A 115,343-nucleotide genomic window follows, 5' to 3' on the forward strand; every position below is an offset into this window, starting at 1 on the left:
CAATAACAGAGCAGCAAAGGTCACCGAAGGGCCGAAAAACCACTCAATGTGGTGAGTAGGTTCTTCAGGGGTGGTCGTGTCTGAGTTCAGGCGAGCTGAAAATCCGACTTTTTCAACAGAATCGGCCTGAAGCAGGCATTCAAGCTTCCTAATCCGACCAGTCGTCCGCGCCGTGACTGTATCGGGCTTCGGCAGTTCACAGCGCCATTGCGTGGATCGCAATAATAAAGCAGGCGCCAGTGGCCGTCTCGTGAGGCTGGCCGCTGACGCAAGCTTGAGTTGCATGGCAGTTACGCGAGATAAAGTTCCTTCGTCAGGAATTCATCTGTGGTGCTGATGAAATCCTCTAAGACAAGGTTGACTGCATCAAAGATCTTCCCCAGCTCACCATTCTTGATCCCCTTGCCGGCGTCAGAGAGGGAGAGCTCTCCATGAGCGATCTTGTTTCTCTTGTTTTTGACGGTCAGCACGTGTTGAGTTATTCCTCGAAACTGAGGTGGCTTCATACCATACTCATCGGCTATCTCGCCTAATCGCCTCGCATCCAGGTTTCCAGAAAATATGGTCTTCCTGTTGAGGAAGTCATGAATCGATGGAAAACGAAGGTCTTCAGCCAGGATCTTTTGCTTCATGGCTTCTACCTTCGATGCGTCCTTCAAGTCGGCTGATCGGCCTTTTCCGAAGCTATACTCCAACATGCGTTTCTGAAGCTTTTCCGTAAGTTCGCTGTACTTCCGAAGTCCAAGCCGGTAGTGTACTTTCTCAAGTGTGGCGTAGGCCGTAGCTTCGATGTTGTTATACAGTGCCACGAAAAAGCTCGCCTTTAGGACAACGACCACCTCAATTTTCCCCCGCTGATCCGACACTTCCTCAATGTGGGTAAACAGTCGGTTGATCGAGACGTTGCGTTCAAGGAGGTCTGACGTAACTCCTTTCATGACCCTAGGCCCTGACCGAAAGGGCAAGAATGCGGTCTTTGATATGGTTGATGCGCTTATTCAAGTTTTCCGAGGAGTGCGTGCGATATTGACCGGTTACTGACTTGTTGAAGTCTCGATCCTGCAGGAAGTATCGCACATCAATTTTCTTCGGAAGCTTGAGGTTGGGGGCTTCCTCAAGTGCGAGATGGCACCCAACGGAAACTGCTTCGAAGAAAATGCGGGATACTTCTTTTCCTGCACTTTTTGAGAACCCAAATTCAAAGTTTTCTGTCACGAAATCGATCATGCGGTTAAAGATAAACAGTTTGTGTTGCTCTTCCTCTTTGCTGAAAGTTTCACGCTTCCCATCCATGTAATCGTCCAGCGCTTTGCTAACACTTCTCGAGAAATCAGCGTACTTAGGGCGCATATCGATGAGGGCGAAGAATCTCAGGACAAGTTCTTCATGCTCTTGGCGATTTTTCACGGTTTTAGAGAGGATGATGGAATCGCGGAATTCTTGATTGGTCGCGCATTTTATGTAAATAAAATCTGTGAAAGGCCCGCGATAAATACCTTTCCGGGTTTCCATATTACGGAGGATGTCGCTGCCCTTGTTGATACGCTCAAAGAGGTCGTTCTTAACTTCCTCAGTAGCATTTTCAGAAAGAACTATTACGGTGATGGTCATGTTGTTGAATTTGCGTTTCCTCGAAACGTCAAAATCATCATATGACATACCGTTGAGTTTGGTGACCTTTTCCAGGCTTTCCAGTGTCAGCTCGTTACTTAGGAAGGCGCTCAGAGTTCTTACGCGCTGCGAGCCATCCACAATCTCGAGGCGGCCATCTTTGTTTTCTGCTACAAAGATAGGCGGAATGGGTAGGCCAAGGACGATCGACTCGATCAGTCGAGATTGTCGTGATGTGTCCCAGACAAAATCTCGCTGGTAGTCTGGTACAAATATCTCGTTCTCATTTTCATCAATCTTTTCTAAGTACTTTTTAACAAGAATTTCGATAGTAAAATCTTTACTATCATAAGCTACGGCTTTTTTTAGTTCAATTATCTGATCTTCAACGTCGTTCATCACGCATCCTTGGTCATGGAGAGTCACACTTGCCGAGCTTGAAGATATCAAATAGCCATATCGCCGTCGAGTATGCAGCGGACAATTAGCTTTTTCAGAAGAGGTATCTATCTGTGACGCATCGGCTTCGAGGTTTTTCTTTGAGGCGAAGTTAATTTCCTACGGATTCCTAGGCGCCACGACCGGCTGCTGTGGGTCGGGTGTCGCCGGTCGCGACAGACAAAAGTCGACCCAAAGCGGACTTTTCCAAGCAATTGTTACTCAGCCGCACGCAAGATCTTACGAAAAGCGTTGGTAACTTTCCGTGCAGCGGCTTGAGGCAGGGTGCCCCCTTCGCCAATCAGGAAATTGAAAAGCTTTTGGAGGCAGGATTGATCGGAGCGCCAATTATGCTAATTCCAAGGCAGATCAGAAGCATCATCGAATGTCTTTTCAGTAGCGGCGGGGTTGTCCGGCACGTGCTCGGGAAGGGGCGAGCTGGATCTTTTGAATGATTTGTTGAATTCAATGGCTGCGGGCAGATTGCTGGGATCAAGGTAAGCCGCCTCTCCGAGCAATCCGCCCAGTTTGTATTCCAGCTCCTTTCTTGTTAGACCGTAATTGTTTTTGCCGGTGGCAATAGCTGCTTTAATTAGTCGAATTTTCCTGTACCGTGCGTTAGGCACACGAATAGCTCCCGAGTGGACGACGACGCCTGTGATGTGTGCTGGTTTACCATTTTGGAAAAGTTTAGTTTTATTGCTGGCGACTATATGTCCATATGCGGCTATAGCCCTCTCAACTTGCCACAGAAAAGATTCGCTAATTTTTTCTCCGGAAAATGTGAGATCATCGACGTAACATGTAAATGTTAGATTGTGCGCATGAGCCAACTTGCTTAGGTCGTCGAAGAGATTTTTATTCGCGTAAAAAGACATCAACGGGCTGAGCGGGCTTCCAGTGGGCAGGCAGTTATCGACTGTCACTAGGTCAGCATACATATTAGCAACGTCTCCTGGCGCCTTGAGATCGTTATTGAACAAATTGAAAACTTTTGATTTCGATGTGGAGCCAAAGAAATTTCGTATATCTAAAGTCGCGACGCATTTTTTGTGAAGGTGTTCTTCCGCGTTCCTTTTGTAAGACGTTCCCTTTAATGCGAATTGCATATATTCAGGCACACGAACACAGCGAAGGAGTTTCAAGATACGTTCATGAATGGCCAGAAGTCGAGGCGCTGGTTTTTGTACCAACCTTGATTTGGGTGGCTTTCCAGCTTTAAAAGGATCAGGTTCTGGTATCAATTCAAATTGACGGTAATCACCAATGCAATCTTTAAGAGCGCCAATTTCAACGGAGAATAATGATGCGAGCTTCAATTTTGTTGAGGTGTTATACAAAGCGCTTTGAGATATGTCGTAAGACTTACGCTCTCGCCTAACTGCCTTTTCTCGCTTTTGCCTCATTTTTATTCTCCACCCATTCCAATATGTTTATTACTTTTTTGGCAATGCTGGTTCTCAGCTTAGTTGTTGGCTTGGGGGCATCCATACTTTCGGAGAAAAAGAGTATAGAGGACAAAGGTATCTCAAAATATTCGCTGTATTTGGTTAATATATCAATTGTGGGTTGCTTTTTTCCAGACTCTATTTCTGACAAATAAGAATTTGAGATGCCAAGTTTTTTACAAAGCTCAGTCTGAGATAAGTCGTGGTAGGTTCGAATCAAACGCAGTGCCTGGTTCAACATTATCGGGCTCCTTTGAGTGACAACAGCGGGGGTAAGGCAGTTAGAATAAGTCACGTAAGTTTTCCGAGAGCTTAGGCCAGTGCTTGTCGACCAGGGATAACGCCAGCCCGATCCAACGTACAGCACTCATAACGACCTTCAGCCACTTCACCTTACGTTGTTTCTTTACTGCCGAGCGTCGCTTGGCGGGTTTATCAATTTTCATCTTTTTGTCCTCGTTGCCCTCTCGGAATTGAGAGGTCTCGCGTGCAACTGGACTGAAAATTGGAGCAAGCAACACTTTTCCCCCCTTCTGAGCACCTGCTTCCGTCTCGCGCGGAAGCAGTATCCCTTCGCGGCCCGTGGCCAGTGGCCAGTGGTGCTGAGGCTCCGGAGCGCGTGGGGAAGGGTTAGAGGCGAACCTCCACAGGGCCGAGGCCCCCACATCTGCGAGGTAATCTCCCTACCGCAGATGCAGGCTATGCCTGATCGAGCAGAATGTCAAAAAATAAATTCGCTATGAGCGAAATCTTTTATTTGACTGAGCGCCGTTCGGCGCTGGAGTAGGATGGTCGGTCAACCGGCCGGGATTGACAATGGCCGCCTATCAGGTAGGGGCTTGTTGACCGATCAGCGCGGCCCCGGCCAAATTCGATTGCATCATAGAAAGCCTTGGCATTTAAATGGGCGATCTACAGACAGGGAGTCGATCTATGTTCAATTTGCTTGTGATGGCAAACGGTTGGAACGGTCGGCGCGACGAGATGCCGCTTGGGCGTATCTACATCGACCAGACATTAGGGGCTCAGTGGAAAATCGGGGACCTCCCCAATTTTGATCTCATGAGGAAATTACCCGCGATTTTTTCCCCGGAGAACTCCCGGTTCGAAGCTGATCAGGTTTCCCGTGTAGGAGAAATCACTGGCACGCGGTTGCAAGGCAACAATGTCGTGGTCGAGTATCGCTACGATCCTGACATTCCCCCTATCCCGTTGGGTGATTTGACCACACTCGCTCCTGCCCTGGGGATCCAGATCCCACGAAGGGGATTTGGTCCGTTTGAGCACAGTCATTGGTCGATCAAGGACGCTGATCTGTTCAAAGTGCTGTTGACGGAGTGGCGGCAGCCCGCTCGCCAACCAACAGTCTTTCAGCTAGCTACGCCTCAACGCGTTCGCCCCGATTTGCTATCTGCAATGATGCCTTTCGCGGGATTTGGGCCTGTCTGGGAAGTTATTCAACGAGCGGCAACTGCGAATGGGATGGATAGTGGCCGTGCCGACAATAGATGGGATCACCCGGCAATTATCCAGGACGTTGTCGCTCTGATTGACGAAGCTGCGATAGTGATTTGTGACTGCACCGGGAAGAATGCCAACGTCTTCTATGAGATGGGGATTGCCCATTCCTATGGCAAGGAAGTGATCATCATTACCCAAAACCCAGCTGATATACCATTCGATATTGCGCACCTCCGCCACATAAGGTATCTCGGGAATGACCAAGGCTTAGCGCAACTTGAGGCGGAATTAACTGCAAGAATCCGGGCTCTCAGGGCGTGATATTCACTATATGCGATGCCGAAGCATTGTGCGGCAGAATGTGAGAGACCGCTTTTGGCCGATTGCTGCCTTCCACAGCATGATCACCGGTCAGCAATCAACAAACCAGTTGTAAAAATGGTATCCCGCAGTAACCGACACAGCACATGTACCAAGCGTCAATAGAGACCACTGTCCTTCGACACCAAGCCACCACTGCACCTTGAACAGAAGAGCTCCCACCAATACGCAGGCCAGAACACCAAGAGCTAGGCCTACCAACGCGAACAGCCGAGCCCCTAAAGCTGGACTTCCGCCGTGCCAGTTCTCACTCAGGCAAAAGGGGCAATGATTGGACGAAGGCGAATACCCCCAGAAACCACGGCTATATGACGGTCTCGGAACCATCGCTTTGCCACAGTTGTGGCAGGTAACAATCGAGTGTCTCATGCCGCACCTCAGCTCAAATCGTCTTAGATGAGCCCATGGTGCGCTGCCGCGGAAAAAACCCAACTGCGTGACCTGACATCTACCCAGCAACCGGTCTGAGCTGGGCATCAAACCCTTCTGGCCAGCTAACCGAGGTTGTGCTGTACACGACCGACTCTATTAAATGCTCCCGGTGGTTGAATGGCCTCGCCCGGTCGCAAACGAGATTCAGGACGCCAGTTCAACTCCTTAAGTAGCCGCTCATCGGAAATACGTGCACGGGGGCATTTATGGGGGCACTTAATAATTAATCTTTAAATAAACTCTTTTAAAACAATAACTTATGTATAAATCTTTAATCCCCCCGGCTCCACCACTTCATCATCTAAAGACGTCCACGGACGTCTTTTTTTGTGCCTGAAATTCAGTGAAATCAAGGACCTCAGGGCCATTGGCTTCCGTAGAAGAATTTAGAGTTCCAGGCGTTTTGGTATCCCATTTGGTATCCCGGCCCCACCGGTGCTATTTTTGGGATACCAAAACGGTGTCGGAGGTAGCTCTCATGCCTACTAATGCAACCCGCCTCTCAGACCGCCAACTCAAGGCAGTCAAGGCAACAGGGAAAGACTTCGTTCTCACTGACGGCGACGGCCTTCAACTCAGGGTCAGAGCCAGTGGCTCGATGATATGGAATTTCAACTATCGCGAGCCGGTAACCAAAAACCGCCTCAATATGGCTCTGGGCCCTTACCCGGCTCTCTCGTTGGCGAACGCCAGAAAGAAAGCTCAAGAAGCACGTGAACTACTGGCGCAAGGCATTGATCCCAAGGCTCACCGCGATGAGCTCAGGCAAGCCAAGCTGGCGAAGACCGAACACACATTCGAGAAGGTGGCCACCGCCTGGTTCGAACTGAAAAAACACTCCGTCACAACGGCCTACGCCGAAGACATCTGGCGCTCACTCACGCTGCATGTTTTCCCCAGCCTCAAAGCCGCACCCCTTGCAGACATCACCGCCCCCATGATCATCAAGCTCCTACGGCCGATCGAGGCCAAAGGCAGCCTGGAGACGGTCAAGCGACTTTCCCAACGTCTCAACGAAATCATGGCCTACGGCGTCAACTGCGGGCTGATCTTTGCGAACCCGCTCAGTGGAATTCGGGCAGCCTTCAAGAAACCGCAAAAACAAAACATGGCGGCACTTCCTCCCGAAGAACTACCCGACCTTATGCTGGCGATTGCCAACGCCAGTATCAAACGCATCACCCGCTGCCTGATCGAATGGCAACTGCACACTATGACCCGCCCTGCCGAGGCTGCCGGGACGACCTGGGCAGAAATAGATTTCGAGAAACGCATCTGGACCATCCCAAAGGAGCGCATGAAAAAACGCCGTGCGCACCCCATCCCCCTAAGCGACCAGACGCTCGCGCTGCTAGAGACACTCAAGCCCTACAGCGGCCACCGGGAACATGTATTTCCGGCCGACCGAAATCCGCGTACCCACGCAAACAGCCAGACCGCGAACATGGCATTAAAGCGTATGGGCTTCCAGGATCGGTTGGTCAGCCACGGCCTGCGATCAATGGCCAGCACCATCCTCAACGAACATGGATGGGACCCGGAGTTGATTGAAGTCGCACTCGCCCATGTCGACAAAGACGAAGTCCGAAGCGCGTACAACCGAGCGGACTACATCGAGCGAAGACGCCCGATGATGACTTGGTGGAGCGAGTACATTCAAAAAGCCGCCACCGGCAATTTGTCGGTGACGGCCATTCATGAAAACACAAACGGGAACGTCATCCCGTTTCGTTAATCAGTTCCTGCTGGCGACAGCGGCGACACTGGCGACAACCCACGTATTTAGCGGTCCTTCGTAGGGCGACAACGTGGCGACAGTCGCCACCATCTGCATCGCCCATAAGCTTTTAAGGCACAGCCCCTGAGGGCAGGAAGGCTTCGCCTTCCCGTCCTCAGGGGCTCACTTTAAAAACCGACGAACGGCCTATCATCCATTCAAGGCCACGTTCTTCCACGCACGTCCAACGACTAAAAAGCCCACCGCACACCCAGTTGACCACCCTCCGAGCACGCGTTACACCTGAGCTGTACAGCGCTGTCATCGACAGCATTGCCCAGGTAGCCAGGGACCTTTAAGGCTACGCCCTACAGTGGTGGTCCCAGCCCATGCGCGCTCGCTTCCAATTAGGCGCGCAGTCACGCCCAACGTGATCGAAGCCGACTTATCCACAGTGCAAATGCGGCAGCCCACGCCCGTCTCTTTCTCCAGGAAAGAGACGGGCGCCGAAATCACTGCCGCAGCCCTTGCCGGGCAACACATTGCAGCGTTTGTCCCTGTGACAATCGGCGTGACAAACCCCGATGTCACCCGCAGCAGCAATGCAGATGATGGTGCCGCATCCTACGGAATGGACTGCACCTGACTGACAGTCAGGCATGCCCCGGTCATCGCATCACTGCCTGCAACAGACTCAGGATCTCGCGGCGCTGGTCTCGTCAGCCAACGCAGCCTCCACCCGCCCACCGCTATTGGTGCTCAGGAGGCCAGATCATGAGATGCCCAAGCTCCCGGTCGTAAAGAGCCGCCCGTCCCGCGTAAGTGGACAACCCTCACAGGCTGCAGGGGCCTTGATCCCTGATAACACTCAACAACCGTGGCGGGGAGAGTGAGGGAGAAATTCGAAACACCAGGAGAATGACGATGCAATTGTGCGAAGTGTTCGACCTGCCACGGCCGCTGCTGGAATACCGGCCCGAGCCGCTGGCATATCCGGTCGAAGCGTTGGGACAGATATTGGGGCCAGCCGTCGAACGCATGGCCGAGGTGATCGGCGTGCCCTGCGCCATGGCTGCGCAATCGGTGTTGGCCACTGCCGCCCTGGTGACCCAGTCGCACGCCAATGTGCAGCTCGATGGCCGTGTTTATCCGTTGTCCCTCTACATGCTGACGGTGGCATCGTCAGGTGATCGTAAAAGCGCAGTGGATCATCTGGCGCTAGCATCTGCACGTGAGTGGGAGCGGCGACAGTGGATGCTGTATTTGGAGCAACTGAAATCCAATCGCGCCGCCATTCGAGGAAAGCACGAAGCTCGTGAGTTATCCGAACCCGTCCCACCCAGATTGATCATCGCCGAACCCACGATTGAAGCCCTGATCAAAAACCTATGCCAGGGCTTGCCCAGCATGGGGTTATTCAACGATGAGGGCGGCCAGTTTTTGGGCAGCAGCACCATGAGCAAAGAGAACCAACTCAAGGCCATCACCACCCTGTCAGCGCTCTGGGATGGCAGCCCCATCGACCGGGCGCGCTCCATGCCGGGCGAAAGCCTGCGAGCTTATGATCGTCGCCTCAGTCTGCATCTGATGCTGCAACCTTACCTGGCCAACCAGCTACTCACAGACCGGATGATCAATGGCCAAGGCATCCTTGGCCGTTGCCTGATCAGTTGGCCCGAACGCCTGGTGGGGCGGCGCTTGTACAAGGCAGTCGACCTCACGCGAGATGCCAGGATCCAGCGCTACCAAGCGCGCATTACCGCTCTGCTGGATAAGCCGCTGTCGCTACACAACGACGGCTCACTTAACCCTGACAGGCTGGAACTGACACCCAGCGCTCGCACTGCCTGGATCGATATTCACGACACCATCGAATGCCAATCTGGTGAGTTTGGCGAGCTGGCCGGCATTCAATCTGTCGCCGGGAAAGCAGCCGCCAATGTACTGCGTATCGCCGGGGTATTGGCGGTGATTGAAGACGCGCACGTAGTGGACGAACCCCATATCCAGCGCGCCTCGACGCTGATGGATTACTACCTGGCCGAAATCCAGCGCCTGACGGAGCAAGAGCCCATCAACACGTTACGCGAGGAGGCGGATCGACTGCTGCGCTGGCTGACGCAAAAAGGCTGGACCCAATTTACCGTCCGCGACCTCAATCGCAACGGCCCCCGCTTTGCCCGCAAAAGCAGTCATCACACCATTACGCTGCTGGTCGAATTGATCTCACATCGCTGGCTGGACTCTTCTGACGGAAAGACCTTCGAGGTGCGCCATGTTCCGCCTCAATGACGCGGTGCGCCGTTACCAGGCGCAGCATCAGACACGACCTGCATTGCGGAGTGTCGCCACTTCCGTCGCCGCCTTGTCGCCATGCTTCAGAGCAGCAACTACAAGGGCTGTCGCCACTGTCGCCGTTGTCGCCACACCCGCCTTAGGGCCTGTCAACATCGGCCAACTGATCCACCAACTGCGCGAAGAGGGAGCAATGCTGCGGCATCAGCAAAACGCCCTGATTATTCGTCCCGCACATTGGCAACAAGTGAACAAGATCAGCGCCCACTGGAAAGCGGTGCTGCGCTTTCTGCAAGACAATGAAAACGGTGAAGCCGATGGCATTGGTCGGCCGACGTGACGGGCGCAACTTTGGCTACGGCCGTCAGCTCAGCTATGCCGGCCCACAAGCGCTGAAAGATATGTTTGCCGGCGGCCACTTCGCTACGGTCAAAGCACACAGTGATCGCTGGCAGGCTTTCGTGAAGTGGTGTCGGTCAGCGGACGGCCCCGGTTACAACGACGCCCGCCAGATAGATCGCAGTACCTTGCACAGCTACGCCACACACCTGCGTCAGCAAATCCAACAAGGTGAAATCTGCATCGCCACCGCGCAGAACCGCCTGAGTAGCGTAAACCGTACCCTCGCAGCACTACGCGGCGACCAGTACGTGAAAATCGCCAGCCCGAGCAAGGCACTCGGCATGCAGCGATCAAGCGTACGCACCCGCGCACCGAATGGCCAAGATCACCAACAACTGAGTCGAGTGATTGAAGCGCTTCGCGAACAGCAACACTACCGCGTCGCTGCGATTGTCTGCTTGGCCCGAGCAACCGGGATGCGTCTACGTGAAGCAATTTTGGCTGATCTGCCACGCCTACAACGTGAAGCGAAGCGATTCGGTCGCATCAATATTCAGGACGGAACCAAAGGTGGCCGGGCCGGAGCTTCGGCGCCACGATGGATCGCCGCCAATGAAAAAGTGAACGCAGCGTTGCAGATCGCGTGTGACGCCTCACCGATCAGCAGCCGCAACTTGCTGGTGCAAGATGAAAGCTACGCGAACTTCCTGCAACAGACGGTGCGGCCCGCTCGAGAATTACTACAGAAACAAGGGCTGAAAGGGTTTCATGAGTTGCGCGCCGCCTATGCCTGCGAGCGTTACGAGCAACTCACGGGGCACGCTGCACCGATTAATGGTGGCCACTGCTATCGCATTGACCGCAACCTAGATCAGCAGGCGCGGCAACAGATCAGCATTGAGCTCGGGCATAACCGAATTGATGTGGTTTCGGCCTACATTGGAGGCGTAACTTGAAAAAGCCCTTCGATATGGAGCTGTTTCTGAGCGGCACACTGACCGGTTCGACAATCACGAAACGAAGACATCTGCGGCAAGCCAAAGTTATGCAAGCGGCCATCCAACTTCGATGGCAACGCGATAACCCATGGACCTGGCAGATCAAACATATGAACTGGTTTCTTACCCAACACCTCAAAGATCACGCAGACGCAACGCGATATTATTATCAGCTAACTGCGCTTTTGATCTGGAAACGACTAGAACGTGGAACCTTTATAGTCTAACGCTCAAATGTTTTTACTCCGTCGTCGCATCGTAAGAAAAGTACCCATGCTCTTTATCAAATTTCAAACCTTGGGCGACTTCAAAACTGCCATGAAGGTAATGTTTACCATCCCCCCCAAGCTCAAGATGGCATCCAAGACGCTCGACCATTGGACTGATGCCTGAGTGGTCATCTAGCCACTCGTTATAGCCTGCAATCGATGGTCCTCCAACGTTAATTACAAACTCGATGCCATAGAAAAGAAACGCAAAAAGCGTCTCCTTACGCTTATTCATAAAAAGTCCACAGCCAAATCCAGCGTGAACCCACTCATCGGTTGTTGGATGTCTCATCAGAGTGTCATGTGGAAAAACACGTCGCTGTGAGTAGGGCCATGCCTTAAAGTTGTCACCATATCGAGCATATTTTCGCACGTTTTCAAGAAATGGCTCACGGCTCAGATGGGAGGTTCCCCGCGGGCTTTTACAAAATAACTCTGCAAAGGTTTCGTAAGCCATTTTGCAAAGAAACCTCGACATCTCTCTCTGCGGCGGATTGTCCTCAATTGTAAATATCAATGGCTGCTCAAAGCCGCCAGCCATTACGTTATGAAGATCACGACGGTTGCGCTCGTTTTCCGAGTCAAACTGAAGGTCGCCACTTGGTAAACGGCGCATATTAACAGCGATATCCGTTCCAGCAATATGGCCGAGCAAAGATGGGAATGTCCCCTTTTTATTAGGAACCTGCTGCCATGCTCGAATATTTCTCATCCATGAATGGGTCAACACTGGCTGCTCGACTTTCCGAGCAAAGTAGTTATTACACTTATCACAGACTACACCGCGCGGAAGCACACGCCTTTTGCTGCCTATTGACTCCGGCATGATGTGCTCAACGCTACGAGATTTTGTAGAGTCGCATTCGCAAAAGATACATAGCATAGGCTGTTATAATCCATTCTTATCTGGTGCAAGCACTATATAGCGTGCAGAGTGCGCTTTGTAAAAGTTAGGCAAGTTATACATACAGACAGGTTTTTATCATCATTTTCGGCTCGGCAGTCGCAGGCCATCGTCACCGAAGGCGATATTTTTTGGGCCGAAACGAGAGCTACGTTAAATGCTTGTTCTTATAACCACCCCTCACACAACTTTGATGCCTGGTCGAGTATCATTTGCGCTGCATCCTCTGCCTTATCCGGTGGATACTTGTATTTACGCAAAATCCGTCGCACCAGAATCCGCAGCTTAGCCCTCACGCTTTCACGGCTACTCCAGTCGACACTGACATTGGCCCGCAGACTAGCAGTGAGCTCATGGGCAATTTTCGCCAGGATTTCATCACCCAACTCCCGCACAGAGGCTTCGTTAGTCGCCAAAGCGTCGTAAAACGCTAACTCGTCATCGTTCAGCCCAAGCACGTCACCACGCTTGTTGGCCTGGGCGAACTTTTTGGCCATTTCAATCAGCTCTTCAATGACCTGCGCCGTTTCGATGGAGCGGTTCTGGTAGCGCTTGATGACGTTGCCCAGCAGCTCAGAAAACTTCTTCTCTTGAGTCAGATTAGAGCTGTAACGGCTTTTTATTTCGCCTTCGAGCAGTCGCTCCAGAAGCTCCACTGCCAGGTTTCTTTCTGGAAGGTTGCGCACTTCCGCGAGAAACGCGTCATCAAGCAAGCCGATGTTAGGTTTTTCCAGGCCTACCGCCTCGAAAATATCCACAACATCACCAGAGACCACTGCATTGCCGATGATCTGTCGAATAGCTAACTCGCGCTCTTCGTCGGTTTTTTTCTGCTGACTGACTTCGCGTTTAATCAGAATGACTTTAATAGCCTGAAAGAACGCCACCTCTTCGCGAACAGCTTTGGCCTCATCCAGCGTGCAGCACAAAGTAAATGCCTTACCCATGGCCAACGCGTTATCGGCAAACCGCTTTTTGCCATCCTCCATTCCTAGAATATGGTTAGCTGCGCCGGCCAGTAGTTTGTGTCCACCCGTGAGGAAGTCACCGTAATCGAAGCCATGTAGTAGGCTGCGTAGAACGTCGAGCTTCTCCTCTAATACTGAATAGGCCTCGTAAGCATCCACCGTCGGCCGGCCTTTACCTTTGCTGCCGGTGTACTCCTTCAGCGCGGCCTTCAGTTCGTTGGCAATGCCGATGTAGTCCACCACCAGACCACCCTGCTTGTCCTTGAAGACACGGTTAACCCGGGCAATGGCTTGCATCAGGTTGTGGCCCTTCATAGGTTTGTCCACGTACAAGGTATGGACGCACGGTGCGTCAAACCCGGTCAGCCACATATCGCGGACAATCACGAGTTTGAGGGGATCCAGTGGATCTTTGAAACGCTTCTCCAAGCGCTTTTTGACCTGCCCAGAATAGATATGCGGTCGCAGCAAGGCCTTATCCGATGCGCTGCCCGTCATCACGATCTTGATTGCACCTTTCTCCGGATCCTCGTCGTGCCACTCCGGACGCCGAGCGATGATCTCGTTGTACAGGTGCACACAGATCTCGCGACTCATGGCGACCACCATGGCTTTGCCGGGCATCTGCTCCATACTGGCCAGACCCAGATTACGGGCCTCAAAGTGTGTGATCAGATCCGACGCAATGCTCCGAATCCGTGGTTCTGCCCCGACGACCTTTTCCAACGCGGCCCAACGGCTTTTCAGTCGCGACTGCTGATCGTCTTCTTCATCTTCTGCCAACTCATCGACCTGATCGTCGATCGTAGGTAGCTCACTCTCTTTCAGCGAAAGTTTGGCCAAGCGCGATTCATAATAGATGGCGACGGTCGCCCCATCTTCAGTCGCCTGCTGCATGTCATAGACGTGAATGTACTCACCAAAAACCGAGCGCGTGTCTCGATCCTCACCGGATACGGGGGTGCCAGTAAAAGCTACGAATGTCGCGTTCGGCAGTGCATTGCGCAGGTGATGAGCAAAACCAACCTGATAACGCGCTTTGCTCTCAGCAACCTGAAGCCCCGTAGGTACTTTCAGCTCAGCGTTAAAACCATATTGAGTGCGATGAGCTTCATCAGCGATAACAACAATATTTGGCCGCAAGGACAATACCGGGAAGCTGTCTTCATCGACTCCAGGCATAAACTTCTGGATGGTCGCGAACACAATACCGCCACTAGGACGGTTGGCCAGTTTCGCACGCAAGTCCCCACGTGACTCCACCTGGACGGGTTGCTCACGCAGCAAATCCTGGGACAACGAGAACACCCCGAATAACTGACCATCCAAATCGTTGCGGTCAGTGATCACCACAATGGTTGGGTTTTCCATCGCCGCTTCCTGCATCACCCGAGCCGCAAAACACGTCATGGTGATGCTTTTGCCCGAACCTTGCGTATGCCAGACCACCCCGCCCTTATGACTACCGCCGGGGCGCGATGCCGTCACTACCTGCTGAATGGCAGCGCGAACAGCGTGGAATTGGTGATAACCGGCAATTTTCTTTACCAGACGGCCGTCGTCTTCGAACAACACGAAGTAACGCAAGTAGTCGAGCAACATCTCTGGTACCAGAGCACCGCGTACCAATGTCTCCAGCTCGTTGAATTGCCCCAATGGGTCGAGATCCTGGCCGTCGATGGTCCGCCAGTTCATGAAGCGCTCAAGATCAGCCGACAACGACCCCATACGGGCCTCACTACCGTCGGAAATCACCAGGACTTCGTTGTATTGGAACAGGTCCGGAATCTGCTCTTTATAGGTCTGGATTTGATCAAAGGCTTTACCCAGATCAGCCTTCACATCTGCAGGATTTTTCAGTTCGAGCAACACCAACGGCAGCCCGTTAACAAACAAGATGATGTCCGGACGCCGAGTGTGTTTCGGCCCCTGGATACTGAACTGATTGACCGCCACCCAGTCATTGGCGTTCACATCAGCCCAATCGATCAGGCGAACGAAGTCGCCTCTTGTTTCACCGTCTTTTTGATACTGCACGGGTACGCCGCCAACCAGCAGGCGATGGAACAAGCGGTTAGCCGACAACTGCACCGGCAGCCCCAACTCTAGCACCTGCTTTAACGCATCTTCACGCGCAGCTACTGGAACCTTTGGATTAAGCCTCGCCATGACATTGCGCAGGCGCTCAGCCAGCACCACCTGGCGATAGCTTTCACGCTCGGGTTGCTCACCATCATGAGCGATATTCGGCCCATACAAATGGGCGTACCCCACCTCTGCCAGCCAGCCGAGGGTCTCCTGCTCCAATTGGTCTTCGGTCATTCCAACTCACTTCCTGTGTTCAGATCACCGGCCAATTCGGCCTCAATCTCGGCAATGCTCGGCAGATTTCGGCCCAGGGTTTCGGGCAAGTCGCGCAGCAATTGATATTCGGCAACGCCGATGGGTTTGTCGATGCCCGACAACGCATACTCGGCCACCAAGCGGTTTTGCTGTTTGCATAGCAATAGCCCGATGGTGGGTTTGTCATCTTCGGCCTTGATCTGCGCATCCACGGCCGCCAGATAAAAATTCAACTGGCCCGCGTGTTCGGGCTTGAACGCCGTCGCCTTGAGCTCCACTACCACGTAGCACTTGAGACGGGTGTGGTAGAACAGCAAATCGATGAAGAACTCATCACCGCCCACATCAAGGCGAAACTGGCGACCGACGAAGGCAAAACCCGCACCTAATTCCAACAGGAAACGAGTGATATGACGGATCAGTCCATCCTCAATATCACGTTCGTGGGCGTCGTCGCCCAAGCCGAGAAAGTCGAAGAGGTACGGATCTTTCAGGGTTTCGTGAGCCAACGCCGACTCCGCAGCCGGTAAACGTGCAACAAAGTTGGTGACTGCCGCGCCCTGACGTTGCTGCAAGCGGTTCTTGATATTCTGCTCCAGCGTGCTGCGTGACCACCCGAGCAAGACGGTTTGCTGCGCATACCACTCACGCTCGGCAGGGCTGGCCAGCTTGGTCAACAGCGTCACCACATGGAACCAGGGCAATTGGGCAGCAGGCTGCTGCCCAAATAGACCATTGGGGCAATGCTGAGCAAAAAACGCCATGTACTTGAGGTTACGGCTGGAAAAACCACGGATATCGGGAAAGGCGTCGGAAAGATCGCGTGCCAGTCGCTCAATGACTTTTGCGCCCCAAGCGTTAACCTGCTGACGTTGCCTTATTTCCGCTCCGATCCGGTGATACAACTGCACCAACTCAGCATTGACGGCCAGTGCGGCACGTTGCCGGGCTTGAGCAATATCGACTTTAAGCTGAGTCAGCCAGTCGGCGTAGCCCTCGGGCAATGCGGAAATCGTTTCTTTAGTCACTCACTGGCCTCCCACTCCTTGGTCGACACTTCACCGGTCTGGTGAAAACGACGTATACGGCCGATGAACTCGGCGAAGTCGGCGTTCTCTTCAGTCAGTCGATTGCACATATCCCAGTCGATTTCGCTGCGTTCACGAGCGGGGATGAGAATTTGGCTTTCCGCCGGGTTCTCTACGTCAAGCTGTATCACACCAATGCCATGGGCTGAGGCGAGCATTCGTAACTCTTTAAGCGTGCCGTCGCCCTCTACCGTCGCCGCCACCAAGTAGCCAAAATTTGCCCATGACGAATTGGATACAGCCTGAAAAAAGCATTTGCGGGCGTTGGAGCGATTGAGCAGCAACTTGACCTCAAAGGACCACATGCGGGCACGGCGCTCGCCCTGTACACCGACACATTCGCGTAACTCGCGAGTCCAACCAGCGGTCAGATCTTCCAGCCCCACCAAATCGGGATGCAACCATTCATTACCACCGCTGCCAGCACGATTGGAGGAACGTTTTTCGTTAATCCGCATGGCGAACACCCGCTGATCGTCCGTCAGCAGGTATTCGGCCAGTAATGGGTAAAGTGCGTGCTCACGCAACAGCGAGGGCCCAGGGAGGTCTGACGTGGCGAGGGCTATCCCTTCAGCCGCCGCCACCTCAGCGTTGGCGTCCATTTCCGACCAGTAATAATGACGAGGCCGGCCTTCGGTTGTTTTTAGTTGAGGATGCATCTGCTGCCAGCGCGGGCGTGACCCGGAAATCTCCGCCACCAGTTGCTGTACTAAGTCACTGTCTGTCTGGATGTAGCTAGCACTGCCTGCTTTTTTGACTGCGCATTCGGCGGGGAACTGTTCGAAGATCCATTGAGCAAGTTCGCGGGCGGTTTGCTGGGTATCGGGTAGGCTTTGCAGGCGATCGATGACGCGTTGTCGGAGGTTCAGAGCCATGTCAGAAAGCCTCCGACAACATATTTTCGTGGGGGGCTTCTGTTTCTGGCAGGCGCAGTTGGCCGGAGATCAGGCGCGGTAGTAGGGTATCGCGGAGTTGGGTGAGGGTGTTGAGATGCGCTTGGTTACTATGAATAGTTGCCCAAAGCGGCTCTACCAAGTCATTGAACGCCAATTTCAAAGCCTCAGGCGGGTTTAGCACCGAGTAACTGGGGAATGCCTTTAACGCTATGCGATTGACTGTTGCCCCGTGGATCGTGTGCTTATCGAGCATCTGTTGAAATGGTATCGAAATGAACTGGTGAAACCAGAACAGTCCGGCACCGTCTTCAGTATGCGGACGGATCAGAGCTAGCCTGCGGCCTAGGCAACAACGTATCTCTGGCGGGATCACAGCAAAAAAACCAAGCGTCGCCTCGTAGCTGAAGACAATGTCGCCATGAGTTGGCTCAATACGCCGAGTCCACTTACTCCAATCGTTTTCGCTGATACGCCGAATATTAGCCAGTTCAAGACGTGTTCCAGTCAGATTTTTAATACCCAGGAAGATAGGGCCACTTTCCGACTCCGCCGGCGTGGCATGAGGGCCGTCGTAAATCCCCTCAACAAGCTTACCAATTGGTCTAACCTCCCATCCCGCGGGCAATAACCCAAGCTCGGATTCCTCGAAGCTATCGGGAAACAGCTCTGCGGTGGCCGCATCCATGCCTTCTGGCTCAAGCCTTTCCGCCTTAGCACGCACAGGGTCGAAATCGACGAACCAGGATTTGAATAGCGCCTGGGCGATGTCTTCTAAGGTGGCATTGGTTTCGCGCAGCAAAGTAATTCTATTGTCGAGGGCCGAAAGAGCCTCAGCTATAGCCCTCTGAGTGTTCAACGGGGGTAGCGGAAACTGGTAGGTACAAATTCGATCAGGTGACGTATGTTTAACCGTGGATCCTGTAGCACCCGATACAACCCATTGACGATAGTCATTAGTCCGCATGAGGTAATGCAGAAAATCTTTGTGTACCTGTGTCACTGACTTTATTAATACACGACCAACTCGTTGATTGTGTAGCCAAGTCGTGCCTCTGGTCTCAGGAACTATAGCGGAAAATCCCAGCGTATCGGCCGCTTTGCTCAAATCAGTCATCGTGACGATTAAATCGCCTTGCCTAAGGACGTAATCAGAGAAAATAGGGCCACTGTAGTACTTCCCTTTCCCAAGTTGGAAGCCACCACCAACTGCAAAGTTTCCTGGAGTTGTTAGCTGAAACGGTGATGGCTCATCAGAAAAAAATTCACCTTTGAAGGCAAAGCCATGCTTCACAGTGATCAAATCACTGAGCGGAGTGATCGGCCACTCAGAGCTCATATCCCAGCCCCCCCAGCTTCTGCCGGATCAACTGGTCAAGTTCCGCGCCCTTGGCTATCTGCTCGCCCAACAAGGCGGTAAGGTTCTGCATCTTGTCGGCAAAGGCCTCATCGTCGTCCTCTACCGCTTCCGCACCGACATAGCGGCCCGGTGTCAGCACATAGCCGTGCTCGGCGATCTCCGCCAGGGGGGCGCTGCGGCAGAAGCCAGCCACATCGGCGTATTCACCAATTTCACCGCCAACATCTAGGGGAACTCCGCGCCAGTTAGCTACGGTTTGTGCAATAAGTTCAATGTCGGCGTCGAGCAGTTCGATCTGCACCCGGCTGAGATTCGTACCCAGTTTACGGGCGTCGATAAATAAAACTTCGCCAGGACGAGCGACCTTCAGCTTGGCGAGGAACCACAGGCAGGCCGGGATTTGAGTATTGAAGAATAACTGGCCGGGCAGCGCTACCATCACTTCCACCACGTCGGCCTCGACCATGGCTTTTCGAATGTCACCTTCGCCGTTCTGGCTGGAGCTCATCGAGCCGTTAGCCAAGACGATGCCAGCACGGCCGCTGGACTTGAGATGAAACAACATATGCTGCAGCCAGGCGTAGTTAGCATTGCCTTGCGGTGGTGTACCGTACGCCCAGCGCGGATCGCCTTCTAGGCTGCCATGCCACCAGTCACTGATATTGAACGGCGGGTTAGCCAGAACAAAGTCGGCACGCAGGTCTGAATGTTGATTACGAATAAAGGTATCAGCAGGCTCACGACCGAGGTTGAAGTCGATACCACGGATAGCCAGGTTCATGGCAGCCAGACGCCAAGTAGTGGGGTTGGACTCCTGACCATAAATAGACACGTCGCCGAGTTTACCGCCGTGGGCTTCAATGAATTTTTCCGACTGCACAAACATACCGCCAGAACCGCAGCATGGGTCGTAAACCTTGCCATGATTCGGGTTGAGCACCGCCACTAGGGTTTTGACGATGCTAGCCGGGGTGTAAAACTGCCCGCCTTTCTTGCCTTCGGCACTGGCAAACTGGCCGAGAAAGTATTCATAGACCTGGCCAAGCAGATCTCGTGCCTGGTTGGCATCACCACCGAAACCAATTGTCGAAATCAAGTCAACCAACTCACCGAGTTTACCGTCAGGTAGCTGGGCACGAGCGTAGCGCTTGTCGAGTATGTTTTTCAGGCTGGTATTTTCTACCTCAATAGCAGACAAAGCTTCATCGATACGCTTGCCAATATCCACCTGCTTCGCAGCAGCACGTATTGACTCCCAACGCGCCACTTCTGGTACCCAGAACACATTCACTTCTTTGTAGTAGTCGCGCTCCTCCAGCTCTTGAGCTAGTAGTTCAGCATCGTCACTGTCCAGATAGTAGTCGTCGCCGACATCGGCAAAACGTCGCACCAGTTCCGCGCGGCGGCCAGCAAAACTATCAGAGATGTATTTGAGGAAGATCAGGCCGAGGACGATGTGCTTGTACTCAGCAGCATCCATGTTGGCGCGCATCTTATCTGCAGTGGCCCACAGCGTTTTTTGCAGATCCTGCAGGGTATTACTGGTTTGTGGAGCTGTGGCCTTGCGCCCAGGCTTCCTCTTTACCGACTCGGGCTCTGGGGTGATAGGACTTTCGCTCGACGAAAAACGAGCACGTGCCTGATTGAGCGCTTCTTCAGCAAGACTGCTGGCGGTCTGGTCGGCACCCTTTTGAACCGTCATGGACTACTTCCTACATTCGACGCAGATGAATTGCGTGGTAAAAATTGAAAAAACCGACCATAGAGGTTCAGGCGAAGATTGCCCGCATGATAACGGGTCACCACACCTTTCGTCTGAGTTGTAACGATCAAGAGAACGCGTACAACCTGAGTGCCCTGAATCGAGGTCAATCCAGCGGGCTTGCGAAGCATCAAGAAAGCTCGTCGCGGTTTAAACGGTATTCCAATTGGTATTCCAACCAAAAAAATCAAGCTGAAATTCACTTAACAAATCAACAGCCTACCTAACCAATTCAACTCACCCCGGCTCACCACTTCATCATCTAAAGACGTCCACGAACGTCTTTTTCTGCACCTTAAACCCAACAAAATCAAATCCTTCTAGGCCATCAGTACCCCTAGACATCCGACCCACCCCACATTACCGGGCACTCCAAATAGTACCAGTGGTCATTTTTGGAACACCAATTAACGCCATGGAACACCTCATGTGCGCCCAAGCCCCCGCCTCTCTGACCGCCAGCTCAAAGCGGTGAAACCGAAAGACACGGACTATCTCTGCGCCAAGACGCAGCGCGCGGGTGATTTGGCGACCATTAGCCCAGGGCCAGAATCTTCCATGTTTAAACTCATGCACCGGTTTTCGGGGCAGTTGGGTCAAGATTATTCCGAGACTTCAAAAACGGCCTTCTGTTTCAACATGGCCAACAACCTTTCAGCGGCAACTGACAGTTGCCGACCCGCTCGGACCATCAGGTGTGCCTCGGCACTTTCGAATACTTCGCTGCGGGTCCTGAGCGCTACAAGCGTACCTTCCGCGATTTCATTGGCTACTGCGTGCGAGGACAGGAAGGTCACCCCGAGATGGGCTTTTACATAGCTCTTGAGGGTGGCGATCGAGTTGGTGACCAGATTGGATTCGAATTGAATGCGATCGTGGAATTGCGCCAGCTTAACCAGATTGCTTAAGCCAAAGCCGTTGGACATCAAGCCCACCGGATAGGGGCAAACATCACTCAATGCCAGCGGCTGCTGCTTCTCGGTAAGGGGATGGCCGGGCCAGGTGATGACGCACATTGGCTGTTTGCGCAACATGACCGTACGCACGGCGGGATCGATAGGCGGACGGTAGGCCAAGCCGATGTGAGCCTGATCACTTGCCAGCATCCGCACTGTGTCGACGGCATTGGCGAACTCCAGCGTAACCACCAGCTTGGGGTGCTGCTGGCTGAAGTCCTGAAGCACCCAGCGGACTAATTCCTCGCGGAAACCCTCGCCCGCAACAATGTGAATCTCACCTCTCTCCAGACCCTTGAGTTCGGAAATCTGAGTCAGCAGCAATGCTTCGCTTGATCGCCGCTCACGACAATGGTTGATCACCAGTTTGGCAGCTTCCGTAGGGACGATACCCCTGCCGTGGCGCTGTAGGAGTTGCACACCCAACTCGCTTTCCAGCTGGTGGATTTGCCGGCTGACAACTGAGGGCTCGATATTCAGACGATCCGCTGCGCCTCGGATCGAGCCGGCTTCTGCGACCTCTGAAAAATAGTGAAGTCGCCGTTCATTAAGGCCGATTTTTTGCAATTAGGGCTCTCCTGTCTGTTGACTTAAAGTCAACACTCGCAAGCGAAGATCGCTATTGTTTGAAGTTTCTGCGCTCCCCATACTTTCTGTCAATTGGGCGATGCCAAGCTCATTTAATCGACACAATAAAAAAAATGCGGAACTTGTGAGGACTTCACTATGGCTCAGGCCGCAATACTGATTACACCGACCTCCCCCGATGACCTCGCCCTACGCAAGATGTATCGCAAAATCAGTTGGCGCCTATTGCCCTTTCTGTTGTTGTGCTATGTCCTCGCCTATTTAGATCGGGTCAATATCAGTTACGCCAAGATTGCGATGCAGCAGGAATTCGGTCTGACCGATGCAGCTTATGGATTGGCGGCAGGGATTTTCTTTATCGGTTATGTAATGTTCGAAGTGCCGAGCAATCTCTGGCTGGCGCGGGTAGGAATACGTAAGACGCTCAGTCGCATCATGTTGTTGTGGGGGGTGGCTTCAACCTCGATGCTGTTTGTCCATGACAGCACTACCTTTTATGTCCTGCGGTTTTTTCTAGGGGTGTTTGAGGCTGGATTTGCTCCGGGCATGATCCTCTATCTGACCTTCTGGTTTTCAGGTAAGCGTCGCGCTCAAGTAATGGCGTGCGTCCTGTTGGCAGGGCCAGTCTCGAACGTCATCGGTGGACCATTGTCGACCTGGATTATGGGGACTTTCGCCGACATTCATGGTTTGGCGGGATGGCAGTGGATGTTCATCCTCGAAGGGGCGCCTTGCATTCTTTTGGGTATCGCGGCGTTCTTCTTTTTGAGTGACTCGCCGGAACAGGCCAAATGGCTGAGCAAAGAAGAAAAACGGCTGCTGGCGAATGATCTGGAGCAGGTGCAGGCGTCAAAACAACATACTTTCGCTGCCGCCTTGAAAGACTGGCGAATTTACCTGATGGCCCTCATTTACTTCTGTCTGATCTGCGGTCTGTATACCGTCAGTTTCTGGCTGCCGAGCATACTGCGGGACGCTGGCGTAAAGAATATTTTCGAGATTGGGCTCTATTCAATGATCCCTTACAGCGCCGCCATTTTCGCGATGCTGATCAATGCTCGGAGTTCCGACCGCCTGGGCGAGCGCCGCTGGCACGGCGCAGTACCCGCCTTTCTGGGCGCAATAGGCTTAGTGCTGACCGGTTTCAGTTCCGGCAACCTGACGTTGGCGCTGTGCAGTATTACCCTCGCAACGCTATCCACATACTCGGCCTATGCCGTGTTCTGGGCTGTGCCCTCCAGCTACCTCAAAGGTACTGCCGCCGCTGGAGGCATAGCCCTGATCAACAGCATCGGTGCCTTCGGTGGCTTTGTCAGTCCTTCCATCATCGGTGCTCTGAAGACCTTCACCGGCTCGTTCGCTGCGGGGATGGCCGTAATGGCCGTCCTTTTAGTGATCGGCGGTCTTTGCACGTTGGCACTGCGTTTACCGGCCCAGGCTCAACCGTAGGAGCCGGGGATGCGTCCCAACTGACGGCACTCCTGCACTCCATTATTCACCGCTAGGAACTCACTGTGATGAAGACTGAACCTCACTACTGCAAAGTCGATGATTTACGCCCTCAAACTGAGGAGCTGACACGTATTCGCCGCCATATTCACCAGCATCCGGAAATGGCCTACGAGGAGTTTCAAACCGCCAAACTCGTTGCAGAGCGCTTACGGGCCTGGGGGTTCAGCGTAACCGAAGGCGTTGGTGAGACCGGTGTGGTAGGCAGCCTGACGGTAGGCGCCGGCAAGAACATTGGCATACGAGCAGACATGGATGCTCTGCCGTTGACCGAGCAGACCGGCTTGCCTTACGCCAGTGTCCATCAGGGAAAAATGCATGCCTGCGGCCACGACGGCCATACCACCATGCTGCTTGGGGCCGCTGAATATCTGGCGCGCACACGAAACTTCCGCGGAACGGTGCACCTCTATTTTCAACCCGCAGAGGAGAAGGGCTTCGATAGCGGTGCGCAACGCATGGTAAATGATGGCTTGTTCGAACGCTTTCCCTGTGATGCCGTGTTCGGAATGCACAACCACCCCGGCGAGGCTCCGGGCACCTTCCTGTTTAGAAGCGGACCGTTCATGTCGGCGAGCGACAAGGTCGCGATTACCATTCATGGTCTCGGAGGCCATGCGGCTCGCCCACACCTTACGGTAGATCCGGTTGTGGTGGCGTCCAGCATTGTCATGTCGCTGCAGACCATTGTCGCGCGCAATATCAACCCTGTTGAACCCGCTGTAGTCACGGTCGGCTTGCTTCAGGCGGGGGTTGCTAACAATGTGATTTCCAGCAGCGCCTACCTTGAGCTGAGTATCCGCTCGTTCAGCAAGCGGGTCCGTAGCCAGTTGAAAGAGCGCATCGAAGCACTGGTCCACGCCCAAGCAAACAGCTATGGAGCAACGGCCACGATCGACTATATGGAAGGTTACCCGGTGATCGACAACGACCGAGCGCAAACCGAATTTGCTCTGCAAGTAGCACGGGAACTGGTGGGTGATGAGCATGTGATTGCCCATGCCGATCAGCTCATGTCCAGCGAGGACTTCGCTTACATGCTTGAGCAGCGGCCAGGTTGTTTTTTACGCCTGGGCAATGGCGTTGGCGAAGATGGTTGTATGGTTCATAACCCGGCCTACGATTTCAATGACAAAAACTTGCCAATCGGTGCTGCCTACTGGGCGCGCCTAGTGGAACGGTATCTAAACTAAAGCAAAAAACCAGCCCCTCGTCTTGGGCGATCCAGACTCGCCCAAGCCCGGTAAATCTATAGCAAGTCGCCGCTGCGGCTTAAATCACGTATTCATGTTGTTCACTCGTTGTAATGCGTTGGAAGCTTGAGCATGCAGCGCAATGCTGCCCACACATCAATGACCAGCGACCACTTGGCTGGACTGCCTGTCACCTTGCGCAAAGCCGTGGACCCGCGCTCTAGATGCGATGAACAGACTGAGGAGTAGCAGTATCAATAACACCCAGGGAAAGGAACCCACTCCCCACTGGCCGAGTAACACGCCACCCAAGAGTCCCCCGCCAGCGACAGCGCTGTTCCAGACGACGACGTTCATGGAGAGAGCAACATCGGCGCCCTTGCCTGCGGCGTCGGCAAGCGCGGTTTGTAGAAGCGTCGCGGCGCCACCAAAGGTCAGGCCCCAGATAAAAACACCTAGATAAATCGCCACGGCAGAGCCTGAAAACAAGCCGAAGAAAACCGAAACGGCTGCGAAGGTTGCGAGACTGGCCAACACTGTCTTGCGCAGATGCCGATCAACCAGCCGCCCCGTTATCCAGATGCCCGCCAAAGCGGCAACACCAAATACCAGCAGAACCAAACCAACCTCATCGGCCAACCCAGCCCTGGAAACAAACGGCGCGACGTAGGTATAAAGAATGTTGTGAGCCAGCATCCAGGTGAAGACGACCCCCAGCACCGAACGTACACCAGGTGTGAAAAAGACCTGACGCAACGCCATGCGCTGTGAGGAGGATTGGCCAGGGTAGTCCGGCACCTTGATCAGCACCCAGACAATCAACAGCAAGGTCATCCCGGACATCAATCCGAACGCCATGCGCCAGCCCATGAACCCACCCAGCCAGGTTCCCAAAGGCACGCCCAGCGACAATGCGATGGGCGTGCCCACCATCGCGACTGCCAATGCGCGTCCCTGCAATTGTGGAGCAACCATCCGTCGCGCATAGCCCGCAATGAGGCTCCAGGCCAGCCCCGCAGAAACGCCGGCAAAAAACCGCGCAATCAAAGTAAGCCAATAGTGGGAAGACAGCGCCGTGAGGGTATTGAATACCAGGAAGCCGACAACTGTTAGCAGCAACACCGTCCTGCGGCGCCAGCTTTGCGTGGCAATAGTCAGCGGAATTGCTGCCAGCAGTGACCCCAAGGCATAAACGGTCACCATCTGCCCAGCCAAAGATGCCGAAATACCAAGCCCGCTGCTGATCTCGGGCAACAAACCCGCGGGCAATGTCTCAGTCACAATGCAAATGAAACCTGTCATCGCCAGTGCCAGTAATGCTCCAAGCGGAAGTTTCCCGCTCTGCGGCTCATCTGTAGTCATTCGATCACTCCCACTAATATACTGATCGGTACAAATATAGGGAGAGGCCGCAGGGTAGTCAATAACTTATGTATCGATTAGTATTTAAGTAACTCTGGAGGAGATCCGACATGGCACAGATGGGACGCCCGCGCACGTTTGACCGTGACCTGGCAATCACTCAGGCACTGCATTTATTTTGGGAGCATGGATACGATGCGACATCCCTGAGTCAGCTTAAGGCTAATATTGGTGGAGGCATCACCGCGCCGAGCTTTTACGCGGCGTTTGGCTCCAAGCAAGCCTTGTTCAACGAGGTAATGGAGCGCTACCTCACTACGCACGGTCGGGTCACCGACAGCCTGTTTGATACGACCCTGCCACCCAAGGAGGCGATTGAACTCACCCTTCGCCGGTCAGCGAAAATGCAATGTGAGCCCGATCATCCCAAGGGGTGTCTGGTGTCGTTGGGCCTGATGAGCGCTTGCTCGGACGAAAGCAAGGCCATTTCAGAACCTCTCGCACAGGCCAGGCGCTTAACCCGCGCAGGCATGGTTGCCTGTATTGAACGTGCTATCGCTGAGGGCGTGCTACCGGCGACCATTACCCCAGACACCCTCGCCGCGGTGTTCGACAGTTTCCTTCTGGGCTTGTCTACATTGGCGCGCGATGGTCTTCCACATGCCACGCTGGATGCCGCAGTGACTCAAGTGATGGGGATATGGGATAGCCTGTGTATTGTTCCCGACGGTCAATGAGCCAGACTCTCAAACGTCAGGAACCTTCCACGTGGTGATGGGCAACTTCGCCTGCAACTGAACACTTAGGTTCTGCTGACCAGCTTCAATTCATAACCGCCTGCGCAACAGCTGTGGACGTGTCCAATTCCCGTTACGTGCGGTCCCGTCACCAGCATGTCCTCCTGCGCGAGCCGCTCCAGCAATCGAACTCTCGTGTCGAGGGCCTGGACTGGGTCGATGTCAAAACCGATGCTCCAATGCGGATAGCGCAATTGCAAGAGTGTCGAATGTATGACATCTCCCCAGATCAGCACACGCTGGCCACCGCTCTCAATCTGGATGCCACTGTGACCTGGCGTATGCCCGTGAAGTGGGATCAAGCTGACGCCAGGAATGACGTGTGCATCGGCAGGTAGTGCCTTGATACGTGGCGCATAGGCCGTCAATGCCGAGTTTGCCAATTTGAACAGGCCAGCCTGCGACATCTGAGGATGTTTTTCAGGAGCCGTCGGGTCGGTCCAGAACGCCAACTCCTCGTGCGAAAGAAAGAGCGTCGCGTTGGGATACAACGCACTACCGTCCTCTTTGATAAGACCGCCAACATGGTCCTCATGCATATGAGAAATAATAACGCCTTGAATCTGGTCAAGCGCGTAGCCAGCAGACAGCAACGCCGCCGATGCTTTTCCGAAGCGAGGTCCCAGCTCGCGACCACAACCGGCATCGATCAACCAAAGCTCGTCGTTTTTCTTCAAAAGGAATGCGTTGATCGGCTCAGGAACCGGCCCCGATGCGGGGAGACCTGCACTTTTGAATAATGCAGCCCCCTCTTCCGAGGCCGCAGCTTTAATCATGTCCGTACTGCATAGAAAAATCCCGTCCAGTAACGTGACTAGTGTGAATTCACCGATAGTGTGCTCTTCAATCATTTCTTTATTCTCCAGATTGACCAGGGTAGGTACGCCGCAAGCGTCTTTACGCTCGCGCTCCAACCTTCGAGTGGTGGGTAAATTGCACGAGCAACGCAGCTGCGGAGGCGATCAAGGCCATGGCCATCACCGCGGTCCAGCCGCCGGACTGCCAGCCGATGCTGCCTGCGGCGGAACCGATGGCGCCGAAGGCGAATTGGGAAGCCATGAAAATGGTGTTGAAGCGGCCTCGGGCGGTGCCGGCGAGTGCGAGGATTCGCGACTGGTTGTAGATAAGAGACATCTGCAAACCGGTCGTCATCAGAATGGCTCCGACGCTAAGCCCCACCAGATTCACGAACGCGATCATTACGACAAAGCTCGCCACGACAAGGCCGATACCGACGTGACCGGCGTACTGGCCAGCAAGGCGCAACCCCAGTGGGGCAAGCATCACCCCGCCGAGTGCCACCACGCCGAAGAGCCCCGCAGTCCCACTGTTCAACCCAAACCCAGGGCCTTGCAGCAGGAGCGTGAGAATTGTCCAGAACGCACTGAAGCCGAAGAAAACGAGGCTTTGCACCAGTGCGGCCTGGCGAAGTTCAGCGCCATCGCGCACGACCCCAAACAATGAAACAAGCAACTCAATGTATGAAGCGCGGGATTGCGGTTGGCTGGTTGGAAGTTTCGCCGCGAGCCCTGCAAGCATCATCAGAGAAAGCACAGCGCCCAAGAGGAACATCGCGCGCCAGCTGAAATAGGCGCCCACGAAGCCGCTGATCACCCGAGCCAGCAACACCCCAACAAGCAGCGCGCTGGTGATTGATGCGAGAACTCGTTCCCGACTGCTTGGCGGGGATAATTCAGATGCGAGCGGGATGATGTGCTGGGCAATCGTCGCGAACACCCCAATCATGATGGACGCCATTGCAAGGCTATACAGCTCGGGGGCCGCGCTCGCGCAAAGCGTCGCTACCGTGAGCCCTATGCATTGAATGAGGATGAGCCGTCGACGGTCGATCTTGTCGCCTAGTGGCACCAGCAGAACCAAGCCCAACGCGTAACCAATCTGTGTCGCAATCGCGACGAGACTGACCTTGGTACCTATCCCGAAGCCGTCCGCAATCAGTCCGAGCAAAGGCTGGTTGTAATACTGGGTGCCTACTGACAAGCCGGTCGCTGCTGCAAGTAACAGTACAAGCCCCCGGCTCATGCCTGCGCCCTCAGTTTCCTGCTTGAGCTCTATAGATGGGGCGTTCATAACATGATCCTCCAGGCAGCGGGGTGCCATTACCTGAGGTAAAACTCAGGCAAGCAAAAATTCGGGGTATGTGGTTTGTTGCGCTTACAGCCTTAGCGGCGGCTGAGAGGCATGCCGAACAAAACTCGTTTGTCCGCAGGATTTATCGATACATCATCAAGGCCCAGGTCAGTTCCGGTGCGCCACTCGCGCGGCCGCCCGTCGCACCGATCAGGACGCCCTGCCGCAACGCGGCCTGCCAATGGGTCCTGGAAGACTGTGATCGGCCCTCGCTGCGACTTCCGACCAACTCGTAGCGGACAGCGCGACGCCTTGGTAATCGTCAAGAATTGCTACTTTCATCACGTCACGTTCCTATATCCGATTTGGTCCGCAAGCACGTCTAAACCAAGGCTCCATACCAATGCCTGGGTGCGATGCGTGAGATATTGACCGATCGATACATATCTGACAAATTGCTGTTCGTGATGGCATCTATCTCTGCGAGAGATGTAAATGACAACCCTTCGGACCCTCGATCTAAATCTCCTGCATGTGTTTTCCGTGCTCATGGAGGAGAAAAGTGTCAGTAAGGCCGCTGCACGACTATTTATTGGCCAACCGGGTCTTTCGGGCGCGCTGCGACGCCTACGAGAGACGTTGGACGATGAGTTGTTTGTACGTGTTGGACGAGGTCTGCAGCCAACGCCCAGGGCACTCGCGATTGCACCGGAGATCGCCAAGGCGTTATCTACCATCGAACACGCAGTGCGGGCGCCAGGGGTGTTCGATCCCGCCACATGGGAAGGTGAATTCCGCATTGGCATGTGTGACAACTTCGAGGTAGCACTACTTGGGGCCCTCGCGGCTCGAATCCGCGAACTCGCACCGCGCTCGCGCGTATTGGCAGTCGCTTCGACGAAGCGCGATTCGGTTCAACTTTTAGAGCAGGGCGCTTACGACGTCAGCGTTTCCGTTCACGAAAACCCACCTTCGTGGCACATGTATGAGTTGCTATTCCAACAACGTCTTGTCTGCCTTTATGACCCCAGGCAGCTAAAACTGACATTGCCGCTGAGCATCAAAAGCTACGCGAAGGCCCAACATGTCATCGTGTCGTCGGAAGGCGACGGCGCGACAAACTTGGACAGCGTGCTCAGCGCTGCCGGGGTCAGGCGCAACATCGTCGCAGGCGTGTCGAGGCACGCGTCAATTGCGCCGTTATTGCTGTCGGTACCGGCGATTGCAACTGTTCCCGAGATCACGGCTTATTGCATGGCGCCGCTTTACGGCCTTGAGGTCACCGCCGCGCCCTTCGAACTGCCCATGGAGCAAATCTCGATGTTGTATAGGCGCACTGATCAAATGGATGGCCGCTCCATTTGGTTCCGGAATATTCTTAAAGAGGTCATATCAGAGACATTAACAAGTCGCACGACGCTGGATGCAGTCGTGCGACTGTCTTGACTTGATCGCCCCCTCTGGACGTGCAAGGACGCGTATCGCGATGTCTGAGCAATTTCTCCCTAAGCTCTTGCTCAAAGGGTTGTGATAGCTGCCAGCCATCCGGCGATGGTTGGAGAGTATCTAGAAAACCCGGGGCGATTCAGACCTCACCAAAACCAATACGGCAAAAACTTGGGTGTCGGCTCATTGGCCAACTCCAAATGGTAAGTAACGGAGTTAAAGAAAAACATGTCCAATATAAGGAAGGCGACAGCACCAAAAGAGAAAATCACAAATTCACGATGTGGATGCACGCTGAAACGTGTCACCATCCAGGGCCTAACGGCAACAAGGGCAATCAACCCCATGGACGCACCGAGATAGTTCGGCTGAAGTGGAGTCGCCGCATACAGACCATGAATAAACGCAAGCAGTAACACTCCCAGGCCAACCACTGGCAGGTTTAAGCAAAACCTCAGCAGTTTGTCTCGGATACTTGCAAAGAGAGCGCTGCGATCCACGAAGACGTAGGCAGCCAACAAGGAAATAGCGGGTGTAATTGAAAGTATGTAACGCGCCTTCTTGGAGCTTGGAATCGTGAACAGTACGATCACCACAAGGAGCCAGCCCGAGAGATACAAGAGCATGTTCGTGGCTGGATCAGGTGAGCGTTCAAAAAAGCACTTCCCCTTCTTGGCGATAACGCTCAAAGCGATAAGAGCTGTTACGCCATAGGTCAGCAAGCCGGCAGAGAAATAGAAGTAATAACGAGGCGCGTGGTCACTGCCAAACCGCCCCAGCCCTTGCATGATCAATACCTCTTGTAGAAACGCGTCTCCACCTTGTAGGTAGGCAGCCCATGTCAGCACCGCAATGCCTGTGGCCAGGACCAAGCCTGCCAGCAAGCAAAACACAACCAGCATGCGCCATTGCTTGCTCAAAAAATAATAAGCGGCGACCACACTGGCGGGGCCGATCAGACCAATGGGGCCACGAAATGCAAAGCCCAGCGCAAGGCCTGCGAGCACAAGCAGCACGCGGAAACGTTGTTTGTATACCTCTCCCGTGTAGGCCAGATAAAAACACACCACTGTAAAAAGCGCGGGGTATATATCCAGTGCCAAGGAGTTCACGCCGTCCAGAAATGACCAGGTGAACAGGGCAAATACAACACCATATGCGCCCCATTTTTTCTCATGCAATGCACCGAGCTTGTAAACAAACACCAGCATCAAGGCCGCGGCAACACAGAAAGGAAGGCCCATTGAAAGAATCGATACACGACCAAACGGCAAAGAAACCAGATAAACAAGGAGCGTATTGATCACCGTGTAATCGGGATATGGCCGCAGATCATCCGCAATTGGAAACAGCGTCACCCCATGCGCGAGCATATATTGAGCAAAATCGACAAAGCGCGTTGTGTAATTGAGCACGGCAGGCTTGTATTGCAGCACTGCAAACACGAGGAATGTCAATATAAAAATAAATGAGCATGGCTTTTTTACAACCATTTCCTTTAGCACTTTCATGTGGACCTGCTATCCCAAAAAACTCGCAGGCTAGCATTTTGCTTTTTGCGCCATCCAGACAAAAACAGTGAAAACTTGTTAAACACATGCGACCTATTGACTCAACTAATCAACTAGCATGCGAGTTCTGAACATCAGCTGAACACACTCTAAAAACATGCAAACAGCCCAGCGCCGGTATTGACTCTCTCACCAATAAACTCTATGGATTCGCCAATTTCGAACTATCGAGCACGGACTAGCACGTACATCGGCGTCATGTTGCATCCAGGGAAGTCCCCCGCCGTCGGGTGATATTCGTCATTGCCCGTGTTGTAACCCACCGCACGGTCTATGGCAGCGCCGACCACCGTGGGCTCCAGATCATCAAGATAGAACGGGCCCTCCAGGCCAATGCATCACCAGTTCACAATCATCGGCAACCCGGGACGGAAATCGTGTGCCTGGCCGCTGGCGCCATGATCGATTTCCAGTAAGAGCAGGTGTTCATCACCCTGAATGATTTCAAATCCTTTCAGCTGGTTTGCGCAGGTGGCAGCGGTCGAAAACGCGTGGTGGTCGGGCGTGATAACACGCAACGATGTCATCTCGCGAAAGCCGTTGGGATGTTCAAACGGCTGCGCTCGCTCAGCAGGCGCCTCATCTGGCCTCTTGGCAAACGAAAGAAAAAACCACATCGGTATTAATTCCCTTTAATCCCAGGCGTTGATTGCCCAACCATGCGGCCACAGGTTAACAACCTCACTCGCCCGCTGCATCGGATCAACTCATGTCCAGTTCGAGCAATTGACTGGCCATGTTCAGGAAGTTGGCAAGCGTCGGCGTCGTATCGTCGCGGCGGTAAACCAGGCCGGTTTCCAGATGTGGCGCATTTTCCTCCAACGCGAGATAGCACACCCCCGAGCGAGCGAGATGGCGCAATGACGCCGGCACCAGCGCGATGCCCATGCCTGCCGATACCAAGCTAATGATCGTCTGCATCTGAATAGCGTGCTGGGCAATATGCAGGCTACCGCCGCACGCGGCGTAGTAGCCGGTGACCAGGTCATAGAACGCCGGTGCCGCACGCCTGGGAAAGACCACCAGCGGGCAAGATATCATTGCGTCCGAAGATAACCGGCCCTCCACATCGACCAGGCGCCCGTCCGCCATCCACGCTTGCGGCACAGCGGCAATCAGTGGCTCGACGACCAAAGACCGGTAGGCCAATTGATCGGGGATCGTGGCCCACGGGTTGGCAATGACAATGCCTGCGTGCCCCTTGCCCTCGAGCAGCGCAGCGATCTGAAGATCACTGGTAGCCTCCATCAACGAAAGTTCCACCGCCGGGTACAGGCTGCGGAACCGTTGGACCAGCACGGGAAGAATGCTGTAGTCAGCGGTACTGACAAACGACAGCTCCAACCCGCCGGCATCGCCGCGAAGGATGGCTTGCGCTGTATGACCCAGCGCATCGATAGCCCCCAGCGCGGCCCGCACCTGAGGTAGCCATTGCTCGGCGAACGGGGTCAGCGCCACGCTGCGTTTGGTCCGTACAAACAGCGAGGCACCGACTTCGCGCTCCAGCGCCATGATCGACTGGCTCAACGGCGGCTGGGTCATGCACAGGCGTTGCGCTGCCAGGCTGAAATGCAAAGTCTGGGCGACAGCGACAAAATGCCTGAGCTGGCGAACATCCATTTCTTATACCTCCAGAGACTTAATAAGCATTAAATAATATATTTCACAGCCATCCAACCGATCTTTAGCCTGAGTCCATACCGTCAGCCCAGGAGGACTCAATGCCCGCTTATCGTTCGAGAACCACTACCCATGGCCGCAACATGGCCGGTGCCCGCAGCCTATGGCGCGCCACAGGCATGACCGATGACGACTTCGGCAAACCCATCATTGCCATCGCCAACAGCTTTACGCAGTTTGTTCCAGGCCACGTACACCTCAAGGACCTCGGCCAACTGGTTGCCGGCGAAGTGATGGCGGCCGGTGGCGTGGCGAAGGAGTTCAACACCATCGCCGTCGACGACGGTATCGCCATGGGCCATGACGGCATGCTCTATTCACTGCCCTCGCGGGAACTGATCGCCGATGCCGTTGAATACATGGTCAACGCGCATTGCGCCGATGCGCTGGTGTGCATCTCCAACTGCGACAAAATCACCCCCGGCATGTTGATGGCTGCCATGCGCCTAAACATTCCGACCGTGTTCGTTTCTGGCGGGGCGATGGAGGCTGGGAAGGCGGTAATCAAAGGCACGCGCCAGTCTCTGGACTTGATCGACGCGATGGTGATCGCCGCCGACGACGCCTATAGCGACGAGGAAGTCGCCGCGGTCGAACGCGCCGCCTGCCCCACCTGCGGTTCATGCTCCGGCATGTTCACCGCCAACTCAATGAACTGCCTGACGGAAGCGCTTGGCCTGGCATTGCCGGGCAATGGTACGGTGCTGGCGACTCATGTTGAGCGTGAGGGCTTGTTTCGCCAGAGCGGGCGGCTGATTGTCGAGTTAGCCAAGCGTTGGTATGAACAGGACGACGCACGCGCGTTGCCGCGCAACATTGCCAACCGCGCCGCGTTTGCAAACGCCATGAGCCTGGACATCGCCATGGGCGGCTCGACCAACACGGTCCTTCACCTGTTGGCAGCTGCGCGCGAAGGCGGCGTGGCGTTCAACATGGCCGACATTGACCGGCTGTCTCGCCAAGTCCCGTGGCTGTGCAAAGTCGCGCCCGCCTGCAGCGATGTACACATCGAGAACGTGCATCGCGCCGGTGGCATCATGGCGATCCTTGGCGAGTTGGACCGCGCAGGCTTGATCGACACAAGCCTGCCGACAATCCACGCGCCCACCTTGAAAGATGCGCTGGATCGCTGGGACATCGCCCGTAGCCCAGACCAGCAAGTGCAGACATTTTTCCGCGCAGCGCCGGGCAATGCCCTCACCCAGCGAGCCTTCAGTCAGTCAGCGCGCTGGGATGACCTGGACACAGACCGGTCAACGGGCGCGATCCGATGCGCTGAACAGGCTTTCAGCAAGGACGGCGGCCTCGCGGTGCTGTTTGGCAACCTGGCGCCGGAGGGCTGTATCGTCAAAACAGCCAGCGTCGCCCCCTCCATGTTGGTGTTCGAAGGCAAAGCCGTGGTTTTCGAAAGTCAGGAGGCGGCGGTGGCTGGCATCCTTGGCGACCGGGTGGTGCCTGGCGATGTGGTGGTCATCCGCTACGAAGGCCCCAAGGGCGGCCCTGGCATGCAGGAAATGCTCTACCCCACCAGCTATCTCAAATCCAAAGCGCTGGCCAAGTCCTGCGCGCTTTTGACCGACGGGCGATTTTCGGGCGGCAGCTCGGGCCTGTCCATCGGCCATGTCTCACCGGAAGCGGCGGAAGGTGGACTGATAGGCCTGGTGGAAACAGGGGACGTGATCAAGATCGATATTCCCAACCGTTCCGTTGAACTGAGGGTCGATGAGGCAACGTTGAACCAGCGTTACCACTCGATGGATGCCAAGGAAGGGCAAGCCTGGCAGCCCGCCGCACGGGCGCGAAAAGTGTCGGCGGCACTTCAGGCCTACGCGGCACTGACATCGAACGCGGCTCGCGGTGCGGTCAGGGATGTGACGCAGGTTCAGCATCGAGCTGGCGGCAGACGAGCATCCCCCCCTGCCCCACCGCGAATCGCAACACTACCGCCAACCGTTTTTCTCGACAGGGACTGAAACAACCGACGGTTCGACCGGGGGACGAATAAGCGTACAGGTGTACGCTTTCTGGCGGGCGCCTATCGTTAGTCAGCGAGATGTCCGTATCCGGCTGCACGGGTGAAGTCGGCCAAATGCCAGATCTCACCGTTCGCCCCCCACGTTCCGTCGACAACCTCCTCGATCTGTATCGAGCTCAGCAACCGGCGCTGATCCCCCGCCGCCAGGTTCGATTGTAGGGCGCCATGCAGTTCACTCACGTAGCGCTGGCGCATCGGTGCATCAAGGACGCCGGCGGGCACCTTGACGATGACCATGCACGGGACAACCTGGGCATGAGGAGCAACGCCTCCGCACAGCCATTGATCGGCCTGCACTTCCTCAATCAACACCCAGCACAACATACGTTGCTGAGGGGCATCGCCCATGTGTTCATTAATCATCGCCACGTCGCTCACGCTTCGAAGCAACTGGTGGCGCTGTGGCAGGTTGAAAGCGCCGGTAGGCACCTTGATCAGGATGTTTGGCATGGCGAAACCTCGCGGTTAACTGGAGGCGCCATTGGGCCAGCTATCCCTTCCCTCGATAAGTGACCGATTCGTCTTCTTTCGGGCATAATCGGACAATGTACGATTTCACTGTCCTCGTCTTTCCAGGGGCGTTCGCCTCGAGCGTCGCAGCCACCCTGGACATCCTCGGCACCGCCGCAATACTTGCGCAGCGGCGCAGCCTTGCCGTGCCGCGCTGGCGCGTGTGTGGGCCGCAGCCAGGGTTGATTACGCTGGGCCAAGGCATGCTGCTGCAGGTCGACGCGCTGACCACAGATGTCGAGGACAACTCCTGCTGGGTCATTCCGGGCCTCGGCATCAGCGACTTCGACGTGCTGCGGCAGCGGCTTGAGGAAGACGTGGTCCTTCAGACCCTGCCAGCGCTGAAGACACATGTGAATCAAGGCAAGGAGATTGCCGCCTCATGCTCGGCGGTCTTTCTCCTGCATGCCGCCGGGTTGCTCACGGGGCGACGGGTGACGACTTCCTGGTGGCTCGCCCCTTGGCTGTCGAGCATGGCGCCTGACTGCATTGTCGACCCCAACGTCATGGTGCTCCGCGATCCGCCGCTGACGACCGCCGGTGCAGCCTTCGCACAAACCGACTTGATGCTGCACCTGCTGCGCAGACGTCTGTCGCCGGAACTCGCCGACGCGGTGGGCAAGGCCCTGCTGCTCGATGGCCGGCAATTGCAGTCCCCCTTCATCAACCCGGCAATCATGGCCCAGGGCAATACGCTGGTCGCCAACCTCACCGCCTACATCGAAGCACGCCTGCCCCATCCCCCCAGTGTGCCGAGCCTTGCGGCATACGTCGGCATGTCTGAGCGAACGCTGTCGCGGCACCTTCGAAAAGCAACCGGTCTTTCAACTCGCAATCTGATCCAACGCGTGCAATTGAACAGAGCCCGCGTGCTGCTGGAAACCAGCAGGCACTCCGTTGAATCTATCGCCGCGCAGGTGGGATACCAAGATGCCACGGCCCTGCGGCGACTCATGCGCCGCCTGTTGAACGCCTCGCCAAAACAACTGCGCCAGTAAGCTCTAACCGCTGGCAGCCCTTGAGTGCCGCACTCCTCCGCTGCACGGCGCCTCACTCAATCCGGTCAGCCATGCACCCGAACCGCTGACGCATGCCCGCGCTGGCCGCGGGTCCGGCCTGCACGCTGCACTGGTCCAGGGGCACAAGACGGCCATCGGCGATATCCGCCATCATCGGCAGCACCGGCCGCCCCGTCTCCCGCTCGACAATCTGCACGCTTTCCCCTTCTGGCGCGTAATGGCGATTGCCCCAGGCCACGAAGGCCATGAGCACCACACGGAAATCTTCGCCCTTGGCCGTCGGCACGTACTGGTAGCGCAACGGGCGCTGACTGTAAGGCTGACGCTCGAGCAGGCCCGCCTCCACCAGCGAGTTCAAGCGTCTGGTGAGCATGTTCGGGGCGATATCCAGGCTGCGGGAAAACTCCTCGAAGCGTCGCAGGCCATGCAAGGCATCGCGCATGATCAAAATGCTCCACCACTCGCCAACCCGTTCCAGGCTACGGGCGATCGGGCATTCGGCATGAATGAGGGTCTTGCGCTGCATGACAGTTCCTTACGGGGTTCGAACATTTGGTGGCCAGGCATGTTACTTTCATAATGATAGTGACGTCCATATGTCGTTACCCCTCCCTTAAGCACAAAGAACTGGATCATCATGAACAAACGCATCGTCGTTACAGGCATGGGCGCGCTGACCCCACTTGGCTGCGGAGTCGAGCAAATATGGCAACGCCTGCTGGCAGGGCAGTCGGGGATCCGCCGGTTGCCACCGGAGCTGATCGGCGATCTGTCGATCAGCATCGGTGGCCAGGTTCCCGACCGCATCCAAGACCCGGAGGCCGGCTTCGATCCGGATCTACTGCTGGCCCCCAAAGAACAGCGCAAGATGGACCGCTTCATTCTGTTCGCCCTGGCAGCGGCCCATGAAGCGTTGACACAGGCCGGCTGGGCGCCGCAAACCCCTGAGGCGCAGGAGCGCACCGCCACCATCATCGCTTCGGGCGTGGGCGGGTTTCCGGCGATTGCCGAAGCCGTGCGGACGACTGACAGCAAGGGGCCACGGCGCCTGTCACCCTTCACCATCCCGTCATTTCTCAGCAATATGGCCGCCGGTCATGTCTCCATCCGTCATGGTCTCAAGGGGCCACTGGGGGCTCCGGTGACCGCATGTGCGGCGGGCGTCCAGGCCATCGGCGACGCTGCACGGATGATTCGCGCGGGGGAAATCGACGTAGCGCTCTGCGGCGGGACGGAGGCGGCCATTCACCGGGTCAGCCTGGCTGGCTTCGCTGCCGCACGCGCCCTCTCGAGCGATTACAACGACACCCCGGAGCGCGCCTCGCGCCCCTTCGATCAGGCCCGCGATGGTTTCGTCATGGGTGAAGGCGCCGGCCTGTTGGTCATCGAAGAGTTGCAACATGCCTTGGCACGCGGCGCCACACCCATCGTCGAGCTGGTGGGCTATGGCACCAGCGCAGACGCGTACCACATGACCGCCGGGCCCGAAGATGGCGACGGCGCCCGCCGCGCCATGCAACAGGCATTGCGCCAAGCCGGCGTGGACGCATCCCAGGTTCAGCACCTGAATGCCCACGCCACCTCGACCCCGGTGGGCGACAAAGGCGAACTCGCAGCAATCAAAGCCCTGTTCGGCACAGACAGCGGCCTTGCGATCAGTTCGACCAAGTCCGCCACTGGCCACCTGCTGGGCGCTGCGGGGGGGATCGAGGCGATCTTCACCGTACTTGCGCTGCGCGATCAGGTAGTTCCGGCAACACTCAATCTGCAAACTCCGGATGCCGCTGCCGAAGGCCTGAACCTGATTCGCGGCCAGGCCCAGCACCTGCCCATGGAATATGCGCTGTCCAATGGCTTCGGTTTCGGCGGGGTCAACGCCAGCGTGCTGTTCCGACGCTGGATCTAAAACCGGATATTGCGTCCGGCTTCAGTGCGGTTGAGGTCTCGGCACCGAGAGGTCGAGACCTCAACATCGGGTGCCGCCAAGCTCCCCGCTGAGCGCTGGATGGCTATGCCGCAATGGTGAACGAAGCTCAGCTCGTGCGAAACTTCACCGACTCACGAATCACGAACGGTGTTGAAATGGTGCGTTTGCTTGCTGTCTCGGGAAGTCTGCGTCAGGCCTCTTCCAACTCAATTTTGCTACGCGCAGTTGAGCATCTATGCCCCGAAGGGGTACAGGTCGCACATTACGAAGGCATCGCTGAATTGCCTCACTTCAACCCGGACCTGCTCGAGGATCCCCCCGAGTCAGTCTTGGCGTTGCGCGCAATTATCGGGCAGGCGGATGGGCTGTTGGTTTCGTGCCCCGAGTACGCTCGAGGTATTCCCGGCGCATTCAAGAACATGCTCGATTGGCTGGTGAGCAGTGAAGAGTTTCCGGGCAAGCCTGTCGCGCTGTTCAACGCATCGCCCAGAGCCAGCCACGCGCAAGCGGCATTGCGGCTGGTCCTGGAAACGATGTCGGCGAGCATCATCGAGCAAGCGTCAATCACGGTTAACCTCCTGTCCAGCCAGTCGAGCGCCGAGGGCATTGCCGCCGACCCGGTGATGGGCCCGTTGATCCGTACTGCGCTCGACGCGTTTAAACGGCGTCTCGAAACTCAGGAGCCTTGAGGCTCCAACATCGCTTGTCGAGTGGTTGCCCGCACGCGTTGATTGCCAACGCTGGCCGCCAGTGCATTCACTGGCTGGCTCTGGCGTGAACCCACGCGTTTATCGTTTCAAGGGCGCCTGGGGCGTAGGCAAGACGACCTTCCATGAGGAACCTCATCGTGGTGAACCAGGACCACTCGCTGGTGAGTTGCGTGTTGTAAGCCGCGGCCTTGAGCAGCCCATGGGTTGCATCCGGTATGACTTCAATCCGGTTGGCGGGATGGTTGCCGCCGAGCGCCTTTCGGTAGAGGGCTGCGCTGGCTTCGAGATCGACATTCAGATCGTCCGCGCCCCACAGCGCAAGCAGTGGAATGTCGAGTTTTTCCAAGGCACCGGTTGCGTCTTCGTGAAGATTGCGCCGCACAAACGCCCAGCGTTCTGCGCTCATACCGTCCAGAAGGGCAACCGGCGGCACCTGCGCAGCGGCGAACAAACGCTCATCGGCGGCGGCGATCCGAGCCATCGTTGCGTCGATGTCGGGCTCGGACATCCCCGTGCGTTGCAACCGTGTCCGCGTGTAATAGTCACCTTGCCGTTGCCAGGATACCGCGCCCCCGACAAGCACCAGAAAGTCCGCATCCCCCGACGCCAGGCGGGGCAGTACCCAGCCGGCTTGTGAAAACCCAAGCGCACCGACAGGAATTGCTGGCAACTTACTGCGCAGGGCAGACAACGCGCTGCGCACGTCCACGTAGCGGTCCGTCATCGACTGGCTGAGCCAATTCCCCGGCGAATCCCCAACGCCCGGTTTATCCCACGAAACAACCGCAATGCCGGCATCGAGAAGCGCGTTGATGAGTGGATCGTAACCCTGCTGCGACGTGCGATCCTGGGGGCCATCCCCGTGAACCAGAACCACTGCCGCTGTTGCTGCGTGGTCGGGCAGCCAGAGCGTGCCGGCCAGGCGCAGTCCATTTGCGTCGAATGCAAACGGTTCGCTGGCTCTGCGATCCAGACCATAAGTGTCAAGCCGCGCGAGAACAAGCAACGCGATAGCCACGATGAGACAAACGACGGCAATCAACTTTACGCGGTAACGTTTCATCCAGATTTCTTTATGCATAGTCACTCCTTTTTTTCCTTTCAAGAGTCCCGGCTGACAGGCCCGAATCTCAGTGCCAATCCCTGACGCAGTGCATGCATTTCGCAACGCCCCGTAGCGCCCTAGCGGCGCTGCTGGCTTCTCGGACGATTAACTGAACTGGCTCGCAAGCATTTCCCTGACAGCCCCGACCAAGGGCGATTCGCCGGGACGAGGGGGCAACAGGCTGAACTCAACATCCGGCAATCCCGGTAAATGGTGCGCCGACTGGCAGACCTGCGCGCCCATCGGTACTGCGGAGGCATTCAGACAAGCGACCCCCAACCCTGCCAATAACGCTGATTGCAGCCCCGCGACGCCGGACGCCGAATGCGCAACCACATAAGGCACCTCGTGAGCCTCCAAGGTCTCTCTGGCGAGGCGCTGCAGGCTGCACCCCTGCGGCAGTACCAAAAGTGGCAACGGGGTGTTTTCCTCCCGCTCAGCCTCGAACCCCGCGACCGACACCCAACGCAACGCCTCCCGTCGCACCGGCAAGCCCTCGGGCAGGCTGCGCCCGTCGAGAATTCGCATGGAAAGGCCGATATCGAAGTCGCCTGAATCTGCCCCGCTCTCGATTTGCATGCTCTTGCGTACCGACACATGCAGGCGAAGGTGCGGATAGCGCACTCGCAGTTTCTTCAACAGGTCGGCGATCGAGCTGGGCAGAAAGTAGTCGGTGATGGCCAGCCGCAACTCGCCGACAAAGGTCACGCCACGCACGCTTTCAAGGGCACGCTCACTCAAGGCGAGCATGTCGCGTGCGTGGACCAATAAGCGTTCGCCAGCCGGTGTCGGCCTGACGCCTTTTTTACCCCGCTCCAGCAACGTAACCCCGGTGAAGGCCTCGAGCTTGCGCAATTGCTCGCTTAACGCCGACTGCGACCGACACAACTTAGGCGCCGCCTGCGCGAGGCTGCCTGACTCCATCGCAACCGCGAAGGCTCGCAAAAGTTCGAGATCAAAGGGGCGCATGCTCATCCTGCCGTTTTTCCGAAGGATACGATCATATCTTCCGGCTTTTCAGCACTCAACCCATTCCTTACTCTGAGCCGGACATTAACGTCCTACGAGGTCTCCAACATGCCCGGCATCACACTCAAAATCTCTGGCCAACCTGACCTTGCGCGAGTCCAGGGGATCGTTTCCCAGCTCACCGCGCTAACCTGCGACGTGCTGGAGAAACGCCCGGAGCAGACGCTGGTGATGGTGCATTTCGTGCCTCATGAGCAATGGTTCATCAACAGTTGCTCGCTGGCCGAACTGGGTTACAACTCGTTCCGGCTGGAGGTCACCATCACCGATGAGACAAACACCAAAGCGCAGAAGGCGCGCTTTCAGCGCGAGGCGTTCGCGCTATTGGCCGAGGAAATCGGCAACCTGCATCCACACTCCAACATCCACCTCATTGATTGCAGGGCCAGTGCATATGGGTATGGCGGCGTGAGCCAGGAATACAAACATCACCATCCCTGAGCCCCAAACCCGCGACACCGGGAATGACGCGTGACCGAAGACGGGTCTTCCGATCGGTTGAGGCCGTTGAGCATCACGCGGTCTTTCCTCGCACTTCTAGGCAGCCCCGAACGCTCCCGGCGCCTGCCGAACTGACACGACTCAACCTCGTACAGTTCGGCAATCGCTCGTGGATCAGTGCTCAGCAATGGAGGGCGCGTTCATAGGCGGCCAACACGGCCTCATGCATGGCTTCGGACATCGTCGGGTGCGGCAGGATGCTTTCGATCAGTTCGGCCTCGGTGGTCTCCAGGCCTCGCGCGATGGTGTAGCCCTGGATCATTTCGGTGACCTCCTCGCCGACCATATGCGCGCCGAGCAACTCGCCGCTGTCTGCGTCGAACACCACTTTGACGAAGCCCTCCGTGGCGCCCATGGCAATCGCCTTGCCGTTGGCGGCGAAGGGGAACTTGCCGACCTTGAGGGTCTTGCCGGCACTGCGCGCCTGGGCTTCGGTGTAGCCGACACTGGCGACTTGCGGGTGGCTGTAGGTACAGGCCGGCACGCTGCGGGGGTCCAGTGGGTGGGGGTTCTGACCGGCGATCTTCTCGACACAGATCACGGCTTCGTGGCTGGCCTTGTGCGCCAGCCACGGCGCCCCGGCCAGATCGCCAATGGCGTAGACACCCGGCTCGCCCGTGCGGCAGAACTCATCCACTAACACATGGGTGTGCTGCACCTTGACCCCTGTGCCCTCCAGCCCCAGCTCCTCGACATTGCCGACAATGCCCGCGGCCACCAGCACCACGTCAGCCTGCAGCGTCTCGTTGCTGTTGCCTTCGAGGCGCAACTGCACGGCGCCCTGCTCCACCTTGCTACCTTGCAGCGCACAGCCGGTGTACAGGCGGATACCGTCGCGAACCAGGGCCTGCGCCACATGGGCGCTGACCTCGTGGTCTTCTACCGGGAGGATCCGCTCCGCCATTTCCACCACGCTGACCTGGGCGCCCAGCGCGTGATAGAAACTGGCGAACTCGATCCCGATCGCACCGCCGCCGATGATCACCAGCCGCTTGGGTACGCTGTCCGGCACCAACGCCTGGCGGTAGCTCCAGAAATGCTTGCCATCCGGCTCCATGCCCGGCAGCACTCGGGCCCGGGCCCCGGTGGCGAGAATAATATGCGGCGCATTCAGGCTCAGCTCGCCTTGCTCCCCACTGACTTTCAGCCGCTGCGGCCCATCCAGCCGCGCATGCCCATTGAACACCTGGACGCGGTGCTTTTTCATCAACCCGCTGACCCCACGGTGCAACTGGGCGGCGACATCGCGGGAGCGCTTGACGATGGCCTTCAGGTCCGGCCTGGCCGGCCCGACCTCAATACCAAAACTGCCCGCGCTGCCGATCAGGCGCAACACGTCGGCACTGCGCAACAGGGCCTTCGTCGGAATGCAGCCCCAGTTCAGGCAGACCCCACCCAGTTGCGCCTTTTCCACCAACGCCGTGCGCAGCCCCAACTGGCTGGCGCGAATGGCCGCCACGTAACCGCCGGGGCCGCCACCGACGACGATCAGATCAAATTTCATTTCGCTCATGGGTACTCTCTCAAATCAGCATGCCCAGCGGGTTTTCCATCAGGCCCTTGAACACCGCCAACCATTGCGCAGCGAGTGCGCCATCCACGGCCCGATGATCCACCGACAACGTGCAACGCAGTACCGCACCGACCTTCAGCTCACCGTTTTCAACCACCGGTTTTTGCTGCGTCGCACCCACCGCCAGAATCGCGGCGTGGGGTGGATTGATGATCGCGCTGAACTGCTCGACGCCGAACATCCCCAGGTTGCTGATGGTGAAACTGCCGCCCTGGTATTCCTCGGGGCGCAGACGTCCGTCGCGGGCGCGCCCGGCCAACTCCGCCACCTGCGCGCTGATCTGCGAAAGGGCCTTGCTGTCGGCATTGCGCACCACGGGGGTGATCAGGCCGCTCTCGGTGGACACCGCCACGCAGACATCCGCCTGGTGGTAGCGGCGCAGCGCCGTCTCGGTCCAGGTCACATTCATCGCCGGTACTTGCTGGAGGGCGACAGCCGCCGCCTTGACGATGAAGTCGTTGATCGAAATCTTCCTCGCTGCGGTCCGGTTGACCTGCTCGCGCAGGGCCAGCAGAGGTTCCATCCGGCATTCCACATCAAGATAGAAATGCGGGACCGTGGCCTTGCTCTCCACCAGGCGCCGGGCAATGGTCTTGCGCATGCTGCTGTGGGGGATTTCATCAAAGTCGACGGTCGACACGGGCGTCGGTGCGGCCACCGCAGCGGCAACGGCGACCGCCTCGACGTCGCGTTTGACGATGCGCCCGTTCGGCCCGCTGCCCTTGAGGCTCGCCAGGTCAAGCCCCTTGGCCGCTGCCAGGCGGCGGGCCAGAGGGCTGGCGAAGATCCGCCCGCTGTGCGCGTCAATCGCAGGCGTCACCTCGGCCCGAGGCTGGAGCACCGGTGCGTCATCCACCACCGGCTCATTGGCCGCCGCCAGCGCACCGGCCTTGGCCAACAGCGCGGCAATGTCGACATCGGTTTCGCCTCTGGCAAACAGCACCCCGATCGGCGCGCCCACTTCCACTTCGCGCCCCGGTTCGACCAGGATCTTGCCCAGCACCGCATCTTCCTCGGCGGCCAGTTCGACCAAGGCCTTTTCGGTCTCGATCTCGGCAATGCAATCACCGGCGCTGATGGTGTCGCCTTCCTTGAGGGTCCAGTTCTGGATCGCGGCGTGGGTGGCGTTGGCCGACACTTCCGGCATATGTAAGAGCTTGGCCATCAGGCGCTCCTGTCGCTGAACAGATCGGGACGGTAGGCGGCGATATCGGCGTACTCCACCAGTTCCAGCACGTTGCCCTCCGGGTCGCGGCAGAACAGCGCCTTCACATCGGGGCGCAGTTGGATCGGGGCAGCCTCGGCGCAGAAGCTCGCACCGGCATTTTTCAGGTCGTCCACCAGGCTGGCGATGTCTTCGACGATGAACGTCAGGTAACTCGCATTCTGCCGGTCGAGAATCAGCCCCGGTTCAGGCCGGACCGGCGCCCGCTCAGGCGCCAGCAACTTGATCCGTTCACCGTAAGGCGTCTGCAGACGCACCACGCTGTAGCCGCCTTCGCTCAGGCCCACCAACTGCGCGGCGGCGGCCGGCATTTGCACCTGTGCGACAAAGGTGAAACCCAGCACGTCCTGATAGAAACGGCTGAGGGCCGGGAGATCGACGCAGCAAATCCCCACTTCCATTGGAACCAGCATCTTCACGCTCATTGGTGTGCCCCTTTTTCACGGATGACCTGTTGCAGGCCTTCGATCACTTCCTCGGTGCGGGCACAGGCGGCGCGCTCCAGGACTTTGGAAATACTCGGTGAGCCTTCGCCACCGGTCACGCGCTGGATCGGCTGGTCGAGCCAGTCGAAGCAACGGCGCTGTAGCTCGTCGGCCAGCCAACCGCCATAGGACGTCCCTCGGGCGCCCTGCTCGACGATCAGCACATTATTGGTCTTGCGAATACTCGCCTCGACCGTGGCCCAGTCGAAGCTGGCGCGGTCGAGGAAACGCAGGTCAATGACTTCGGCATCGATGCCGGTCTGCTCCACGGCTTCCAGGGAGTGTCCGACCATGCTCAGGTACGTGAGGATGGTCAGGTCACGGCCTTCTCGGCGCACGGCGGCGGTCCCGAATGGAATCTGATAGTCCAAGTCGTCCACCGGCACTTCGCCGCTGTGGCTGTACAGGTCGACGTGCTCGATCACCAGTACCGGGTCCTTGCAGGCCAACGCGGTGTTCATCAGGCCGATGTAGTCGAACGGCGTGGACGCGGCAACGATGCGCCAGCCCGGGTTGGTGACGTAGATGCCAGCCGGGTCCATGGAATGCTGCGAGCCGTAGCCGGTGCCCATGGCGATCTTGGTGCGCAGCACCAGCGGCACGTCACTCTGCCCGCCGAACATGTGCCGCGCCTTGCCGATCTGGTTGAACACCTGGTCGGCGGCGACCCACATGAAGTCGGGGTACATGAACTCCACCACCGGTTTGAAACGCCCGTCCAACGCCATGCCGCCACCCAGCCCGCAGAAGGCGTTCTCGCTGATCGGGGTACCGAGAATGCGCTGCGGAAAACGCTCTTTCAGGCCGCGCGTGGCGCCGTTGGTACCGCCCTTGAGACGGTGTACGTCCTCACCCATGACCACGATGCTGTCATCGGTTTCCATGCGCCGGTTCATCACGTCGGCGATGGCATCGATGAACTTGCGTTGCTGCAGGCCGCCGCGATAGGTCGCCAGTTCACAGGTCCGGGCCGTGGCCAGTTCGCTGAGGTCGCCACGAATCCCGACATCGCGAAAGTCCGGCGAGGGCCACAACTGGGGACGGATCCGTCGCTTGCCCGGTTTGCCCGCCGGGTCGGCTTCAAGCAATTCAGCCGCCGCCTGGGCCATGGCCAGCTTGATGGTTTCACGCAGATCGGCCAGGCCGGCGTCGTCGATCAGGTCGCGCTTTTTCATTTCGCGGGCCAGGCGTTCCAGCGGATCACGGGCGCGCCAGCTCTGCTCTTCTTCCTTGCTGCGGTAACCGAATGCGCTGCCGGGGAACGGACCGTTCTGATGGAAGAACCGGTACACATCGGCCTCGATGACGGTCGGTCCGTTGCCGGCGCGCATGTGCGCCAGGGCTTGCTGCATGGCCAGGTAAACCGCCAGCGGGTCCATGCCGTCGACCTTCCAGCTCGGAATATTGAAACCCAGCCCGCGTGCCGACAGGCGCGGCTCGGCAGTGGCTTCCTCAACCGTGGTGGACACCGCGTACAGGTTGTTCTCGATGAAGAAACACAGCGGCAGTTTCCAGGCCGCCGCCAGGTTCATGGTCTCCAGCACCGAACCGATGTTCACCGCGCCGTCACCGAAATAGGTGACCGCCACGGTGTCGGTCCCGGCATGCCGGTGTGCCCAGGCGGCACCGGCCGCCAGCGGCACACCACCGCCCACAATGGCGTTGGTCCCCAGGGCGCCGGCCTCGGCCCACTGCAGGTGCATCGAACCGCCCCGGCCTTTGCAGAACCCTTGGGCCAGGCCGAGAATTTCCGCCAGGGTACGTTGCAGCAGATCCTGGATGGGTGCAGTGACCGGCGCTTTCGGGTCGATACCCTCGGGCATCAGGTAGACCAACGCCTTGGCCAGGAACTGGTGATGACCACGGTGCGAGCCGTTGACTTCATCCGCCGCGCCCAGCGCAACGATCGAACCTACCGCGCCCCCTTCCTGACCGATGCTCGAATGCGCCGGACCATGCACCAGGCCTTCTCCGGCCAGTTCCAGCACGGTCTCCTCGAAGGCGCGGATCAGGTGCAACTGGCTGAGCATCGTGCCCAGCAACGCAGGGTCGGCCTGCTTCCAGTCGGCATCGGTGGAACTGAGCTCGACCCACGGCGAGGCCGGCGACAAGGCAACACTTTTCGGCATTTCACTTCTCCACAAAGAACTCGAATCGACGGGCCACGGCGGGCCGCCACAACGAAGGCGAACTAGAAACCGTTGGCGGTCCAGCCGCCGTCCGACACGTAGATCTGCCCGGTGATGAACGTCGCGCTGCTGGACGCCAGGAACAGCGCCAACTCGGCCATCTCGCCCGGCTCACCGAGGCGTTGCAACGGCGTGCGCTTGCGCAGGGCCTCGACGTCCAGGCGTCCGGCCCGTTGCAGTTCTTCCACCAGCGGTGTGCGGGTATAGCCAGGACCGATGGCGTTCATGCGGATGCCATGGCGGGCCCATTCCACTGCCAGGCACTTGGTCATGGAGACCACGGCGGCCTTGGTCGCGCAGTACGCCGTGCGATCGGCGGAGTGGGACACGCCCCACATCGACGAGGTGTTGATGATCACGCCCGCCTGCTGCTCGATCATGTGCCGGGCCGCCGCCTGGGCGCAGAAGAACACGCTGTTGAAGTTGATCTCGACGGCCCGACGCCATTCGGCCGGGCTGATATCGAGCGACGGTTTGTTGATCGATACGCCGGCGTTGTTAAGCAGCACGTCGATACGCCCGAAACAGGCCTTGGCGTGGGCAAAGGCCGCTTCAACCGCGTCTTCGTCAGCAACCGAAGCCTGGAAGCATTCGACTCGACTATTGGGGAAGGCTTCCTGCAACTCGCCCTTGGCGTCGGCCATGGCTTGAGCGTTGATATCGATCAGCAGCAAGTGCGCGCCGTTGCGAGCAAAACCTTTGGCGAGTGCCAAGCCGATACCGCTGCCACCACCGGTGACCACCACCACCTTGTCATGGATGCCGGCATAGGCGCTGTGCTGGAAAACAGCCGTTTCAGGCTGTGGTTGTACGGACGCAGGTGCTGAGCTATCTGAGTAGGACATGAGGTTCTCACTTATTTTTGTAGCTGGTCATACATTTAAAACAACTTGTCTGACCAGCTCAGAAAAACTAACCCGCACTGCGGGGTCTGTCAAAGGAAATTGTTACCGGAATAGTCGGCATATCGATCAGAACAGCGCCAGGCTGTAGCTGACGATAAGTCGGTTATCGTCGACTGACGGACCGAAACTGGAACGCACCATGGCGTTTCTCCAGCGCAGGCCCAGGTTCTTCAGCGCGCCGCTCTGGATCACATAGGACACGTCAAAATCGCGCTCCCATTCCTTGCCGTCGTTGCTGCCCGCCACCAGTACGTTGTCGCCACTGACGTAACGCACGAAGGTCGTCAGCCCTGGCACCCCCATGGCGGCAAAGTTGTAGTCGTATCGCAGCTGCCAGGCTTTCTCTTGGGCGGAGGCGAAATTGCGCACCTGGATATCACTGGGCAGCACGGTGGTGGTCGGGCTTAGCCAGATGGTCCCGTCTTCGCCGTACATGCGCTGCCAGGCGGCCATCAGCGTGTGCCCGCCATGTGCCGCGCTGAGGGTGCTGTAGAACGAGCGGTTGTCGATTTTGCCGGCCTTGGCCTGGCCTTGTTCCTCGGAGTCGAGCAGGCCGACGGTGGTCCCAAGCGTCCAGGCACCGACCGGTTGCTTGTGGGCGAACTGGACTAAGCGTTGGCGATAGATATCCTCCAGTTCTGCGCCCCAGAGGCCGAGCATGGTCCGCTCCTGGTTGAAGCGGTACTCGCCACCCAGGTAGTTGTAGCGGTCGGACGTGGCGAACGAGCGGCCATCAATAAACAGGTCTTCGCGGTTACTGGAGTTGCGCTGAGTGAATGAGCGCATCTGCCCGGCATTGAGGGTCAGCCCGGTGATTTCTTTCGAAGTCAGCATCGCCCCCTGAAAGGTTTGCGGCAGCAACCGCGCATCGTTGTACTGGAGGATGGGCAGGCTCGGCAGCAGCTCCCCGACTTTCAGCTCGGTCTTCGACAGTTTCAGTTTGAGCGCAGCGCCCAGGCTGGAGAAATCATCCGCCGAGCCTTTGCCGTCCGCCGGCAACAACAGGCTGCCAGCACGCCCACTGCCGCTGTCGAGTTTGACCCCGAGACGGCCGATCAGATCGACGCCGACACCCACGGTGCCTTGGGTGTAGCCGGACTGTGCGTTAAGCAGAAAGCCCTGCGCCCACTCCTCGCTCTTGGCCTGGGCGGCACCGCTGTCGCGAAAGTCACGGTTGAAGTAGAAGTTGCGCATCAGCACGTTGGCCGTTGCACCTTCGATAAAGCCCTGCTCCTGGGCCAGGACCAGGCCCGGCAAGACGCTGAGCAACAGCAGGGGTTGTACGGTGATGTAGTTAGGCAGGCTCATTTTTATTGTTTTTCCCGGTGGATTTAAAACGCAGAACCCCCTGGCAAGCACACGTGCTGCCACACAATCGGGGGGGAAATTGGCAGGCGAACCTGCCGGGTTGAACATGCTGGCGGTCGGTCTAGACCGCCAACCATTCCTTCATCAAATTCGCATCGTCGGTCAGCGCCTGCGGCGTGCCCTCGAAGACAATCCGCCCATGCCCCATCACGCAGACTCGCGACGAGACCTTAAGCGCGATGGTCAGCTTCTGTTCCACCAGCAGGATCGAAACCCCACGTCGGTGGATCTCGCGAATAGCCTCGGCGACGACGGCCACAATCTTCGGCGCCAGGCCTTCGGTGGGTTCATCGATCAGCAGCACTCTGGGGCAGCCCAGCAACGACCGGCACAGGGTGAGCATCTGCTGTTCGCCCCCCGAAAGGTTGCCCGCGCCAGTGTTACGGCGCTCGCGCAGCCGCGGGAAAAACTCGAACATCTGCTCGACGGTCCACGCAGTGGCGCCGTCGGTGGGCGCTTGCTGGCCCATGCGCAGGTTTTCCTCGACGCTGAGGTTGGCGAAGACCTCACGTTCCTCCGGGACGAACCCGATGCCGGCACGGCTGATGCGATAGGGGCGCAGCCCGGTCAACTCGCGCCCGGCCAACTGCACGCTGCCGGCACTGGGCGGCACCAGGCCCATGACCGCTTTCATGGTGGTCGAGCGCCCGGCGCCGTTGCGCCCGAGCAGGCTCACCACCTCGTTGTGACCGATGTGCAGATCGACCCCATGCAATACATGGCTCTTGCCGTAATGCACATGCAGGTCGCTGATCGACAGCAGGTTTTGCGAAGTAGGGTTCATGCACATTGCTCCTCACCCAGGTAGGCTTCCTGCACCCGACGATCTGCGCGGATCTGGTCCGGTGTACCGGTGGCGATGACTTCGCCGTAGACCAGCACACTGATGCGGTCGCACAGGGAGAACACCACGTCCATGTCATGTTCGACGATCAGCAGCGAACGCCCCTGGGTCACCTCGCGGATCAGGTTCAGGGCGTAATCGGTTTCTTCATGGGACATGCCCGCCATCGGCTCGTCGAGCAAGATCACCCGAGGGTCACAGGCCAGGGTCATGCCGATCTCCAAGGCGCGCTGTTCGGAGTAAGAGAGTTCGGCCGCGCACACCGTTTGCTTGTCCTGTAGCCGCACCTGTTCGAGCAGTTGCTCAGTCTGCTCGCGCACCTCGGGGTAACGCTGCACGGAGCGCCAGAAGTGGTATTGCATCCGGTGCTTGCGCATCACCGCGATGCGCAGGTTTTCGAACACCGAGAGCCCGGGAAAAATGTTGGTGATCTGGAACGAGCGCGACAACCCCAGGTGATTGATGTGCTGTGGCGAGTAGCCCTGGATCGCTTCCGCGCCCAGGAGGATCTGCCCGCTACTGGGCTGCAACTGCCCGGAGATCAGATGGAACAAGGTCGATTTGCCGGCCCCGTTGGGACCGATCACCGCATGACGTTCACCGGCACGCAATTCAAGCTGCGCACCCCGAATGATGTGAGCCTCGCCAAACGACTTATGCACATCGCGTAACTGCAGGATCGCATCGCTCATGGTTGTTCTCCTTCGACCCGAGGCCTGAGTGCGGCGGCGTTGACCACCGGTTCGTCATCCAGCAGGCGCAGCCATTGGTGGCGGGCCAGTTTCAGGACCAACAGCCCGGCCACCCCCAAGAGCAACGGCGTGGCCCAGGTCAGCAGCGCGCCCGGCAGCCATTCGCGGCCGAACAGGCTGATCGCCGGCCAGGCTTGGTCCGTCATCAACAGGGCCTGATAGTCCTGGCTGAATACGCGTTGCAACGTCTCGATCAAAAACACCACCGCCAGGCTCAACACCCCAGCGCCAAGCAGCGCCGAGAACGCCGCCGGGATGATCGCCAGCCAACCGCGCCGACGGATCTGCGCGCTCCAGCACAGCACCAGCCCGGCCAGGCCGCTGGGCATGAACATCATCACCAGTACGAACAACAGGCCCTGATACAGCAACCAGGATTGCGTGAGGTCAGAGGCGGCGTTGCCAAAGAACGTCATCAGGGCAGCGCCGAGCACCGGCCCGAGGAACACGTTGACGCCGCCGATGTAGGTGTTGAGTACCACTTCGGCAGAAAAACGCATGTCGAACAGCACGTAGTTGGCCGACTCCAGGTTCAGTGCTTGCAAGCCACCGGCAATACCGGCAAACATCGCCGACAAGGCAAACACCAGCACTCGCAAGCGGTGAACGTTGTAGCCCAGGAACTGCAGGCGGTGGCCGTTCTCGCGCAAGGCGAACGTCAGGCGCCCCATGGGCGTCAGCGTGAAGGCGTAGAGCAAGGCAATCGACAGCACCACCCAACCCAGCGTCAGGTAATACACTTGGGTCGCGTCACCGAAATCCAGGCCCCAGGCAGGGGCGCGCATGGACGAAATACCCGCCTCGCCGCCAAACAGCGTATTCAGGTGCGGGGCCAGGGAATGCAGCAACTCGGCCAGCGCCAGGGTGATCATGGAGAAGTAGACGCCCGCCCGTTTAGTGGCGAACCAACCGGCGCAGAGGCCGCAGATAAAGCCGCCCATGGCACCGATCAGCGGCAGCAACGGTGTCGGCAGCAGGCCTTGGCCATTGAGCGCACTCATCGCATGCAATGTAGCGAACGACCCCACGCCGAAGTACGCCGCATGACCGAACGAAAGCATGCCGCCCTGCCCGCACAACAAGTTGAAGGCACAGGCAAACAAGGCCGCGATAAGCATCTGGATGGCCGCGTTGACCATCGCCGCCGGCAGGATGGCGGGCAGCACCAGCAGGGCCAGCAACAGCACCGCCAGGAGGATTTTCGTCAGTTTCATGGTTTACCCCTTCTCGCCCATCAACCCGGACGGCCGGATCAGCAAAATCAGCAGCATCAGCGCAAACGGAATGGTTGCCGCCACACTGGATACCTTGAGGGTCATCAACCCGCCCATCTGCTGCGCCCAGTCACCTGCCCCCAGCAAACCCAGGAGTGAAGCCAGGCTGAGGTCCACACCCACCGCGAACGAAGAAATCAGCCCGATCAGCAGCGACGCGATCATGGCCCCGGCCATCGAACCCAGGCCGCCAACCACCACCACGACAAACACGATGACCCCCAGCTCCAGGGCCATGTTCGGGTTGGTGGTGTAGAACGCCCCAGCCAGAGCCCCGGCCAGGCCGGCCAGTGCCGCGCCGATGCCGAACACGGCCATGAACACCAGCGGGACGTTGTGCCCCAGGGCCTCGGCCATTTGTGGACGATGAATCGCCGCCCGCACCACGATGCCGACCCGAGTGCGGGTCAACAGCAGGTAGATCAGGCCGAACACCAGCAGCGAGACCACGCCCATCAACAAGCGATAGAACGGATAGTCGGTGCTGAACACCTGGAAGGCGGCAAAGTTGAGGAACTCTGGAACTCGGTATTCGACGGAAAAGTTGCCGTAAAACAACTTGATCAGTTCAGCAATGATGAACGTCAGGCCGAAGGTGAGCAGCAGTTCATGAGCATGGCCATGTTTGTGTACGCGGCGCAGGAAGAAGCGCTCGACGATCACGCCGAGCAGGCCCACGAGCACGGTCGAGAGCACTACCGCAGTCGTGAAGCCGACAACCTTCTGCAGGGTGTAGGCCAGGTAGGCGCCCACCATATAGAAGGAGGCATGGGCGAAATTGAGCACGCCCATCATGCCGAAAATCAGCGTCAGGCCGGCGGAAACCATAAACAGCAGCAGGCCGTAGATCACGCCGTTAAGCAGTGAAACTGTGAGAAATTCCATAGGCGACTCCAGCGTTCGCGATGGGCAGGAAGGCGTGCCGCTCGGCACGCCAGGCGGCGTCACTCGGGTCGTTGCATCCGGCAGGCATCCTGGACAGGCGCTGCGGCTTCATCGGCACTGAACGACTTGATCGGCACAAAGCCCATGTCGGTGCCGTCAACCTTGTAGCGCGCCTCCTTCGACACCACCGACACCACGAACGGCATCAGCAGTTGGTGATCCTCGGCACGCATCCGCACGTCACCCAATGGGTTGCGGTCGCTGGCCTGTTCCAGGGCCAGGGCGAAACTGCGGGTATTGAGACGGCCATCTTCGGCCGGCAGCTTCTTCAGCACATTGCCGACCATCTGCAAGGCAAATACCGTCTGTGGCTCGATGTAGGCTGGCAGGTGCCCGGTCTTGGCCTGATACTCGCTGGCAAATTTTTCGCCCTGCTCGCCCGCCGCCTCAATGTTGAACGGGTGGGAAACGTAGTGCCCCAGCGCGACATCGCCGGCGTTGGCGAGGTTGCCCGGCTGATCGAGAAAGGCCGTGCCGAAGCGCAGCTTCAGGCCGGCGGCGCGGCTGGCTTTCATCAGCAGCAACAGGTCGTTGCCCCAGTTGCCGGTCAGCACGGTTTCTGCGCCGGAGGCCTGGATGCGAGCGATATAGGGCGAAAAATCCTGCACCTTCTGCGTGTCGTGCAGGCTTTTACCCACCAACTGATAACCGCCAGCCGCGGCGTTTTCAGTGATGGATTTTTCCATGTCCTGGCCCCAGCTGTAGTTCTGGTTCATGGAATAGACTTTGCTGCCCAGGGTGCCCGCCTCTTTCATTGCCGCGACCAGGGTCTTGACCCGGATCGGTGCGTTACCGTTGAAGCGGAAGTGATAGAAGTGGCATTTGCTGCCGGTCAGTTCAAGCGCTTCACCGCCGACGTTGAGGAACACCACCTCCTTGCCCTTATTGCGCAGGTTGTACTTGCGCACGTCTTCGGTGATCTGCCCGGCAGCCACTGACGAAGCCCCTTGGACAATCATTTGCGCGCCGCTGCCAATGGCGGCCTTGAGTTTCTCGGAGGCGCCCGCGGGGGTCCCCTGGCTGTCGAACTCAAGGAGCTGGATCGGTTCGCCGTTCCAACCGCCCTCGGCATTCAGCCGTTCGATCTGAAAACGCGTGGCGGCGCGGAACATTTGCCCGGTGGCGGCCGACGGCCCCGACAGGGTCTCGACCAACGCCACTTTCAAAGGATCAGCGCAGGCGATACCGGCGAACAGGGTCGTGCCGAGGGTGAGCAGACGCAGCGTGGTCTTGGTGTGCATGGAAACCTCGAATTTTTATTGTTATTTGCAATCTGGTAGTACATCAGCAAGTACATGTCTGACCAGTTGGCGAAAATTACGTCAAGCCTGCCGCGAAGTCAAAGCACTCCTACCACGTTTTATGCATTTATTTTTTATAAATGCACCTGCGGGCCTTTAAAACAGACAACTCCACCCTGGATTATTTTTTCAAACACTTGTAAGACCACAGCTCAATCCGTCACTATCAACAGCTCATCACATCAATGCCCGTACCCGTGCTGCCCCCTGGCAGAGGACCGAACCATGAAAAGCGACAACGCGCACCCCAACCAGCCCCTGCCCATGGAAATCGTTCACTGGCTCAGTGGCGAGATCCAATCCGGGCGGCTGGCCACTGGCGATCAACTGCCCAGCGAACGGCAACTGTGCGAACAGTTTTCGGTCAGCCGGGCGGTGGTGCGCGAAGCCTTGTCGCAGCTCAAGTTCGAAGAGCTGATCACCACTCAGCAAGGCAAGGGTGCCTTCGTCGCCAAGCGTGGCGAGCGCCATGCGTTTCGCTTGAAAGCAGTCTCGCTGGGTGAAGGGGACGCATTGCTGCATATCCTCGAATTCCTGATCACCATTGAAGTGGGCGCCACACGCCTGGCAGCCTTGCGCCACACCCCCGAAGACCTGAAGAAGATTCGCCAGGCACTGGTTGGTATGGAATACGCCATGGTCAATGATCAACTGGGGGACGAAGAAGACTATGCCTTCCACCAAGCGATTGTCGCGGCCACGCACAACCCGCATTTCAAATCGCTCAACGAGTACCTCGACCACAGCGTCCGGCGCCTGATTCGCGAAGCTCGCAGCAACACCGCCGAAATCTACAACGAGCTGATCCAGGACGTGCAGGACGAGCACCAGGCCATCTTCCAGGCCATCCAGGCCCGTGATCCGGTGTTGGCCGGCGAAGCCGCCGAGCGCCATCTGCGCAATGCCGCCAAGCGGATGAACATGTACCTGCAGGCCTGATTCCCGGCAGCACCCTTGACACCGAAAAGCGAAGCCTTCTACCATCCTGTCAGACAACAATAAAATATGTCAGACAGGTTACTGCTCATGAGTTCTATCAGCGCACTGTTACAAGCATTGGCTTCATTGATCCGCACCTCCGACACCCCTCCTGCCCTCGGCACGACCGCCCACCCTGCGGTATTCCAGCTTCCACTCGATCCCTTTTTCGGCCCGGCTCTTTATGAGAAGCGCCTCGGCACGACCGCCCGTACCCACTCCTACCGTTGAGGTTTCCCATGCACATCAGTGGCCAGACGCAACTGATCGGCATCGTTGCCGATCCGATCGCCCATGTAAAAACTCCGCAAGTGATCAACCACAGTGCTGCCAACCAGGGCCTCGACCTGGTCTGCGTGCCGCTGCACGTGCAAGGGTCGAACCTGCACAAGGTGCTGCTCGGCGTATCCGGCATCGCCAATCTGCACGGCCTGGTAGTGACCATCCCGTACAAGGAAAGCATCGTTGAATACTGCGACGAACTGACCGAGACCGCACGCCAGGTCGGCTCGGTCAACGCGGTGCGGATCGACCCCGAGAGCGGCCGCTTGATCGGTGGCAACTTCGACGGCGAAGGCATGCTCGCCGGGCTGCATCAGCAAGGTCATAGGCTGGAAGGCAAACGCGTGCTGCTGGTGGGCGCCGGGGGCGCCGGCAAGTCGATCGCCGCAGCGATTGCCCGGCAGGAACCGGCACGGCTAGCGATCTACAATCGCTCCCCTGCCCGCGCCGAAGCCCTGTTGGAACGCCTGAAAACGCAGTTCCCCAAGGTCGAGCTAAGCACCAGCGACGGCAATGCGCAGGACTTCGACGTGATCATCAACGCCACCTCCCTGGGCCTCAAGGACGACGATGCCCTGCCGCTGGACCCCAGCACCCTGCGGGCTGATGCCCTGGTCTGCGAAGCCGTGATGCGCGCCGGCGACACCCCCCTGTTGGCCGCGGCTCGACTGCGCGGCTGCCGCGTTCACCATGGGCAACACATGATCTATGGCCAGATCGTGCAGATCTGTCGTTTTCTCGGCGTTGACCTGCAACACGAACATCTGGCGCGCATTCTCGGCCCATGAACCCAGGCACTCTTTCGGAGACAACGACCATGTATGATTTCAACAATCGCGTCCTGCTGCTGACGGGTGCCAACGGTGGCATCGGCCGCGAAGTGGCAAGGCTGTTCTATCAGTACGGCGCCTCGATGGTGCTCGCCGACCTGGACGGCGACGGCCTGGCGGATTTCGCCCGGGAACTGGACGCCAGCGGCGAGCGCGTCGCCACCCTGCGGATGAATGCGGCCGACCCTGCCGATTCGGCCAAGGCTGTGCAACTGGCCGTCGAACGCTTCGGCGGCATCGACTTCCTGGTGCCATCGGCCGGTTTGTACCAGTCGCAGCCGATTCGCCAAATGACCGATGAGCAATGGCGCCAAACGCTGGGCATCAACCTCGACGGCGTGTTCTACCTGTGCCAGCGGGCAATCCCGGTACTGCGTGCCAACAGCGCAATCGTCAACCTAACCTCGGTGGCCGCACATCGGGGGGCGTTCTCTAACGCGCACTATGGCGCCTCCAAGGGCGGCCTATTGAGCCTGACCCGCGCCCTGGCGCGGGAGTTGGGGCCGCAGACCCGGGTGAACGCGGTGTCCCCCGGGATCATCGAAACCCCGATGACCCAGCACCTGATCGCGAGCCGCGGCAGCGATTCGGTGGAGCAGACCCCGCTCAAACGCCTGGGTCAACCGAGCGAAATCGCCTCGGTGATCGCCTTTCTATGCAGCAACGGCTCAAGTTTCATGACCGGCGAAGTACTGCACGTGAACGGCGGGCTGTACATCGCCGGATGAGCCTTGCGCGCCTCGTTTTTTTGCCCGTTGAGCGGTCAAGCGAGAAATGAGCGCGCGCCCTTCAGGGGCGCGGGTTCATGGGGCCAGCGGCCGCACTTACGCGCTGGCAACCTGCAAAGAGCTACGCACCTTGCCTGGGCTGCTGCCGGTGATGCGCCGAAACCAATGACCAAAGGAATCCCCCGACGCAAATCCCAGGTGCTGCGCCAGGGTCTCGTTGGAGTGTTCGCCTGCCAGGCCGCGGTATGCCTCCACGAGGAGCAGGCGGTTGTGCCAGTCCGTGTAGCGCAATCCGGTATCCTTGCGAAACAGCCGCGCCAGCGTCCGCTCCGTAGCGCCTACCTCGTGCCCCCATTCGGTCAGGCTCTTGCGCATCCCAGGCCTGGCGATCAGTTGCTCGGCCACACGCTTGAGCCGTGCGTCGCTCGGCAAAGGCAGGACCATGTTGCTGGGCACCCGCTCTTCGATCTCCTCGAACAACAACTGCAACATGCAGGCGCGCCGTTGTTCGCAAAGCGGTCGAGTGCCCTGCTCGGCCAACCGCTCGCACAGGGCGATGATCAGCGGGGATGCATCGATCAGCTTGACGCTCGGGGAGATGTGTTTGCACAGGTCAGGGTCAAGGTACAAGACCGTGAGGTCTACCGGGTTATACGCCTCGCCCGAGTGCAAGGTCTGTGGCGGAATCCAGACCGCCATTCCCGGTTTGAGCAACCAGCGTTGCTCGATGGCGTTGCCATGAAGCACACCGTTTTTGACTAACACAAACTGCCCGAAGGGGTGTTGATGAGCATGACGCTCCGCCTCGGGCAGCTTGGTTAACTGCCGTTCAACAACCAGTGCGGTGTGATCCAGGTCGACGAAACTCATTGCGACTCTGCTTACCCTTTCTGCGGTCCACCGCGCGCAGGCAGCTTGAAGGCAAAGAGTAAACCGAGTGCCATCAAAAGACCAAGCAACAGGAACGTGTCCGGGTAGGACTGGTCTGGCGGCAGGTACAACGCAACAGCCACCAGTGCATTGACGCCAAACGCCGCGCCAAGGTTGCGCAGAAACTGCACCGTGGAGGTATAGGCTCCCAACTGATCAGGCGGGGCGCTGTTCTGTGCGAGTACCAGGGTCGTTGTGGCTGTAAAGCCCATACCCAGCCCGACCAGAATCTGACCGATGCCCATCAGCAGCCACTGCGAGCAGTGCAACCCCGCAGCCACCCCCAGACAACCGAGCATCAGCATGGCCATCCCAACGATAGCCATGGACTTGAACCCGACATTCGCCAGACGCTTGCCACAGACGGTGGCACCGCCTACCCAGCCCAACGCGGCCAGCATGATCAGCCCGCCGGTCGACAATGCGCTGCCCGGCGAATGGCTCAGGGCAATTGGCAACACGCTGACCGTGGCGTACAAGCCGATACTGGAGATCACCACCAACGCCATGACCGCTCCCAGTGCAGGCCGTTCAAAGAAACCAAACGGCACTGGGCTACCGGCAGGTACCTGACGCACGCGAGCTATCAGCGCGACCAGACTGATGAGCACCACAAACGCCAGCGTCGCTATCGGGTATGGGATCATATCCAGACGCTGACTGCTCAACATGAACAGCCCCGCACAAGCAGCAATGGCCAAAAGGCCCTGCGCTATCGGGTCTACCGTCCTGGTCGATTGACCTCGACCGATAGCTGGTGTGAAACACAACACCGCCAATGCCAAACAGCCCAGCGGCAGATTGAGCCAGAATACCCAGCGCCAACTCAGGGTGTTGCCCAGCACCGTACCGGCAACCGGGCCCAACACAGCCGCCAGCCCCCAGACACTGCTGAGCATGCCCTGCATGCTGGCACGCTTGGGCCCGTCGAAGAGCGACGCCAGCATCGAGTAGGAAAGAACGATGATGCCACCCGCCCCGACGCCTTGCAGCGCTCTGCCGGCAATCAGCATGACCATGCTCTGGCTAGCGGCAACCAGCGCCGACGCGGCGATGAAGATCAGCAGGCTGACCTTCATCATCGACGAAACCCCGAACCGATCCGCCAGTGCGCCGGCCAGCGGGGCAATGAGTGCCAGGGGTAGCAGGAAGCCTGAGACCACCCAGGGATAGAGCGTCGCGTCCTGCATTTGCGCATTGATCTGCGCCAGTACCGTGCTGACAGCAGTACTGTCCATCGCCGCGAGAAACAACACGACGAGCACCGCCAGAACGCTCAGCGAGCGTTGGCGCTGCACATGATCATTCTCATCTCGCAAAGAGGCGCGAGTAACACTCTTCATAACCGATCCCTTCACGGCATTTACCTGGGATCAGGTTACGTAACCGCCTGGATGAGCGAAATGTTCCGTCAAGACAACTCATCGACTGAAACGGACGAGAACCATCAGCGGTGCCTCTTCGCGATCCGCACTACGACGTTGTCAGCTCGCCCTTTGATGCGTGCCGACGCAGAGGACTTCGAGCAATACCTGCTCCAGAATGTCGAAGAAACATCTGATGTGCGCCTGTTTCAACGCCTGAGGCCGGGTTACCAGATAGACCTCCATCTCTGGAAGTTCCAACTCCGGGAACAACTCCGTCAGGCCCTTCGCCAGAATACGCGGCAGTACAGCCACGCCCATGCCTTGCCGCACCGACTCCAGTTGGACGGAGAACGAGTTCACGCTGATTTGCGCACGGTCCAGGCCCGCAGCCTTTGCGGCACGCATTTGAGGCAACATATCCAGCGGAGGAAGCAAGGCGATGTTGACCGCCGTAGCCAGGGTCACCCCGGGAGATCGCTTCAGGTACCCGGCCTCAGCGAAGACGCCATAGGCGAGCTTGCCGATGGGTCGATAAATCAACGACGGCTCGCCCAGGTGCGCTGTGCGTATGGCGATATCCGCCACCCCGCGGACGATCTTGTGAAAGTCGGTGGCGACCAGTAACTCCACGGAACAGCGCGGATGCAGGGCCGTAAACCGGCTCGCGGCGTCCAGCACACAAGAAGAAAACCCCTCGCCGGCACTGACCAGCACGCTGCCACATAGCGCTGTGTGTTCCCCGGACAACTCCGCCGCCGTCTGACGCCTCAAGCCCGCCTCTGCTGCCACCGCGACGTCCACCAGGGCTTGGCCCCGCGAGGTCAACCAGCAGCCTTCAACGCCGCGTTCAACGAGCGGCTCACCCAGGGCCGCTTCCAGCTGGGTCAGGCGACGGGACACGGTAGACGCCGCGATCCCCAGCAGTTGGCCGGCTTGAAGAAAACTGCCACGCCGCGAGACCGCCAACAGCAGACGAAGATCGTCCCAATTTGCCTGCAACGCCATACCTCCCATCCTCCAGGGTTTGCATATATGCAAAGCCATTATGCAGTAGTCGCTGTTTTTCAGGCGCAGCCTCAACGGTATATCTACCGGCCTTCGAAACGACTGGAATGAAATGTATGACTATGGACCCCATGCGCAACGCATTCGTCACTGGCGCAACCGGCTTGCTGGGCAACAACCTGGTGCGGGAACTGGTCGCACACGGCTACGCCGTCAAAGCCCTGGTCCGCTCACGGGCCAAGGGTGAGCAGCAGTTCAACGACCTGCCGAGCGTGGAACTGGTCGTTGGCGATATGGCCGACACCGACGCGTTCGCAACATCGTTGCAAGGCTGCGATACGGTGTTTCATACCGCGGCGTTCTTTCGCGATAACTACAAGGGCGGCAGCCACTGGGAAGCGCTCGAAAAGATCAATGTCGCCGGTACGCAAGCCCTGCTTCACCAGGCCTACCGCGCGGGGGTCCGCCGCTTCGTGCATACCTCGTCGATTGCCGTGCTCGACGGAGCCCCCGGCACCTCTATCGACGAGACATGCCTGCGGGCCGAAGCCGATGCGGATGACTACTACCGCAGCAAGATCCTCGCCGAGCGTGTCGTCTTGACGTTCCTTGAAACCCATCCCCAAATGCATGCCTGCATGGTGCTGCCCGGCTGGATGTGGGGCCCGGGCGATATGGGCCCGACTTCCTCCGGACAATTGGTCAAGGACGTGATCAACGGCAAGTTACCCGGGCTGATCCCCGGCACCTTCTCCGTGGTCGATGCCCGCGATGTGGCATGTGCCCAGATCGCCGCCGCCAAACATGGGCGGCGAGGAGAGCGCTACCTCGCGGCCGGTCGCAACTTGACCATGCGCCAGTTGGTACCTGTGCTGGGGCGTATCGCGGGCGTCAAAACCCCTGTTCGGCAACTGCCAGTGCCCGCGCTGTACCTGTTGGCGGCGGCGCAGGAGGTTTACGCGCGCATTACCGGCAAGCCTATTTTGCTGAGCATGGCGACGTTGCGCCTATTGATACGAGAGGAGCACCGTACCTGTTTTAACCACCACAAGAGCGAACAGGAGCTTGGCCTGAGTTTTCGAGTGCTGGAGCAGACCGTTTCTGACACTGTGGCGTGGTATCGGAAACATGGCGTGGTTAAGCCAAACAAGGACGAAAACACACGATGAGCAAAACCATCATCCTGATGCGTCACGGCCAGCCCAAGATGGCCGCGCGCGAAAGAATCTCAATGTTCGAGATGAAAGACTGGATCGAGCAATACAACCGATCCGAAATCATCCGCCATCCGGCTCCGGACGCCAGCCAGCAACTCGCCGCAACCGCCACCCTGGTTGTTTCAAGCAGCGCGCCTCGTGCGCTGACCTCGGTCGAGGTGCTCGGGCTGAAGCCTGCTGTCGTCGACGCGCTTTTCTGCGAAGCGCAACTGCCTTATGGCCGTTGGCGATTGCCCCGGCTATCGCCGTTTACCTGGGCATTTATCTTCCGGGTCTTATGGCTGTGCGGTTACTCACGCAATATCGAATCCGCTGGCGCCGCAAGGTTGCGCGCCAACACGGCCGCTCAACGACTGCAGTCCCTCGCCGGTGAAGGGCCGGTTCTGCTGCTCGGTCATGGCGTGATGAATCGAATGATCGCCAAACACCTGCTCGCAGACGGTTGGACCCGCCAACAGCACAATGGCAGCCAATATTGGAGCGCGACGGTGTATCAATACGCTGGTGTATAGACGGTGATCGGCTGAGCGCACGCAACCGTCCAGGTGGCACACCGCCCTGATACAGTGTCTTTGCTACGCGTGTGAAGTGCAGTGCTTCGGCTACGGCCAAAAGGAGCCTCACTCTCAGAAGCGCAGACAACGCTCCCGTTATGCCTGGAACGTGAATAACGCGGCTTCACGCTCTATGGTGGAGTGCGAACAAGGACGTCATCGAGGCGGCCGAGGGACTCAGGCACTCTTTCAAGAGGATCACGCGCATGGCATTCACCACCCTGATACTGGACGCCCCTGGCCCGCCGCTGCTATTTGAGGAAATCGACCGATTCCTTGAACTGGGGCTGGCCGTCACCCTGAACCTTCATTATTTCACCGACCAGGACGGCATCAGGAACCACTACGGCGAGCGCATTCAATACGCCCAGATCAATTGCCACGACAAGTCCGCCTTCATCGCGGCGGTAATCCAGGCCGGGGGCTACAGCGTGTTCAAGACGCGCCTGAACATCCCCCTCGATGGCGAACTGATCAGCGCCGCCGCCTCCCCTGCCTTGGCAACACCGTTGCGCGCCATCGCCCAGGCAGGCGTGGGGCTTAACCACATCGACCGGCAAGAGGCCGAGCGCACTGGCGTGACGATACTGAACACACCAGGTTCCAACGCCACGGCCGTCGCTGAATACGTGGTGGCCCAAGCGGTGTTTTTATCCAGGGACCTCAGCCACTACAACACCGAAACCCATAAAGGCCACTGGTCCAAGGGCAGCCTACCTCCCGGCCAGGAGTTCTCCGAACTGACGCTGGGGCTGGTGGGCACTGGCGGCATTGCCCAACAGGTCGCTCGCAAGGCGCGGGCACTCGGCATCAAGGTCATCGCCACCGGTTCGGAGCGCTTTACCGATCAGGTCGCACGGGACCTTGGGCTTGATCGAAGACCAACTCTCTCGCAGTTGCTCGGCGAAGCCGATGTCGTCTCGATCCATACACCACTCACGCCGCTCACACGGGGCCTGTTCGGCAGTACAGCGTTCAGCCAGATGCGCCCGGGCTCGATCCTGATCAATACCGCCCGCGGTGGCATCGTCGACGAGGACCAACTGGCAGCGTTCATGACCCGCTTTCCCGGGCATATCAAAGCAGTCGCCATCGATACCTTTGCCCAAGAAAAGGACCGCTTCAACTCACCGCTGGCAGGCATTGCCAACGCACAACTGACGCCGCATATCGCGGGCAATACCGCAACGGCAATCAGGACGGCTTCACGCCAGATCGTCGACAAGATCCACGCGTTCAGCCTGTAGCTGTCGACGCCTACCGCCGCGCCACACACTCCGCCAGCGCCGCCTCCAGCCACCCGGCCGCGCGCATTTTCAGGGCTGTGCTTCCGCATTTCGGACAGCTCGCGAACCAGTCGCCTGGCATCAGCGCGTCACTGCGCGGCGCAATGGTTTTCTTCCACTTGCAGTCTTCACACACAAAGGTGAAGGGTCTGGGTTTTATCGGCATGAATGGATTCTCCTGGATGGCGATACTGCGGATTATTCTGTGACCGGGAGCAGCGCTTGCAGCAATTCCAGCTTGCGCAGCAGCTGCGCGACGTGTTCTCGCTCGGCGCGCAACGCCGACCGCAGCTCGCGGTTTTCCATGTCCAAGATCTGCGCCAAACGCAGATCCTTTTGATAATGGGCAAGCATTTTCCAAAGCTCGCTCAACTTCAAACAATGCTGTACCAGCACCAGCAGGATGATCCCCATCACCGCCAATGCCCCCGTCGAAACCACTTCCGACATACTCATGTTCACATCCTTCCATCCCTTCGAGATATTCCGAAGACAGCGACACGATATGTAGTGATTTGCGACAGGTCTAGAATGTAGACTTATACAGGTAAAGTATTCACGCACATGGAGCAGGTATGAAACGCAAGCAATCCATCGAACAAGTGCGCTGGGACCTGGCACTTCGCTATCGTTTGATCGAGACCGTCGCCTGGTGGGAAGGCCGCCTGACCACGGGGCACTTGATCCAGAGCTTCGGCATCAGCCGCCAGCAAGCCTCCAAGGACATCAATACCTACATCAATGAACATGCGCCCCGAAACTTGACATATGACAAGCAACGCAAGGGCTATGTACCGAGCAAACACTTCAAGCCGCTGTTCATCGATGACAGCGCCAGTGCCTACCTGCACCTGCTTTACCAGAACAATGAACGGGCGCCGCACATCGAAGGCCTGGCCCTGGCATATGCCCATACCAAGGTGCTCGAAGTGCCGGACCGGCCGATCCGGCCAGAGATCCTGCGCCCCTTGCTCGCGGCATGCCGCGACGGTCTACGCCTGGAGACCGAGTACGTATCGCTCAATACCCCGAACGTGGAAATCCGCCTGATTGCCCCTCACACCCTGGTGTACACCGGGATGCGCTGGCATGTGCGCGCTTACTGCGAGAAGAATCGGCAGTACCGCGACTTTGTGCTGAGCCGCCTGCGCGGTGAGCCGGACCTGCTCGACGCGTCGCAGAACACACGGGAACTGGACGAAGACTGGAATACCGAAGTGCCGATCATCTTCGCCCCCGATGGCCGCTTGAACGCGGCGCAGCAGGCCATCATCGAAACCGACTTCGGCATGACCGACGGGCAACTGGTGGTGTCCAGTCGCAAGGCACTGGTGAAGTACGTCTTGCGCCGCTATCAGGTCGACCCGCGCAACCAGGCGACCAACCCCGAGGCCCAGCAGATCGTGGTCACCAATCTCAAAGAGTTGAAACCGTGGTTGATGCATGATTGAGGCGCATGTCCTGCCAGAGGCGCAGCGCACGCAGGCAATTGTCGATCTCGGCCGCGAGTAAGCGCTGTGCCAGTTCATGCTGGCCGTTGAGCAGAGCAATATTGCGCAGCGTATTGCCCTGGTGATTCTTCGCGCCCAGATCAAGACCGAACGTCATGGCGCGGTCGATGAAGTACCGCGCGGCCTTCAAGTGCCCATTGAGCAGCAGCCAATGCAGTGGCGTGTTCCCCAGCCCATCGCGGTCATTGAGGCTGGCACCCAGGCGGTAGCGGGCTTGCAGGGTTTTGACATTGCCGTATCGCGCAGGCAGGTGGATGTATTTGTCGTGGGGCATGAAGCTGCCCAGGCCGGCCCAGCCGCGAATCTGCGGGTTGCCCTGGGCGCCGAGTGACTCCAGCGTGTCGATCAGGCCGCTGCGGTTCAGCCGGTAAGCCATGTCCAGCGGCGTGTCACCCGCCAGGTCACGCTGATTCAAGCCGGACGGATCGAGAGGCGGCGCCTCATCGAACAGCACGCAGAGGTGCCAGTCGCTGAGGCCAAGCTCGGCGCGATCATCGATGCGCTCAAACAGAGTGATCGGCCGCCCCACACACAACGTCGTGAGCGTCACGCCTCGAGCGAACATGCGCCGAAGAAACGCTCGAAGAGCGGCGTAGGCAAATGCTTGTCGTCCAACAGACCGAAGTGCTTGCCCACGTTGCGTCCCAGGGCCATCAGTGTGTTTGCGCTGTTTTTCGTGCCGGCGTACCCGGCGCTCAAGATCGACTCGACGCGCGCGTCACCGGTCGACTCTCGCTGATACGCCCGCCCCGTGATCATGACGTCTACCAGACACACGCTGACGCGCTCATCGCCCAAGGTGAAAGGCTCCAGCACCTCGCTCGCCAAGACGGCACGCAAGCCGTCCTCGCCACCGGCGACAATCCGCTCCAGCGCTTCGAGTGAGCGGTCGAAGAGGTCGAACTCCTGCATCGAAAACGCAAAACAGTAGTCCTGAGCGGTAGCCCGCGAGATCGGACGCGCGTGGTGCGGATGAATCGACAACCAGTCAACGAACGAGGCTTTATCGCTTTTTCCACCCTGGCGACGGAACAGCAGATAGTCGTTGATGACCTGACTGAAAGGGTTCCCCGTCGGCACCCAGCCCGTGCTGTCACGTTCTTCGGGTTCCGGCAGGTCAACCACCGGCACGGCTGACTTAGGCGTCCACCCAAAGCACCGCAGGTCATAGCCAAGCACAAACAGGCTGGCCTCGAACGCATGGCACCGCGCAGGCAGCGCGCCTTGCTCGGCGAACCAGCCGGTGCGCTCGAGCACGGCGCGGATAATCCAGCCCAACCGCACTTGCCAGCGGGCCCATGTCTCATAGCTGATCGAAGAGAACTGAGGCGCGGCCAGGCCGTTCAAAAATGCTCCGGGGTTGCGGATCTGGCTGCCACGAGCGGCTCCGGACGGGAAAGCCAGCAAGGGTTTGCCGCTCCCGGTCCATTGCTGGCGAAACAGTGAATACAGCATGCCTATCGCTGCGCCGACGCGGCTGTCATAGATGGGGGAGCCCGACGAATCAAACAACGCATGAATCTTGGTCAGGCCCGCATCGAAACGCTCGACGCTGATCGCATCGAGATCATCCAGGTCATTTTTGCCATCGAGCGACATCAGCCCGGCCATCTTTTGCAGATAGCTCGACAGCTTGCCGTTTGCGGCCAGCCGGTGCAAAAACGGAATGGCGCCCCGCACACCGCCCCAACGAAGAATCTGCAGGCAGGCTTGAAGCGCTTGCTGGTCATTCCCCTGATTGACCGCACTCGTCAGCCATTCGCGAAGTTGCCCGAGAGAGCGTTGGGTTTCAGCCCAGGTGCGTGAATCCACCGAGCATTGGTGAGCATCCTGCCAGCTTGCCTTCCAGCGATAGTGCCCAAGCACCTGCTCGATGCCCTGGACATCAGCCGTCAAACCGCCAGGCACGAATTTGCTCGACTTGAAGCGCAGCTTGAAGGTCAGCGTCGGCAAGTTCGCTGCAAGCCATGCGATGAAGGACTCAACTTCAGGTTGCGCCAGGAACTGTTCGCGCTGCATGCAGACCACCTTGCCAGTAATATCGAATGGCCACACCCTAAGCAAAATCAGCGACCCCGTCCACGATGTTTGTCCGTACAGGTAAACAAATGGAGCAGGTTCTCAGGCCCGGACTAGACGCTTCTCGACCATCGCCAGGGTTCGGCCGAAACAGACATATGAACGGTTCAGACACGCCGTTTCTGTTTACACGCGGCCCATCGACTTATGCATCGACGTGCCTTTGCAACGCATGCGCGAGATCGATGTGCCCGGCACCCGCAAGGATCATCAGCGGCGGTCATGCCTCGACTCCGACTTGGGCTATATGAACTATCGAATGTTGCAGATCATCTAAAACCTTCGATCTAAATCATTCTCAACAATAACAAACAATAAGTTAGCCAACTAAGCATTTAAAACAACTGTGCGAAAAGACATTCAGCTGACTTCATATCGCTATAACGACCAAGCCTGGCATTCTTTTATTTTCACATATATTTTACATCCCCCTACATATGCTAATGTCATTACGACATCAGCGCTGTTCAACCAGGTTTAAGGAGTGTGTATGACCGGTGTACTGGCCTCCGTTAACAGCCGCACACAACTGGTCGGGCAGAACAGGCTCGAACTGTTGCTGTTCCGCTTCAACAATCACCAACTGTACGGGATCAACGTATTCAAAGTTCGTGAAGTTATCCGCTGCCCGAAGTTATCATCGATACCAAAGTCTAATAACAATATTTGTGGCGTGGCCAATATCCGAGGTGTCTGCATCCCTATTCTTGACCTGGCCATGGCAACGGGACTGCCCGGAGTCGAGGATCAGGAAAGCGCTTTTATAATACTTACGGAGTACAACAATCGCGTTCAGGGTTTCCTCGTCTACGCGGTCGAACACATCGTCAATCTGAACTGGGAAGACATCCATCCGCCGCCCAAGGGCAGTGGTGAGAACAATTACCTGACGGCCGTCACCCGCACGGACGACCGCCTGGTCGAGATCATCGATGTTGAAAAGGTGCTGACAGAAATATCGCCATCGTCCGAGGAAATATCCAGCGGCGTAATCGATCACGAAGTCACCCAGCAGGCGCGACACCTGCGGGTGTTGACCGTGGACGACTCGATGGTCGCGCGCAAACAGGTGACCCGCTGCCTGGAAACCGTGGGCGTCGAGGTAGTGGCCTTGAACGATGGCCGACAAGCGCTGGACTACCTGCGCGCCATGCTCGACGAAGGGCGCAAGCCGGATGAGGAGTTTCTGATGATGATCTCCGACATCGAGATGCCGGAGATGGATGGCTACACCTTGACCGCCGAGATCCGCAACGACCCGCGCATGGCCAACCTGCACATTGTGCTGCACACCTCGCTCTCGGGGGGCTTCAACCAGGCCATGGTCAAGAAAGTCGGGGCCGACGACTTCCTGGCCAAGTTCCGCCCCGATGACCTGGCCGGCCGCGTCGTCTCACGTATCAAAGCCGTCAACACGAACTGACGCTCCACGACAACAACACTCAAGCCAAGGAGGCTGCAAGGAAACGAATAAGAACAAAATCAACAGAGGGCAAATCATGTTGAAATGTAATGAGCTCTATCATCTGGCGCCAGACAACGGCGAGGCCAGGCCCTTCTGGCAAGGCCGCGCACGCGACGCGCAGGCGGATATCCAATGCGCCATGGGCTGCGGCGCGCAGCTACCCGAGACACCCCAGTCAGCAGAGCCGCCCCCTGCGCCCGCAGCGGCGACGATCACTCCCACCTGCATGAGCGACGAGCTCGTTGCCGCCCAGGAAATCTGTGCCCGCGCCAAGACCGCCGTGGTCGAGATGTTCAGCCATGTCCGCATGGGCCGCGCCCTGGAGTTGGAGAATATCAGCGTACTGGTCGACGACATTTCCGCGTCGATCGCCCGCCATCCCAATGCCTTCATCAGCCTGGCACGCCTGAAAAGCCTCGACGATTACACCTATATGCATTCGGTCGCCGTGTGTGCACTGATGATTGCCCTGGGCAACCAGTTGAACCTGCCCGCCGTGTTGATTCGCCGGGTCGGGATGGCCGGCCTGCTGCATGACATCGGCAAAATGGCCATACCGGGCGCGATCCTCAACAAGCCCGGGCGCTTGAGCGGTGACGAATTGCAACTGATACGCACGCACCCGCTGGAAGGTGAGAAAACCCTGCTGGCGACTTCGCAGATGTGCGACATGGTCGTGGATGTCTGCCTGCATCACCATGAGCGGGTGGACGGCAGCGGCTACCCCCATCAGTTGGTCGGCGACCAGATCAGTCTTTTTGCGCGAATGGCCGCCGTTTGCGATGTCTACGATGCAATCACCTCGGATCGTTCCTACAACCAAGGCTGGGACCCCGCGGTCGCCATCCAGCAAATGTCGACATGGGACGGGCATTTCGACGACGAGGTGTTCCGCGCGTTTTTGAAGTCCGTGGGTATTTATCCGGTGGGGTCTATCGTTCAGTTGAAAAGTGGCAGTATCGGCGTGGTGATCGAACAACACCCCGACTCTTTATTGACGCCAAAGATTAAGTTGTTCTTCTTGCCGGTGTTGAATATTTATATCACCCCCAAAATAATCGACCTGAGTGATCCCGAACAAACCGATCGCATCATTGCGCGCGTACCGTCACAGCGTTATGGCTTTAAAAACACCGAACGTCTCTGGCTCGACGATGAGGCGTCCGAGCAGAACTAAGCGACGCCCCAGCTGTACTGCATTTATATGCTCAAGCAGCCCATGATCAAGCAATAAGCCTTGCGAACAAAAAAAACTGAAATGCCGCCATCCAATTATGTCGGCAACTACTAGCGTGGGCAGGAAATACCATGAAATTCAACTCATTACAGACTCGGATTTGCTTCACCGCCGGACTCTGCCTGTTAATCTCTTGCGCAAGCCTGGTGTTATATGGGTTGTACTCCTCAACCGCCAATCAAGCCTACGTGGGCACCGAAGTTTCAACATTGATCGAAAGCGGCACCATTCGCGAAGTACAAAACCTGGCGGAGTCCCGTGCCAATGCGATCAGGGCGAAACTGCAAAATGCCTTGGACTCGGCACGCACGCTGGCCAATACGCTGGGCGCGAGTAAAAGTGCGCAAAGCCCGCTGGCACTGGGCCGCGATCAAATCAATACAATGTTGCTCAGCGTGCTCAAGGACAACCCCGACTTCAACGGCACGTATTCGTGCTGGGAGCCGGATGCGGTGGACGGCCAGGACCAAGCGTTTCGTAACAACGAAGGCGGCAACAACCCCTTGACCGGCCGCTTCACGCCCTATTGGACACGCGGCTCGGACGGCCATATCGCCGTGCAACCGCTGGTCGAATACGACTCCGATGCCCGCCACCCCAATGGCGTGCTCAAGGGCGGCTGGTACAGCGGCCCCCGGGACACCCTGAAAGAAAGCGTGCTCGACCCCCTTCCCTACGTGGTGCAAGGCAAAAATGTGTGGCTGACCACGCTCTCGGTACCGATCACCGCCAATGGCAAGTTTTACGGCGTGGTCGGCGCAGACTTCGACATCTCGTTTATCCAGAAACTCAGCGAGCAAATGTCCGCCGACCTCTACGGCGGCAAAGGTTCGGTGTCGATCCTGAGCAACCAGGGCTTGGTGGTCGCAGACAGTAAACGGCCGGAACTGATCGGCCAGTCATTGAAGGCATTGCTACCCGACACCTGGGATAAGGTGCTGGCCAATGTGCAAAAAGGCCAGGGCGACAGTCGCCTCAACCAGGACTCCCAGGAAATCGAAGTACAGATGCCGATCATCCTGGGCCGCACCGAAAAACCCTGGGCCATCTTGATCCACCTGCCCAAGGCGGTGGTCATGAGCCAGGCGATTGCCCTGGAGAAGGAACTGCAATCCCGTGGCGTCAGCAGCAGTATCTGGCAGGTCTCGGTCGGCCTGGGTATCTCGGTACTGGCATTGCTGGCGCTGTGGTTCGCCACCGCAAAAATCGTCGGGCCGATTCGTGAAGCCGCCGCCTTGGCTGCCACTATCAGCCTGGGGGATTTCTCGCGTCGCCTGGTGCAAAAATCCGACGATGAAGTCGGCCAGTTGTCCTTGGCCTTGAACGAGATGTCCGAAAGCCTGCAGCGTCAGGTCCGTGTGGCTGAACGTATCTCCGAAGGCGATCTGGACCTGGAAGTGCGTTTGTCTTCCCCCAACGACACGTTGGGCAAGTCCCTGGAAAAAATGGTCGGCAACTTGAACACCTTGATTTCCCAGGTGCAGGCCAGCGCCACGCAAATCACCGGCAGCTCCGCACAAGTCACCGAGTTGAGCCAGTCGTTGTCCGACGGGGCGTCCAACTCGGCGTCGTCCATCACTGAGATCAGTGCCGTCATGACGCAAATGGCCGCGCAGACCACCGACAACGCCGCCAACGCGAAAAAGGCCGACGAACAATCCCAGGCCTCACGCGCCGACGCCGGGGAAAGTGACAAGTTGATGAGCGAGCTGATCGCCGCCATGACCGAAATCGACAACTCGGGCAAAGACATCACCGCGATCATCACCACCATCGACAACATCGCCGCCCAGACCAACCTGCTGGCCTTGAACGCGGCGATCGAGGCGGCACGCGCCGGCGAATTGGGCCGTGGCTTTGCCGTCGTCGCCGATGAAGTCAGGAGCCTCGCCGCCCGCAGTGCCGAAGCGGCCCAGCAAACCGCGGCGCTGATCGCCGACTCGTCGACCAAGACACAGCGCGGCATGGTCATCGCCGGTCGCACGGCCGACTCGTTGCGAAACATCGTCACCGGCACCAGCACCGTTTCCAGCCTGGTGTCGCTGATCTACCAAGCCTCGAGTGAACAGGCGTCCGGCTTGCAGCAAGCCAGTATCGGCCTGGAGCAGATCGACGAAGTCACCCAGCAGAATCAGGCCAACTCCCAACAATGCGCGGTGGCTGCCCGCGACCTGTCGGAACGGGCCAGCTCCATGCAACAAGGGTTGAGCCGGTTTAAAGTCAAAGCGACATAACCCCCATCCGCAGTGAAGCCGGGGCGGAAATAAACCACCGCCCCGGTCCCCCTGCACAAACCTCGTACCCATTCATGAAATATTAAGAATCGCCCCCCTATACTCACCGATTGCGAGCCGTTCCCTCGAACGGCCCCCTGCCCCGGTAACCAGCCCCCATGACGCGTCCCGTTCCTCTGCTGCTCCTGCTTGCTGGCCTGTTGTTCTTCTTCGCCCTTGGTAACCATGAACTGCAAGGCTCCACTGAAGCCCGTGTCGGCGGGATCGCCATGGCCATGCACCTGGACAACGACTGGGTGGTGCCACGGCTGTTCCGTGAGCCGTTCCTGGAAAAACCGCCCCTGAGCCTGTGGCTCGACGCCGGCGCGATCCGCCTGTTTGGCGGCACGCCCGGGGCCGTGCGCCTGGCCTCGGCGTTCGCCGGGTTGTTCAGCGTGATGCTGCTTTACGGGATGCTGCGCACGTTCGGGCGGCCAAAGACACTGGCGTTCTGCGCGGCGCTGATCCTGGCGACCATGGCCAGTTACTGGAGCAATGTGCGCGGCGTCGGTGAAGATGCATTGCTCAGCCTGGGTGTGACCACCGCGCTGCTGGCGTTCTACCAGGCCATGCGGCCGGCGTCCGAGCGCCAGGGCTCAACCGCCTGGGCGTGGGCCCTGTTCACGGCCGGGATGGTGATCGCCACCCTGAGCAAAGGCGTGCTGGGCCTGGCGATGCCGGGCATCGTGATCTTTGTGTACCTGGCCTGCACCAGTTGGATGGACAAACGCCTGCGCATCGGCGACTGGCTGCGGCCGGCACTGTTTACCCTGCTGGCCTTGGTGCCACTGCTGATCTGGCTGGGGTTTCTGTTCCAGCGCGGCGGGCTGCAGGCGGTGGGCGAAGTGCTGTGGACCAACAGCGTCGGGCGGTTCAGCGGCTCGTTTGTCGAAGCCGGGCACTACGAACCCTTCTACTACTACATCGCCAAACTGCCCGAAGCCTTTTTGCCGTGGAATATCCTGGTGTACCTGGGGTTGTGGCACTTCCGTAAAAGCCTGGTGCGCAACCGCTACCGTCTGTTTTTCTGCGTCTGGCTGGTGGCGCAATTCACCCTGCTGACCCTGGCTTCCAGCAAGCGCACCGTATACCTGATGGCGCTGACGCCAGCCGCCGCCGTACTGGCTGCGGAATATGCGCAGGTGCTGCTGCACTGGCTGAAAGATCACAAACCGGCGCTGTATAAGCGGCATAAAATCGTGATTGGCGGCGTGTTCACCGTGCTCATCGCCTGCTACCTGAGCGCTGCTTTCTGGTTCGCGCCAAAAGCCGACAAAAAACAGTCCTTCGTACCCGTGATGAGCCAGATCCAGGCGCTACAGGCCGAAGGCAAAAAGGTCGCGTTGTTCCGGCCCAACGAGCGCATCGACGGCGCCAGCGTGTTCTATCTGCAGGCCTACTTGCCGATTCTGCAAACCGAGCCCGAACTGCACAGTTACCTGGCCGCCGCCCCCGGCAACGTCGCGCTGCTGGATAACACGGAGCAACTGACCGGCAAGGTCACGGTGATCAAGGAGATGGCAATCAATCGCCAGCCTTACTACTTCATCGGGCAGTAAGGCCGGCGCGGGGGATCAGTGCTTGGTGAGCTTGTCCAGGTAACCCATGGCGAACGCCGAGACCACAAAGGTCATGTGGATGATCACGTACCACATCAAATGCTGCGGATCGACGTTCTTGGCATCCATGAAGATGCGCAGCAGGTGGATGGAGGAAATCGCCACGATGGAGGCGGCCACTTTCATCTTCAGCGAGGAAGAGTCCATGGTGCCCAGCCAGTTGAGCTTTTCCTTGTTTTCATCGATGTCCAGCTGCGAGACGAAGTTCTCGTAGCCGGAGATCATCACCATCACCAGCAGGCCGCCGACCAGTGCCATGTCGATCAACGACAACAGCAGCAGGATCACTTCCGATTCGAGCATGCTGAAGATATTGGGAACGACGTGAATGATTTCCTGGAAGAATTTCAATGCCAGGATCAACAAGCCCAGGGACAACCCCAGGTAGATCGGCGCCAGCAACCAGCGCGAGGCGTACATCGTATTTTCGATAAAGCGTTCCATTGAATCTCACACAGCGTGGTTAGAAATGACGGCGAGTATACCAGCCGCTACCCAACACCTGTGACCGCGAGAAAACTGACCTGAGTGGCATCTGTAAGAGCGTTTTTCTGCTAGTGTCGAGGCCATCAACTCGGCTCAAAGACGTCGGACAGGAAAACTCAAGATGATGGATGTGCGTTCCCCTTGGGCCAGCATCGGCCTGTGTGCGGCATTGCTGCTGGCCGGTGGCTGTTCTCCCAGCGACGAGCAAAAGCAGACCACCCTCGAAGAGAAAACCAAGCAGTTCGAACAGTCGCTCGACAGTATCCAGGACCCCAAACTGCGCGACGCCATCGCCGACCTCGGCGGTTCGCTGTTGTTGCTGGAACGGGCGCGGGTCAAGCTCGCCAGCAAGCCCATCGAAGCCGAATACGGCGAAGACAGCCTGGCCCTGCTCAAGCACTACCCCACGCCCCAGGCCCTGGTCGACACCTACATCAACGGCCTGTTCGTGCTGCGCAAGACCTCCCACTCCGACTACCTGACCGATCTGCAGCCGGTGTTCCCGTTCAACTTCAACACCCCCGACCAGTTCCCGTTCCCCCACGGCCTGGAATGGCAGTCGGTGACCTTGAGCAACAGCAAAGTCATCCCCTTCCAGCCGGAATGGTCGGAAACCGATCCCGGCATCCAGTTGAGCCCCAGCAGTTCCAACCTGACCAACCCCGATGACCTGACGGTGACCTACCCGTTCATCGACGGCATCGAGACCGACAACAAGAGCCAGCCGCAGCCCGTCAGCCTCAAAGGTACGGTCGAGGTGGTCGCGCCGGGCAAGGTGCTGACGTTCGACCTGTCGAAAAAAGACCTCGGCCACCCGCGCACCGAGGGCAATATCACCCTCAACCTGCTGAGCCTGGAAAAAAACTACGCCGAGATCGAACTGACCAACCACGAACCGCTGGCGGCGGAGGTCGGCGACGAATCACCGGACCCGTTGCTGGTGCAGGCCCGCGACAGTACCGGGCAGTTCCTCACGCGCTCGGGCTCGATCAACGAAAATGCCGCGCAGGTGGCGTTCTACGAGAAACAACTGGCGCAGATGCAAAAGCAGAAAGCCTGGTCGGACGCGTTTGAGAAACAACTGACGGACGAGCAGAAAGCCTTCGAACACCAGCAAAGCAGCCATTACGCCAAGGTCTACTTCAATGGCCTGATCGACACGCTGCAGGTCGACGTGCTGGACTTTTCCAAGGCCACGCTGACCCGCAAGGACCTCGACCTGCCCGTACTGCGCTTCGACAAGAACAGCCTGCAGAAAACCGTGCAAGCCTTGCCGATGGCGGTAACGGTGTATGACGACAGCACCGCCAGTTGGCTGAAAACCGCGACGATGACCGAGGACCAACTGAAAAACAGCGTGACCATCAGCCAGTCCGTCGAAGATGCCAGCGCCGCGCATATCGTGTTTGACCACCCCTACACCTTCAACGACGAATTGGCGGGCACCGAACGCAACAGCGACGAAGCCCCGGTGACGTTTTTCACAGCCAATGAAAAAGGCGAGCGCGGCGAGCCCATCGAGTTGCCGAGCGAAGCCTTCGAGCTGAACCCTGCACGCGGCACGCTCACCTACGACCTCAACCTGTTCCCGGAGAACCCGGCGTTTGTGGTGGGCTCGATTCCGCTGTTCCTGGCCAGCATCGACCAAGCCACGATCGACGTGGCCAAGCTGCCCAAGGGCCTGTCGCTCAAGGACAACGCGCTGATCGTCGACCAGGCGCAGTTCCCGTCCGACAGCTGGCGCTTCTATGCCAAGGACGCCAGCGGCAACTACCTCAAGGAAATCCTCGGGGTCAGCCACCACGCCGAGGAATACGGCACGGCGTTGTTTGATGTGCACTACTTCTACGGCCAGCCGACCCAGCTGGAAAGCTACCAGCGTACCAACCTGAGCACCGTGCAATACGGCTTCGAGGTCAAGCTGGACAAGCCCGAAAGCAAATAACCGGGCCTACAGGGCCAGGCATTCCTGCCCGTTATTGAGCTGGCGCAGGTGGGCCTGCAGATGCAGGCACCAGATCTGCGGCTCCTGCGCCAGCTCGTAGCCTTGCTGGGTCAGGTTTTCGACGATCGATTGCAGGAAGGTTTCGGCCACGAACGGCCCGGGAAACGGTCCCTGGGATTTGATGGTCGAAGGCTGCTCACCGGTCATTCCAGCGGCAAACAACAACGTCCACATCCCGTTATCCCCCGCAAGAGGGCGAATGGAGCATTCGATGCGAGTGCCCAGGCCCAGGCACTGGCGGGTCAGGCAAAGGTTGCGCGGCATGGCGGCGACCCTCGGTAGATCGGCGTTCAGCCTCAAGCACGGCGAGACTGTTTCTATCCTGCGACTCCGGTGGATATCCCTAGTGCTCAGAATAGAAGAAAAACGCGATAAACCAAGGTTGTAGGGACCAACGGGCGTTGGCCCCCAACCTGGAGTCAATTTAGTGGCGGGCTAACCGATCAGCTCGGTTTGGCTTCCGCCTGCGCGTGCAGCGCCAGTTCCTTTTCAGCTTCCTTCAAGTCTTCCTCGCTGATCATCTCGGCAATCGCGCGCAAACGCTCGACCACACGCGCATTCACCGTGCCTTCGGGGAATTGCCCTTCTGCGTCCGGCTCACCGGCCGGCTCGCCGACCAGCAGGCTCAACGCCTCATCCGCCTGGCGCACCGCATAGATATGGAATTGCCCGGCGCGCACGGCCTGCAACACCTTCTCATCGAGCATCAGCGTGGCGACGTTGGCCTGCGGAATGATCGCGCCTTGTTCGCCGGTCAGCCCACGCGCTTCGCAGAGGCGGAAGAAACCTTCGATCTTCTCGTTGACCCCGCCCACCGCCTGCACTTCACCAAACTGGTTGATCGAACCGGTGATGGCAAAACACTGTTTGAGCGGGGTTTTCGACAAGGCCGAAATCAAGGTACAGGCCTCGCCCAGGGACGCGCTGTCGCCGTCCACATAACCGTAGGACTGTTCCAGCGCGATACTCGCCGAGATCGCCAGCGGGAATTCCTGGGCATAACGGCTGCCCAGGTAACCGGTGAGGATCATCACGCCCTTGGAGTGAATCGGCTGGCCGAGGTTGACCTCACGCTCGATGTCGACGATGCCGCTGCCGCCCGGGTACACCGTGGCGGAAATCCGCGCTGGCACGCCGAACGCCGAATCGCCGACTTCCAGCACCGTCAGCCCGTTGCACTTGCCGACCGCTGCGCCGGCGGTGTCGATCAGGATCACCCCGGCGAGCATGTCGTCGAGAATCCGCGCCGACACCCGCCCGGTGCGCGTGGCCTTGGCCTTCAGCGCACGTTCGATGTGGCCGGCGTCGGTCATTTCGTCGCCCGCCAGGTGGCGAATGAAATCCGCCTCGCTGACCAGCTGGAACAAGTCGCCAATGCGCGCCGACAACCGCCCCTGGTGTTCGGCCAGGCGTGCGCTATAAGTGGCCAAGCGCGCCACCGCGTCCGAGGTCAGCGGCGCCATGCCCTCTTCCGAGGTGCGGGTTTTCAGCAACTGCGCGAACTGCTCGAGGCTTTCGTCGACCATCGGGATGTCTTCGTCGAAATCCACCAGCACGCGGAACATTTCCTGGAAGTCCGGATCGGCGTCCTGCAACGCGTAGTACAGCTGGCGGGAGCCGATGATGATCACCTTGACCTGCAACGCAATCATCTGCGGGTTGAGCGTCACCGTGGCCAGACGGCCCAGTTCGCCCAGCGGCGACTCCATCTTCAGCTTGCGCGACTGCAGGGAACGCTTGAGGGCGTCCCACACAAACGGCTCGCTGAGCATCTTCTCGGCTTCGAGGATCAGGAACCCGCCGTTGGCCCGGTGCAAGGCGCCCGGACGCAACTGACGATAGGTCGTGTAGAGCGCGCCCTGATCGGTGCTGTATTCGATCCGGCCGAACAGGTTGTCGTAGGTCGGGTGCGGTTCAAACACCACCGGGGCGCCGCCGTTGACCGGATGGCCGACCACCAGGCTCGGGCAGTACTGTTCTTCGAGCAGCTTGCGGGCCTGGGCGTCGGTCTTGGCGTCGTCCACCAATTGCTCGACCACGGTTTTCAGCAAGTACACCTGCATGGCTTGCAGGTAACCGCATACGGCGGCGTTTTCTGCGTACTTTTCCGACAACGGTGACAGCAATGGCTGTAGGGCCAGGGTGATGGTTTCTTCGTTGAACTGACGCAGTTGGTTGTTCGACTCACGCTTCCACTGCGGCAGGCTGGCCAGCTCTTCGTTGAGGCGTTCTTCCAGTTCGGAAATATCGGTGTGGAAGCGCTCGCGATCGACTTCCGGCAACTGCGAGAACTCGGCCTCGTCCAGCGCCTTGCCGTCGAGCATCGGGGTGAACGCGATGTTGGAACTGTCGCGGTACAGCGCCACGTCCTTTTCCAGGGCCAGGCGTTCGATCACGTCCAATGCCTTGTCGTAACGCTGGTTGAACGCGCGGTCGATAGCGCTTTTGCGTTGTTGATACGTCGGGTGTTCGAACACTGCCGGGAAGGTCGCCACCAGGTTGTCGATCAAGCCGTTGATGTCGCTGATGAACGCCGCGGCGCCGCCTGCCGGCAGTTCCAAGGCGCGGGGTTCGCGGGGTTCATCGAAATTATTCACATAGACCCAGTCCGACGGGGTCTGCAGGCGTTTGCCTTCGGCCTTCAGGTAGCGTTTGACGAACGAAAAGCGGCCGGTGCCCGGCTCGCCCATGACAAACACGTTGTAACCGGGGCGTGGCATGGCCACACCGAACTGCAAGGCTTCAACCGCACGTTCCTGGCCAAGCACACCGCGAAAGGGCTCCAAATCATTGGTGGTCGAGAAGCTGAACTGTTCAGCGGAGAAAGGGCGAGTCAGCGCTTCGGGCGCTAGACGCAAGCTGGCAGCAACAGGATCAGGCATCGGGCTTCCTTACATCAGGCGGGGCAGATGGCGGCATTCTGGCTCTCTGTTACGCGCTCTGGCAAGGCGCGCCTGAGGTAAAGCATAGACACGGGCTGCGTCCTACAAAAAAATCGAGATATCTCTGATTGTTTTATTAAAAATCACGGAACCCCTGGAACCTGCCTAAACTCCAAACTGCGCGGGCTGGACTAATAACCGGCCCCTAAGGCGCGTTACTGCGCCTGAACCCTTGTCCATTGGTTTGCACACAAAGAGAACAAAGCTATGAAACGGATCCTTCTCGGTACTCTCTTCACCGTCGTTTCCCTCAACGCAATGGCTGAATCACCCGGTGGCCCGAACTGCGGTTGGGGCAACATGCTGTTCGAAGGCCAGCGCGGCACGCCGGCGCACTTCCTGGCGTCCACCACCAACGGCACCTCGGGCAACGCTACCTTCGGCATGACCTCGGGCACCAACGGTTGCAGCACCAACAGTGCCCTGACCTACGGCGGCAAATCGTGGATTGCCATGAATGGCATGATGAACGAGCTGTCCGAAGACATGGCCAAAGGCAATGGCGAGGCGCTGACCACCTACGCCGTGGTACTGGGCGTTGCACCAGAAGATCGCGAGCACTTTGCTGCCGTGACCCACGAGCACTTCCAGCAAATCTTCAGCAAGGCCGACGTGACCGCTGACGATGTCCACAACAACACCCTGGCTGTACTGAAAAGTGATGCCCGCCTGGCGAAATACGCAACCCAGGCTTAAGCTCGAGCCGCCCGCGCCCTCCAAGGCGCGGGTCTTATTTTTGGACCCGCCTCCCCGCTTGGGTCTCACTTTTTCCGACTTAAGTTGCCCCTATGCTCAAACGCCTTGCCTGGATGGCACTCTTCGCCTGCGCCCCGTTGTATGCGGCGCCGCATCTTGATGATCAACGTTTGCAGCAATTGGCCAACGATCCGTTCTGGTTGTCCTTGGGCCATTACGAAGCCGGCAAAGTCAGTGGCTGGCGCAGCTATGTCAGCGACAAAAAATTCTTCCTCGCCGCCGATGGCGCCCATCACCCGGATGCCGAACTCAAGGCCACCGTCGACGCGCTCTACGCGCCGGCCAGCCTGGGTGAAAAACATGCGCAATGCGTTTACCCCGCACGTACCCGCTGGCTCAAGGACCGGTTGCAACTGACCGACCTGCCCGCCGTGGGCTGCAACGAATTCAAGCAATGGTTCAAGGACGTCGCGCCCCATAGCGCGGTGATGATCTTCCCGGCGGCCTACCTCAACAGCCCTTCATCGATGTTCGGCCACACCCTGCTGCGCATCGACCAGGCCGACGTGCAGAGCAACAACACCGCGCTGCTCAGCTATGCGATCAACTTCGGCGCGTACATCGAAGGCTCGGACAACAGCATCCTCTACGCCTGGAAAGGCCTGATGGGCGGCTACCCCGGCCTGTTCGCCCTGGTGCCCTACCAGGAAAAACTCTCCGAATACCGCAGCCTGGAGAACCGCGACCTGTGGGAATACCGCCTGAACCTGACCCAGGTCGAGACCGAGCGCATGGTCGAGCACGTGTGGGAACTCAAGCAGATCCAGTTCGACTACTTCTTCTTCGACGAAAACTGCTCCTACCGCCTGTTGGAGTTGCTGCAAGTGGCCCGCCCCGGCCTGCGCCTGACCGAGCAATTCCCGCTCACTGCGATCCCCACCGACACGGTCAAGGCCGTGAAAGACGCCGGCCTGGTCGAGAAGATCGACTATCGCCCGTCCCGTGAGCGCGAGTTGCTGGAACGCGCCAAACCGCTGGACAGCGACGAGCAGCAATGGGTGCTGAAAGTCAGCGACGACCAGAAACAACTGCAGGCGCCCGCGTTTAAAGCGTTGCCGCGCGAGCGCCAGGCGCTGATCATCGACGCCGCCTACCGCCTCGGCCGCTACCGCGCCAATGGCCTGGAGCGCGACACCGAACGCTCCCAACGCAGCTTCGAACTGCTGCGTGCGATCAACCAGAACCCCGCGCCCGACCTGAAGATCACGCCCCCAGGCCTGCCGGAAACCGGCCATGAATCACGCACCTGGCAAGCCGGCATCGGCACGCGTGGCGACAAAGCCTTCGGCGAATACGGCCTGCGCATGGCCTACCACGACCTCAACGACAACGCCGAAGGCTTCCCCCTCGGCGCGCAGATCGAGATCCTGCAAATGAAACTGCGCCAGTACGAAGGCAACCACTGGCAACTGCAGCAACTGGACCTGGCCACCATCCGCTCCCTGACTCCGCGCAACGCGTTGCTGCAACCCTGGTCATGGCAAGTCACCGGCGGCCTGGAACGCGTGCCGGGCAAACACGACGATGAAACCCTGGTCGCCCACGTCAACGGCGGCGCCGGCGGCACCTGGCAACTGCGCGACGACATGCTCGGCTTCGCCCTCGGCACCGTGCGCGTGGAACACAACAACGACTTCAGCGAAGCCATCTCCCCCGCCGCCGGTTTCAACACCGGCGTACTGTGGAAAAACCCGCTGGGCAACCTGAGCCTGGAAGCCAAGGGAGATTTCTTCACCAATGGCGAAGTACGGCGCAGCATCAGCCTGAACCAGCAGTGGGAATTGTCGCGCAACCTCGGCCTGCGCCTGAGCGCCCAACGCGAGTACAGCCACTTGTCGACGCCGGTGAATGAGGTAATGCTTGAGATGAAGTGGTATCACTACTGACCAACGCCCAACCAGAATCAGGAGTTCACTCAACATGGCCGTTACCTGCACCACCCTTGAAGAAGTCCGAAGCAACATCGACCGCCTCGACCAGCAAATCGTCAGCCTGTTGGCCGAACGCGGCCACTACGTTTCCCAGGCGGCACGCTTCAAAAAAGACACCGACGGCGTCAAGGCACCACAGCGCGTCGAACAGGTGATCAGCAAAGTACGCAATCTGTCCCAAACGGTCGGCGCCAATCCCGACGTCACCGAACAGGTGTACCGCGCGATGATTGCGGCGTTTATCCAGCAAGAATTGGCTGAGCATGCTGCGCTGGCCAGCCATCAGATGACATAGCACCCAACACCTTTCTCACCCCCCTTTCACATCCCCCCGACGAATCCCCTTCTAAACTTCCCCTATCAGCCGTGAAACGGCCAGGGAGCAAGTAATGTGGCGGTATGCAGTAATGCTGTGTGCGGTGCTGGGGTTGTCGGGTTGCCAATCGACCCATCAGGAGTTGCTGGCCAAGGGTTATCCACCGGCGTTTGCCGATGGCTTCGATGACGGTTGCAGCAGTGGTCGCCAGGCCGCGGGGGTGATCACCGGGGAGTTTCGCAAGAATGTGCCGCGTTATCTGAAAGACCGCGTATACGCCGAAGGCTGGGAAGATGGCTTTCGCCAGTGCAAGGCGATGCGCGAAAACGAAGAGTTGCGCGACTACAAAGACCATCACTGGGACGAGCGCGAGCGCGCCTGGCAGCAGGAGAAGGATCGCGACGCAGCCAAGGCTTATCGCTCGCAATAGGTCGCTTTCAGACATTCGTCGAAACTAAAGTGCGGCGAACATGGCCCAAACGCTATAGAGGGAGCCTGTCATGAGCCGAGCTTTTGTGAATGAAGACAGCGCCGCCGCCCAGGCCGACCCACCGGTCGAGCGTCAGGTCAGCGAGCAACCCAATCGCCTCACCGCGCGCGGGTTGGCGCAGTTACAGGCCAAGGTCGCGCAGTTGCAGCAGGAATACAGCGTCGAATCCGCCAAGGGCGAACAGGCCGACAAACAGCGCCAGGCCGACCTTGAGCGGGATTTGCGTTACTTCAACCAGCGGCTACAGAGTGCCCAGGTGGTGGCGCCGGCTGTGTCCACCGACAAGGTGCAGATCGGCAGTTGGGTGACCTTTGCCAATGAGCAGGACGAGCAACAGCGCATTCAGTTGGTCGGTGAAGACCAGGCCGATGCCGGTGCGGGCCTGATCAACTGGGGTTCGCCCCTGGGTCGGGCGCTGCTCGGGGCGCGGGTGGGCGACGAGGTGCTGTGGCAGCGCCCCGTCGGCGATCAGTTGATCGAAGTGCTGCGCATCGAGGCCGAGACCTAGACGATGCCTTGGGCCAGCATCGCGTCGGCGACTTTGACGAAGCCGGCGATATTCGCGCCTTTCACGTAGTTGATCCGGCCGTTTTCCTCACCGTAATGCACGCACGCGTGGTGGATCGACTGCATGATGTTGTGCAGTTTGCTGTCCACCTCACCGGCGGTCCACAGCAGGCGCATGGCGTTCTGCGACATTTCCAGGCCACTCACCGCCACGCCGCCAGCGTTGGACGCCTTACCCGGGGCGAACAGAATGCCTGCATCGATAAAGATATCCACAGCCTCCAGGGTGGTCGGCATGTTGGCGCCTTCGGCCACGCAGAGGCAGCCGTTGCGCAACAGGGCGCGGGCAGCGTCGGCGTTGAGTTCGTTCTGGGTGGCGCATGGCAGCGCGATGTCGCACGCCAGTTCCCACGGGGTTTTACCGGCGCGGAACTCCAGGCCGTAACGGGCCGCCAGTTCGCTGATGCGACCGCGCTGGACGTTTTTCAGCTCCAGCAGCGCCGACCATTGCTCCTCCGTCAACCCGTTTTCGGCGTACAGGGTGCCTTCGGAGTCGGACAGCGAAATCACCTTGCCGCCCAGGTCCATGACCTTGCGCGCCGCGTATTGCGCCACGTTACCGGAGCCGGAGACCGCCACGCGCTTGCCCTCGACCCGCAGGCCATCGCGCTTGAGCATTTCTTCAGCGAAGTACACGCAACCGAAACCGGTGGCTTCGGGGCGGATCAAGCTGCCGCCGTAGGTCATGCCTTTGCCGGTCAGCACGGAGGTGAACTGGTTGCTCAGGCGCTTGTACTGGCCGAACAGGAAGCCGATCTCGCGGGCGCCCACACCGATATCGCCGGCCGGGACGTCCACGTCGGCGCCGATATGGCGGTACAACTCGCTCATGAACGCCTGGCAGAAGCGCATCACTTCGGCGTCGCTCTTGCCCTTGGGGTCGAAGTCCGAACCGCCTTTGCCGCCGCCCATGGGCAACGAGGTCAGGGAGTTTTTGAAGGTCTGTTCGAAGGCGAGGAATTTCAATACGCCCAGGTTGACCGACGGGTGAAAGCGCAGGCCGCCCTTGTACGGGCCGATGGCACTGTTCATCTGGATACGGAAACCGCGGTTGACCTGAACCTTGCCGTGATCATCGACCCACGACACCCGGAAAGTAATCGCACGTTCCGGCTCGCAGATGCGCTCCAGGATGCCCGAGGTCAGGTAGTGAGGATTGGCTTCAAGAAACGGCCACAGGCTGCGTAGGACTTCTTCTACGGCCTGGTGGAATTCCGGCTGGTCGGGGTCGCGTTTCTTCAGGCGGGCAAGGAAGGATTCAACGGATTCGATCATGAAAAGTCTCGGCAAATTTATTGTCGTTAAGGGCGATTGAGCCGGACTTTATCAATTCATGTCGCACCGCGACAGGGCAAAATGTCGCCTTTGTGAATTTAAATGGTGCATTGGATATAAATAAACCTGAAAAACAGGCATTTATCGCACCTAAAAGGGGATTTCAAAACGGCGCCATGCACCAACTGAAAAACCGCTATCGGAGGCAAGCCTCCTCCCACATTTGATCGATGTTCGTCAGGAAGTCATGGGCAAAAAAAACGGAGCCCGAAGGCTCCGCTTTTCCAAACCGACCCGAATCAGGCCAGTTTCTTGTGCCGTACACGGTGCGGCTGGGCAGCGGCTTCGCCCAGGCGTTTCTTGCGATCCGCTTCGTACTCGGTGTAGTTACCTTCGAAGAACACCGCCTGCGAGTCATCTTCATACGCGAGGATGTGGGTCGCGACGCGGTCGAGGAACCACCGATCGTGAGAGATCACAATGGCGGCGCCCGGGAAGTCCAGCAGGGCTTCTTCCAGGGAACGCAGGGTTTCAACGTCGAGGTCGTTGGACGGTTCGTCGAGCAGCAGGACGTTGCCGCCCTCTTTCAGGGTCAGGGCCAGGTGCAAGCGACCACGCTCACCACCGGACAGGTCCTTGACGAACTTCTGCTGGTCGCCGCCCTTGAAGTTGAAACGGCCGACGTAGGTGCGCGACGGGATTTCATAGTTGCCGATACGGATCTGGTCGGAACCGTCGGAAATCTGCTGAAACACAGTTTTGCTGCCGTCGAGGTCTTCGCGGCTTTGGTCCACGCAGGCCAGTTGCACGGTTTCACCGACTTCGATGGTGCCCGAGTCCGGGGTTTCCTTGCCCATCAGCATGCGGAACAGTGTGGATTTACCCGCACCGTTACCGCCGATAACGCCGACGATCGCGCCTTTTGGCATGGAGAACGACAGGTTGTCGATCAACACGCGGTCGCCATAGCCTTTGGACACGTTCTTGAATTCGATGACCTTGTCACCCAGGCGCGGACCGGCCGGGATGTAGATCTCGTTGGTTTCGCTGCGCTTCTGGAATTCCTGCGACTGCATTTCTTCAAAGCGTTGCAGACGTGCCTTGGATTTGGACTGGCGGGCCTTGGCGCCTTTGCGCACCCACTCCAGTTCTTCCTTCATGGCTTTTTCGTGGGCCGATTGCTGCTTGGATTCGGCGGCCAGACGGTCGGACTTGGCTTCGAGCCAACCGGAGTAGTTGCCCTCGTAAGGGATGCCGGCGCCACGGTCGAGTTCGAGAATCCAGCCGGCGACGTTGTCCAGGAAGTACCGGTCGTGCGTGATCGCAACCACGGTGCCCGGGAAGTCGTGAAGGAAATGTTCCAGCCAGGCGACGGAATCAGCGTCCAAGTGGTTGGTCGGTTCGTCGAGCAGCAGCATGTCGGGAGCCGACAGCAGCAGGCGGCACAGGGCCACACGGCGCTTCTCACCACCGGACAGGTGTTCGACCTTGGCGTCCCACGCCGGCAGGCGCAACGCATCGGCGGCGACTTCCAGCTGGCGATCGAGGTTGTGACCGTCGCCAGCCTGCAGGATGGCTTCGAGCTTGGCCTGTTCGGCGGCCAGCTTGTCGAAGTCGGCATCCGGTTCGGCGTAGGCGGCGTAGACTTCGTCCAGGCGGGCCTGGGCGTCCTTGATCACGCTGACGGCCTCTTCGACCACTTCGCGCACGGTCTTGGCCGGGTCCAGGATCGGTTCTTGCGGCAGGTAGCCGATGTTCAGATCGGGCATCGGGCGGGCTTCGCCTTCGAACTCGGTGTCGACGCCGGCCATGATTTTCAACAGGGTGGATTTACCCGAACCGTTGAGGCCGAGCACGCCGATCTTGGCGCCGGGGAAAAAAGACAGCGAAATGTTTTTCAGGATTTCCCGCTTCGGCGGAACAACTTTGCCCAGCCGATGCATGGTGAAGACGTATTGAGCCATGGTGAACCTAGCGTCAGTGACTGATGAATTGAGCGGGCGAAGCCCGTGCCAGACCATGCGCCGCGCGGGCCGTTGACCTTGATCAATGCCTGCGAGCGGAAAAAGCCTGATTGTCTGGGGCTGGAACGCCCCCGCGTAACCGGCAAAGCTACCTGAATGCGCCAGGGCAGTCCAGCCAGGCAGGACTGGCACTTTGCCACAAGTCAAGGCATGCTAGCCGCCCTCCGGGCGTCCGGCTTATAGTGCATGTCGCGCGCCAGTCCAGCCAAACCGCAGGATCACAGTTTGTCCAACGTCACGCCGCCTACTCCCCTGCGCGCCGCTCACATAGCGCCGGGAGCGCCCCTGCACGGCACCCTCAAAGGCGCATTGGCGACGCTTGTCCTCATGTTGCTCGCGTTATTGTTCTGGCAACTGCTCGACCAACTGCAGCAGAACCAGAAAAACCAGCAGCAATACACCATCGACTACAGCGCCGACCTGGCGGAACAGATCAGCCTGAACATGGCCCTGAGCGCACAGATCGCCCTGAATCTGCTGCCGATGGTCGAGCCGCCGCGCAACGACGAACAGCAACAGGCGTTGATGCTCAGCTTGCAACGCTCTCTGCCGGAACTGCGCAGCTTCGCGCTGCTCGCCCCCAGCGGCGCGATAATCCGCGACACGGCCAAAGACAGCCAGGACAGCGACTTCCTCGAGGAACTGGTCAAGCGCAGCCATTCCCAGCCCTACTACCTGAGCAACGACAACAACGGCACCATCATTTATCTGCTGCTGCATCAGCCCAGTGGCGATTCGAAAATGTACTGGGCGCTGCGCCTGGCGCCGAACTACCTGGCCAACCTTACCCGCCAGGATGGCCAGGGCCAGCGGCCGATGTGGGCCGTCGAGAATCGCCTGAACCACCACGTAGTCAGCCGTGACAGCGGCATGCCGACACAATTGGCCGCCGCCCTGACCCCGGACGAGTTGAAAAAAAGCGTGCTGGTCACGCCACTGAGCAAAAGCGACTGGCAACTGCGCGGCCTCTTCGACCGTAACGCCGTGCTGGAACAATTGCTGCCGGCGTTTATCGGCAAGTGCCTGCTGGGCCTGGCCTTCTCGTTGGTACCGGTGATCGTGCTGTTGAATATGCGCCGCCGCCAGCGCCAGGTGAACGAAGGTCGGCGGCGTTATCAGGATATTTTCGAAGGCACCGGCGTGGCCCTGTGCGTGCTTGACCTGTCGGGGCTCAACGCGTTCTTCGACAAGGCCAAGATCCGCACGCGCGAGCAATTGCACGGGTGGCTGCAGGGCAACCCCGAAGCGCGTCGCCAGTTGCTCAAGGAACTGCGCGTCACCGAGGTCAACCAGGTGGCGGTGCGCCTGTTGAACGTCAGCTCGTGCGAGCAAGCCTGGGAACGCCTGATCGATGACTGCCCACGCAACGCCACGGCCATCGGCTATCAGGTGCTCGAGGCGGTGCTGACCCAACAGAACCAGTTGGAACTGGAAATCCAGCTCAACGATGTGCTCGGCAACAACCAATACCTGTGGCTGGTGATGCGCCTGCCGGAACAGCGCGACGACTTCAAGGCGGTGATCCTCAGCATCAGCGACATCACCAGCCGCAAGCTGATCGAACTGTCGCTGGTGGAGCGCGAAAGTTTCTGGTCGGACGTGGTGCGAACCGTGCCCGATCACCTGTATGTGCAGGATGTGATCAGCCAGCGGATGATTTTCAGCAACCACCACCTGGGCCACACCCTCGGCTACAACAAGGCCGAATTGCAGCAAATGGGCGAGTACTTCTGGGAAATCCTGCTGCACCCCGAGGACGCCGAGCATTACCACGACTTGCGCCAGCAGCAGCGCCAGGCCGGTTATTCGAGCCAACTGCAATGCCAGTTGCGCTTTCGCCACCGCAACAATCAATGGCGCCGCTTCGATATCCGCGAGCAAGCCCTGGCCGGGGACAAGACCGCGCAGGTCACGCGCATCATCGGCGTGGCCAAGGACATTACCGATCAGATCGAGGCCAGCGAATCCCTGCGTGACAGCGAACAGCGCTACCGCATGCTGGCCGAAAGCATCAGCGACGTGATCTGCTCCACCGACAGCCGCCTCGCCCTCAACTACATCAGCCCCTCGGTCAACGCCGTGCTGGGCTATGACGTGGACTGGGTGTTCAAGAATGGCTGGCAGTCGATCATCGCCAACCCGCAGCAATTGGCCGGCATCTACAGCCTGGTCGAGCAAGTCAGCCGGGCCTTGGGCGACGCCGAGGCGCTGGCCAAGCTGCGCGATGACATCCACACCCAACTGTACCTGTTCGACTGCCTGCGCGCCGACGGGCGTAAAGTTCCGATCGAGCTGCGCCTGGTGCTGGTGTGGGACGAGCACGGCGCCTTCGAGGGCATCCTCGGCGTCGGCCGCGATATCAGCCAGCAGCGCCGCGCCGAGAAAGACCTGCGCATGGCCGCCACGGTATTCGAGCACTCCACGTCGGCGATCCTGATCACCGACCCGGCCGGCTATATCGTGCAGGCCAACGAGGCGTTCAGCCGCGTCAGTGGCTACGCCGTGGCGGACGTGCTCGACCAGTTGCCGAACATGCTCACCGTCGACGAGCAGCAGGAAGCCCACCTGCGCTATGTGCTCAAGCAGTTGCACCAGCACAGCACCTGGGAAGGCGAAGTGTGGCTCAAGCGCCGCAACGGCGAGCATTACCCGGCCTGGGTCGGCATTACCGCCGTGTTCGACGATGAAGGCGACCTGGCCAGCTACGTCTGCTTCTTCAGCGATATCAGCGAGCGCAAGGCCAGCGAACAGCGCATCCACCGCCTGGCCTATTACGACGCCCTGACCCACCTGCCCAACCGCACGCTGTTCCAGGACCGCCTGCACACCGCACTGCAGTCGGCCGAACGGCAGAAGTCGTGGGTGGTGCTGATGTTCCTCGACCTCGACCGCTTCAAACCGATCAACGACTCCCTGGGCCACGCCGCCGGCGACCGCATGCTCAAGGAGATGGCTACCCGCCTGCTCGGTTGCGTGGCCGAAGACGACACCGTGGCGCGCATGGGCGGTGACGAGTTCACCCTGCTCCTGCAGCCGCGGATCAGCCGCGAAATGGCGCTGAACCGCGCGATTCACGTGGCCGAGCAAATCCTCGCCAGCCTGGTCAGACCGTTCGTGCTGGAAGGCCGCGAGTTTTTCGTCACCGCAAGTATCGGCATCGCCCTCAGCCCGCAGGACGGCAACGAGCTGAGCCAGTTGATGAAAAACGCCGACACTGCGATGTATCACGCCAAGGAGCGTGGCAAGAACAACTTCCAGTTCTACCAGGCCGACATGAACGCCAGCGCCCTGGAGCGCCTGGAGTTGGAAAGCGACCTGCGCCACGCCCTCGACCAGAACGAATTCGTGCTCTATTACCAGCCGCAATTCAGTGGCGACGGCAAACGCCTGACCGGCGCCGAAGCCTTGCTGCGCTGGCGTCACCCGCGCCGTGGCCTGGTGCCGCCAGGGGACTTCATTCCAGTGCTGGAAGAGTTGGGCCTGGTGGTGGACGTGGGCGACTGGGTGATCAGCGAAGCCTGCCGCCAGCTCAAGAGCTGGCACCAGAACAAGGTGCGGGTGCCGAAAGTCTCGGTGAACATCTCGGCGCGGCAATTCTCCGATGGTCAGTTGGGTGAGCGCATCGCCAGCATCCTCGAGGACACCGGCCTGCCGCCGGCGTGCCTGGAGCTGGAGCTGACCGAAAGTATCCTGATGCGCGAAGTCAACGAAGCCATGCAGATCCTCGCCAGCCTGAAAAACCTCGGCCTGAGCATTGCGGTGGACGACTTCGGCACCGGTTATTCGTCGCTCAACTACCTCAAGCAATTCCCCATCGACGTGCTCAAGATCGACCGCACCTTCGTCGACGGCCTGCCGTCCGGCGAGCAGGATGCGCAAATCGCCCGTGCGATCATCGCCATGGCCCACAGCCTCAACCTGGCGGTGATCGCCGAGGGCGTGGAGACCCATGAGCAACTGGACTTCCTGCGCGAGCATGGCTGCGATGAGGTGCAAGGTTATCTGTTCGGGCGGCCGATGCCGCCGAATCGGTTCGCGGCGCAGTTCAGCAATGATGCGCTGTTCATGTTCGACTGAGAGTTTGTGGTGAAGCCGGCGGCCTCATCGGGAGCACGTCGAATCGTCGCACCGCCCCTCCCACACTTCGATTTGTGAATACATTCAAATGTGGGAGGGAGCTTGCTCCCGATGGCGGCGGCACAGTCCCCCCCGCCAGATGAACACCACTTGTCCGCGACATGACGTCCTTTCATATGCCATCTAAAACCCATTAGGTTAGAATGCCTTCCTTTTCTGCCCCCCGATCCTTGAGGACCGCCATGTTCAGCCGTGATTTGACCATTGCCAAGTACGACGCCGATCTCTTCGCCGCCATGGAGCAAGAAGCCGTGCGCCAGGAAGAGCACATTGAGCTGATCGCTTCGGAAAACTACACCAGCCCTGCGGTAATGGAGGCTCAAGGTTCGGTTCTGACCAACAAATACGCCGAAGGCTACCCAGGCAAGCGCTACTACGGCGGCTGCGAATACGTCGACGTGGTTGAGCAACTGGCCATCGACCGCGCCAAGCAACTGTTCGGCGCCGACTACGCCAACGTCCAGCCACACGCCGGCTCCCAAGCCAACAGCGCCGTGTACCTGGCCCTGCTGCAAGGCGGCGACACCATCCTGGGCATGAGCCTGGCCCACGGCGGTCACCTGACCCACGGCGCCAGCGTTTCGTCCTCCGGCAAGCTGTACAACGCCGTTCAATACGGTATCGATGCCAACGGCCTGATCGACTACGACGAAGTCGAGCGCCTGGCGGTCGAGCACAAGCCAAAAATGATCGTGGCCGGTTTCTCTGCCTACTCGCAGATCCTCGACTTCCCACGTTTCCGCGCCATCGCCGACAAAGTGGGCGCGTACCTGTTCGTCGACATGGCCCACGTGGCCGGTCTGGTCGCCGCTGGCGTCTACCCGAACCCGGTGCCGTTCGCTGACGTGGTCACCACCACCACCCACAAGACCCTGCGCGGTCCGCGTGGCGGCCTGATCCTGGCGCGCGCCAACGCCGAGATCGAGAAGAAGCTCAACTCTGCGGTATTCCCAGGCTCCCAAGGCGGCCCGCTGGAACACGTGATCGCCGCCAAAGCGGTCTGCTTCAAAGAAGCCCTGCAGCCTGAGTTCAAGACTTACCAGCAACAAGTGGTGAAAAACGCCAAGGCCATGGCCGAAGTGTTTATCGCACGCGGTTTTGACGTGGTATCCGGTGGGACTGAAAACCACCTGTTCCTGCTGTCGCTGATCAAGCAGGACATCTCCGGTAAAGATGCTGACGCTGCCCTGGGCAAAGCCTTCATCACCGTGAACAAAAACTCCGTGCCGAACGACCCACGTTCGCCGTTCGTCACCTCGGGCCTGCGTTTCGGCACCCCGGCCGTGACCACTCGTGGCTTCAAGGAAGCAGAGTGCAAGGAACTGGCCGGCTGGATCTGCGACATCCTGGCTGACCTGAACAACGACGCCGTGATCGACGCGGTCCGTGAGAAGGTCAAGGCCATCTGCAAAAAGCTGCCGGTGTACGGCGCTTGATTGCAGTTGCTTGAATAAAAAGCCCGGCTCTTGAGCCGGGCTTTTTTATGCTTGTTCCAACTTGAAATGCGATCAAATGTGGGAGGGGGCTTGCCCCCGATGGCGGTGGGTCAGTCGACACATGTATGGCTGACACACAGCTATCGGGGGCAAGCCCCCTCCCACATTTTTGATCGCATTTCCAAGTTAGGCTTGATAGACCTTCGCAAAACCCTCGCGAATCTTGTCTTCCGGCAACTCATCGGCAATAAACACGATCACACTCTCCCGCGTTTCGCCCTCGGCCCATTCGGTATCCCAATCGAAACCGTAGAGCTTCAGCACGCCCTGGAACACCATGCGCCGATCGTCGCCGGCGATGTTCAGCACGCCCTTGTAGCGCAGCAGTTGCTTGCCGTGGTCTTCCAACAACTCGTCCATGAACTCGCTGAGGCGGTCGATATCCAGCGGCTGTTCGGTGCGCAGCACCAGGCTGGAGATGCGGTCGATGGACGGCGCAGCGCTGACCGGGCGCAGGTTCATGCCGGCGTTGAGGTTGAAGCCGCGCACGTCGAGCAGCTCGGCCAGGTCGATGGCGCCGTGGTCGACCACGCGAATCGGCGCGCGGCGGTTGATGCGGGTCAGGCGCTGGCTGAGGGCATCGAAGCTGGCGTCGTCCACCAGGTCGCGCTTGCTCACCAGCAGGCGGTCGGCAAACCCGATCTGTGCCTGGGCGATGGTTTGGGTCAGGTGGTGCTCGGCGTGGGCCGCGTCCACCAGGGTGATGATGCCGTCGAGGATGTAGCGCTCGCGCAGCTCTTCATCGATGAAAAAGGTCTGGGCCACGGGGGCCGGGTCGGCCAGGCCGGTGCATTCGATCACCAGGCGGTCGAAGGCGATTTCGCCGCTGTCGAGACGCTCCAGCAACAGATACAGGGCTTTGGTCAGGTCGGTGTGGATGGTGCAACACACACAGCCGTTGGACAGGGTCATGACTTGCACGGGCTCGTTGCCCAATAGCTGGGTGTCGATACCGGCGTCGCTGAATTCGTTTTCGATCACGGCGATTTTCAAGCCGTGCTCGGCTTTGAGCAGGTGACGCAGCAACGTGGTCTTGCCGGCGCCGAGGAAGCCACTGAGGACCGTGACGGGAATGGGAGAGGACAAAGACAGTTCTCCTGAAAATGGGGAGGTAAAAACAACTGTAGGAGCGCGCTTGCTCGCGAAGAACGTCAACGATAACCCGTGCTATCTGGATGCACGTGGTGTCCTTGCGTTGTTCGCGAGCAAGCTCGCTCCTACAGGTAAAGCGGTTTTACCAACTTAACAGCACTTGGGCCCACCCTTGCCGCCGTAACGGGCTTCCTGGCGTTCCCGGAAGAACGTCTTGTAGTCCATCATCGGCTTGTCCGGGTGTTTGGTTTGCATATGCTCGACGTAAGTGTCGTAGTCGGGCATGCCGACCATCAGGCGCGCGGCCTGACCGAGGTATTTACCGAGGCGACTGATGTCATTGAACATGGCTGCAATCCTCGATCATGCGTCCGGTACGGCCTGGAACGGGGCTTCTTTATCCGTGCGCTCTTTGTTGCCCCAGGCGGCGACGCCGACTTTGAGCGCATAGAACAGGATACTGAAGACCACGAACAGGAACAGCGCCGTCAGCGTTGCGTTGGTGTAGGCGTTCCAGATCACATGCTGCATCTGGTCGATGCTCTTGGCCGGGGCGAGGATCTGGCCGTTGGCCAGCGCATCGCTGTACTTCTTCGCCAGCGACAGGAAGCCGATCGCCGGGTTGGCGTCGAACAGCTTGATGAAGCCCGCCGTGGTGGTGCAGATCAGCAGCCAGACGGCCGGCAGCATGGTCACCCAGATGTAGCGTTGGCGCTTCATTTTGATCAGCACGACGGTCGCCAGCATCAGCGCGATACCTGCCAGCATCTGGTTGGAGATACCGAACAGCGGCCACAAGGTGTTGATGCCGCCCAGCGGGTCGATCACGCCTTGATACAACAGGTAACCCCACATCGCCACACAACCGGCGGTCGCGATCAGGTTGGCCGTCCAGGACTCGGTGCGCTTGAGCGCCGGCACGAAGGAGCCCAGCAGGTCCTGCAGCATGAAGCGCCCGGCACGGGTACCGGCGTCGACAGCCGTCAGGATGAACAGCGCTTCGAACAGGATCGCAAAGTGGTACCAGAACGCCATGGTGTTTTCACCCGGCAGCACACTGTGCAGGATCTGCGCGATACCCACCGCGAGCGTCGGCGCACCGCCGGCACGAGCCAGCACGGTGGTTTCGCCGATGTCATGGGCAACGGCCGACAGCGCCTCAGGCGTAATCGCAAAGCCCCAGCTGCTGACGGTTTGAGCGACGGTGACCACGTCCGAGCCGACGATCGCCGCCGGGCTGTTCATGGCGAAGTACACACCCGGCTCGATCACCGAAGCGGCAACCATTGCCATGATGGCCACGAACGACTCCATCAACATGCCGCCATACCCGATGTACCGGGCGTGGCCTTCACTGGCCAGCAACTTCGGCGTGGTGCCCGAAGCGATCAGCGCGTGGAAGCCCGAGACCGCACCGCAGGCAATGGTGATGAACAGGAACGGGAACAGACCGCCCTTCCACACCGGGCCGGTGCCATCGATGAACTGGGTCAGCGCCGGCATTTTCAGGTCGGGCATGGTCACCAGGATACCGATGGCCAAGGCGACGATAGTGCCGATTTTGAGGAAGGTGGACAGGTAGTCACGCGGGGCCAGGATCAGCCACACCGGCAGTACCGCCGCGACGAAACCGTAGCCGATCAGCATCCAGGTGATCTGGATGCCGGTGAAACTGAAGACCTTGGCCCAGACCGGGTCGGCGGCAATCTGCCCGCCCAGCCAGATCGAACCGAGCAACAACAACACGCCGACGATCGAAATTTCACCGATGCGGCCCGGGCGGATGTAGCGCATGTAGATGCCCATGAACATCGCGATCGGGATGGTCGCCATCACCGTGAAGATGCCCCACGGGCTTTCGGCCAGGGCCTTGACCACGATCAGCGCCAGCACCGCGAGGATGATGATCATGATCAGGAAGCAGCCGAACAGCGCGATGGTCCCGGGAATGCGGCCCATCTCTTCGCGGACCATATCCCCCAGGGAACGGCCGTTACGACGGGTAGACAGGAACAGCACCATGAAGTCCTGCACCGCACCGGCCAGTACCACGCCGGCGATCAGCCACAGGGTTCCGGGCAGATAACCCATTTGCGCCGCCAGCACCGGGCCGACCAAGGGGCCTGCACCGGCAATCGCCGCAAAGTGGTGACCGAAAAGGATGTGTTTGTTGGTCGGTACGAAGTCCAGACCGTCGTTATTGACCACTGCGGGGGTGGCCCGTCGTGGATCGAGTTGCATCACGTTGTTGGCGATGAACAGACTGTAGTAGCGATAGGCGACCAGATAGATCGCCACTGCTGCGACGACGATCCACAAGGCATTGATCGCCTCGCCGCGGCGCAAGGCCACTACGCCCAGAGCGCACGCACCTACTATGGCCAGTACCAGCCAGGGTAAGTGGCGTAGCAGGCTATTATTATTTTTCATTTTTTGTATTCCAGCCAGGGTGGACAGAAAGGACAACCAGCTCGAGTTTAGCGCTACTGGCCTTAAAGGCCAGCCCCCTACGTTGGTCTAGAGCCTTCCCATGGCAAAAAAAGCAGAAATAAAGCCTCAATAATGGCGTAGGGCTACAATCCCTTCATCCACAGAGGGTTTCACCATGACCGAGCATGCGTCTGATCGCCGTCGTTTTCGCCGGATAGCCTTTGATGCCAAGACCAAACTCCGGCAGAACGGTCGGGAATGGTCGGTGCAACTGGTGGACTTATCGCTGAAGGGCTTGTTGGTGCAGAAACCGACGCCCTGGCTCGGCATCGGTACTGAGTCGTTCGATGTGGATATCCACCTGGATGCCAATACCGATGTGCAGATGCGGGTCAGGCTGACCCATGACCAGACTGACCAACTGGGGTTTGAATGCGAGCACATCAGTCTGGAATCGATCAGCCATTTGCGCCGCTTGATCGAGTTGAACCTGGGAGATCAGGCAGAACTGGAGCGGCAGTTGGGCGCGCTGCTGGAGCACTGACCACCGGTGCGAGGGGTTTGCGCCCTCCCACATGTGTACTGCGGTGTTGCGGGCTACTCGAAAAGTGCATCCAACGCCTGCTCCAGCCGCGTCACTGCAATCACCTGCAACCCCGGCGGCGCTTCCTTCGGCGCGTTGCCCTTGGGCACGATCGCGCGCTTGAAGCCGTGTTTGGCCGCTTCTTTCAAACGCTCCTGACCGCTGGGCACCGGGCGCACTTCGCCCGACAGGCCAACTTCGCCGAACACCAGCAGGTCGTGGGGCAGCGGCCGGTTGCGCAGGCTAGACATCACCGCCGCCATCAACGCCAGGTCGGACGCGGTCTCCAGCACCTTGACCCCGCCCACCACGTTAAGGAACACGTCCTGGTCATGGGTCGGGATGCCGCCGTGCCGATGGAGTACCGCAAGCAGCATTGCCAGGCGGTTCTGGTCCAGGCCCAGGGTCACTCGACGTGGGTTGGCCAAATGGCTGTCGTCCACCAGCGCCTGGACTTCCACCAGCATTGGCCGGGTGCCTTCCCACGTTGCCATCACCACACTACCGGGGACTTCTTCCTGGGCACGGGTCAGAAAAATCGCCGAGGGGTTGGAGACTTCTTTCAGCCCGCGGTCGGTCATGGCGAATACGCCCAGCTCGTTCACCGCACCGAAGCGGTTCTTCACGGCGCGCAGCAAACGCAAACGGCCATCGGACTCGCCTTCGAAATACAGCACGGTGTCGACCATGTGCTCCAACACCCGTGGCCCGGCCAGCGCGCCTTCCTTGGTCACGTGACCGACCAGGAAAATCGCCGTGCCGCTCTGCTTGGCATAGCGCACCAGCAGCGCCGCGCTCTCACGCACCTGGGACACGCCGCCCGGAGCCGATTGCAGTTGTTCGGTGAAAATCGTCTGGATCGAGTCGATCACCATGACCTTGGGCTTTTCGATCCGCGCGGTGGCGATGATGCTTTCGATGCAGGTTTCGGTCATCACCCGCAGTTGGTCCTGGGGCAAGCCCAGGCGGCGTGCGCGCATGGCCACTTGTTGCTGGGATTCTTCGCCGGTGACGTACAACGCCGGCATGCGGCTGGCGATGCTGCACAGGGTTTGCAACAGGATGGTCGACTTGCCGATACCGGGGTCGCCGCCGATCAGCACCACCGAACCGTCCACCAGGCCACCGCCCAGCACGCGGTCGAGCTCACCGGACGCGGTGGAGAAACGCGGGACTTCCTCGACGCTGACTTCGGCCAGGGTCTTGATCTGCGCCTGTTGCCCGGTCCAGCCGGCACGGCCGCTGGGGGCCGCGGCGCCGCCGCTTTCGATCATGGTTTCGGTGAGGGTGTTCCACGCCCCGCACTCGGTACACTGGCCGGCCCACTTGGGAAAGGTCGCGCCGCACTCGGTGCAGCCGTAAATGCGCTTGGCCTTTGCCATTTGAGAACCTCCAACCGAAAAACCGCGATGATAGCTCAGCGCGGCGCCGGGGTCCGGATTTCACCGCTGGCCAATCGTGAAGCACTGTTGCCGATCGGGTCTTCGGCATTCAGGTCGGCGCCTTTGGCCTTCAATTCGTCGAGCAGTTCGAGACGCTTGAACAGCCCGGCGTACATGGCGGCGGTCTGCCCGGCGCCGTTGCGCTGGTCGGGGTTGCAGTCGGTGGCCAGCAGGCGCTGGGCAATCTTCAGCTCGCCCTTGAAAATCGCGCCCATCAACGCAGTGTTGCCGCGCTTGTCCTGCACACAGGCATCGGCGCCGGCGGCGAGCAGACGTTCAACGTAGGCGCTTTCGCCATGGTAGGCGGCGAGGATCAGTGCGGTGTAGCCCTTGTCGTCCTGGGTATTGAGGGGGAAGCCGGCGTCGATGAAGGTATCGAGCATGGGCAGGTCGCCGCGACGTGCGGCATCGAAATAGTAGCCTTGCAATTGCGCCTTGAGCGCCGCTGCGTCATTGGGCGCAGGCTGCCCGGCAACCCCGCTCAGCGACCAGCAGGCCAGCAGCGCGCCGATGAAGGTACGCATTGATTCAACTCCTCTACAAAACCCTTGTAGGAGCGAGCTTGCTCGCGAAAAACGTCAACGATGACGCGTGCATCCTGGATGCACGCGTTGCCTGGCAGATCTTCGCGAGCAAGCTCGCTCCTACAGGGGGGGTGGGGTTAGTCGGTGAGTTTTTGTGCCAGCGCTTTCACGCGGGCCAGGTCACCTTTGGCGACCTTGGTCACGCCGGCGCCGTATTCCGGGTCGGCTTTATAGAGGAAGGACAGGATGATGTGCTTGCTCTCGTCGTCGGTGGTGGCCAGGGAGCCGCCGAAGTTGTCGATCAAGTCCTGACGTTCTTTCTTGCTGTAGGAGCGATACAGATCACCGGCCTGCTTGAAGTTCTGCTCACGCTGGATCTTCGCCTGCTGGGTACTGCCCGCCAGCGGCGACTGGCTGTAGCGCGCGGTTTGCGGCTCTTCCCGTGGCAACAGGCGGCTTGGCTGGTAGTTCACGCCGGTGCTGGTCTTGCCGGAATTCATCGCGCCGTCCTGGTTGCCGTTGTTGACGGTGACCCGTGGCGCGTTGATCGGCAGTTGCAGGGCGTTGGCGCCCAGGCGGTACATCTGCGTGTCGGCATAGGAGAACACTCGGCCTTGCAGCAGGCGGTCTTCCGACGGCTCGATACCCGGCACCAGATTGGCCGGGGCCATGGCCACTTGCTCGGTTTCCTGGAAGACATTGGCCGGGTTGCGGTTCAACACCATCTGCCCGACTTTGCGCTCGGGTATGCCGGGCCAGATCTTGGTGGCGTCCAGCGGGTCGAAATCGAACTTGGCCAGTTCCTCAGGTTTGAGCACCTGCACGTACAAGTCCCACTTGGGGAAGTCGCCCTTGTTGATATGGGTGACCAAGTCATTCGTCATATGACTGTAGTCACGGCCCTGCACCTCAGTGACTTGCTTGGGATCAAGATTCTTGATGCCTTGCAGGCTCTTCCAGTGGAACTTGACGTAATGCACTTCGCCCTTGGCGTTGATCAACTTGTAGGCATGTACGCCGTTGCCGTCCATTTCGCGGTAACTGGCCGGCGTGCCGGAGTCGGAGTACAGCTCGGTCAGGGTGCGGGTGGCTTCGGGAACATGGGAGAAGAAGTCGAAACGACGCGAGTCATCATCCAGGTTAGTGCGCGGGTCGGGTTTGAAGGCATGGACCATGTCCGGGAACTTGATGGCGTCTCGGATAAAGAACGTCGGGAAGTTGTTGCCGACCAGGTCCCAGTTGCCGTCGGCGGTGTAGAACTTGGTGGCGAAGCCGCGAGGGTCGCGCAGGGTTTCCGGGGAGTGATTGCCGTGTACCACCGCCGAGAACCGCACGAATACCGGGGTTGCCTCACCGGCGGCGAAAACTTTGGCCTTGGTCAGGTCGCTGAGGTTATCGGTGACGGTAAACGTGCCGTGAGCGCCGGTGCCACGGGCATGTACCACGCGCTCGGGGATGCGTTCGCGGTCGAAGCGTTGCAGCTTCTGAATCAGTTGCACATCTTGCAGCAGCACCGGGCCGTTGGCGCCCGCGGTTTGCGAGTTCTGGTTGTCGCCGACGGCGGCACCATTGTCACGGGTCAGGTTGGCGGCCAGCACAGACAGCGAAAGCAGGCTGACGGTTGCCAGCACCAGCGCATGTCGCGCCAGAACGGGCGCGCGGCTCATTGGGTTGTTCATCGAGGTTTCCTCTGGTTTTTTTAATGCACATTCAGTTGTGCTTGCCAGAGGCTAGTGACCCGCGAGTCAGAAGATAAATAGAAAAACCCCAACGGGTCGATTGAGAAAATAATCTGGTAACTCACTGAAATCGCGGGTATTTCGCGCGCGATTGATGGCACTTTGCAAACTATTTGCGATTTAATGTGTCGATAAAAACCGACAGTGTTAACAGTTGTGTCAGGCAAGCCCGCTACGACTGACTTACACTGACTTCCACCCTTCTCATCTGTAACAAGGAATAACCTATGGGCGTGATCAGTGAGTTCAAGGCCTTCGCGGTCAAAGGTAATGTGGTCGACATGGCCGTCGGGATTATCATCGGCGCCGCCTTCGGCAAAATTGTTTCCTCGTTTGTAGGCGACGTGGTGATGCCACCGATCGGTCTGTTGATCGGCGGTGTGGACTTCGCTGATCTGGCGGTGACGCTCAAGGCTGCGCAGGGCGATGTCCCGGCGGTCGTGCTGGCCTACGGCAAGTTCATCCAGAGCGTGATCGACTTCCTGATCGTCGCGTTTGCGATCTTCATGGGTGTGAAGGCCATCAACCGCCTGAAACGCGAAGAAGCCGTGGCCCCCAGCCTGCCGCCGACGCCGAGCAAGGAAGAAGTGTTGCTGGGTGAGATCCGCGATCTGCTCAAGGCACAGAACGACAAACCGCAATAAGCCGTATCGGTTTGAACGAAGGCGCCTCCAGGGGCGCCTTTTTTGTTACCAGTAGTTCTCCACCGCCACCTGGCCGGGGCGCCGGGACAGGCTCAATTGCATATCGCGTTGTTTGAGCAACTGACGGGTGTCGTCGATCATCTGCGGGTTGCCGCAAATCATCACGCGCGAATGCTCTGGGGTCAGCGCGACGCCGGCTGCGCGCTCCAGCTCGCCATTCTCGATCAGGGTAGTAATGCGCCCGTGCAGCGCACCAGGGTACTGCTCGCGGGTGACCAGCGGCAGATAGGTCAGCTTGTGGGCGTACTCGGCCAGGTACTCACGCTGCGCCAGCCCCTGGATCAGCGACTGATAGGCCAGCTCCCTGGCTTCCCGGGCGCTGTACACGAGGATGATGCGCTCGAATTTTTCCCAGACCTCGAAGTCCTGCAGGATCGACAGGAACGGCGCCACTCCGGTGCCGGTGCCCAGCAACCATAAGTCACGACCGTCGACAAACCGGTTCAGGGTCAGGAAGCCTGTGGCCTGACGCTCGACCATCAACGTATCACCGACGCGCAGACGGCTCAGCTCGCTGGTGAACTCGCCACCGGGCACCACGATCGAGAAAAAATCCAGGTACTCATCAAACGGCGACGACACCACGGAGTACGCGCGCCATACCGTGCTGCCATCGGCCTTGGTCACCCCCAGGCGCACGAACTGGCCGGCGGTGAACCGAAAGCCCGGGTCACGGGTGGTGCGCAGGGTGAAGAGGCTGGGGGTCAGCGATTGCACGTCGAGCAGGGTCTGGCGGGTAAATTTCTCAGCACTGGCCGTCATGGGGAGCTCCGTTCTACAGGTGCCCTAGTGTCCCCCAAAGTCACGTGCGGAAACACCCGCAGTCGGTAGTGGCATTGTGAATAGAGCAAAAAAAACCACAAGTTGATGGCTATTTAATTGCACTACTAAACATTTGGCTATTAGTCCAAGACACATCACAACATCGCCCCATAGTGCGATTGTCAGTGACGCATTACAGACGCTAAAACCCACTAAAAAAGGGCAAACCTTCGCAAAAAGTTGCGGACGGAAGTTGCACACCTGCTTAAAGAGTCTTAGAACACGACGAACAAGAACGAAAATTTCCGCTGCAAGTGTAGTCCGTGTCCTACACTAATTTGCGTGCAACATTGGGGGCCAGGACGTACCCAAGTCACAAAGAATTCCATGGAGAGCTTCCGATGGTCAACTGGCGCAATACACGACTCCCTAAACTGGAAGGCGAGGACAAGATCACCAGTGTATTTGAAATGGTCATCAACAAAACCTACGAGCTTGGCTTCCAATTCTGTTCCTTCACGATGAGTTCACAACGACCCACACACCCATGCAAACCGATTTGCCTCAACAACTACCCAAATGAATGGAACTCCCTGTACGACCAGGCCCACTTTTTCGACGTAGACCCGGTTGTCACCCACTGCAAACGTTGCGTACTACCGATTGTCTGGGAGGAAAAAGTGTTCGGCGCCGCGCCGAATTTGTGGGAACTGGCCCGGTCCTCTGGCGTGCATCTTGGATGGACCCAGGCGGTCCACGATTTCCAGGGTGTGTTCAGCATGCTGACTCTGGGACGCAGCAAGGGCGAGGTCAGCCCGGAAGAGCTGTACGAAAAGGCCGGCCAGGTATTGTGGCTCTGTCATGCGATGCATGCGGTGGTCGCACAGAAATATGCCGACAAGCCCAACGCGCCTTCGGCCTGCAAATTGACACCACGGGAGACAGAAATCCTCAAATGGTCAGCCCTGGGCAAAACGGCTGCCGATATCGCCGCCATACTGTGCCTGTCGGAACGCACCATTGGTTTTCATCTCAAAAGCATCTTCACTAAAATGGGCGTCAATAACAAAATCGCTGCGGTGCTCTGTGCCTCGAAAGCAGGCTTGTTTTAACCCGCTTTGAAACACCGCATGTAATCACTCCAAAAAAAAAGTAACATTTACGGCCAACTCTGAGTGTTGACGCAGCCCCTCGGTGCCGCCTCGCAGTTCACTCAGACGGTTCCGCCGGCCGCCACAGCGCCTGCCGAACACCCATCGATTACCCAGAGCCTCCCCCGCCATGCCCCTGCTCGAAAGCCCGTTCGCCCAGCTCGATCTGATCCGCCAACCCGAGCAGCACAATGATCCGCTGCAGGCCTTCGACGCCGCCGACGAGTATCTGCTCAGCTACCTGGCCGAACAGCAACCGAACGCCGCAACTCGCGTGCTGGTGCTTAACGATAGCTTTGGCGCATTGGCCGCCAGCCTTGAGGGCCATGTGCAGGTGACATCCAGCGGCGACTCGTTTCTCGCCGCCCAAGGCCTGGAAAAAAACCTGCTGCGCAACGGCAAGGCGTTCGATGCGGTGTCGTTCATCCCCGCCAGCCAAGTGCCTGTCGGGCCATTCGACCGGGTGCTGATCCGCGTGCCGAAAACCCTGGCGCTGCTCGAAGAACAGTTGATCCGCCTGCAGGGCCAACTGGCGCCGGACGCTGAAGTTATCGCCGCAGCGATGGTCAAGCATCTGCCACGGGCCGCCGGTGAATTGCTGGAGCAGTACATCGGGCCGATGCACGCGTCCCTCGCGGTCAAAAAGGCGCGGCTGTTGATCGCCACCGTTGGGGAGCGCCCGGCCGCCGTCTCGCCCTACCCCACCCGTTACGCCTTGGACACTCCAGCCATCGCCCTGCTCAACCACGCCAACGTGTTCTGCCGCGAAAGCCTGGACATCGGCACCCGCGCCTTCCTGCCACACTTGCCCACGGGCCTTGGCAGTGCGCGAGTCGCCGACCTGGGTTGCGGCAATGGCGTACTGGCGATTGCCAGCGCCCTGCAGAACCCGGACGCGCATTACACCTTGGTGGACGAGTCCTACATGGCCGTGCAATCGGCCGCCGAGAACTGGCAAGCGGCCCTGGGTGATCGCGAGGTCATCGTCCGCGCCGACGATGGCCTGGCCGGGCAGGCACCGCAATCGTTGGATGTGGTGCTGTGCAATCCACCGTTCCACCAGCAACAGGTGGTCGGCGACTTCCTCGCCTGGCGCATGTTCCAGCAGGCGCGCGAAGCGTTGGTGGTCGGCGGCGCCCTGTATATAGTCGGCAACCGTCACCTGGGTTATCACAGCAAGTTGGCGCGGCTGTTCCGGGGCGTCGAGCAAGTGGCCGCCACGCCCAAATTCGTCATTCTCAAAGCGCGCAAATAAAAAAAGACCCCGCCCCTCCAAAGAGGGGCAGGGTCAAAAAACCGTGCCGCAAGGCAACGGGATGGGATGTCAGTGCGTGGTCAGGCCGGCCGCGCTCATGAACAGGCGCATCAGGCTGGCCACGATGAACAGGGCCAGCACGCTGCCGCTCCAGATCATCGCCAACCAACCAAGGCGCCGCCACAGCGGTTGCTTCTCAGCCTGTTCAATCTCGTGCAACGAAGGTTTGCCGGACATGAAACGACCCTCCTAGTGATAACCGTCTTCATGGGTGACCTTGCCGCGGAACACGTAGTAGCTCCAGAAGGTGTAGCCCAGGATGAACGGGATGATGAACAACGTGCCCACCAGCATGAAGCCCTGGCTTTGCGGCGGCGCGGCAGCGTCCCAGATCGATACCGACGGCGGGATGATGTTCGGCCACAGGCTGATCCCCAGGCCGCTGTAGCCGAGGAAGATCAGCACCAGCGTCAGCAGGAACGGCGTGTAGTGCGCGTTGCGCGCCACGGCGCGGATCAGCCCGTACATGGTCACCAGCACCAGGATCGGCACCGGCAGGAACCAGAACAGGTTCGGCAGGGTGAACCAGCGCGAGGCGATTTCCGGGTGCGACAGCGGCGTCCAGATACTCACGATACCGATCACCGCCAACACCACGAAGGCCAATGGCCGCGCCAGGTCGTGCATCTGCTCCTGCAACTTGCCTTCGGTCTTCATGATCAGCCAGGTGCAACCGAGCAACGCGTAGGCCACGATCAGCGCCACGCCGCAGAACATCGTGAACGGCGTCGCCCAATCCAGTGAGCCACCGGCAAACTGGCGATCGACCACCGGGATGCCGTCGATGAACGCACCCAACGCGACGCCCTGGAAGAACGTGGCCGCCAGCGACCCGCCGATGAACGCCTTGTCCCACAGGTGACGCTTGTGGTCCTTGGCCTTGAAGCGGAATTCAAAGGCCACGCCGCGAAAGATCAGCCCGATGAGCATCAGCATCAGCGGCAGGTACAACGCCGACAGCACCACCGAATAGGCCAGCGGGAACGCGCCGAACAATGCCGCGCCGCCCAGTACCAGCCAGGTTTCGTTACCGTCCCAGACCGGGGCGACGGTGTTCATCATCACGTCACGGTCGGTCTTGCCGGGGATGAACGGAAAGAGGATGCCGATGCCCAGGTCGAAACCGTCCATGACCACGTACATCATGATGCCGAAGATGATGATCACGGCCCAGATCAGCGGAAGATCAATACCCATCTCAATGCCCCTTATGCTGGAGGTCGACGTGATCGTCATCGCTGCCGTCATCGGCCGCCGACAACGGCCGCGCCGGTGTGCGTTTCTGGCCTGGGCCACCGTGGGTTGGCTCGATGCCGTCGTGGGCCACCGGGCCTTTGCGCACCAGGCGCATCATGTAGCCCAAACCAGCGCCGAACAGCGCGAAGTACACCACCACGAACAGCACCAGGGTGATGCTCATCTGCGCCAGGCTATGCCCGGAGGACGCATCCGCAGTCCGCATCAGCCCGTAGACCACCCACGGCTGGCGGCCGATCTCGGTGGTGAACCAACCGGCGAGAAGCGCGATCAAGCCGGATGGGCCCATCCACAACGCCAGGTACAGGAACGGCCGGGACGTATACATCTTGCCGCCCCGACGCAGCCAAAGGCTGAACAGGCCGGTGAAGATCATCAGGAAACCCAGGCCGACCATGACCCGGAACGACCAGAACACGATGGTCGAGTTGGGGCGGTCCTCAGGCGGGAACTCCTTGAGCGCCGGTACCTGTTTGTCCAGGGAGTGGGTCAGGATCAGGCTGCCGAGGTAGGGAATTTCCACCGCGTACTTGGTTTTTTCCGCCTTCATGTCGGGCCAGCCGAACAGGATCAGCGGCGTCGGCTCGTTGCCGATGTTTTCCCAGTGGCCTTCGATCGCGGCGATTTTCGCCGGTTGGTGCTGCAGGGTGTTGAGGCCGTGGAAGTCACCGATCACTGCCTGGATAGGCGCGACAATCAGCGCCATCCACATGGCCATCGACAGCATCTTGCGGATCGCCGGGTTGTCCTTGCCACGCAGCAAATGCCAGGCCGCCGAAGAACCGACGAAGAACGCCGTCGCCACAAACGCCGCCGTGGCCATGTGCATCAGGCGGTAGGGGAACGAGGGGTTGAAGATCACGGCCAGCCAGTCCGTGGGGATCACGCGGCCGTCGATGATTTCAAAGCCCTGGGGAGTCTGCATCCAACTGTTGGAGGCGAGAATCCAGAAGGTCGAAATCAGCGTGCCGACGGCCACCATCACGGTCGCGAAGAAGTGCAGCTTGCGCCCCACCTTGTTCCAGCCGAACAGCATCACGCCGAGGAAACCGGCCTCGAGGAAGAAGGCCGTGAGCACTTCATACGTCAGCAGCGGCCCGGTGACGGAGCCGGCGAAGTCCGAGAAGCGGCTCCAGTTGGTGCCGAACTGGTACGCCATGACCAAGCCGGAGACCACGCCCATGCCGAAGTTGACGGCAAAGACCTTCGACCAGAAATGGTAGAGGTCACGGTAGGTATCGTTATGGGTCTTGAGCCACAAGCCTTCCAGCACCGCAAGGTAACTCGCCAGGCCGATGGTGATCGCCGGGAACAGGATGTGGAACGAGATAGTAAACGCGAACTGAATTCGGGCGAGATCTAGCGCCTCCAAACCGAACATAAGTCTTCCTCTGTCAGGTAATACCGAATGCTGGCTGGAGGCCGCATCCACTGCCCCCACGGATATGGAGTGTGGCGAATTTCAATTCGTTTCTTTTTTTACCAACCACGTAGGGAGTCAGGCCTTGCGGCCGCCAGAACAAATCCTGAAATAGCTTTGATCTGGATCAATCACAGTCAAAAGAGTAGTCCCATTTTGGTAATTGGCCTGTGTGGTCTTTTGCCGCGTGACAGCTTGCCTCAGCGCAGTTTCTGCAACTGTTTGTTACAGCTTGATGCTAATCTCGGGTTTCCCTACCGCGCTGGCCCGAACTCCCGATGCCCAATGAACCCGCGTTGCTGTTGCGTCACCACCGCCCTTTCATCGCGTTCTGGCTGGCGCGGATCTTCACCGCCAGCGGCTTCCAAATGCTCACCGTGGCCATCGGCTGGAACCTCTATCAACTGACCGGCAACGTGCTGGACCTTGGCCTGGTCGGCCTGGTGGAATTCGTTCCCCGCGTGCTGTTCATGCTGCACACCGGGCATGTGGCCGACCGCTATGATCGGCGCAAGGTGGCGGCTATCTGTCAGACCGTGCAGGCGCTGATTGCCGTGTCCCTGGCCATTGGCGGCCTGACCGGCAATGTGACCCGCGAGATGATCTTTATCCTCGCCTTCCTGCTCGGCGCCGCGCGCTCCTTTGAAATGCCCACCACCCAAGCGCTGCTCCCGAGCATCGTGCCCAGCACGCTGTTCCCGCGCGCCGTGGCCTCGTCGCAATCGGCCCAGCAACTGGCAACCATCGTCGCCCCGGCCCTCGGCGGTTTGCTCTATGCGTTCGGCAGCGTGTGGGTGTATGGCCCGACCGTGGTGCTGTACCTCATTGCCTGCACGCTGACCCTCAACCTGCCCGCGCGCCAGACGCCGCTGAACAAGGCCAAGGCCACGATGGACTCGCTGCTGGCCGGGATTCGCTTTATCCGCAGCCGCCCGGACATCCTCGGGGCGATTTCCCTCGACCTGTTCGCCGTGCTGCTCGGCGGTGCCACCGCGTTGCTGCCGGTGTTCGCCAAGGACATCCTGCTGACCGGCGCCTGGGGCCTGGGCCTGCTGCGTTCGGCGCCGGCGGTGGGCGCGCTGTTGATGTCGTTGTGGCTGGAGCGCTTCTCGGTCGACCGACACGTGGGCCGTGTGATGTTTACCGCCGTCGGGGTGTTCGGGGTGGCGACCATCGCTTTCGGCCTGTCCACCTCGTTCTGGTTTTCCCTGGCGGTGCTGGTGGTGTTGGGCGCGGCCGACATGATCAGCATGGTGATCCGCGCATCCTTCGTGCAATTGGAAACCCCAGACGACATGCGCGGGCGGGTCAGTGCGGTCAACGGCCTGTTTATCGGCGCGTCGAATCAACTGGGCGAGTTCGAATCCGGGATCACCGCCCACTGGTTCGGCACCGTGCCCGCCGTGGTCATGGGCGGGATCGGCACGTTGGTGGTGACCGGGACGTGGATCAAACTGTTCCCGACCCTGGCTCACCGCGACCGCATGCATGTGCCGCTGGACGAAGCCAAGGGCTGAACCTCACCACCAGCCGGTGCGGATATCCGTGACGTTCAGGGCCATTGATCAGCGGATATTGAGCTGGGTATTCAAGGTATTTCGCGGCGCGTTGATCGACGTGTTGCTGTATTCGAACCAGCCTTGGGCTTCGACGTTCAGGTCGAACACATAGATGTAGCCCATCAACGTGCCCGCGCCATTGCAGGCCTGGCTGACGTTGCCGACCTGGCACACCGCGGTGCGTTGCCCGTTGAGTACTGCGCCATTGAAGCGACCCATCGGGTTGTTGCCCAGGCCAACCTCCATCACCGACACCTGGGTGGGCCCACGGTGCGTACACATCTGTGTGCTCTGGGAGCGCTCCGGAATCGTTTCCACACACCCGGCCGACTCGACCTTGAACACCCGCACCTCGCTCAAGGCCGGTGCAGTCGCGCCCCACGCCGGTGCCGCGCCTAACCACGCGCTGATACAAGCGATCAGAGCTAGACTCCACGGGTTGGCTTTTTTCATGCTGTCGATGACCCTGAATTAAACATCGGCGCAGTATGCCTCAAGGCCATGATTCACAGCCATGCGCCACAAAGCCAAGCCCGTGCGCCACACGGCCTCGGCTGCTGGTATGATGCGCCGCTTTTTCCGATCCTCTCTGAAACCACAGGCGCTTGGCGCAATTTGTGCTTTGACTTAGAGGTCAACAAATAACGACGCAACATAGCGTCACAGGGAGCAGGCATGCTGGAAAAGCTGTTTCAACTCAAAGCACACAACACGAACGTGCGAACCGAGATCCTCGCGGGCATCACGACATTCCTGGCCATGGCCTACATTTTGTTCGTGAACCCGAGCATCCTCGGCGAAACCGGCATGGACAAGGGCGCAGTGTTCGTCGCCACCTGCCTGGCAGCGGCCATCGGTTCGACCGTGATGGGCTTGATCGCCAACTACCCGATCGCGCTGGCGCCGGGCATGGGCCTCAATGCCTTCTTTACCTACACCGTGGTCCTGCACATGGGCCATACCTGGCAAGTGGCGCTGGGGGCGGTGTTCATTTCGGCGGTGCTGTTCTTCATGCTGTCGATCTTCCGCATCCGTGAATGGATCATCAACAGCATCCCCCTGCCCCTGCGCTCGGCGATTGCTGCCGGTATCGGCCTGTTCCTGGCGCTGATCGCCCTGCACAACGCCGGGATCGTGGTGAGCAACTCGGCCACCATGGTCGGCCTGGGCGACCTGAAACAACCGGCACCGATCCTCGCCGCCCTCGGTTTCGCGCTGATCGTCGCGCTGGAAGCCCTGGCGGTACGCGGCGCGGTGCTGATCGGCATCCTGGCGGTGACCATTGTCTCCATTCTGCTCGGCGTGACCCCGTTCGGCGGCGTGACCTCGATGCCACCGTCCCTGGCCCCGACCTTCCTGCAGCTGGATATCAAGGGCGCGCTGGACATCGGCCTGGTCAGCGTGATCTTCGCGTTCCTGTTCGTCGACCTGTTCGACAACTCCGGCACCCTGATCGGCGTGGCCAAGCGCGCCGGGTTGATGGACAAGGATGGCCACATGCCGAAAATGGGCCGTGCGCTGATCGCCGACAGCACCGCCGCCATGGCCGGTTCGCTGCTGGGCACCTCGACCACCACCAGCTACATCGAATCCGCCGCGGGCGTGAGTGCCGGTGGCCGCACCGGTTTGACCGCGGTCGTGGTCGCGATCCTGTTCCTGCTGGCACTGTTCTTCTCGCCACTGGCCTCCAGCGTACCGGCCTTCGCCACTGCACCGGCGTTGCTGTTCGTGGCCGTGCTGATGACCTCGGGCCTGGCGGAAATCGACTGGGATGACATCACTGTTGCAGCGCCGGTGGTGATCACCGCCCTGGCGATGCCCTTCACTTACTCCATCGCCAACGGCATCGCCTTCGGTTTCATCGCCTGGACCGCCATCAAGCTGCTTTCGGGCCGCTACCGTGAGCTGAACCCGGCGCTGGTGATTCTGTCGATTCTGTTTGTGATCAAGCTGGGCTGGTTCAACGCATGACTTTTGACGCCGCAAGCTACACCGTTCAACTGCAAGACAAGGTCACGCGCTTGCGTGACCTGCTGGCACCGTTCGACGCGCCACAACCTCAGGTCTTCGACTCGCCCCTGCAGAACTTCCGCCTGCGCGCGGAATTCCGCCTGTGGCGCGAAGCGGGGGAACGCCACTACGCAATGTTCTCCCAGGACGACAAGCGCACGCCGATTCTGATCGACGAGTTCCCCATCGCCAGCCAGCGCATCAACCAGTTGATGCCGCAGCTCAAGGCCGCCTGGCAAGCCAGCGCCGCCCTGAGCCACAAGCTGTTCCAGGTGGAGTTCCTGACCACCTTGGCCGGCGACGCGATGATCACCCTGTGCTATCACCGCCCGCTGGACGAGCACTGGCACACCGCCGCGAACCAGCTGGCCGCCGACTTGAACGTGAGCATCATCGGCCGCTCCAAGGGCAAACGCGATGTGATCGGCCATGACTACGTGGTGGAAAAACTCGACGTCGGTGGCCGCACCTTCAGCTATCGCCAACCCGAAGGCGCTTTCACCCAGCCCAACGGGGCGGTGAACCAGAAGATGCTCAACTGGGCATACGACGCACTCGGCGATCGCCCGGACGATCTGCTGGAGCTGTACTGCGGCAACGGCAACTTCACCCTGCCGCTGGCCACCCGCGTGCGCAACGTGCTCGCCACCGAAATCAGCAAGACCTCGGTGAACGCAGCCTTGAGCAACCTCGATGAAAACGCAGTGGATAACGTCACCCTGGTGCGCCTCTCCGCCGAAGAACTCACCGAAGCGCTGAACGACGTGCGCCCGTTCCGTCGCCTGCACGGCATCGACCTGAAAAGCTACGAATTCGGCAGCGTCTTCGTCGACCCGCCGCGCGCCGGCATGGACCCGGACACCTGCGAACTGACCCGGCGCTTCGACAACATCCTCTACATCTCCTGCAACCCGGAAACCCTGGCGGCGAACATTGCGCAACTGCATGACACGCACCGGATTACCCAATGCGCGATGTTCGACCAGTTCCCATGGACGCACCATATGGAGTCCGGGGTGCTGTTGACCCGTCGATAACCTCCCTTACGGTTCCTTGCGCGGCCGACCGCCCTTCTTGCCATTGGCTCGGGCGGCGGCGGATTTGGCCGCGCTGCTTTTACGGCCGTTGTGCGACGCCACCAGGCTCACGGCCAGATCCATCAAGGGCTGGCTGGTCGCAATCAGGCCGGTGATGGAAACATGCAGGTCGCGGGCTTCACAGCACAGCGCCTTGCCGCCAAAGCCGACCTCCAATTGCTCGAAGTCCTGCGCGGAAAACCCTTCGAACTCCGGAAGACCGGCCACCGGCAACATGATGCGACTGCCATCGCTGAAGCCGATGGAGATGCAGTCATCCTCGTAACGCACCGAGCAGGCATTGGCGTACACACGCTTCAGTTTGCGCCCCCGCACTATGGCCTTATCGATATCGGCCTCAGTGATCGGTACATCGGGCAAGGTTTTGGCTTTTACGATTTTCATAGATCAATCTCCACACAATCTGGCGCCCTGACCAGATTCAAAAGGGTTCGCTGCCCCGCCACATCGTGTCGGGCGTTTGCAATCACATAGACGCCACGCCGAATGATCAACCCCGGCACCACCTCGTCGGCGTCCCAATCCCAGGAATGGTTCTCCAGGCAAACCGTTTGCAGTTTTTCCCACCAGATCCTTCGTACACGAGCCAGGACGTGTCGCTGCATCAACGTCTGGCGAATGCCCTCCAGAATCCCGGGGGGTGGCCGCCGCCGTTCGGGGTCTACATCCCAAAACTCCACTCGCCCATCCAGAAAGCTGAAACGAAAACGCGCATCCCATTGCTTTCCCCTGACATGCACGTGAGGCGGGCAATGCTCATCCCTGAGAAACACCGCAATCACATGTCCTTTGTAAGTGCCTACTTTCATCGTAACCCATCCGTTAGGTTATTTTCCGCCGGGTAACACTTTTCCATACATCACCCGACAACCGGCTCCTTGATCAGGGCGTTTTTCACAGCGTAGTAACAGCGGGCAAACCGTCGAATACGGTCTTGTAACGACTCATGGCAGCACCTGGAAATGCCCGGTCTCACTGATTAACGGTTCGATAATCGAACACATCTACCGCCATCGATTGACCAAATTAACCATTCAGTACATTTTATCCGCACAACGAACAATAACTGTGGAGATCCCCTTATGCCGCCCATCGTGCTGGTGCTCAACGGCCCCAACCTCAACCTGCTCGGCACCCGTGAGCCCGCCACCTATGGCCATGAAACCCTGGCCGACATCGCCGCGCTGTGTGGCCGCAGTGCCGAGCAACTGGGGCTGACCATCGAATTTCGCCAAACCAACCACGAAGGCGAATTGCTCGACTGGATTCACGGCGCCCGCGCCCGTTGCGCCGGTATCGTGATCAACCCGGCGGCCTGGACCCACACCTCGGTGGCGATTCGCGATGCGCTGGTGGCCAGTGAAGTGCCGGTGATCGAGGTGCATTTATCCAACGTGCATGCGCGCGAGCCGTTTCGTCATCACTCGTTCGTGTCGCCCATCGCCAAGGCGGTACTCGCCGGGTTTGGCAGCCACGGCTATCACCTGGCCCTGGAACATTTCAGCCGCACGGTGAAAGGATGAGCCTGATGAAACCGCGCGTCCTCGCCGGCCTGATCGGCGCCGGCATCCAGGCCTCCCGCACGCCCGCCCTGCATGAACAGGAAGGTGACGCCCAAGGCCTGCGCTACCTATATCGCCTGATCGACCTGGAACCGCTGCAGCTGGACATCAATGCCCTGCCCGACCTGCTGCAGGCCGCCGAGCAGATGAACTTCACCGGGTTGAACATTACCTACCCGTGCAAGCAGGCGATCCTGCCTTTACTCGATGAATTGTCCGACGAGGCCCGGGGCATTGGGGCGGTCAACACCGTGGTGTTCAAAGCGGGCAAACGCATCGGCCATAACACCGACTGCCTGGGGTTCGCCGAAGGTTTCCGACGCAACTTGCAGGATGTCGTTCGGCGACGCGTGGTCCAGATGGGTGCCGGCGGCGCAGGCGCGGCGGTGGCCCATGCGCTGCTGGCGGAAGGCGTTGAGCACTTGAGCATTTTCGACGTGGACGCCAGCCGTGCCCAGGACCTGGCGGATAACCTCGCACACTGTTTCGGCCCGGGACGGGCCCAGGTCGGCACCCATCTGGAAAACGCCATGGCCGAGGCCGACGGGTTAGTGAACACCACGCCGATGGGCATGGCCAAACTGCCCGGCACGCCCGTGCCGCCGGCCTTGCTGCACGCGCAATTGTGGGTCGCGGAAATCGTGTATTTCCCACTGGAAACCGAACTGCTGCGCAACGCCCGCGCCTTGGGCTGCCGCACTCTGGATGGCGGCAACATGGCAGTATTTCAGGCGGTGAAGGCGTTCGAATTGTTCAGTGGCGTGGTGCCGGATGCACACAGGATGTTGGCGCACTTCCAGAGCATGAAGAGCTGACGGCCGAAACCGCATCCAAATGTGGGAGGGAGTTTGCCCCTCCCACCGTGAATCCGCGCCAACCTCAGGTTTGCAGGTAACGCAGCACCGACTCGCAAATCATCTGTCGATGCCGCTGCTTAACGGCCTTGTCCGACAGTTCGATCTGAAAAATCTCACTGAACGTATGGCGGTTGGATACGCGATAAAAACAGAATGAGTTGATCAGCAGGTGAACGTCCAGCGGCTCCAGCCCCTCGCGGAACAGCCCCATTTCGGCGCCACGGCGCAAGGTCGTGCCCAGCGCGTCCAGGATGTTGCTGTTCATCGCCTTGATTGAATCGGAGCGCTTCACGTACTCGGCATTGTGGATATTTTCGATGCAGACGATACGCACGAAATCCACGTTCCGGTCGTGGTGATCGAAGGTGAATTCCACCAGCCGACTGATCGCTTCGCGCGGTTCCAGGGCCGTGAGGTTCATGCGTGATTCGGTGTTGCGGATATCGCCGTAGA

The 115,343-nt window shown here is 59.0% G+C and carries 104 protein-coding genes (1 of these 104 running past the window's edge); 44 read left to right on the forward strand and 60 right to left on the reverse strand.

Features of this window, described 5'->3' with window-relative positions; translation table 11 throughout:
- From TU80_RS33220 to TU80_RS32715, 6 genes are all read right to left on the reverse strand, one after another.
- The coding region (locus tag TU80_RS33220) for a hypothetical protein (RefSeq protein WP_211271286.1) at positions 1-285 on the reverse strand (285 nt) is incomplete at its 3' end.
- Positions 286-290: 5 nt separating this feature from the next.
- Positions 291-938, reverse strand: a complete 648-nt coding sequence (locus TU80_RS18390; RefSeq protein ID WP_057005072.1) for an MAE_28990/MAE_18760 family HEPN-like nuclease — start codon at positions 936-938, stop codon at positions 291-293.
- Positions 939-942: 4 nt separating this feature from the next.
- Complete coding sequence (locus tag TU80_RS18395) at positions 943-2,010, reverse strand: DUF262 domain-containing protein (RefSeq protein ID WP_057005073.1); 1,068 nt, start codon at positions 2,008-2,010, stop codon at positions 943-945.
- A gap of 392 nt (positions 2,011-2,402) precedes the next feature.
- Positions 2,403-3,455, reverse strand: coding sequence for a reverse transcriptase family protein (locus TU80_RS31775; protein WP_082643860.1), 1,053 nt, complete (start codon positions 3,453-3,455; stop codon positions 2,403-2,405).
- A complete protein-coding gene (locus tag TU80_RS18405) occupies positions 3,427-3,738 on the reverse strand; it encodes a helix-turn-helix domain-containing protein (protein ID WP_057005075.1) in 312 nt (103 codons plus the stop codon). The genes TU80_RS31775 and TU80_RS18405 overlap by 29 nt, the downstream gene beginning before the upstream one ends.
- 40 nt (positions 3,739-3,778) lie before the next feature.
- The gene (locus tag TU80_RS32715) at positions 3,779-3,943 is read right to left on the reverse strand and encodes a hypothetical protein (protein WP_153435220.1); all 165 of its coding nucleotides are present in this window, start codon (positions 3,941-3,943) and stop codon (positions 3,779-3,781) included.
- A 487-nt stretch (positions 3,944-4,430) separates the two neighbouring features.
- Here TU80_RS32715 and TU80_RS33100 point away from each other — a divergent pair, with 487 nt between their 5' ends.
- The 6 genes from TU80_RS33100 to TU80_RS18440 all read left to right on the forward strand — a co-directional run bounded on the left by TU80_RS33100 (position 4,431) and on the right by TU80_RS18440 (position 11,350).
- Complete coding sequence (locus tag TU80_RS33100; RefSeq protein WP_169796391.1) at positions 4,431-5,279, forward strand: hypothetical protein; 849 nt, start codon at positions 4,431-4,433, stop codon at positions 5,277-5,279.
- Positions 5,280-6,249: 970 nt separating this feature from the next.
- The gene (locus TU80_RS18420; protein WP_057005077.1) at positions 6,250-7,506 is read left to right on the forward strand and encodes an integrase domain-containing protein; all 1,257 of its coding nucleotides are present in this window, start codon (positions 6,250-6,252) and stop codon (positions 7,504-7,506) included.
- A 906-nt stretch (positions 7,507-8,412) separates the two neighbouring features.
- A complete protein-coding gene (locus tag TU80_RS18425) occupies positions 8,413-9,780 on the forward strand; it encodes a YfjI family protein (protein WP_057005078.1) in 1,368 nt (455 codons plus the stop codon).
- Positions 9,764-10,123, forward strand: a complete 360-nt coding sequence (locus tag TU80_RS32720; protein ID WP_057005079.1) for a hypothetical protein — start codon at positions 9,764-9,766, stop codon at positions 10,121-10,123. Before TU80_RS18425 ends, TU80_RS32720 begins: the two co-directional genes overlap by 17 nt.
- Positions 10,101-11,081: an integrase domain-containing protein gene (locus TU80_RS18435; protein ID WP_057005080.1), complete on the forward strand. Its 981-nt coding sequence runs from the start codon at positions 10,101-10,103 to the stop codon at positions 11,079-11,081. The genes TU80_RS32720 and TU80_RS18435 overlap by 23 nt, the downstream gene beginning before the upstream one ends.
- On the forward strand, positions 11,078-11,350 hold the full coding sequence (locus tag TU80_RS18440) for a hypothetical protein (protein ID WP_057005081.1): 273 nt from the start codon (positions 11,078-11,080) through the stop codon (positions 11,348-11,350). Before TU80_RS18435 ends, TU80_RS18440 begins: the two co-directional genes overlap by 4 nt.
- Positions 11,351-11,363: 13 nt before the next feature.
- On the opposite strand, the gene TU80_RS31780 is transcribed toward TU80_RS18440, so the two are convergent.
- From TU80_RS31780 to TU80_RS18470, 7 genes are all read right to left on the reverse strand, one after another.
- Positions 11,364-12,275: an HNH endonuclease gene (locus TU80_RS31780; RefSeq protein ID WP_082643861.1), complete on the reverse strand. Its 912-nt coding sequence runs from the start codon at positions 12,273-12,275 to the stop codon at positions 11,364-11,366.
- 188 nt (positions 12,276-12,463) lie between these two features.
- Positions 12,464-15,586, reverse strand: coding sequence for a type I restriction endonuclease subunit R (locus TU80_RS18445; RefSeq protein WP_057005082.1), 3,123 nt, complete (start codon positions 15,584-15,586; stop codon positions 12,464-12,466).
- Complete coding sequence (locus TU80_RS18450) at positions 15,583-16,635, reverse strand: PDDEXK nuclease domain-containing protein (protein WP_057005083.1); 1,053 nt, start codon at positions 16,633-16,635, stop codon at positions 15,583-15,585. Before TU80_RS18450 ends, TU80_RS18445 begins: the two co-directional genes overlap by 4 nt.
- Entirely contained in the window at positions 16,632-17,570 is a 939-nt protein-coding gene (locus TU80_RS18455; protein WP_057005084.1) for a COG2958 family protein, read from the reverse strand. Before TU80_RS18455 ends, TU80_RS18450 begins: the two co-directional genes overlap by 4 nt.
- Before the next feature lies 1 nt (position 17,571).
- Entirely contained in the window at positions 17,572-18,927 is a 1,356-nt protein-coding gene (locus TU80_RS31785) for a restriction endonuclease subunit S (protein ID WP_082643862.1), read from the reverse strand.
- A complete protein-coding gene (locus tag TU80_RS18465; protein WP_057005086.1) occupies positions 18,917-20,650 on the reverse strand; it encodes a class I SAM-dependent DNA methyltransferase in 1,734 nt (577 codons plus the stop codon). The genes TU80_RS31785 and TU80_RS18465 overlap by 11 nt, the downstream gene beginning before the upstream one ends.
- A 662-nt stretch (positions 20,651-21,312) precedes the next feature.
- On the reverse strand, positions 21,313-22,233 hold the full coding sequence (locus tag TU80_RS18470; protein WP_046382026.1) for a LysR family transcriptional regulator: 921 nt from the start codon (positions 22,231-22,233) through the stop codon (positions 21,313-21,315).
- A gap of 159 nt (positions 22,234-22,392) precedes the next feature.
- Here TU80_RS18470 and TU80_RS18475 point away from each other — a divergent pair, with 159 nt between their 5' ends.
- Both TU80_RS18475 and TU80_RS18480 read left to right on the forward strand, forming a co-directional pair.
- Positions 22,393-23,703, forward strand: coding sequence for an MFS transporter (locus tag TU80_RS18475; RefSeq protein WP_046382025.1), 1,311 nt, complete (start codon positions 22,393-22,395; stop codon positions 23,701-23,703).
- A gap of 68 nt (positions 23,704-23,771) precedes the next feature.
- On the forward strand, positions 23,772-24,956 hold the full coding sequence (locus tag TU80_RS18480) for a M20 aminoacylase family protein (RefSeq protein WP_057005087.1): 1,185 nt from the start codon (positions 23,772-23,774) through the stop codon (positions 24,954-24,956).
- Between the two features lie 156 nt (positions 24,957-25,112).
- Here TU80_RS18480 and TU80_RS18485 read toward each other — a convergent pair whose 3' ends face one another.
- The gene (locus tag TU80_RS18485) at positions 25,113-26,318 is read right to left on the reverse strand and encodes an MFS transporter (protein ID WP_057005088.1); all 1,206 of its coding nucleotides are present in this window, start codon (positions 26,316-26,318) and stop codon (positions 25,113-25,115) included.
- A gap of 110 nt (positions 26,319-26,428) precedes the next feature.
- On the opposite strand from TU80_RS18485, the gene TU80_RS18490 reads away from it, so the two are divergent.
- The gene (locus tag TU80_RS18490) at positions 26,429-27,055 is read left to right on the forward strand and encodes a TetR/AcrR family transcriptional regulator (RefSeq protein ID WP_057005089.1); all 627 of its coding nucleotides are present in this window, start codon (positions 26,429-26,431) and stop codon (positions 27,053-27,055) included.
- A gap of 65 nt (positions 27,056-27,120) precedes the next feature.
- Here the strand turns inward: TU80_RS18490 and TU80_RS18495 are convergent, their stop codons facing one another.
- Both TU80_RS18495 and TU80_RS18500 read right to left on the reverse strand, forming a co-directional pair.
- Positions 27,121-27,966 (reverse strand): MBL fold metallo-hydrolase, encoded by an 846-nt coding sequence (locus TU80_RS18495; protein WP_057005090.1) that lies wholly within the window; start codon positions 27,964-27,966, stop codon positions 27,121-27,123.
- A 46-nt stretch (positions 27,967-28,012) separates the two neighbouring features.
- Positions 28,013-29,206: an MFS transporter gene (locus tag TU80_RS18500; RefSeq protein WP_177029903.1), complete on the reverse strand. Its 1,194-nt coding sequence runs from the start codon at positions 29,204-29,206 to the stop codon at positions 28,013-28,015.
- A 495-nt stretch (positions 29,207-29,701) separates the two neighbouring features.
- Here TU80_RS18500 and TU80_RS18505 point away from each other — a divergent pair, with 495 nt between their 5' ends.
- Positions 29,702-30,652 carry a LysR substrate-binding domain-containing protein gene (locus tag TU80_RS18505; RefSeq protein ID WP_057005092.1) on the forward strand — a complete coding sequence of 317 codons (951 nt, stop codon included), beginning with the start codon at positions 29,702-29,704 and terminating at the stop codon, positions 30,650-30,652.
- 146 nt (positions 30,653-30,798) lie between these two features.
- On the opposite strand, the gene TU80_RS18510 is transcribed toward TU80_RS18505, so the two are convergent.
- From TU80_RS18510 to TU80_RS18520, 3 genes are all read right to left on the reverse strand, one after another.
- Positions 30,799-32,163 carry a hypothetical protein gene (locus TU80_RS18510; RefSeq protein WP_082643863.1) on the reverse strand — a complete coding sequence of 455 codons (1,365 nt, stop codon included), beginning with the start codon at positions 32,161-32,163 and terminating at the stop codon, positions 30,799-30,801.
- Between the two features lie 398 nt (positions 32,164-32,561).
- A complete protein-coding gene (locus tag TU80_RS18515; protein WP_186355084.1) occupies positions 32,562-32,840 on the reverse strand; it encodes a hypothetical protein in 279 nt (92 codons plus the stop codon).
- Between the two features lie 85 nt (positions 32,841-32,925).
- Positions 32,926-33,843, reverse strand: a complete 918-nt coding sequence (locus TU80_RS18520; RefSeq protein WP_046382019.1) for a LysR family transcriptional regulator — start codon at positions 33,841-33,843, stop codon at positions 32,926-32,928.
- Between the two features lie 101 nt (positions 33,844-33,944).
- Here TU80_RS18520 and ilvD point away from each other — a divergent pair, with 101 nt between their 5' ends.
- Positions 33,945-35,876, forward strand: coding sequence for a dihydroxy-acid dehydratase (gene ilvD, locus TU80_RS18525; protein ID WP_057005093.1), 1,932 nt, complete (start codon positions 33,945-33,947; stop codon positions 35,874-35,876).
- Positions 35,877-35,944: 68 nt separating this feature from the next.
- Here ilvD and TU80_RS18530 read toward each other — a convergent pair whose 3' ends face one another.
- Entirely contained in the window at positions 35,945-36,388 is a 444-nt protein-coding gene (locus TU80_RS18530; RefSeq protein ID WP_017847343.1) for a tautomerase family protein, read from the reverse strand.
- A gap of 95 nt (positions 36,389-36,483) precedes the next feature.
- Here TU80_RS18530 and TU80_RS18535 point away from each other — a divergent pair, with 95 nt between their 5' ends.
- Entirely contained in the window at positions 36,484-37,446 is a 963-nt protein-coding gene (locus tag TU80_RS18535; RefSeq protein WP_057005094.1) for a GlxA family transcriptional regulator, read from the forward strand.
- A 52-nt stretch (positions 37,447-37,498) separates the two neighbouring features.
- Here TU80_RS18535 and TU80_RS18540 read toward each other — a convergent pair whose 3' ends face one another.
- Complete coding sequence (locus TU80_RS18540) at positions 37,499-37,993, reverse strand: winged helix-turn-helix transcriptional regulator (protein ID WP_057005095.1); 495 nt, start codon at positions 37,991-37,993, stop codon at positions 37,499-37,501.
- Positions 37,994-38,104: 111 nt separating this feature from the next.
- On the opposite strand from TU80_RS18540, the gene fabF reads away from it, so the two are divergent.
- Together fabF and TU80_RS18550 are read left to right on the forward strand one after the other, a co-directional pair.
- On the forward strand, positions 38,105-39,373 hold the full coding sequence (gene fabF / locus TU80_RS18545; protein ID WP_057005096.1) for a beta-ketoacyl-ACP synthase II: 1,269 nt from the start codon (positions 38,105-38,107) through the stop codon (positions 39,371-39,373).
- A gap of 113 nt (positions 39,374-39,486) precedes the next feature.
- Positions 39,487-40,083: an NADPH-dependent FMN reductase gene (locus TU80_RS18550; protein WP_079444739.1), complete on the forward strand. Its 597-nt coding sequence runs from the start codon at positions 39,487-39,489 to the stop codon at positions 40,081-40,083.
- A gap of 67 nt (positions 40,084-40,150) precedes the next feature.
- On the opposite strand, the gene TU80_RS18555 is transcribed toward TU80_RS18550, so the two are convergent.
- Together TU80_RS18555 and TU80_RS18560 are read right to left on the reverse strand one after the other, a co-directional pair.
- Positions 40,151-41,185, reverse strand: coding sequence for an alpha/beta hydrolase family protein (locus tag TU80_RS18555; protein WP_082643864.1), 1,035 nt, complete (start codon positions 41,183-41,185; stop codon positions 40,151-40,153).
- 129 nt (positions 41,186-41,314) lie between these two features.
- Positions 41,315-42,184, reverse strand: a complete 870-nt coding sequence (locus TU80_RS18560; protein WP_032804518.1) for a LysR family transcriptional regulator — start codon at positions 42,182-42,184, stop codon at positions 41,315-41,317.
- 102 nt (positions 42,185-42,286) lie between these two features.
- Between TU80_RS18560 and TU80_RS18565 the strand changes: the two genes are divergently transcribed.
- On the forward strand, positions 42,287-42,679 hold the full coding sequence (locus tag TU80_RS18565) for a tautomerase family protein (protein ID WP_017847336.1): 393 nt from the start codon (positions 42,287-42,289) through the stop codon (positions 42,677-42,679).
- A 181-nt stretch (positions 42,680-42,860) separates the two neighbouring features.
- On the opposite strand, the gene lpdA is transcribed toward TU80_RS18565, so the two are convergent.
- The 11 genes from lpdA to TU80_RS18620 form a co-directional block, all read right to left on the reverse strand.
- On the reverse strand, positions 42,861-44,252 hold the full coding sequence (gene lpdA / locus TU80_RS18570; RefSeq protein ID WP_046382013.1) for a dihydrolipoyl dehydrogenase: 1,392 nt from the start codon (positions 44,250-44,252) through the stop codon (positions 42,861-42,863).
- 10 nt (positions 44,253-44,262) lie between these two features.
- Positions 44,263-45,477 (reverse strand): pyruvate dehydrogenase complex dihydrolipoamide acetyltransferase, encoded by a 1,215-nt coding sequence (locus tag TU80_RS18575; RefSeq protein ID WP_046382012.1) that lies wholly within the window; start codon positions 45,475-45,477, stop codon positions 44,263-44,265.
- Positions 45,477-45,962, reverse strand: a complete 486-nt coding sequence (locus TU80_RS18580) for a VOC family protein (protein ID WP_046382011.1) — start codon at positions 45,960-45,962, stop codon at positions 45,477-45,479. The genes TU80_RS18575 and TU80_RS18580 overlap by 1 nt, the downstream gene beginning before the upstream one ends.
- Positions 45,959-48,151, reverse strand: a complete 2,193-nt coding sequence (locus TU80_RS18585; RefSeq protein ID WP_057005097.1) for an alpha-ketoacid dehydrogenase subunit alpha/beta — start codon at positions 48,149-48,151, stop codon at positions 45,959-45,961. Before TU80_RS18585 ends, TU80_RS18580 begins: the two co-directional genes overlap by 4 nt.
- Positions 48,152-48,213: 62 nt before the next feature.
- Positions 48,214-49,056: an SDR family NAD(P)-dependent oxidoreductase gene (locus TU80_RS18590; RefSeq protein WP_079444744.1), complete on the reverse strand. Its 843-nt coding sequence runs from the start codon at positions 49,054-49,056 to the stop codon at positions 48,214-48,216.
- Positions 49,057-49,182: 126 nt separating this feature from the next.
- Entirely contained in the window at positions 49,183-50,430 is a 1,248-nt protein-coding gene (locus tag TU80_RS18595; protein ID WP_371928143.1) for an OprD family porin, read from the reverse strand.
- A gap of 115 nt (positions 50,431-50,545) precedes the next feature.
- The gene (locus TU80_RS18600) at positions 50,546-51,268 is read right to left on the reverse strand and encodes an ABC transporter ATP-binding protein (protein WP_046382008.1); all 723 of its coding nucleotides are present in this window, start codon (positions 51,266-51,268) and stop codon (positions 50,546-50,548) included.
- Positions 51,265-52,020 carry an ABC transporter ATP-binding protein gene (locus TU80_RS18605; RefSeq protein WP_046382007.1) on the reverse strand — a complete coding sequence of 252 codons (756 nt, stop codon included), beginning with the start codon at positions 52,018-52,020 and terminating at the stop codon, positions 51,265-51,267. The genes TU80_RS18600 and TU80_RS18605 overlap by 4 nt, the downstream gene beginning before the upstream one ends.
- On the reverse strand, positions 52,017-53,294 hold the full coding sequence (locus tag TU80_RS18610) for a branched-chain amino acid ABC transporter permease (RefSeq protein ID WP_057005098.1): 1,278 nt from the start codon (positions 53,292-53,294) through the stop codon (positions 52,017-52,019). Before TU80_RS18610 ends, TU80_RS18605 begins: the two co-directional genes overlap by 4 nt.
- A gap of 3 nt (positions 53,295-53,297) precedes the next feature.
- Complete coding sequence (locus TU80_RS18615; protein ID WP_046382005.1) at positions 53,298-54,239, reverse strand: branched-chain amino acid ABC transporter permease; 942 nt, start codon at positions 54,237-54,239, stop codon at positions 53,298-53,300.
- A gap of 59 nt (positions 54,240-54,298) precedes the next feature.
- Positions 54,299-55,540, reverse strand: coding sequence for a branched-chain amino acid ABC transporter substrate-binding protein (locus tag TU80_RS18620; RefSeq protein WP_052735750.1), 1,242 nt, complete (start codon positions 55,538-55,540; stop codon positions 54,299-54,301).
- A gap of 285 nt (positions 55,541-55,825) precedes the next feature.
- Here TU80_RS18620 and TU80_RS18625 point away from each other — a divergent pair, with 285 nt between their 5' ends.
- The 4 genes from TU80_RS18625 (at position 55,826) to TU80_RS18635 (ending at position 58,418) form a co-directional block, all read left to right on the forward strand.
- On the forward strand, positions 55,826-56,539 hold the full coding sequence (locus tag TU80_RS18625) for a FadR/GntR family transcriptional regulator (protein ID WP_046382004.1): 714 nt from the start codon (positions 55,826-55,828) through the stop codon (positions 56,537-56,539).
- Positions 56,540-56,626: 87 nt separating this feature from the next.
- Positions 56,627-56,809: a hypothetical protein gene (locus tag TU80_RS32725; protein WP_126587246.1), complete on the forward strand. Its 183-nt coding sequence runs from the start codon at positions 56,627-56,629 to the stop codon at positions 56,807-56,809.
- 8 nt (positions 56,810-56,817) lie between these two features.
- Positions 56,818-57,648 carry a shikimate dehydrogenase family protein gene (locus TU80_RS18630; RefSeq protein ID WP_046382003.1) on the forward strand — a complete coding sequence of 277 codons (831 nt, stop codon included), beginning with the start codon at positions 56,818-56,820 and terminating at the stop codon, positions 57,646-57,648.
- Positions 57,649-57,677: 29 nt separating this feature from the next.
- Positions 57,678-58,418 (forward strand): SDR family NAD(P)-dependent oxidoreductase, encoded by a 741-nt coding sequence (locus TU80_RS18635; RefSeq protein WP_046382002.1) that lies wholly within the window; start codon positions 57,678-57,680, stop codon positions 58,416-58,418.
- 96 nt (positions 58,419-58,514) lie between these two features.
- On the opposite strand, the gene TU80_RS18640 is transcribed toward TU80_RS18635, so the two are convergent.
- From TU80_RS18640 to TU80_RS18650, 3 genes are all read right to left on the reverse strand, one after another.
- Positions 58,515-59,288 (reverse strand): AraC family transcriptional regulator, encoded by a 774-nt coding sequence (locus TU80_RS18640; protein WP_046382001.1) that lies wholly within the window; start codon positions 59,286-59,288, stop codon positions 58,515-58,517.
- An 11-nt stretch (positions 59,289-59,299) separates the two neighbouring features.
- Positions 59,300-60,691 (reverse strand): MFS transporter, encoded by a 1,392-nt coding sequence (locus TU80_RS18645; RefSeq protein WP_057005099.1) that lies wholly within the window; start codon positions 60,689-60,691, stop codon positions 59,300-59,302.
- Positions 60,692-60,832: 141 nt separating this feature from the next.
- Positions 60,833-61,720, reverse strand: coding sequence for a LysR family transcriptional regulator (locus tag TU80_RS18650; protein ID WP_057005100.1), 888 nt, complete (start codon positions 61,718-61,720; stop codon positions 60,833-60,835).
- A 131-nt stretch (positions 61,721-61,851) separates the two neighbouring features.
- Here TU80_RS18650 and TU80_RS18655 point away from each other — a divergent pair, with 131 nt between their 5' ends.
- The 3 genes from TU80_RS18655 to TU80_RS18665 all read left to right on the forward strand — a co-directional run bounded on the left by TU80_RS18655 (position 61,852) and on the right by TU80_RS18665 (position 64,738).
- A complete protein-coding gene (locus TU80_RS18655; protein ID WP_057005130.1) occupies positions 61,852-62,889 on the forward strand; it encodes an SDR family oxidoreductase in 1,038 nt (345 codons plus the stop codon).
- The gene (locus tag TU80_RS18660) at positions 62,886-63,449 is read left to right on the forward strand and encodes a histidine phosphatase family protein (RefSeq protein ID WP_057005101.1); all 564 of its coding nucleotides are present in this window, start codon (positions 62,886-62,888) and stop codon (positions 63,447-63,449) included. The genes TU80_RS18655 and TU80_RS18660 overlap by 4 nt, the downstream gene beginning before the upstream one ends.
- Positions 63,450-63,697: 248 nt before the next feature.
- The gene (locus TU80_RS18665) at positions 63,698-64,738 is read left to right on the forward strand and encodes an NAD(P)-dependent oxidoreductase (RefSeq protein ID WP_057005102.1); all 1,041 of its coding nucleotides are present in this window, start codon (positions 63,698-63,700) and stop codon (positions 64,736-64,738) included.
- A gap of 10 nt (positions 64,739-64,748) precedes the next feature.
- On the opposite strand, the gene TU80_RS18670 is transcribed toward TU80_RS18665, so the two are convergent.
- Complete coding sequence (locus TU80_RS18670; RefSeq protein WP_046381997.1) at positions 64,749-64,943, reverse strand: hypothetical protein; 195 nt, start codon at positions 64,941-64,943, stop codon at positions 64,749-64,751.
- 32 nt (positions 64,944-64,975) lie between these two features.
- A complete protein-coding gene (locus tag TU80_RS18675) occupies positions 64,976-65,233 on the reverse strand; it encodes a hypothetical protein (RefSeq protein ID WP_046381996.1) in 258 nt (85 codons plus the stop codon).
- 119 nt (positions 65,234-65,352) lie between these two features.
- Between TU80_RS18675 and TU80_RS18680 the strand changes: the two genes are divergently transcribed.
- On the forward strand, positions 65,353-66,228 hold the full coding sequence (locus TU80_RS18680) for a BrxR family helix-turn-helix transcriptional regulator (protein ID WP_046381995.1): 876 nt from the start codon (positions 65,353-65,355) through the stop codon (positions 66,226-66,228).
- Here TU80_RS18680 and TU80_RS18685 read toward each other — a convergent pair.
- Together TU80_RS18685 and TU80_RS18690 are read right to left on the reverse strand one after the other, a co-directional pair.
- Positions 66,194-66,853 (reverse strand): ankyrin repeat domain-containing protein, encoded by a 660-nt coding sequence (locus tag TU80_RS18685; RefSeq protein WP_186355083.1) that lies wholly within the window; start codon positions 66,851-66,853, stop codon positions 66,194-66,196. The two genes, TU80_RS18680 and TU80_RS18685, sit on opposite strands and share 35 nt — an antisense overlap.
- Positions 66,835-68,307: a hypothetical protein gene (locus tag TU80_RS18690; RefSeq protein WP_057005103.1), complete on the reverse strand. Its 1,473-nt coding sequence runs from the start codon at positions 68,305-68,307 to the stop codon at positions 66,835-66,837. Before TU80_RS18690 ends, TU80_RS18685 begins: the two co-directional genes overlap by 19 nt.
- Before the next feature lie 550 nt (positions 68,308-68,857).
- Here TU80_RS18690 and TU80_RS18695 point away from each other — a divergent pair.
- From TU80_RS18695 to TU80_RS18710, 4 genes are all read left to right on the forward strand, one after another.
- Positions 68,858-69,790 (forward strand): chemotaxis protein CheV, encoded by a 933-nt coding sequence (locus TU80_RS18695; protein WP_057005104.1) that lies wholly within the window; start codon positions 68,858-68,860, stop codon positions 69,788-69,790.
- 76 nt (positions 69,791-69,866) lie between these two features.
- Positions 69,867-71,009 carry a cyclic di-GMP phosphodiesterase gene (locus TU80_RS18700; protein WP_234427164.1) on the forward strand — a complete coding sequence of 381 codons (1,143 nt, stop codon included), beginning with the start codon at positions 69,867-69,869 and terminating at the stop codon, positions 71,007-71,009.
- Positions 71,010-71,140: 131 nt separating this feature from the next.
- Positions 71,141-73,303 carry a methyl-accepting chemotaxis protein gene (locus TU80_RS18705; RefSeq protein ID WP_057005106.1) on the forward strand — a complete coding sequence of 721 codons (2,163 nt, stop codon included), beginning with the start codon at positions 71,141-71,143 and terminating at the stop codon, positions 73,301-73,303.
- Positions 73,304-73,461: 158 nt separating this feature from the next.
- A complete protein-coding gene (locus tag TU80_RS18710; protein WP_057005107.1) occupies positions 73,462-74,901 on the forward strand; it encodes an ArnT family glycosyltransferase in 1,440 nt (479 codons plus the stop codon).
- Positions 74,902-74,916: 15 nt separating this feature from the next.
- On the opposite strand, the gene TU80_RS18715 is transcribed toward TU80_RS18710, so the two are convergent.
- Positions 74,917-75,405, reverse strand: a complete 489-nt coding sequence (locus tag TU80_RS18715) for a TIGR00645 family protein (protein WP_017847323.1) — start codon at positions 75,403-75,405, stop codon at positions 74,917-74,919.
- 163 nt (positions 75,406-75,568) lie between these two features.
- Between TU80_RS18715 and TU80_RS18720 the strand changes: the two genes are divergently transcribed.
- Positions 75,569-77,392, forward strand: coding sequence for a hypothetical protein (locus TU80_RS18720; RefSeq protein ID WP_079444757.1), 1,824 nt, complete (start codon positions 75,569-75,571; stop codon positions 77,390-77,392).
- A 6-nt stretch (positions 77,393-77,398) separates the two neighbouring features.
- Here the strand turns inward: TU80_RS18720 and TU80_RS18725 are convergent, their stop codons facing one another.
- Positions 77,399-77,716, reverse strand: a complete 318-nt coding sequence (locus TU80_RS18725; RefSeq protein ID WP_017847321.1) for a PA4575 family protein — start codon at positions 77,714-77,716, stop codon at positions 77,399-77,401.
- Positions 77,717-77,895: 179 nt separating this feature from the next.
- A complete protein-coding gene (locus TU80_RS18730; protein WP_017847320.1) occupies positions 77,896-80,334 on the reverse strand; it encodes a Lon protease family protein in 2,439 nt (812 codons plus the stop codon).
- 267 nt (positions 80,335-80,601) lie between these two features.
- Between TU80_RS18730 and TU80_RS18735 the strand changes: the two genes are divergently transcribed.
- The 5 genes from TU80_RS18735 to TU80_RS18755 all read left to right on the forward strand — a co-directional run bounded on the left by TU80_RS18735 (position 80,602) and on the right by TU80_RS18755 (position 84,395).
- A complete protein-coding gene (locus tag TU80_RS18735) occupies positions 80,602-81,090 on the forward strand; it encodes a DUF3015 domain-containing protein (RefSeq protein ID WP_046381990.1) in 489 nt (162 codons plus the stop codon).
- 92 nt (positions 81,091-81,182) lie between these two features.
- Positions 81,183-83,036, forward strand: a complete 1,854-nt coding sequence (locus TU80_RS18740; protein WP_046381989.1) for an Lnb N-terminal periplasmic domain-containing protein — start codon at positions 81,183-81,185, stop codon at positions 83,034-83,036.
- A 34-nt stretch (positions 83,037-83,070) separates the two neighbouring features.
- Positions 83,071-83,376 carry a chorismate mutase gene (locus TU80_RS18745; protein ID WP_057005108.1) on the forward strand — a complete coding sequence of 102 codons (306 nt, stop codon included), beginning with the start codon at positions 83,071-83,073 and terminating at the stop codon, positions 83,374-83,376.
- Positions 83,377-83,470: 94 nt separating this feature from the next.
- The gene (locus TU80_RS18750) at positions 83,471-83,827 is read left to right on the forward strand and encodes a hypothetical protein (protein WP_046381987.1); all 357 of its coding nucleotides are present in this window, start codon (positions 83,471-83,473) and stop codon (positions 83,825-83,827) included.
- A 70-nt stretch (positions 83,828-83,897) separates the two neighbouring features.
- Positions 83,898-84,395 carry a GreA/GreB family elongation factor gene (locus tag TU80_RS18755; RefSeq protein ID WP_017848264.1) on the forward strand — a complete coding sequence of 166 codons (498 nt, stop codon included), beginning with the start codon at positions 83,898-83,900 and terminating at the stop codon, positions 84,393-84,395.
- On the opposite strand, the gene gdhA is transcribed toward TU80_RS18755, so the two are convergent.
- On the reverse strand, positions 84,392-85,729 hold the full coding sequence (gene gdhA / locus TU80_RS18760; protein ID WP_057005109.1) for an NADP-specific glutamate dehydrogenase: 1,338 nt from the start codon (positions 85,727-85,729) through the stop codon (positions 84,392-84,394). The genes TU80_RS18755 and gdhA overlap by 4 nt on opposite strands.
- 299 nt (positions 85,730-86,028) lie before the next feature.
- On the reverse strand, positions 86,029-87,693 hold the full coding sequence (ettA, locus tag TU80_RS18765; protein WP_017848266.1) for an energy-dependent translational throttle protein EttA: 1,665 nt from the start codon (positions 87,691-87,693) through the stop codon (positions 86,029-86,031).
- 285 nt (positions 87,694-87,978) lie between these two features.
- On the opposite strand from ettA, the gene TU80_RS18770 reads away from it, so the two are divergent.
- The gene (locus tag TU80_RS18770; protein ID WP_057005133.1) at positions 87,979-91,830 is read left to right on the forward strand and encodes a sensor domain-containing protein; all 3,852 of its coding nucleotides are present in this window, start codon (positions 87,979-87,981) and stop codon (positions 91,828-91,830) included.
- A 242-nt stretch (positions 91,831-92,072) separates the two neighbouring features.
- Complete coding sequence (gene glyA / locus TU80_RS18775; RefSeq protein WP_017848268.1) at positions 92,073-93,326, forward strand: serine hydroxymethyltransferase; 1,254 nt, start codon at positions 92,073-92,075, stop codon at positions 93,324-93,326.
- Between the two features lie 186 nt (positions 93,327-93,512).
- On the opposite strand, the gene yjiA is transcribed toward glyA, so the two are convergent.
- From yjiA to TU80_RS18790, 3 genes are all read right to left on the reverse strand, one after another.
- Complete coding sequence (gene yjiA / locus TU80_RS18780; RefSeq protein WP_057005110.1) at positions 93,513-94,472, reverse strand: GTPase; 960 nt, start codon at positions 94,470-94,472, stop codon at positions 93,513-93,515.
- 156 nt (positions 94,473-94,628) lie between these two features.
- Positions 94,629-94,826: a YbdD/YjiX family protein gene (locus TU80_RS18785; protein ID WP_017737420.1), complete on the reverse strand. Its 198-nt coding sequence runs from the start codon at positions 94,824-94,826 to the stop codon at positions 94,629-94,631.
- Between the two features lie 15 nt (positions 94,827-94,841).
- Positions 94,842-96,908: a carbon starvation CstA family protein gene (locus TU80_RS18790; RefSeq protein WP_057005111.1), complete on the reverse strand. Its 2,067-nt coding sequence runs from the start codon at positions 96,906-96,908 to the stop codon at positions 94,842-94,844.
- Positions 96,909-97,083: 175 nt separating this feature from the next.
- Here TU80_RS18790 and TU80_RS18795 point away from each other — a divergent pair, with 175 nt between their 5' ends.
- Positions 97,084-97,452, forward strand: a complete 369-nt coding sequence (locus TU80_RS18795) for a PilZ domain-containing protein (RefSeq protein WP_046381983.1) — start codon at positions 97,084-97,086, stop codon at positions 97,450-97,452.
- A 53-nt stretch (positions 97,453-97,505) separates the two neighbouring features.
- On the opposite strand, the gene radA is transcribed toward TU80_RS18795, so the two are convergent.
- From radA to katB, 3 genes are all read right to left on the reverse strand, one after another.
- Positions 97,506-98,873: a DNA repair protein RadA gene (gene radA, locus TU80_RS18800; RefSeq protein ID WP_057005112.1), complete on the reverse strand. Its 1,368-nt coding sequence runs from the start codon at positions 98,871-98,873 to the stop codon at positions 97,506-97,508.
- 35 nt (positions 98,874-98,908) lie between these two features.
- Positions 98,909-99,457 carry an ankyrin repeat domain-containing protein gene (locus tag TU80_RS18805; RefSeq protein WP_046381982.1) on the reverse strand — a complete coding sequence of 183 codons (549 nt, stop codon included), beginning with the start codon at positions 99,455-99,457 and terminating at the stop codon, positions 98,909-98,911.
- Between the two features lie 137 nt (positions 99,458-99,594).
- A complete protein-coding gene (gene katB / locus TU80_RS18810) occupies positions 99,595-101,136 on the reverse strand; it encodes a catalase KatB (protein WP_057005113.1) in 1,542 nt (513 codons plus the stop codon).
- Positions 101,137-101,423: 287 nt separating this feature from the next.
- On the opposite strand from katB, the gene mscL reads away from it, so the two are divergent.
- Positions 101,424-101,840, forward strand: a complete 417-nt coding sequence (mscL, locus tag TU80_RS18815; RefSeq protein WP_017848275.1) for a large-conductance mechanosensitive channel protein MscL — start codon at positions 101,424-101,426, stop codon at positions 101,838-101,840.
- Positions 101,841-101,885: 45 nt separating this feature from the next.
- On the opposite strand, the gene TU80_RS18820 is transcribed toward mscL, so the two are convergent.
- A complete protein-coding gene (locus TU80_RS18820; protein WP_057005114.1) occupies positions 101,886-102,662 on the reverse strand; it encodes a ferredoxin--NADP reductase in 777 nt (258 codons plus the stop codon).
- Positions 102,663-103,063: 401 nt separating this feature from the next.
- Here TU80_RS18820 and TU80_RS18825 point away from each other — a divergent pair, with 401 nt between their 5' ends.
- On the forward strand, positions 103,064-103,774 hold the full coding sequence (locus TU80_RS18825) for a helix-turn-helix transcriptional regulator (RefSeq protein WP_046381979.1): 711 nt from the start codon (positions 103,064-103,066) through the stop codon (positions 103,772-103,774).
- 169 nt (positions 103,775-103,943) lie between these two features.
- On the forward strand, positions 103,944-105,068 hold the full coding sequence (locus tag TU80_RS18830) for a methyltransferase (protein ID WP_057005115.1): 1,125 nt from the start codon (positions 103,944-103,946) through the stop codon (positions 105,066-105,068).
- A gap of 69 nt (positions 105,069-105,137) precedes the next feature.
- Here the strand turns inward: TU80_RS18830 and TU80_RS31790 are convergent, their stop codons facing one another.
- From TU80_RS31790 to TU80_RS18840, 3 genes are read right to left on the reverse strand one after another with little or no spacing between them, the layout of a single operon-like run.
- Positions 105,138-105,305 carry a DUF2474 domain-containing protein gene (locus tag TU80_RS31790; RefSeq protein ID WP_017848279.1) on the reverse strand — a complete coding sequence of 56 codons (168 nt, stop codon included), beginning with the start codon at positions 105,303-105,305 and terminating at the stop codon, positions 105,138-105,140.
- Between the two features lie 12 nt (positions 105,306-105,317).
- The gene (gene cydB, locus TU80_RS18835; protein ID WP_046381977.1) at positions 105,318-106,325 is read right to left on the reverse strand and encodes a cytochrome d ubiquinol oxidase subunit II; all 1,008 of its coding nucleotides are present in this window, start codon (positions 106,323-106,325) and stop codon (positions 105,318-105,320) included.
- A 1-nt stretch (position 106,326) separates the two neighbouring features.
- Positions 106,327-107,766: a cytochrome ubiquinol oxidase subunit I gene (locus TU80_RS18840; RefSeq protein ID WP_046381976.1), complete on the reverse strand. Its 1,440-nt coding sequence runs from the start codon at positions 107,764-107,766 to the stop codon at positions 106,327-106,329.
- 317 nt (positions 107,767-108,083) lie between these two features.
- Here TU80_RS18840 and TU80_RS18845 point away from each other — a divergent pair, with 317 nt between their 5' ends.
- Positions 108,084-109,322 carry an MFS transporter gene (locus TU80_RS18845; protein ID WP_057005116.1) on the forward strand — a complete coding sequence of 413 codons (1,239 nt, stop codon included), beginning with the start codon at positions 108,084-108,086 and terminating at the stop codon, positions 109,320-109,322.
- Positions 109,323-109,370: 48 nt separating this feature from the next.
- On the opposite strand, the gene TU80_RS18850 is transcribed toward TU80_RS18845, so the two are convergent.
- On the reverse strand, positions 109,371-109,817 hold the full coding sequence (locus TU80_RS18850) for a DUF4879 domain-containing protein (protein WP_046381975.1): 447 nt from the start codon (positions 109,815-109,817) through the stop codon (positions 109,371-109,373).
- A 222-nt stretch (positions 109,818-110,039) separates the two neighbouring features.
- Here TU80_RS18850 and TU80_RS18855 point away from each other — a divergent pair, with 222 nt between their 5' ends.
- Together TU80_RS18855 and trmA are read left to right on the forward strand one after the other, a co-directional pair.
- On the forward strand, positions 110,040-111,335 hold the full coding sequence (locus TU80_RS18855; RefSeq protein ID WP_017848284.1) for an NCS2 family permease: 1,296 nt from the start codon (positions 110,040-110,042) through the stop codon (positions 111,333-111,335).
- Positions 111,332-112,411 carry a tRNA (uridine(54)-C5)-methyltransferase TrmA gene (trmA, locus tag TU80_RS18860; RefSeq protein ID WP_057005117.1) on the forward strand — a complete coding sequence of 360 codons (1,080 nt, stop codon included), beginning with the start codon at positions 111,332-111,334 and terminating at the stop codon, positions 112,409-112,411. The genes TU80_RS18855 and trmA overlap by 4 nt, the downstream gene beginning before the upstream one ends.
- A 6-nt stretch (positions 112,412-112,417) precedes the next feature.
- Here the strand turns inward: trmA and TU80_RS18865 are convergent, their stop codons facing one another.
- A complete protein-coding gene (locus TU80_RS18865) occupies positions 112,418-112,855 on the reverse strand; it encodes a DUF2442 domain-containing protein (RefSeq protein WP_046381973.1) in 438 nt (145 codons plus the stop codon).
- Positions 112,852-113,280 (reverse strand): hypothetical protein, encoded by a 429-nt coding sequence (locus TU80_RS18870; protein ID WP_057005118.1) that lies wholly within the window; start codon positions 113,278-113,280, stop codon positions 112,852-112,854. The genes TU80_RS18865 and TU80_RS18870 overlap by 4 nt, the downstream gene beginning before the upstream one ends.
- Before the next feature lie 273 nt (positions 113,281-113,553).
- Here TU80_RS18870 and aroQ point away from each other — a divergent pair, with 273 nt between their 5' ends.
- Together aroQ and TU80_RS18880 are read left to right on the forward strand one after the other, a co-directional pair.
- Positions 113,554-113,994: a type II 3-dehydroquinate dehydratase gene (aroQ, locus tag TU80_RS18875; RefSeq protein ID WP_017848288.1), complete on the forward strand. Its 441-nt coding sequence runs from the start codon at positions 113,554-113,556 to the stop codon at positions 113,992-113,994.
- A gap of 5 nt (positions 113,995-113,999) precedes the next feature.
- Positions 114,000-114,848 carry a shikimate dehydrogenase gene (locus TU80_RS18880; protein ID WP_046482177.1) on the forward strand — a complete coding sequence of 283 codons (849 nt, stop codon included), beginning with the start codon at positions 114,000-114,002 and terminating at the stop codon, positions 114,846-114,848.
- A gap of 64 nt (positions 114,849-114,912) precedes the next feature.
- Here TU80_RS18880 and TU80_RS18885 read toward each other — a convergent pair whose 3' ends face one another.
- A protein-coding gene (locus TU80_RS18885) for a TetR/AcrR family transcriptional regulator (protein WP_057005119.1) crosses the window boundary here: on the reverse strand, positions 114,913-115,343 show its 3' portion. Its footprint extends 235 nt past the window's final position; the window shows 431 of its 666 coding nt (coding positions 236-666); its start codon lies beyond the right edge, outside the window; it ends in the stop codon at positions 114,913-114,915.

The sequence above is a fragment of the Pseudomonas veronii genome, from assembly GCF_001439695.1.
Classification (GTDB): domain Bacteria; phylum Pseudomonadota; class Gammaproteobacteria; order Pseudomonadales; family Pseudomonadaceae; genus Aquipseudomonas; species Aquipseudomonas veronii.

Bases quoted from the DNA above. Each gene is read 5' to 3' on its own strand.
- TU80_RS18700 (WP_234427164.1), top strand. From the start codon at position 69,867: ATGTTGAAATGTAATGAGCTCTATCATCTGGCGCCAGACAACGGCGAG.
- TU80_RS18610 (WP_057005098.1), bottom strand. From the start codon at position 53,294: ATGAAACTGACGAAAATCCTCCTGGCGGTGCTGTTGCTGGCCCTGCTG.
- TU80_RS18680 (WP_046381995.1), top strand. From the start codon at position 65,353: ATGAAACGCAAGCAATCCATCGAACAAGTGCGCTGGGACCTGGCACTT.
- TU80_RS18755 (WP_017848264.1), top strand. From the start codon at position 83,898: ATGAGCCGAGCTTTTGTGAATGAAGACAGCGCCGCCGCCCAGGCCGAC.
- TU80_RS31790 (WP_017848279.1), bottom strand. From the start codon at position 105,305: ATGTCCGGCAAACCTTCGTTGCACGAGATTGAACAGGCTGAGAAGCAA.
- TU80_RS18620 (WP_052735750.1), bottom strand. From the start codon at position 55,540: ATGCACACCAAGACCACGCTGCGTCTGCTCACCCTCGGCACGACCCTG.
- mscL (WP_017848275.1), top strand. From the start codon at position 101,424: ATGGGCGTGATCAGTGAGTTCAAGGCCTTCGCGGTCAAAGGTAATGTG.
- TU80_RS18685 (WP_186355083.1), bottom strand. From the start codon at position 66,853: ATGTTCGCTCGAGGCGTGACGCTCACGACGTTGTGTGTGGGGCGGCCG.
- TU80_RS18715 (WP_017847323.1), bottom strand. From the start codon at position 75,405: ATGGAACGCTTTATCGAAAATACGATGTACGCCTCGCGCTGGTTGCTG.
- TU80_RS32715 (WP_153435220.1), bottom strand. From the start codon at position 3,943: ATGAAAATTGATAAACCCGCCAAGCGACGCTCGGCAGTAAAGAAACAA.
- TU80_RS33100 (WP_169796391.1), top strand. From the start codon at position 4,431: ATGTTCAATTTGCTTGTGATGGCAAACGGTTGGAACGGTCGGCGCGAC.
- TU80_RS18555 (WP_082643864.1), bottom strand. From the start codon at position 41,185: ATGCATAAAGAAATCTGGATGAAACGTTACCGCGTAAAGTTGATTGCC.
- TU80_RS18870 (WP_057005118.1), bottom strand. From the start codon at position 113,280: ATGAAAGTAGGCACTTACAAAGGACATGTGATTGCGGTGTTTCTCAGG.
- TU80_RS32725 (WP_126587246.1), top strand. From the start codon at position 56,627: ATGAGTTCTATCAGCGCACTGTTACAAGCATTGGCTTCATTGATCCGC.
- TU80_RS18605 (WP_046382007.1), bottom strand. From the start codon at position 52,020: ATGAGCGATGCGATCCTGCAGTTACGCGATGTGCATAAGTCGTTTGGC.
- TU80_RS18710 (WP_057005107.1), top strand. From the start codon at position 73,462: ATGACGCGTCCCGTTCCTCTGCTGCTCCTGCTTGCTGGCCTGTTGTTC.
- TU80_RS18530 (WP_017847343.1), bottom strand. From the start codon at position 36,388: ATGCCAAACATCCTGATCAAGGTGCCTACCGGCGCTTTCAACCTGCCA.
- TU80_RS18390 (WP_057005072.1), bottom strand. From the start codon at position 938: ATGAAAGGAGTTACGTCAGACCTCCTTGAACGCAACGTCTCGATCAAC.
- TU80_RS31785 (WP_082643862.1), bottom strand. From the start codon at position 18,927: ATGAGCTCTGAGTGGCCGATCACTCCGCTCAGTGATTTGATCACTGTG.
- TU80_RS18730 (WP_017847320.1), bottom strand. From the start codon at position 80,334: ATGCCTGATCCTGTTGCTGCCAGCTTGCGTCTAGCGCCCGAAGCGCTG.
- TU80_RS18515 (WP_186355084.1), bottom strand. From the start codon at position 32,840: ATGTGGTTTTTTCTTTCGTTTGCCAAGAGGCCAGATGAGGCGCCTGCT.
- fabF (WP_057005096.1), top strand. From the start codon at position 38,105: ATGAACAAACGCATCGTCGTTACAGGCATGGGCGCGCTGACCCCACTT.
- TU80_RS18725 (WP_017847321.1), bottom strand. From the start codon at position 77,716: ATGCCGCGCAACCTTTGCCTGACCCGCCAGTGCCTGGGCCTGGGCACT.
- TU80_RS18625 (WP_046382004.1), top strand. From the start codon at position 55,826: ATGAAAAGCGACAACGCGCACCCCAACCAGCCCCTGCCCATGGAAATC.
- TU80_RS18790 (WP_057005111.1), bottom strand. From the start codon at position 96,908: ATGAAAAATAATAATAGCCTGCTACGCCACTTACCCTGGCTGGTACTG.
- TU80_RS18655 (WP_057005130.1), top strand. From the start codon at position 61,852: ATGCGCAACGCATTCGTCACTGGCGCAACCGGCTTGCTGGGCAACAAC.
- TU80_RS18825 (WP_046381979.1), top strand. From the start codon at position 103,064: ATGGTCAACTGGCGCAATACACGACTCCCTAAACTGGAAGGCGAGGAC.
- cydB (WP_046381977.1), bottom strand. From the start codon at position 106,325: ATGGGTATTGATCTTCCGCTGATCTGGGCCGTGATCATCATCTTCGGC.
- ilvD (WP_057005093.1), top strand. From the start codon at position 33,945: ATGCCCGCTTATCGTTCGAGAACCACTACCCATGGCCGCAACATGGCC.
- TU80_RS18705 (WP_057005106.1), top strand. From the start codon at position 71,141: ATGAAATTCAACTCATTACAGACTCGGATTTGCTTCACCGCCGGACTC.
- katB (WP_057005113.1), bottom strand. From the start codon at position 101,136: ATGAACAACCCAATGAGCCGCGCGCCCGTTCTGGCGCGACATGCGCTG.
- TU80_RS18490 (WP_057005089.1), top strand. From the start codon at position 26,429: ATGGCACAGATGGGACGCCCGCGCACGTTTGACCGTGACCTGGCAATC.
- TU80_RS18880 (WP_046482177.1), top strand. From the start codon at position 114,000: ATGAAACCGCGCGTCCTCGCCGGCCTGATCGGCGCCGGCATCCAGGCC.
- TU80_RS18580 (WP_046382011.1), bottom strand. From the start codon at position 45,962: ATGAGCGTGAAGATGCTGGTTCCAATGGAAGTGGGGATTTGCTGCGTC.
- TU80_RS18395 (WP_057005073.1), bottom strand. From the start codon at position 2,010: ATGAACGACGTTGAAGATCAGATAATTGAACTAAAAAAAGCCGTAGCT.
- TU80_RS18635 (WP_046382002.1), top strand. From the start codon at position 57,678: ATGTATGATTTCAACAATCGCGTCCTGCTGCTGACGGGTGCCAACGGT.
- gdhA (WP_057005109.1), bottom strand. From the start codon at position 85,729: ATGATCGAATCCGTTGAATCCTTCCTTGCCCGCCTGAAGAAACGCGAC.
- TU80_RS18675 (WP_046381996.1), bottom strand. From the start codon at position 65,233: ATGAGTATGTCGGAAGTGGTTTCGACGGGGGCATTGGCGGTGATGGGG.
- TU80_RS18640 (WP_046382001.1), bottom strand. From the start codon at position 59,288: ATGAGTTTCGTCGACCTGGATCACACCGCACTGGTTGTTGAACGGCAG.
- TU80_RS32720 (WP_057005079.1), top strand. From the start codon at position 9,764: ATGTTCCGCCTCAATGACGCGGTGCGCCGTTACCAGGCGCAGCATCAG.
- TU80_RS18650 (WP_057005100.1), bottom strand. From the start codon at position 61,720: ATGGCGTTGCAGGCAAATTGGGACGATCTTCGTCTGCTGTTGGCGGTC.
- TU80_RS18485 (WP_057005088.1), bottom strand. From the start codon at position 26,318: ATGACTACAGATGAGCCGCAGAGCGGGAAACTTCCGCTTGGAGCATTA.
- TU80_RS18805 (WP_046381982.1), bottom strand. From the start codon at position 99,457: ATGCGTACCTTCATCGGCGCGCTGCTGGCCTGCTGGTCGCTGAGCGGG.
- TU80_RS18865 (WP_046381973.1), bottom strand. From the start codon at position 112,855: ATGAAAATCGTAAAAGCCAAAACCTTGCCCGATGTACCGATCACTGAG.
- radA (WP_057005112.1), bottom strand. From the start codon at position 98,873: ATGGCAAAGGCCAAGCGCATTTACGGCTGCACCGAGTGCGGCGCGACC.
- trmA (WP_057005117.1), top strand. From the start codon at position 111,332: ATGACTTTTGACGCCGCAAGCTACACCGTTCAACTGCAAGACAAGGTC.
- TU80_RS18435 (WP_057005080.1), top strand. From the start codon at position 10,101: ATGGCATTGGTCGGCCGACGTGACGGGCGCAACTTTGGCTACGGCCGT.
- TU80_RS18480 (WP_057005087.1), top strand. From the start codon at position 23,772: ATGAAGACTGAACCTCACTACTGCAAAGTCGATGATTTACGCCCTCAA.
- TU80_RS31775 (WP_082643860.1), bottom strand. From the start codon at position 3,455: ATGAGGCAAAAGCGAGAAAAGGCAGTTAGGCGAGAGCGTAAGTCTTAC.
- TU80_RS18795 (WP_046381983.1), top strand. From the start codon at position 97,084: ATGACCGAGCATGCGTCTGATCGCCGTCGTTTTCGCCGGATAGCCTTT.
- TU80_RS18500 (WP_177029903.1), bottom strand. From the start codon at position 29,206: ATGAACGCCCCATCTATAGAGCTCAAGCAGGAAACTGAGGGCGCAGGC.
- TU80_RS18590 (WP_079444744.1), bottom strand. From the start codon at position 49,056: ATGTCCTACTCAGATAGCTCAGCACCTGCGTCCGTACAACCACAGCCT.
- TU80_RS18660 (WP_057005101.1), top strand. From the start codon at position 62,886: ATGAGCAAAACCATCATCCTGATGCGTCACGGCCAGCCCAAGATGGCC.
- ettA (WP_017848266.1), bottom strand. From the start codon at position 87,693: ATGGCTCAATACGTCTTCACCATGCATCGGCTGGGCAAAGTTGTTCCG.
- TU80_RS18425 (WP_057005078.1), top strand. From the start codon at position 8,413: ATGCAATTGTGCGAAGTGTTCGACCTGCCACGGCCGCTGCTGGAATAC.
- TU80_RS18840 (WP_046381976.1), bottom strand. From the start codon at position 107,766: ATGTTCGGTTTGGAGGCGCTAGATCTCGCCCGAATTCAGTTCGCGTTT.
- TU80_RS18575 (WP_046382012.1), bottom strand. From the start codon at position 45,477: ATGGCCAAGCTCTTACATATGCCGGAAGTGTCGGCCAACGCCACCCAC.
- lpdA (WP_046382013.1), bottom strand. From the start codon at position 44,252: ATGAGCGAAATGAAATTTGATCTGATCGTCGTCGGTGGCGGCCCCGGC.
- TU80_RS18465 (WP_057005086.1), bottom strand. From the start codon at position 20,650: ATGACGGTTCAAAAGGGTGCCGACCAGACCGCCAGCAGTCTTGCTGAA.
- TU80_RS18510 (WP_082643863.1), bottom strand. From the start codon at position 32,163: ATGAAAGTGCTAAAGGAAATGGTTGTAAAAAAGCCATGCTCATTTATT.
- TU80_RS18560 (WP_032804518.1), bottom strand. From the start codon at position 42,184: ATGAGCATGCGCCCCTTTGATCTCGAACTTTTGCGAGCCTTCGCGGTT.
- TU80_RS18735 (WP_046381990.1), top strand. From the start codon at position 80,602: ATGAAACGGATCCTTCTCGGTACTCTCTTCACCGTCGTTTCCCTCAAC.
- TU80_RS18495 (WP_057005090.1), bottom strand. From the start codon at position 27,966: ATGATTGAAGAGCACACTATCGGTGAATTCACACTAGTCACGTTACTG.
- TU80_RS18445 (WP_057005082.1), bottom strand. From the start codon at position 15,586: ATGACCGAAGACCAATTGGAGCAGGAGACCCTCGGCTGGCTGGCAGAG.
- TU80_RS18535 (WP_057005094.1), top strand. From the start codon at position 36,484: ATGTACGATTTCACTGTCCTCGTCTTTCCAGGGGCGTTCGCCTCGAGC.
- TU80_RS18420 (WP_057005077.1), top strand. From the start codon at position 6,250: ATGCCTACTAATGCAACCCGCCTCTCAGACCGCCAACTCAAGGCAGTC.
- TU80_RS18695 (WP_057005104.1), top strand. From the start codon at position 68,858: ATGACCGGTGTACTGGCCTCCGTTAACAGCCGCACACAACTGGTCGGG.
- TU80_RS18600 (WP_046382008.1), bottom strand. From the start codon at position 51,268: ATGAACCCTACTTCGCAAAACCTGCTGTCGATCAGCGACCTGCATGTG.
- TU80_RS18630 (WP_046382003.1), top strand. From the start codon at position 56,818: ATGCACATCAGTGGCCAGACGCAACTGATCGGCATCGTTGCCGATCCG.
- TU80_RS18585 (WP_057005097.1), bottom strand. From the start codon at position 48,151: ATGCCGAAAAGTGTTGCCTTGTCGCCGGCCTCGCCGTGGGTCGAGCTC.
- TU80_RS18615 (WP_046382005.1), bottom strand. From the start codon at position 54,239: ATGGAATTTCTCACAGTTTCACTGCTTAACGGCGTGATCTACGGCCTG.
- TU80_RS18670 (WP_046381997.1), bottom strand. From the start codon at position 64,943: ATGCCGATAAAACCCAGACCCTTCACCTTTGTGTGTGAAGACTGCAAG.
- TU80_RS18475 (WP_046382025.1), top strand. From the start codon at position 22,393: ATGGCTCAGGCCGCAATACTGATTACACCGACCTCCCCCGATGACCTC.
- TU80_RS18565 (WP_017847336.1), top strand. From the start codon at position 42,287: ATGCCCGGCATCACACTCAAAATCTCTGGCCAACCTGACCTTGCGCGA.
- TU80_RS18850 (WP_046381975.1), bottom strand. From the start codon at position 109,817: ATGAAAAAAGCCAACCCGTGGAGTCTAGCTCTGATCGCTTGTATCAGC.
- TU80_RS18540 (WP_057005095.1), bottom strand. From the start codon at position 37,993: ATGCAGCGCAAGACCCTCATTCATGCCGAATGCCCGATCGCCCGTAGC.
- TU80_RS18750 (WP_046381987.1), top strand. From the start codon at position 83,471: ATGTGGCGGTATGCAGTAATGCTGTGTGCGGTGCTGGGGTTGTCGGGT.
- TU80_RS18820 (WP_057005114.1), bottom strand. From the start codon at position 102,662: ATGACGGCCAGTGCTGAGAAATTTACCCGCCAGACCCTGCTCGACGTG.
- TU80_RS18405 (WP_057005075.1), bottom strand. From the start codon at position 3,738: ATGTTGAACCAGGCACTGCGTTTGATTCGAACCTACCACGACTTATCT.
- TU80_RS18740 (WP_046381989.1), top strand. From the start codon at position 81,183: ATGCTCAAACGCCTTGCCTGGATGGCACTCTTCGCCTGCGCCCCGTTG.
- TU80_RS18645 (WP_057005099.1), bottom strand. From the start codon at position 60,691: ATGAAGAGTGTTACTCGCGCCTCTTTGCGAGATGAGAATGATCATGTG.
- glyA (WP_017848268.1), top strand. From the start codon at position 92,073: ATGTTCAGCCGTGATTTGACCATTGCCAAGTACGACGCCGATCTCTTC.
- TU80_RS18505 (WP_057005092.1), top strand. From the start codon at position 29,702: ATGACAACCCTTCGGACCCTCGATCTAAATCTCCTGCATGTGTTTTCC.
- TU80_RS18455 (WP_057005084.1), bottom strand. From the start codon at position 17,570: ATGGCTCTGAACCTCCGACAACGCGTCATCGATCGCCTGCAAAGCCTA.
- TU80_RS18845 (WP_057005116.1), top strand. From the start codon at position 108,084: ATGCCCAATGAACCCGCGTTGCTGTTGCGTCACCACCGCCCTTTCATC.
- TU80_RS18830 (WP_057005115.1), top strand. From the start codon at position 103,944: ATGCCCCTGCTCGAAAGCCCGTTCGCCCAGCTCGATCTGATCCGCCAA.
- TU80_RS18550 (WP_079444739.1), top strand. From the start codon at position 39,487: ATGGTGAACGAAGCTCAGCTCGTGCGAAACTTCACCGACTCACGAATC.
- TU80_RS18745 (WP_057005108.1), top strand. From the start codon at position 83,071: ATGGCCGTTACCTGCACCACCCTTGAAGAAGTCCGAAGCAACATCGAC.
- TU80_RS18665 (WP_057005102.1), top strand. From the start codon at position 63,698: ATGGCATTCACCACCCTGATACTGGACGCCCCTGGCCCGCCGCTGCTA.
- TU80_RS31780 (WP_082643861.1), bottom strand. From the start codon at position 12,275: ATGCTATGTATCTTTTGCGAATGCGACTCTACAAAATCTCGTAGCGTT.
- TU80_RS18690 (WP_057005103.1), bottom strand. From the start codon at position 68,307: ATGCAGCGCGAACAGTTCCTGGCGCAACCTGAAGTTGAGTCCTTCATC.
- TU80_RS18785 (WP_017737420.1), bottom strand. From the start codon at position 94,826: ATGTTCAATGACATCAGTCGCCTCGGTAAATACCTCGGTCAGGCCGCG.
- TU80_RS18855 (WP_017848284.1), top strand. From the start codon at position 110,040: ATGCTGGAAAAGCTGTTTCAACTCAAAGCACACAACACGAACGTGCGA.
- TU80_RS18720 (WP_079444757.1), top strand. From the start codon at position 75,569: ATGATGGATGTGCGTTCCCCTTGGGCCAGCATCGGCCTGTGTGCGGCA.
- aroQ (WP_017848288.1), top strand. From the start codon at position 113,554: ATGCCGCCCATCGTGCTGGTGCTCAACGGCCCCAACCTCAACCTGCTC.
- TU80_RS18520 (WP_046382019.1), bottom strand. From the start codon at position 33,843: ATGGATGTTCGCCAGCTCAGGCATTTTGTCGCTGTCGCCCAGACTTTG.